Consider the following 112,682-nt stretch of genomic DNA (forward strand, 5'->3'; position numbering starts at 1 on the left):
TCGCTTGTCAGAATCGCTCGAAGAATTCGCCACCCGGCTGCTCGCGCTCGCGACGGTCGAAGCTGACACCGGTGCCCGGCGCCTGCCGCCCGAACGCGAGCTCTGCGACGCGCTCGGAATGAGCCGCGGCGCGCTGCGCGAACAGCTCGCCGTGCTCGAGCGCCTGGGGTTCATGCATCGCACGCAGGGGCGTGGCACGTACCTCGACACCCCCTCGTACGGCTTCGTGCGCACCTACTTCACCGTCGCCCGGTCGATGGGCTACATCACCGGCACGCACGTCGCCGAAGCTCGGGTGCTGCTCGAAGAGGCCGTCGCCGAGTCCGCTGCCCGCAGCGCGACGGACGAGCAGGTGGCCGGACTTCGTGAAGCGGTGGCGCGCATGGTGACCGGCGAGGAGTCCGGCGACCTCGATGCCATCCACCTGGCCGACGCGGACTTCCACCGTCGCCTGCTGCGGATCGTCGACAATCCCGTGCTGCAGTTCCTGCAGGAGGGGCTGCGCCGCGCGCTCGACGAGGACATGCGCGCGCGGCGCGTCTCGGTCACGCGCGATCAGGCGGGGCTGGTGTTCGACAACTCGCACGACGACATCGTCCAGGCCATCGCCGACCGCGACCCCGATGCGGCACGTCTCGCGATGCGCCGCCACTTCGGCATCTCGGCGGAGTGCGAGGCCGCGACGGAATCCACCGGAACGGCGCCCGTTCCGACGCAGTGACCCGGGCTCAGCGCGCGAGGACGACCCGGAGCTGCTCGACGGCCCAGTCGAGCTCGGTCGCCCGCACGACGAGCGGCGGGGCGATGCGGATCGTCTGACCGTGCGTGTCCTTGACCAGCACGCCCCGCGCGATCAGCCGCTCGGCGATCTCGCGGCCGGTGCCGACGGCGGGGTCGATGTCGACGCCCGCCCAGAGGCCGGCCAGGCGCACCGCGGTGACCCCGTGCCCGACGAGTCCGGCCAGCGCCGCCTCGAGGTGCTCGCCGAGCGCCTTCGCGCGCGTCTGGAACTCGCCGGTCGCGAGCATCTCGACGACCCGTAGCCCGACCGCCGTCGCCAGCGGATTGCCGCCGAACGTCGAGCCGTGCTCACCCGGCTGGATCACGCCGAGGACGCCACGGTCGGCGACCACTGCGGACAGGGGCAGGATGCCGCCGCCCAGCGCCTTGCCGAGCAGGTACACGTCCGGCACGACGTCCTCGCGGTCGCACGCGAAGGTCTCGCCGACGCGGCCGAGGCCGGACTGGATCTCATCGGCGATGAACAGCACGTTGTGGCGCGTGCAGATCTCGCGCACGGCGCGCAGGAAGCCCTCGGGCGGGAGCACGACGCCGGCCTCGCCCTGGATGGGCTCGATGAGGACTGCGGCGGTGGACGGCGTGATGGCCGCCTCGATCGCCGCGGCATCTCCGAACGGCACCTGCACGAAGCCCGGCGTGAACGGGCCGAAGCCGTCGCGCGCCTGGTCGTCGTCGCTGAAGCCGACGATGGTGGTGGTGCGGCCGTGGAAGTTGCCGTGCGCGACGACGACGGTCGCGGCATCCGTCTCGATGCCCTTCACGCGGTATCCCCACGCGCGTGCGACCTTGATGCCGGTCTCGACGGCCTCGGCGCCGGTGTTCATCGGCAGCACGAGCTCCTTGCCGCACAGCTCGGCCAGGGCGGCCGCGAACGGGCCGAGGCGGTCGTTGTGGTACGCGCGGCTGGTGAGGGTGAGGCGGTTCAGCTGCTCCTGCGCGGCGGCGAGGAGGGCCGGATGCCCGTGACCGAAGTTCAGGGCCGAGTAGGCCGAGAGCAGGTCGAGGTAGCGCTTGCCCTCGACGTCCGTCACCCACGCGCCTTCGCCGCGCGAGATGACGACCGGCAGCGGGTGGTAGTTGTGGGCGACGTGCTCGTTCTCGTCGGCGATGATGCGGGCCATCGCACTGTCGACGGATGCCTGGGTGAGGGTCATGACCGGGCCTTTCAGCGACGAAGCTCGAGCGTGCAGCACTTGATGCCGCCGCCGCCGAGCAGCAGCTCGGACAGGTCGACGAGCACGGGGTTGTAGCCGCGCTCGCGCAGCTGCGCCTCGAAGCCCTTCGCGCGCGGGGAGATGATGACGTTGAGGCCGTCGCTCGCCGAGTTCAGGCCGAACACGGCGCCGTCCTCGTCGGCGACGAGGATCGCGTCGGGGTAGCGCTCCTCGAGGATCGCGCGGCTGGCGTCGTCGAACGCGCCGGGCAGGTACGCGATGTTGGCCTTCTCGACGCCGCCGAGCCCCTCCACGGGATCGAGCACCGAGAGCGCGGTGTCGAGGTGGTAGAAGCGCGGGTCGACGAGGTTGAGGCTCACCACCTCCTTGCCGAACACCTCGGTCAGCTCGCGGTGGCTGTCGCCGGTGGAGCGGAAGCCGGTGCCGGCGAGGATCGTGTCGCCGACGAGCAGGAAGTCGCCCTCGCCCTCGTTGACCTCGACCGGCGCGGCGACCTGGAAGCCGTTCGCGGCGAACCACTCCATGAACGCCGGGCCCTCGGGCACGCGCTCCTGGAAGCGGAACTTCGCGCCGTACGCGACGTTGCCGATGATGAACCCGCCGTTGGCCGTGTAGACCATGTCGGGCAGGCCCTCGATCGGGTCGATCAGCTGGACGTCGTGCCCGAGCGCGATGTAGGTGTCATACAGCGTCTGCCACTGCGCGACGGCCTTGGCGGTGTCGGTCGGGTTCGCCGGCTCCATCCACGGGTTGATCGTGTAGCTGACCGTGAAGTGCTCGGGGCGGCACATGAGGTAGCTGCGGTGCTGCTGAATGCGCGTGACGGCGCTCTCGGCGGTGGGGTTCGGCGCGGTGTTCTGCGTGGACATCTTGCTCCTTGCGAAGGGGCGGCGGACGCTGTCCAGAGGCCCGACGGAGCTGGGGAAGCCGACGACTCGGGCACGCCGGGACCATTCTCTCACGACACCTGGGAACGACCTGGGATCTCGCTCAGCCGGCGATGACCACGACCTTGCCGACCGTGTGGCCGGCGTCGACGTGCGCGAGCGCGTCCCGGGCCTCGTCGAACGGGTAGGTGTGCTCGATCACGGGCTTGAGGGCTCCGGATGCCGCGAGCCCCACGAGCTCGGTCAGCACATCGGCCTTCGCCACCGCCGCCAGCGGACGCAGCCGGCGCTTCGACCCGATCGAGCGGATCGAGGCGGCGAGGATCCGGCCGATCGGCCCGAGCACGCGGCCGCCTTCGCCCGAGACGAGGACGACGGATCCGCCGTCGCGCACGAGCCCCTGCAGCGAGCGCAGCGGCGCGGTGCCGGCGATGTCGATGACGGCGTCGAACCGCCCCTCGCCGAGCTCGGGCGATCCCGGCTGGACCTCGCGGTAGTCGAAGGTGCGCGCCGCGCCGAGGCCCTCGACCAGCGCGCGGTTCCGCGAGCCGCACAGCGCCCACACCTCGGCGCCTCGCAGCGCGGCCAGCTGCACGGCGTACGTGCCGACCCCGCCCGAGGCCCCGATCACGAGCACGCGATGACCGGAGCCCACCCCGCCGCGGTCGAGCGCCTGCCACGCCGTGCCCCCGGCGACCGGGAGGGCGGCGGCGACCGCGGCAGCCAGCTCGGCGGGGCGGACCACCAGGCGCTTCTCCGGCGCGAGGGCGAAGGGCGCGAGCCCGCCGCCGGCGGGGAGCTCCCCCACGACTTCGTCGCCGACCGCGAAGCCGGCGACGCCTTCACCGACCGCGACGACGGTGGCTGCGGCATCCATTCCCCGCACGCCCTGTCGCGGGCGCCGGAAGCCGAACACCGTGCGGACGAGCAGCGGCTCGCCGCGCATCACGCGGATGTCGCCGTTGTTGAGCCCGGTGGCGCGAAGGCGCAGCAGCACCTCGCCGCGACCGGGCGCGGGAACCGCGGTCTGCTCGAGCGAGACGACGTCGGGGGCGCCGAAGCGGGCCTGCCGCCAGGCGGACATGGTGCTCGGGATCGTGGCTGCGGGCTGGCGGGTGGTGTCGGTCATGTCATGCCTCCGGGTACTGGAACACGGTGTCGAGGCCCACGCCGAACTCGCGCGAGATCTGGAAGGCGAGCTCGAGCGACGGCGAGTAGCGCCCCTGCTCGATCGCGATGAGGGTCTGGCGGGTGACGCCGATGCGCTTGGCGAGCTCGGCCTGGGTGAGCCCGTCCTCCTCCCGGAGGGCGCGGATCGTGTTGGTGACCCGGGTGGGCTTGACCATCAGACGAGGCCCCGACGGTAGGCGACGACGCTGGCGATGCCCCCGACGATGGACGACAGCGCGAAGCCGTAGAACATCGTGTTGGCGATCCAGAACCAGTCGAGCGTGAACGCGCACTCGACGATCACCCCGAGGCCGGCGATGACGAGGAACGCCTGCCCCACGCGCGTCGACATGTGGGCGATGTCGCGGTCGCGCTGGTCGGACTTGCCGACGCCGTCGGGGTCCCTCATGCCGGCGAGGATGCCCCACACGATGCTGATCAGGATCGCGACGACGATGCTGCCGCCGATCGTCCACAGCATGACCGGCACCCAGTCGATCTCGGCCACCGGCCGGCTCGCCGCCTGCTGCAGCACGATCACGGTGTAGATCGCTACGCCGATCACGCCCACGATGAGGCTCGCCCAGATGTTGCGCTCTTCGTAAGCCATGTCACTCTCCGCATGTCTAAAATGTTTGACACGTGAAGAGTACGTCCGCCGCGGGTCGGATGTCAAGAATTGTTTACATCGGTCGCGGCGTTCGCGCCCCTCGGCTCCCGCAGCCCGGCGACTGCGTCAGATGACGGCTTCGGACCACCGGTCGGGGTTGCCGAAGCGGTGCGCGGTGATGGTGATCGACTGCTCGTGCAGGAACGGCAGCAGCTCGAGGCGCCCCGCGGTGGTCACGTCGTTGTCGTAGACGGCGAGGTCGGGATCCCCGGCGACGGCGACCGACAGCGCCCGATGCAGCTCGGCGACCGACTCGCGGCCGCCGATCAGCCGCACGCGGGACGGCCTGCCGCCCGACGTGTCACCCGCCGCAGCGGCCAGCAGGTCGTCGCTCGGCGCGACCAGTCGCTCGAGCCACTCGTCGTCGGTCTCCACGTAGACCGCGACGCCGACGTCGCTCAGCGCCCGGCGCACCGCAGCCGGAAGCCCGACCGGGGCGCTCAGCGTCAGCGCGGATCCGGCCCTCACGCCCGCGATCGCCACGCGGAGCAGGCTCTGCCAGGTGGCGTCGCCGGTCGCTCGCAGCGCGACTTCGGCGATGGGCCGGTAGCGAAACAGGTTGCGCTCCACCCCGAGGCCCGAGACGTCCTTGACCTGACCGAACTCGCGGTCCCACGCGATCGCGTCCGACAGCGCGGCGCGGCGCAGCCACTCGAACCCGTCGTAGTCCAGCGACGGCTGCGCGGCCTCGATGATCGACGTGATGCGCGAGTCCAGACCTCGCAGGTGCAGCGTGGCAGAGGATGCGCCACCCGACGTGGGCCGCCACGAGCCGAGGCCGACGAGGTAGTTCGGTCCGCCGGCCTTGGTGCCGGCGCCGACCGAGGAGCGCTTCCAGCCGCCGAAGGGCTGCCGCTGCACGATGGCGCCGGTGATCCCCCGATTGACGTACAGGTTGCCGGCCTCGACGCGGTCCAGCCATGTCGCGAGGTCGTCGGGGTTCTGCGTGTAGAGGCCCGCGGTCAGCCCGTACGCGACGGCGTTCTGCAGCTCGATGGCATGCGATAGCGAGGTGGCGTGCATGACGCCGAGGACGGGTCCGAAGAACTCCTCGCGATGGAAGCGCGAACCCGGCTGCACGCCGGTGCGGATGCCGGGCGCCCACATGCGCCCCGCGTAATCCGGTCCGGCGTCGACGGGCTTCGGCTCGACGAGCCACTTCTCACCATCGTCGAGGGTGGTGAGCGCCCACTCGAGCTTGCCGTGCGGCGGCTCGACGACGGGTCCGACCTCGGACAGCGGATCGGTGGGCGGGCCGATGCGCAGCGAGGTCGCGGCATCCACGAGCTGACGCGCGAACCGCTTCGAGTGGCCGACCGGACCGACGAGGATCGCGAGCGACGCCGCCGAGCACTTCTGCCCGGCGTGACCGAACGCGCTCTTGATGAGATCGGATGCCGCCAGGTCGAGGTCCGCCGACGGCATGACGATCATCGCGTTCTTGCCGCTGGTCTCGGCCAGCAACGGCAATTCAGGACGCCAGGAGCGGAACAGCTCGGCCGTCTCGAACGACCCGGTGAGGATCACCCGGTCGACCTCGGGGTGGGAGATGAGGGCCTGACCGAGCCCGCCCTCGTCGATGTCGACCAGGGCCAGCACGTCGCGGGGCACGCCGGCCTCCCACAGCGCCTCGGCGAGCACGGCCGCGCAGCGACGGGCCTGGGGTGCGGGCTTGAACACGACGCCCGATCCGGCCGCGAGGGCGGCCAGCACTCCGCCGGCGGGGATCGCCACAGGGAAGTTCCACGGCGGCACGACCAGCGTGAGCCGCGCCGGCTCGAAGACGGCCCCGCTCACCCGGTCGAGCTCGCGGGCGGTGGCCGCGTAGTAGTTCGCGAAGTCCACGGCCTCGCTCACCTCGACGTCGGCCTCGGCGAACACCTTGCCCGTCTCAGAGGCGGCGACCTCGATCAGCTCGCCGCGCCGCGCCTCGAGCGCACGCCCGGCGGCCAGCAGGATCGCCGAACGCTCGGCCGCAGGCGTCGCACCCCAGCGCTCCGCGGCACCGGTGACGGTGCGGATCACGGCCTCGAGAGCCTCGGGATCGTCGATCCGGGCCGCGGCGATGGTGTCGTCGCCCGCTCGCGAGACGTGGATGCGTCGCAAGATGCCCTTGGCCCAGGCCCGGTTCGCGGGCAGGGCGGGGTCGGTGTCGGGAGCGTTGCGGAAGCCCGGCGCACCGGCAGCGCGCTCGGCGCTCTCGCGCGGCGCGAACACGGCGGTTTCGACGAACGCCTCGCCGCCGAACGCCTGCTCCACCGGCAGCCCGGCCTCCGCTTCGGCCGGATCCCCCGCGGCGGAGCGGGCGATGCCGAGGACGGCCTGGGTAAGCCCGGCCTGCTCGCCGGTGGAGGAGCCGCGCAGGCTCGCCCGGGTGAGGGATGCGTCGGCCGGCGCGGCCGAGCGGTCCTGGGTGCGATGGGCGCCGAGGGTCAGCTCGGGATCGGCGGCCCGGCGCAGGGACGCGAGGAACCGGTCGCGCTCCCGATCGAACAGCGCGGGCTCGTCGGCCAGCTCGAACGCGGCGGAGAGGAAGTTCTCGCTCGACGCGTTCTCTTCCAGCCGGCGCACCAGGTAGCTGATGGCGACGTCGAACTCGTCGGGCCGGACCACCGGCACATAGAGCAGCACGTGGCCGACCTCGCGAACGACCGCGGCGACCTGGCCCTGGGCCATGCCCAGGAGCATCTCGAACTCGACGTCCTCGCGCACTCCGGTCTCGCCGGCGAGCAGCCAGGCATACGCGATGTCGAACATGTTGTGCCCGGCCACCCCGACGCGGACGGCCGCCGTGTTCTCGGGCCGCAGCGCGAAGTCGAGGCAGCGGACGTAGTTCGCGTCCGAGTCGACCTTCGCGTCGTACGTGGCCAGCGACCAGCCGTGCATGACGGCGTCGACGTGCTCCATGGCGAGGTTGGCGCCCTTGACGAGCCGCACCTTGATGCGCGCGCCGCCCTTCGCCACACGCTGCTGGGCCCATGCCGTGAGCTGCTGCAGCGCCGGAAGCGCGTCGGGCAGATACGCCTGGAGCACGATGCCCGCCTCGAGGTTACGCAGGCGCGGGTCTTCCAGGATCTTCGTGAACACCGCGATCGTCAGATCGAGGTCGCGGTACTCCTCCATGTCGAGGTTGATGAAGGTGCCATCGGTCGATGCCGTCAGATAGAGCGGCGTGAGCCGTGTGACGACCTTCTTCACGACCTCGTCGAACGCCCACATCGAGATGTGGCTGGCGATGGCCGAAACCTTCACCGAGACGTAGTCGACGTCGTCGCGGCGGATGAGGTCGTGAATGCCCTCGAGGCGGCGGAGCGCCTCCTGCTCGCCCAGCACGGCCTCGCCGAGAAGGTTGAGATTGAGCCGTGCGCCGGACTCGCGGATCTCGGCGAGCGCCGGTCCGAGCTTGTCGGGCCGCGCGTCGACGACGAGGTGGCCGACCATCTCGCGCAGCACGCGGCGGGCGATCGGCACGACGGGCGCGGGGAGCACCGGCGCCATCACTCCGCCGACCCGGACGGCGCCGCGGAGGTACCAGGGCAGGAAGCCGGGGACCAGCGGTGCGACACGGCTCAGATTGGATGCCGCGGCCGTCAGGCTCTCCGGACGCATCACGCCGTCGACGAAGCCGATCGTGAAGGGCAGCCCGTTGGGGTCTTTGAGAACGCCGGCCAGTCGCTCGGCAGCGGGGTCCACGTCGACCTCGGCGCTCTCGGTGATCCACCGCTGCGCCAGCATCACGGCCCGGCCGGCGAGATCATCGCGGGGTGCCGTGAGGTCGGTGTCCCCCGGATAAGGGTCGGTCACCATGCCGTCCAGCCTAAGGCCGCCCGCCCGGTGCGACACCGCTCCTGTGGAGCGATTGTCTCACCGGGCAGACAGCGATTCTCAGGCGCGATCGCGACGGGTGGGCGGGGGCACGGTGTCGTCCTGGACGACACCGTCGGTGCGATCGGTGTCCGCCGGCGGCCGCGTGATCGGGGCGTCCGTCGTGGTCCCGGCATCCTGACGGTAGGCGCCATCGTCGCGGCCGGTCACACCGTCGGGCGCGGCGGGGATGCCGTCGTCGGCCATGGCGCGACTGTCGCGCGCCTCGTCGCGTCGCACGTCGTCGTTGCTCACCGACTGCCGGTTGTCCCGGGCGGCTCCGGTCACGAACGGGTCGACCTCGTCGGCCTTGCGCAGCGTCTGCTCCTGGTGCTCGCGGTGCTTCTGCGCCTCGGCCTCGTGCTCTCCGACGGTGTCGGCGAGGCGACGCGCCTCGACGTCCGCCTGGGCGGCGCGCGCCTGCGCCTGCTGCGCGGCTGCGGCGGCGGATGCGGCATCCGCTTTCGCCTGTACGGCACGCGCCTCGTTCTCGCGTGCCGCCATCTCGCGCTCGCGCGCCTCGGCGCGCAGCTTCTCGGCCTTCTCGTGCTCGGCCTGCCGTCGCTTCTCGGCCTGACCTCGGCGGGTGAGCAGCAGCGTCACGACCACGATGATGGCGATGACGAGGATGCCGACGATGATCCATATGAGCGTCGCGGTGTCCATGGGTTCCTCCTCCATGCGCACGCGGCGGGGGCTGCCGGGGGCGCATCCTGAACGAAACCCCATCCGGAGCGCTCCGGCAAAGCCCTTGCGCGCGAACCCGCGGTCCGGTAGCCGTGCGGGCGGCGAGCGCCCATAGGCTGGTGCCCGTGTCCGACTCGCCCGAAGAAACGCGCGTGCCGAAGCGCCGTTTCGACTGGCTGCGCGCGGCGGGCGACCGGGTACCGACCAAGTGGTTCGCCGGCATCTTCATCGCGCTGTTCCTTGCCGCCACTGCGGCCTTCGGCGGACTGGCGACCGCGGCACCGCCGGAGATCGACCGGCTCGAGCCCGGCGAGGCTCACATCACCGATCAGCGGTCGCTCACCATCCAGCGGGCGGTTCTGATCGACGAACTGCCTGAAGCCGGCGTCTATCCGGAACCGGGTCAGCGCGTCTTCGCGCTGGTCGCCGATGTGGAGAACCGCTGGGACCGGCCTGCGTCGGTCACCAGCCGCGATGCCATCCGCGGATCCTTCTCGGTCGACGGCATCGAGCCGGAAACCACGATGCAGGCGGCACGGCTGGAGGACGAGTCCTTGGTCATCGCCCTGCAGCCGGGAGTGTCGACCAAGATCGTGTTCGCCTGGGCGGTCGATGCAGACCAGTTCACCGGCGGCGAGAGAGTCGACGTCGCTCTCAACGACATGTCGCTGTACACGGGCTCCTTCGTCATCGAGGGGCAGTCCTGGGACAGCCCCGTGACCACTGCCGCGGTCACCGTCGAGATCGAGGACGTGGGGGCAGGAGCAGAATGAGCGCGCGCATGGACTCGTTCCCGCGATGGGCTGCGTGGGCGATCGGGGCGGGGCTCCTCGTCGCCGCGTGGTTCGTCGCTCTCGTGACCCCCGGCGAGGATCAGACGCAGTCGCCGTTCCCCATCACCGTCGCCGTCGGCGAGGAGGGCGTCGGCCGCAACATCGCGGCGACCGTGACCGACATCCGCCGCGTCGGTGAACTGACGGGCGGCGACTGGTCCGACGAAGGGAACTGGCTCGTCGTGGACCTCGACGTCGAGTCGGTGGTCTCGGAGTTCGGCGTGCTCCTGAGCTTCGCCGAGATCTCGGTCGATGGTGTCCGCTACGGCGCCAGCGAGCGCCCGGACTCGCTGCGACAGGAGGGGCTCGCGGCAGGCATCCCACGGTCCGGCAGCCTCGCGTTCGAACTGCCGGACGATCTGGAAAGCGGCGAGGCGGTGCTCCAGCTCGCCATCGACGGCGACACACGTCTGGACTCGGTGATCGTGGTGCCGTTCGACCTGGCCGACGTGCCGTTCTCGGCCGCCGGCGAGCTCCGCGAGACGGGCTGGACCCACCCATGACCGGATGGTGGCGGACCAACGCCGTCGCGCTGGTGGCACTCGGGGTGCTCGCGCCGACGCTGGTCGGAGTCGTCGCGTGGAACGAGTCGTCCAGCAGCGCGAGCGGGCGCCCGATCCACGTCGCGTCGGATGACTCCGTGACCTATGCCGGCGCGACGATCGGCCCGGCGACCGCTGAGTACCGCGACGACCCGCTGGCGCCGCAGGACACGCGGGTCGTCTCCGTCCGGCTTCGAGTCGACCCCGGGATCCCGGCGATCGAGTGCCGCGAGCCGCAGCTGCGGGAGATCGGCGGCGCAGAGCGCACCTGGGCGGCGGCATCCTACGAGCTCGACCGCGGGTGGGATGCCGAGAACCCCACCTCGTGCGTGGCGGAAGCGACCGAGTCCTACACGATGGTCGTGGACTACATCGTGCCCGAGGGCGCCTCGGGCATATTCGCGATCGAACTGACGTCTGCCGAATCGTGGCCGGACTTCGTCAGTGCCGTCGTAGAGCCCTGACTCGCGGACAGCCGGCCGATCACGCCGTCGTACGCACTCGCGACGAGAGCGATCCGGAGCGGTTCCATCAGCACGGGCACGATGAGGAAGATCAGTTGGTCGTTGACGAGCCAGAAGTCGTCGATGTCGTGCGGTCCGATCAGGCGCACAAGACCCCACTCCAGGGTTCCCTCCAGCAGAAGGAGGACCGTATAGAGCAGGATGTAGCCGCCGATCAGCACCGGACCCGCTCGCCACATCAGTCCCAGGGTGCGCGTGATCGGCGTGAACCGCGAGACGAAGTCGGACCACACATCGGCGAGCCTCGCGCGCACGCGCCCGGGCAGCGACCGCCAGCCGGTGCGAGCCCGCTCGACGACGGTTCCGCGGATCAGTGCGGGCGCAACCGGGTCCGGCGCGACGGCCCGGCCGTAGACGACACCGGCGATCGTCAGCCAGGCGAGCGGCAGCAGCACGATCCCGCCGACCTCGCCGAGCAGCCACTCCACGCCTTCCCAGGCCCACGCGAGCGGCACGAAGGCAGAGGCGATGGTGGCGCGGAGGTCTTCGAGCCACACCATCGCCTGGCGCGTGTCGACCCACGCGGTGATCCCACCGAGGACGTCCGAGATCACCACGACGGCGAAGAAGATCCACACCGCCTCGAGATACACGGCGCCGACGGCGAGGCCGCGGGGCAGCTGTTCGCGGTGCCTCTTCCACAGCCACCGCAGCACGAACGCGGCCACGGCGATCGCGACCGTGACGGGAGTGATCGTGATCTCGCCCGCGAGCCCATCACCGGCCGCTGACTCGCCCGCGACGATGGCGACCAGGTCGAGCTCTGTGCTCACCTCGAGCACGCGCGTCGTGTACGCGACGGCGTCCTCTCGCAGATAGCCCCACGCCGCATAGAAGGCGAAGAACGGCAGGATGCCGGCCAGCAGCGCGTCCACGAACGAGCGGCGTCGCTCAGCGGCATCCGCCGGCAGCGGGGCGATGGCGAGCAGCTCGCGCATGCCGTCCCGCAGGACCAGAAGCATGGCGACAAGCGCCACCAGGCGCGCCAGGATCGCGAGGGGGAACAGCAGCGAGCCGGCGACGGCGCTGTAGGCGCCGACGAACCCTGCGACCTCGATGACCACGTACCGCACGAGGATGCCGCCGAGGTACAAGGCCAGCAGCGCGGGCCAGTGCCGCAGCAGCAGCCGGCCTGCGAGCTGGACGACGGCGATCACGCCACCACGCTAGCGGCCCCCGGGCTAGTTCCAGACGCTCGGCGCGTCGGCACGGGTGGGCGGCAGAGCGGATGCCGCAGCCCAGTCGTGCACCCAGGCATCCACCTCGGCGATGCCGTCCGGGTATCCCACGGCGCTGAAGAGCTCCTCGTGCGTGAGCGTCCCGCCGCTGCGCTTCATGAGGCGCGCCCGCACGATGACGCGGGCGTAGACCTCGCCGCCGACGACGGCCCGGTGCTCGAGGTAGACCGCCTTGTCGTCGTGGCCGACCATGCGCGACTCGATGTCGAAGCGCTGCCAGAGCTCGAGCGACTTGCGGAAGGTGACCGTCTCGCTCGAGACGACGGCGTACCAGCCGCGCTCCTTCATGACGTCCCAGAGCCCGGTGCGCACCAGCAGGTCCCATCGGCCCAGGTCGAACAGCGACAGGTAGCGGCCGTTGTTCATGTGCATCAGCAGGTCGATGTCGGTCGGCAGCGTCGTCAGGCGGATGCGGCTGATCCCGGTCGGACCGATGCGCCCTTCGCGGCTCACCCGGCGGCGCGCGGTCAGCATCACGAGCAGGGTCCGCCAGATCACGTTCACGGAGGCGATGGTAGCGATCCACGACGCTTCGCGACATTCGGTTGTCGGGTTCCGACAGCAGCCGATCGGCCGCGCGCAAGCCCCCCGCCTCGATTTCGCGTCGTGGGAGGGCGAGCGTAGAGTCTCGCCATGGAAGCCGAACTCCAGACCGACATCGTCGTCCGTCCGGTCCGCGACGTGGACGCAGAGGCCCTGGGCCGTGTGCACGCCACCGCGTGGCACGAGACCTACGACCACCTCATCAGCAAGGCGGCCCTCGAGGCCGTGTCGCCGAAGCGCCTCGCCGAGCTGTGGACCCACTGGGCCGCGCAGGGACCCGAGTTCAAGATGTACGCCGCGCTGGTCGGCGGCGAGATCGTCGGGTTCGCCGGTTCCGGCCCCGCCCGCGACAAGGACGCCCCGCGCTTCCGCGAGCTGTACTTCATCTACCTGCTCGACGCGCACCACGGCACGGGCATCGGCCAGAAGCTGTTCGACGCCGTCGTGGACGCCGACGAGCCGCTCTACCTGTGGGTCGCCGACGACAACCCGCGCGCGCACCGCTTCTACACGCGCAACGGCTTCTCGCTCGACGGCGCCACCCACACCGAGCCGTTCCTCGGTGAGACGCTCACCGAGGTGCGCTTCGTCCGCTGAGCGCGCCTGACGTGCTGCAGGTCTGGGCCCTCGACGGGATCCCCGAGATCACGCCGGGCACCGATCTGGTCGAGGTCATCGCCGAGTCCGTCGCGGAGTCGCTGGCCGACGGGGACATCCTCGTCGTCACGTCCAAGATCGTGTCGAAGGCCGAGGGCCGCATTTTCGCGGCGGCCGACCGCGAAGACGCGATCACTGCCGAGACGGAACGGGTCGTCGCCTCACGCCCGACGCCGAACGGCGGCGTCACCCGCATCGTGCAGAGCCGGCTGGGCATCGTCTCGGCCGCCGCAGGGGTGGACGCCTCGAACACGCCCGAGGGCACGATCCTCCTGCTCCCCGAAGACCCGGATGCCTCGGCCCGGCTGATCGCGGCGGGCCTGCGCGAACGGCTGGGCGTTCGCGTCGGCGTGCTGATCTCCGACACCCTGGGCCGCGCCTGGCGCGAGGGCCAGACCGACCACGCCATCGGCGCCGGCGGCGTGCACGTGTTCGAGGATCTGCGCGGCTCGGTGGATGCCGAGGGCCGCCCGCTCGTCGTCACGATGCCGTGCGTGGCCGATGAGCTCGCGGCCGCGGCCGACCTCGTCAAGGGCAAGGTCGACCGCAGGCCGATCGCGGTCGTGCGCGGCCGCGCCGATCTCGTGGGTCCACTCGATCTTCCGGGCGCCCGCTCCATCGTGCGTCCCCTCGAGCGCGACATGTTCCGGCTCGGAGCCGACGAGGCCTATGCCGAGGGGTTCGCGGCGGGCGCGGCATCCGCCCCCTCCTGAACCCCCCGACGCGTCAGACTCCCGCCGGCTCGAGCTTCGACAGCCGCAGCCAGGTCTCCACGACGGTGTCGGGGTTGAGCGACATCGACTCGATGCCCTGCTCGACGAGCCAGTCGGCGAGGTCGGGGTGGTCGCTGGGACCTTGCCCGCAGATGCCGATGTACTTGCCCTGCCGGCGGCAGCCCTCGATGGCCATCGACAGCATCTTGAGCACCGCGGGGTCGCGCTCATCGAAGGTCTGGGCCACGAGCGACGAGTCGCGGTCGAGGCCCAGCGTGAGCTGCGTCATGTCGTTGGATCCGATGGAGAACCCGTCGAAGTACTCGAGGAACTCGTCGGCCAGCACGGCGTTGGAGGGCAGCTCGCACATCATGATGACCTTCAGGCCGTTCTCGCCGCGGCGCAGCCCGTTCTCGGCGAGCAGGTCGATGACGGCGCTCGCCTCGCCCAGCGTGCGCACGAACGGCACCATGATCTGCACGTTGGTGAGGCCCATCTCGTCGCGGACGAATCGCAGCGCCTCGCACTCCATGTCGAAGCACTCGCGGAACTCGGGCGAGATGTAGCGCGACGCCCCCCGGTACCCGATCATCGGGTTCTCCTCGTGGGGCTCGTACGCCTCGCCGCCGACGAGGTTGGCGTACTCGTTGGACTTGAAGTCGCTGAGGCGCACGATCACCGGCTCGGGTGCGAAGGCAGCCGCGATCATCGAGACCCCCTCGGCGACACGGCGCACGAAGTACTCGCGCGGCGAGTCGTAGGCCGCGATGCGCCCGGCGACATCCGTCCGCAGCGCGTCGGGGAGGGTGTCGAACTCCAGCAGTGCGCGGGGATGGATGCCGATCTGCCGGTTGATGATGAACTCCAGCCGCGCGAGTCCGACGCCCTTGTGCGGCAGCTTCGCGAACGCGAAGGCCTGGTCGGGCGTGCCGACGTTCATCATGATCTTGACCGGTGCCTCCGGCATCCGATCCAGATGGGTCTCGAGCTCTTCGAAGGCGAGCATCCCCTCGTACACGAAGCCCTCATCGCCCTCGGCGCACGAGACGGTGACCGGCGCGCCGTCGGCGAGGACGGTCGTGGCGTCGCCGGTGCCGACGACGGCGGGGATGCCGAGCTCGCGGGCGATGATCGCCGCATGGCACGTGCGGCCGCCGCGGTTCGTCACGATGGCGGCCGCGCGCTTCATGATCGGCTCCCAGTCGGGATCGGTCATGTCGGCGACGAGCACGTCGCCGTCGCGGAACGCCGCCATCTGGTCGACCGAGGTGAGCACCCGCACCGGGCCCGCGCCGATGCGCTGGCCGATCGCACGGCCGATCGTCGCGATCGGACCGCTCTCGGAGAGCACGTAGCGCCGCATGACGTTTCCGTCCTCGCGGGAGACGACCGTCTCGGGGCGCGCCTGCAGGATGTACAGCTTGCCGTCGAGGCCGTCCTTGCCCCACTCGATGTCCATGGGCCGGCCGTAGTGCTCCTCGATCGTGAGCGCGTGCCGGCCGAGCTCTTCGATCTCGTCGTCGGTGATGCTGAAGCGCACGCGCTCGGCGGCCGGGACGTCGCGGAACACCGTGCTCGCCCCGACGTCGGTGCTGTCGGCGTACCGCATCGCGATCGCCTTCTCGCCGACGGAGCGCTTGAGGATCGCCGGTCGTCCCGCGCGCAGCGACGGCTTGTGGACGTAGAACTCGTCGGGGTTCACGGCACCCTGCACGACCGCCTCGCCGAGCCCGTACGAGCTGGTGATGAACACGGCCCGGTCGAAGCCCGACTCGGTGTCGACGGTGAAGAGCACCCCGGAGGCGCCGATGTCGGAGCGGACCATCCGCTGCACGCCTGCCGAGAGAGCCACATCGTGGTGCTCGAACCCGTGGTGCACGCGGTACGCGATCGCGCGGTCGTTGTAGAGCGAGGCGAAGACGCTGCGGATCGCGGCGAGGATGCTGTCGATGCCGCCGATGTTGAGGAACGTCTCCTGCTGCCCCGCGAAGCTCGCCTCGGGGAGGTCCTCGGCGGTGGCGGACGAGCGCACCGCCCACGTCACCGCGTCGGGGTCGGGGTCGCCTTCGAGCAGCTTCGCGTACGACGAGCGGATGTCGCGCTCGACGTCGGCCGGGAACGGCTGCTCCTCGATCCACGAGCGGACCGTGGAGCCGACGCGCGACAGCTCGGCGACGTCGTCGGTGTCGAGCTCGTCGACCGCGGACCGGATGCGGTCATAGAGCCCGTCCGCTTCGAGGAACGTGCGGAAGGCGTCGGCCGTCGTGGCGAAGCCGCCCGGCACGCGGACCCCTGCGCCGGCCAGGTGCGAGACCATCTCGCCCAGGGAGGCGTTCTTGCCTCCGACCTGGAGGAGGTCTGACATGCCGATCTCGTGGAACCACAGGACATTGCTCATGTTGGATCTCATTCGGGTTGGGTCACGCCCGCAGATGCATGGTCTGCATGATGACGGCCGACATCTCCTCGACGCTCTTGGTCGCGGAGTTCAGGAAGGGGACACGATTGCGTCGGTAGAGGTCTTCGGCGCGGCGCAGCTCGAGGGTGCACTGCTCGAGGCTCGCGTAGCGCGAATCGGGTCGGCGCTCGTGCCGCACCTGGCTCAGCCGCAGCGGCGTCGTCGTCAGGCCGAAGCATCGGCTCGCGTACGGCGCGACCGACCGCGGCAGGCCGTCGGTGGGGAAGTCGTCGTCGGTGAGCGGGTAGTTCGCCACCAGGAGGCCGTACTGCAGCGCCAGGTACATCGTGGTCGGGGTCTTGCCGCAGCGGCTGGGCGCGACGATGACCACATCGGCGATGTCGAGGGCGCGCCGGCTCTGGCCGTCGTCGTGCTCGATCGCGTACTCCACCGCGCGCATGCGGGCGAAGTAGCGCTCCACGTCGCCGACGCCGTGGAACTGGCCCAGCTGCTCCGAAGCGGTCACGCCGAGCGCCCGCTCGAGCTCGACCAGGTGGCCGGCCAGCAGGTCGATGATCTCGGCGTGCGCACCGCCGATGACTGCTCGGAGGCCTGCCGCCTTGACGGTCGTGAAGACGATCGGCGCACCGCCTGCCGCGGCGGCGCGGTCGATCTCGGCGACGACATTCCGGGCACCCTCGATCGTGTCGACGAAGGGGATCGTGTGGCGGACGAATCCGACGGCGGGGAAGTTCGCGAGCAGCGCGTTGCCCACGGTCTCGGCGGTGATGCCGGTGCTGTCCGAGACGAAGTACGCACGGCGCTTCACGGTGGGCGGGGCTTCGCGACCGCTCGCGATCGGCAGCCCAGGATCGATCATGCGGTGCACCCGCTAGGGGTGCCGGATACGCAAGATCGCCTCATAGGGCGACTTTACGAGCGCTCCAGGTCATCTTCCGTCGAGTCTGACTTTCAAGAATCGACCTTCTTGCGTCGTCGGCAGAATTTCGCCGGCGATGGCCCGCTCAGCGGCCGGAGACGTTGCCGAACAGTCGCGCGATCGGTGCCAGCACCAGCGGGCGAGCGGCGACCCACGCCGCCACGATGACGAGCATCGACACCGCGAAGATCCAGAAGCCGGTCCAGTTCATCATGTACGCATCGGGGTCGACGGACCCCTGGGCGGCGTACATGTGGTTGAGGTTGCGGAGCGCACCGGTGGCGAACACGAGGACGACGTGGACGAAGATGAACGCCACGAAGTAGAGCATCACCGGGAAGTGCACCGCTCGCGCCCACTCGACCGGGTAGACCCGGTTCAGCGTCTTGGCGTTCTTCGGCCAGATGCCGCTCATGCGCACACCGGTGATGACCGCGAGCGGGGCCGCGATGAACACGGTCGCGAAGTAGGCGAGCTGCTGCAGCGAGTTGTAGTTGACCCAGCCGTTCTCGGTCGGCCAGTCGAGCGAGACGTACTGCAGGGCGGCGCTGACGGCGTTCGGGAACACCTCCCAGGACGTCGGCACGATCCGCATCCACTGGCCCGTGATGACCAGCAGCACGACGAAGAGCACGCCGTTGACGACCCAGAGCAGATCGAGGGCCTGGTGGAACCACAGCGTGAGGCTGATCTTGCGCCGCTTGTTGCCGCGTGGCGACCAGAACACGCTCGGCCTCTTCTCGGACCGCACGCGCAGGCCCGATCGGATGATCAGGACCATCAGGAAGACGTTGAAGAAGTGCTGCCACCCCAGCCAGGCGGGGAACCCGACGGGGGCGCCCTCGGGCAGGTGGTACTCGCCGGGATAGGTCGCCAGGAAGTCCACTCCCCAGTCGGTGCTCAGCAGCCAGCGCACGGCGAAGACGGCCATGAGCCCCGCGAAGAGCAATCCGCCGCCGCCGACGATGACGGCGCCGGCCCACTGCAGCTTCGTGAAGGGTCCGATGCGCGTCGGCTCGGGCTTCGGCTCGGGCCGGTACGAAGCCGCACGACCCGCCCACACCGCGCGGGTGAAGGGGAGGGGCGTGCTGACGTCGAAAGCGGGAACGGACGCTTCGGCTCCTTCGTCGCTCAGCGCACCTGCCGCGACGTCGGTCGAGAGCTCCCCCGCTGCCGGCGCTGCCGCAGTGGCGGGCTGGCCGACGGCCGGAGCCGTTGCGGCGGGCGCTTCGGCTGCGGGCTCAACGGCCTTGGCGGCCACGAGTCCGGGCGGAGGCCACGCCTCGCCACCGGGAGTGCGGGGCAGTCCGCGGCGGATCGAGGGACCGGTATCAGCCGAAGGGGCAGCGGGTGCGGGAGCCGAGGAGGGGACCGTCGCAGCGGATGCCGCGGTCACGGCCGTCGCGGCCGGTTCCGTCGCGGCGGTCGCGGCGCCGACGGGCTCGCTCGCGGCGGCAGCGGGAGCGGCGGCGTCCGCCGAGGCGACCGATCCTGCGCCGGCGGGCGGCCAGGGCTCGCCCCCGGCGACACGGGGCAGACCCCGGCGGATCGGGCGCGCGGCCGTCGCAGTTTCGGGCGTCGCCCGCAGATCGGTCTGCGGCGATTGCGCCGAACTGCGGCTGTCGTCGACGGGTGCAGCGGATGCCGCGACCGCGGTGCTTGCGGCGGCCACGGTCTCGGAGACGGGCTCGGCGACGGTCGAGCCATTGCCGTCGGGCAGGCCGGCCGGCGCCGGTGCCGCCCCGGCGGGCGGCCAGGGCTCTCCTCCGGGCGTGCGGGGCAGACCTCGGCGAATGGCCGTCTCAAATGTCGCCACGCCCGTCAGGCCTTCTTCGCCTCGAGCGCCGCGATCAGCTGCGGCACCACGGTGAACAGGTCACCCACGACGCCGTAATCGGCGATCTCGAAGATCGGGGCATCCCCGTCCTTGTTGATCGCGACGATCGTCTTCGCGGTCTGCATGCCGGCCTTGTGCTGGATGGCGCCCGAGATCCCGAGGGCGACGTACAGCTGCGGCGAGACCGAGACGCCGGTCTGGCCGACCTGGTACGACTGCGGCACGTAGCCGGCGTCGACGGCAGCGCGGGACGCGCCGATCGCAGCACCCAGCGCGTCGGCGAGCTGCTCGACCAGTGCGAACTTCTCCTCCGAGCCGAGGCCCCGCCCGCCCGAGACGACCTTGGTGGCCCCGCGCAGCTCCGGCCGCGACGAGGAGGTGACGGCTTCCTGGACGTCCGCCACCGAGGCGGCCCGGCGGTTCGAGGGCGTGACGCTCAGCTGCTCGACCTCGGGCGAGGCGACGGCCTCGGCGCGCGCGTCGACGGCACCCTGGCGCACGGTGACCACGGGTGCACCCCAGGTGACCGCGGCATCGACGTTGTACGCACCGCCGTAGACCGAGTGGTGGGCCACCACGCCTTCGGCGTCGCGCGAGACGCCCACGGCGTCGACGCAGAGCCCAGAGCGCGTGCGGGCGGCGAACCGCGCGGCGACTTCACGGCCCCCGATGGAGTGCGAGGCGAGCACGGCGTCGGGGCGCACGAGCGCGGCAGCGGCGGTCAGCGCGTCGACGGCGGGGACGACGAGCCCCTCGCCGGGCGAGGCGACCAGAACGGATGCCGCGCCCAGGGCTGCGGCATCCGCTGCGAGCTTCTCGTCACCCACGATCAGCGCGACCGGCGTGCCCACCTGGGCGGCTGCGCCGAGCAGGCCCGCGGCGGACTTGGCGAGTGCGCCCGAGGGCGTGACGTCGAGGAGGACGAGGATCGAGTCGTCGGGGAAAGTCATGTCAGCCACCTCACGCGAGCCGGTTCTGGATGAGGAACTCGGCGAGCTTCTCGCCGGCATCCCCCTCGTCGACGATCTTGACGCCCGCCTCGCGCGGCGGCTTCTCGCTCAGCGAGATCACGATCGAGCGCGAAGCCCCGGGGTCGTGCGGCTCGATCCCGAGGTCCTCGAGCGAGACCGTCTCGAACGGCTTCTTCTTCGCGGCCATGATGCCCTTGAAGTTCGGGAACCGCGCGTCGGGAAGCGCCTCCGTGATCGAGATGACGGCGGGCAGCGGCGCCGAGACCCGAGCGGTGGCGTCCTCGGTCGCGCGGACTCCGGCGACCTCGGTCTCTCCGATCTCGACCGAGCTCAGGTACGTGGCCGCGGGGACGTCGAGCAGCTCGGCGACCATCGAGGCGATCACGCCGCCCGAGCCGTCGGTGGACTGGTTGCCGGCGATGACCAGGTCGTAGCCGGTGCGCTTCACCGCGGCGGCGAGCACTTCGGCGGTGAGGCCCAGGTCGGCGCCGAGCAGCGTCTCGTCGATCACCTGCACGGCCGAGCTCGCGCCCATCGCGAGGCCCTTGCGCACCGTGGCCGAGGCGGACTCGGCGGCCATCGACAGCACGACCACCTCGGTGCCCGGGTGCGCGTCGGCATAGGACAGCGCGACCTCGAGGGCCCGCTCGCCGATCTCGTCGAGCACCGATTCGCTCGCCGCGCGATCGGCGAGGCCGGTCTCGAGACTGAGCTTGCGATCCCCGTATGTATCCGGGACTTCCTTGACCAGGACGACGATCTTCATTGCCATCTCCTCACGCTGCGGTTGAGTCTAGGGCGCCCGTCTGCGAGCGCCCAATCGGTTGAAACGCCCGCGTAACGGACCGTCGCCACCCGGTGGAAAGGCCGCCAGCCGGTACGGTGGGAGCAAGGAGGTCCGCCCGTGTCAGCGCCACGACGACTGCCCGTCGACCCGATCGCCGAGGCCAAGCGACAGTGGGTCGACCACGGGTGGGAGCCCGCCGCCGCGGGCATGACCGCCGTCACCTCCGTCATCCGCGCGCAGCAGCTCATGTTCGCCCGCATCGATGCGACGCTCAAGCCCTTCGGCCTGTCGTTCGCGCGGTACGAGATGCTGCGCCTCCTCGCCTTCACCAGGGCAGGACGGATGCCGATGGCCAGTGCCATCGCACGTTTGCAGGTGCACCCCACGAGCGTCACGAACACGGTCGACCGGCTCGCCCGCGACGGGCTCGTCTCACGCGAGCCGCATCCGATCGACGGACGCGCGGCGATGCTCGTGATCACCGACGCCGGGCGCGACCTGGTCGAGGACGCCACCGACGCCCTCAACAGCGGCGTGTTCGAGAGCGTCGGCCTGAGCGACGATGACACCGCCGAACTCGTGCGGATCATCGCGCGATTCCGCAAGGATGCCGGAGACTTCACCGACCCGCGTCCCCAGCCCGACCCGCTCTGACACGCATTCAGCGGTTCTCGAAGCCGGGGGCGCGCTTCTCGCGGAAGGCGGCCATGCCCTCCTTCTGGTCGGCGGTGTCGAACAGGCTCGCGAACACGTGACGCTCCAGGCGCAGGCCCTCGGCGAGCGGGACCTCCATCGCGGAGTCCAGCACTGCCTTCGCGGCGTACAGCGACGGCAGGCTCTTCGCGGCGATGGCCTCGGCCGTCTTCGCGGCCTCGTCGAGCAGGTCGGCCGCGGGCACGACGCGTGAGACGAGTCCGGAGCGCTCGGCCTCCGCGGCATCCATCATCCGTCCGGTGAGAATGAGCTCGGCGGCCTTGTAGTACCCGACCGCCCGGATGAGCCGCTGCGATCCGCCCATGCCGGGGATCACGCCGAGGTTGATCTCGGGCTGACCGAACTTCGCGGTGTCGGCGGCGAGGATGATGTCGCACATCATCGCGAGCTCGCACCCGCCGCCGAGGGCGTAGCCCGAGACCGCCGCGATCACCGGCGTGCGCGTTGCCGCGAACTGCGCCCAGCCGCCGAAGTGGTCGCCCATCAGCATCTCGAGTCCGTTCTTGGACTCCATCTCCTTGATGTCGGCGCCGGCGGCGAACGCGCGCTCCGAGCCGGTGAGCACGATGGCGCCGATCCCTTCGTCGCCGTCGAAGGCGGATGCCGCGGCCACGACATCCCTCATCGTCTGGGTGTTCAGCGCGTTGAGCGCCTCGGGGCGGTTCAGCGTGATCCAGCCGACCCGTCCGCGGGTCTCGACGAGGATCGTCTCGTACTCGGTCATGTGACTTCTTCCTTCATCTCGCCGGCCCTGAACATCTCACATCTCACCAGAACAGGTGTTCCGCCGTGGACAGGACCATTGCGCGCCGGTTCGGCCTGCGCTCGCCAGAACGCCTGATCTGGGCAGAGTCGCTCAGGCGCTGTCTTCGCGGATCGTGTTGATGATGCCCGAGAAGTCCTGGCCGGCGCCCGGCCCGTCGGCGTACTGCCGGTAGATCTCGCGGGCGAGCATCCCCATGCGGGCCTCGACGCCCGTCGACGTGATCGCGTGCTCGGCGAGGCCGAGGTCCTTATTCATCAGCGCGCCGGCGAAGCCCGGCTGGTAGTCGCGGTTGGCGGGGCTCGTCGGCACCGGACCGGGCACGGGGCAGTTCGTCGTCAGCGCCCAGCACTGTCCCGAGGCGTTGGAGGCCACGTCGTACAGCGCCTGGTGCGACAGCCCGAGGCGCTCACCCAGCACGAAGGCCTCGGCGACGGCGATCTGCGACACCGCGAGGATCATGTTGTTGCAGACCTTGGCGGCCTGGCCCAGCCCGGCACCGCCGCAGTGGACGACCCGGCGGCCCATGGCCTCGAGCACGGGTCGCGCCGCCTCGAAGTCTTCGTCAGCGCCGCCGACCATGAACGCGAGGGTCGCGTTCTCCGCGCCGACCACGCCGCCCGAGACCGGGGCATCGAGCGACCGGTGACCGGCGGCCTCGGCCAGTTCGTGCGCGGCGCGGGCCTCGTCGACAGCGATCGTCGACGAGTCGATGAACAGCGTGCCCGGCGCCGCCACGGCGAGCAGCCCCTCGGCACCGTCGACGCCGTTGTAGGCATCCAGCACCTGCCGGCCCGACTGGAACATCGTGATCACGATCTCGGCGGAGGCTGCTCTGACGGCCGCAGGCCCGGAGTCGGCGACGGCGAGGCCGCCGGAGGCCGCGGCATCCATCGCTCCCTGGAAGACGTCGAAGCCGACGACCTCGTGACCCGCGGCTGCCAGGTTGCGGGCCATGGGCAGGCCCATGTGGCCGAGTCCGAGGAAGGCGATGCGCATGTCAGGCTCCCAGCAGTTCGCGGCCGATGATGACGCGCATGATCTCGTTCGTGCCCTCGAGGATCTGGTGCACGCGCAGATCGCGCACGACCTTCTCGATGCCGTAGTCGTGGAGGTACCCGTAGCCGCCGTGCAGCTGCAGGGCCTCGTTGGCGATCTTGAAGCCGGCGTCCGTCGCGTAGCGCTTGGCCATCGCGCACTGCATCGAAACGTCGGGAGCCTTCGCGTCCATGGCGGCGGCGGCATCCCTCACCAGTGCGCGCGCGGCGCGCAGCTCGGTGGCCATGTCGGCGAGGGTGAAGACCACCGACTGCTTCTCGGCAAGGGGCTCGCCGAAGGTGAACCGCTCGTGCACGTAGCGGATCGCCTGGTCAAGCGCCCACTGCGCGCCGCCGAGCGAGCACGCCGCGATGTTCACGCGGCCGCCGTTGAGCGCCGACATCGCGATCTTGAAGCCCTGCCCCTCGGCGCCGAGCATGCTCGTCGCCGGCACGCGCACCTCATCGAACAGGACCTGTCGCGTGGGCTGCGCGTTCCAGCCCATCTTCTTCTCGTTCGCTCCGAACGACAGTCCCGCGGCGTCGGCCGGAACGAGGAACGCGGTGATGCCGCGCGCGCCCGGTTCCCCGGTGCGCGCCATGACCACATAGACGGATGCCTCGCCCGCACCCGAGATGAACTGCTTGACGCCCGTCAGCACGAACTCGTCACCCTCGCGGATCGCCGTCGTCGTGATGGCGGCGGCGTCGGAGCCCGCCCCGGGTTCGGTGAGGCAGTAGCTGCCGAAGCCCTGCATAGACGTGAGGAGCGGCAGCCACTCCTCACGCTGGGCATCGGCGCCGTAGGTGTCGATCATCCACGCGACCATGTTGTGGATGGAGATGTACGCGGCGATCGCGGGGTCGCCGACGGCGAGCTCCTCGAAGATCGCGGCGGCGTCCGCGCGTGAGAGGCCGGTGCCGCCGAAGTCATCGCGCACGTAGATGCCGCCGAGACCGAGCTGGCCGGCCAGGTGCAGCGTGTCGCGCGGGAACGTCTTGTTCTCGTCCCACTCGAGCGCGTGCGGCGCGAGCTCGGACTGCGCGAAGTCCCGCACCGCTTCGAGGATGGCCGCGCGCTCGTCGTCGGACAGCGCCGGGGTGGGGGTGATCGTCATGGACATCGTTGCTCCTTCAGCCTCATCGCTTCGCCCTCGTGGGGCATCGTGATGAAAGTCACCGTGCCGTCTTTGGCACGGTGCTGATTTTACATGGACGTCCATGTAAATGCGAGGGAGACCGAATATCGGCTCGAGCGGTCAGCTTCCGTCGCGAAGGTCACCGAGGGTGCGCTGCTCGAACGCGATCTCTGCGAACTCGACGTCGCACCCCTCGCCCATCGGGCTCTGCGCCTCGAACCCGAACTGGGCGACCGACGTGTCGGGCAGCGCGAAGTACCGGACGAACGCCCACCTCGACCCGTCCGTCGAAGCGTGGAAGGCGTAGGCCGAGCCGATCCGCGCAATGCGCACCCACAGTTCCTCTGCCTCGACGGTGAAGCCGTTGGCGTCATCGGAAACTCCGCGCGTGACGACCGAGACGGCCATCGGCTCCCGGTCGGGCGAGTACTCGAAGCACAGCTTCGCCCAGTGCTGCTCATCGACCCAGATCAGCAGCACGCCGGCGTCGAAGGTGGCTCGGAATCCCACCCGCACGCGGGCCGAGAGGACGAAGTCGCCGGCAGGCGGCGTGCCGAGCAGCCTCACGGCGTCGAGCTGCGCACTGCCGTCACCGGCGGGGTCCGCGAAGAGGTCGCTGCGCTCGGCCGCGCGGGTCGCCACCTCGTTCGCGCCCACCCGCCAGTCGGGGTGCGCCGACGACAGCGGGAACGGCAGGCCGGAGATCGTGTGAGAGACAGTCATAGCGACGAGTATTCCGGGTGCGGACGCGGCGACCCCGGGCACTGGAGTGCGCCCGGGGTCGGTCGGCTCAGCGTCCTACTCGTCCCACGGCGCGAAGGCGCGCAGTTCGATCTGCCCGTTCCGGGCCATCGGATGCCGCGACGCGATGTCGATCGCCTCGTCGAGATCGGCCACCTCGAGGATGTCGAAGCCCAGGATCACCTCGCTCGTCTCGGCGAACGGACCCCGCGTCGTGAGGACCTTGCCGCCGCGAACGCGCACCACCGTCGACTCGGCGGGCGGCGCCAGGACCTCGCCGATGACCCGCTTGCCGCTGGCGTCGAGCGGGTCGACCCATAGGTCGATGTCGGACTCATCCGGCGACGAGTCGGGCTGCGGGTCGCTGACGACGAACATCATGTACTTCATGGTCTGATCCTTCCGTGGCGGGGCGGCCACACACCACCCTCACTTCGGGCGTCGCACGGCCCACGGCGAAGTCGACACTTCGTCTCAGATTCTTTCCGCGTACGGTCGACCGCCGGCTGTGGATGGATACCGGATGCGGCATCCCGCCGCCGATAGGTTCATCCCATGCGCGCACGACACGTCCCCGCCTCGCTCGTCGGAGTTGCCCTGTTGCTGACGGGCTGCGCCCCCGCCTTGTCACCGGCCGCGGCGCCCTCGCAATCGGCGATCGCGGAGTCCCCGACTCCGACGCCCACGCCCGCTCCCCCCGGTGAGCTGATCATCGGGATCGAGGGCGTCACGTACACGAACGACGGCGAGATGACCGAGTTCTCATACGCGGACGACGGAGAGGCTCTTGTCGTGCTCGTCGAAGATCTGACGGGGGAAGAGCCGCAGGCCGAGGAGATCGACCTCTACGGAGAACCGTGGGGCACTCGGCACACGTGGGATGAGGTAGTCGTCACCGTCACCACCGACGGGAGCGCGAGCGTCAGCCTCCTCGCGCCGTCCGTGGGCGACGTTCCGGTCGAGACGCTGGAGGGTTTGTCCGTCGGCTCAAGCCGCGCGGCGGTCATCGCCGCGGGCGGTCGTGACGGTTGGGATGCCGACCAAGACGGGATCGCCGACTATCTCGACCTCGGGGAGTTGAAGGTTGCAGATACTCAGTCGCTCCAGCGGCCTGGCGAGGTCGGAATCGTCTTCGTCACCGTGCAGGTCGATGACGGTGCCGTCGTCAGGATCCAGGCGCCGGCGAACGACTTCTCGGACATTTGACCGTCGCCTAGAAGGCGTCGAGCAGCCCCGCCCCGAACACGAGGAACGCCGCTGCGGTCGCCAACCCCAGCGTGACCGCCACCACAGCGACGACCAGGATGTTGCCCGCCACGGCGAGGAGGAGCGCTCCGGCGGCCGAGATTCCACGGGCGGACGTCTGGATCGGGCTGGTCGCTGTCATGCCTTCGACGCTACGGAGCACGTCAGCGCAGGGCGTCGGCCTGAGGTATCACGCGCATCCCCCGGAGGGATGATCCCGTGGCCCGGCGCCGTCGAACGCCGGCGCGGTGAAACGGGCGGGCGAAACCGCAGCCCGGAGCCGTCGAGCCCCCGAACTGAGCGATTTCGCCCGCCCGTTTCTCAGCGATGCACGAACAGCCCGCTAGTAGATCAGCACCGGCACCGGCACCACCGACCGCGAGTCTGCGAAGCCGGCGCCGCCGTCGAACGAGATGCGCAGCAGGTGCACGCCCCGGGCGAGCGCGGGCAGAGCCACCTTCACCTTCCCGTTGTCGGCCGCCGTCAGCTCTACCGTCGCGACGACCGTGCCGCGATCGGTCACGGTGACCGTGCCGACCGGAGCGGCGCCGTCCGCCGAGACGACCTTTCCGACGACGTTCACGGTCGAGCCCTGCTTCGCCACGAGCCGGTCCGGCGCCGCGAGCACCGCCGTGCGCGCGTCGGCCTTGTCGACCAGCACGACCGCGGAGCGCGCCGGGATCGTGACCTGGCCGGTCGCGGCATCCCACTGCGTCGTCTTCACCACGGCATCCGCACCCCCGGCCTGGATCGCGTTCAGCGCGAACCCTCGACCGGCGAGCTCGGGCAGAGTCTGCGTCGCAGACTCGGGCGAGGCGTTGAAGACGACCAGCGCTCCCTCGAGCTCGGGGTCGACGTCCTCACCCACGAGGTCGTCGATGAGCATGATGAGCACGCCCGGCGTGGCGCCGGGGCCGCTGCCCGGGAACGACACCTTCTCCTGGATGAGCTCGGCCGATCCGAGGCGGAGCAGCCCCACCTCTTCCCTCACCCGCAGCAGCTCGAGAGCGGATGCCTCGGCCGCCGCGATGTCGGTGGCTGCGGGCTTGAGCGTCGGGTCCTCGAGCAGGGGCTTCATCGTCGGCCACTTGTCGACGTTGTCCGCCGCGCGCGGCAGGCCCGAGCCGAAGGTCGACTCCTGTCCGGTCCAGTCGATGCGGTTGAACCAGTCGCCCGAGTTGTAGCTGTTGCGGTCGAGCGACTTCGAACGCAGCAGCTCCGTGCCGGCGTGCCAGAACGACGGGGTCTGCGAGAACGTCGTCGTCGCGAGCGACAGCGTGTTCATGCGCACACGGTCCGCCATCGAGGTGTCCACCGGCAGCTTCAGCACCGACAGGTCGTAGAGCGTCTCGTTGTCGTGAGCGTCCACGTACGTGATGATCTCGTCGGGCTGGTCGGCGTAACCGGCCGGAGCGCCGCGGTAATCGAGCTCGTCGCCCGCCTTGACAGTCCCGTCCGACGCGGTCAGCGTGAAGTCGCGCAGGTTGCCCGCGAGACCCAGCTTCACCAGATCGGTCTGGTGCGCGAGGTCCGCCAGCGCCTGCTCGGGCGTGCCGTTGATGGGCGCGCCGTTCGGGTCGGTGCCGAGGCCGGTTCCGAAGCCCTGCTGCTGGAAGGTCTCGCCGGCCACCGGGCTGCCGCCGTGCACGGCGTCGCGGAGACGGTCGGTGAACGTGCCGATCCCGGTGCCGCCCAACTGTCCCTGCGTGGCCTGCTCGAAGAGGGCGTTGTTCGCGACCTCGCCGAAGTTCCAGCCCTCGCCGTAGAGGTAGATGGCGGTGCCGTCGACGCCGTCCTTCTTGAGCGTCAGCTCGTCGAGAGCGGCCCGGATCTCGAGCATGTTCGCCTTCGAGTGGTGGCCCATGAGGTCGAAGCGGAAGCCGTCGACCTTGTAGTCGCGCGCCCACGTGACGACGGAGTCGACCATGAGCTTCTGCGCGACCTCGTGCTCGGTCGCCACGTTCTGGCAGCAGGTCGAGGTCTCGACGTTTCCGGCCAGGTTCAGGCGGTGGTAGTAGCCCGGCACGACCTGGTCGAGCACCGACTTGTCGGCCTGGCCCGCCGCGGCGGTGTGGTTGTACACCTCGTCGAGCACGACCTGCAGGTCCATGTCGTGCAGGGCACCCACCATCTCGCGGAACTCGTGCACCCGCGCGCCGCCCTCGGGGTCGACGGCGTATGAGCCCTCGGGAGCCGAGTAGTGGTACGGGTCGTAGCCCCAGTTGAAGCCGTCGGCGTCGACGACCTTCTCGATGCACGCCTGCTGCTCTTCGCTGCCGGGTCCGAACGAGGCCAGGTCGCAGTCGGGCACGGCCTGGGCGGACCGGTCCTCTTCGATCGAGGCGATGTCGAACGACGGAAGCAGGTGCACCGTGTTGATGCCGGCATCCGCGAGCTCACGCAGCTGAGCGGTGCCCGCGCTGTCGCGCGTGAATGCCCGGTACGTGCCGCGCTCCTCCTCGGACACCGTCTCATCGGTGATCGAGAAGTCCCGGATGTGCAGCTCGTAGATCGCGCGATCGACGGGCCTGTCGATGACCGGAGCCTTCGCCTTCTCCCACTGCTTCGGCTTCCACTGCTTGTCGGCAAGGTCGATCGCCACCGAGCGCTCCGAGTTCAGCGTCAGCGCGAGCGAGTACGGGTCGGTGACCTGGTTCGTCTCGATCTCCCCCGTGGTCGGGGCGTAGACCGCGAGCTCCCACAGGTACTCGTCGCCCTTCAGCGCCTTCGCACCCGCAACGCTCCAGATTCCGGATGCCGCGTCCCACGTCGCCCCGTGGCGCACCGGGTCGCCGTCGGCGCCGGCCTCCCACGTGAGCAGCGTCGCGGACTGCGCGGTCGGCGCCCACACCCGGAAGACCGGCGCGCCCTTCGTGAACGTCACGCCCAGCGTCACGTCGGAGACCGCGTCGGCGTAGAGGTCGTCGAGGACGCCCGGGATCTGCACCCCGGTGTACGCCTTGAGGATGCCGCCGGCATCGCGCTGCGACACCGTGAGCTGACCCTTCAGCAGGGCCGCGGCATCCGCTCCGTCGATGCGCAGGGCGGTGAAGCCGGCGAGCGCGGGGAAGCGCTCTTTCTGCTCGGCGGTGAGGCCGCCGTCGATCCGGGCGAGGTCGATGGCGTCGCCGCCGCTGATCTCGCCGTCGGCGAGGGCGAGGGTCGCGTCGGCCGAGGCGTGCAGCTGCCACGAGGCATCCGCTGCCGTCGAGCCCAGATCTGCCGGCCAGGCGATGGTCTCGGCGTCGATCCAGTGCGCGCGCAGTTCACCGGTGCCCGCGAGCGGCGGGTCGCTGGCCTTCACCGTGAGGACGTGCGTCTCGAGGTTGTAGCGGAAGGTGACGACCTTGCCCTCGGTGGCGCTGAACGTGATGTTCGCGCCGCCGGGTGCGCCACCGGCGCCGTAGTTCTCGTCCCAGCTGAGGTTGTGCGCGACCTTGACCTCGTACGAGCCCGTGGGCAGGTCGTCGGTCGTGAACTGGAAGACGCCGTCCGCGTTGCGGTCGAACATCATGGTCGCGACGCACTGGGGCTGCCAGTCGTCGGTGCAGCCGAGCTCCTTCTGCAGCGAGCCGGGCAGCGTGATGACGGGCCCGTCGGCCGTCGACCAGATGTTCTTCGTGCGCGAGTCGAAGTAGAAGGTGATGGCTCCACCGTCGTGGGACAGCGCGATGTCGGACCCGCCCGGCGCTCCGCCGGTGCCGTAGTTCTCGGCCCAGCTGCCCTCGGTGGCGATCTTGTAGAAGTAGTCGCCTGCGGCGAGGTCGGGAAGCGCAAGGCGCCAGATGTCGCCCTCGGCCTTCACCATCTGGACGTTCGCGCACGGGGGCTGCCAGTCCTCCGGGCACCCTGCCTCGGAGTTGAAGCTGCCGGGCACGCTCACCGAGCCGTACTCCTTGGGCTCCTGCGGCTCGGGCTCTTCAGGCTGCTCGGGCTCTTCGGGCTCCTCGGGGACGGTCACGTTGACGCGGTGGCCGACGGAGGCGTAGGTGGATGCCGCGGAACGCTGGCCCGCGGCATCCGTCGACACCGCCCGGTACTCGACCAGCGTGCCCGCCGCGAGCCCCGCCGTGTCGTGGAAGACGCGGGGCGACGTGTCCTCGGCCGTGCCGAGGGCGTGCCACTCGTCGTCGCCGACCACGCGCCACGAGAAGCTCGTCTCGGCCCAGACGCTGTCGGGGATGTCGGCACCGATGGGCGTGACTCCGCTCAGCCCGGCGCCCGCTTCGGGCACGGTGACCGTGATCGCGCCCGCCTCGGTGGGCGCGGTGACCGGGCCGTCGGCCGTGAAGACGACCGACGACAGCGCAGGCACGGTAACCGAGCCGACCCCGGCTGCGTCCGTCGTGAACGCCGCGCCTCCGCCGTACAGCGGCGCGAAGGCGGCGTCCGTCGTCAGCGTCGAGATCGACACCGTCTTGGCGGCGGTGGAGTTGTTGGTGGCGACGAGGTACTCGACCTTGTCGCCGCGGTCGACGCGGCTGAACGCGTAGACGCCGGACGCGTCGTCGGCGAGGCGCTCGATCTGCGCGCCCGTCGACAGCGCCGGGTGCTCGGAGCGCAGCGCCGACAGCGCGGCGATGTGCTCGTACAGCGGGGCGTCGGTGGTGTAGCGGTCGACGCTGCCGGCCTGCTCGCCGGTGACGAGCGGCTGGTTCGCGTACGCGGCGGTCTCGGTGGCGAACAGCGTCTGGCGGGCGTCTTTGTCGCCGCCGGCGCCGGCGAAGCCCTGCTCGTCGCCGTAGTAGACGACGGGCTGGCCGCGCGTCAAGTACATCAGCTCGTGCGCGAGCTCATCACGCTGGAGCGCGTCGGCGCCGGCGAGGAAGTAGCCGATGCGGCCCATGTCGTGGTTGCCGAGGAAGGTCGGCAGCGCCGTGGCCGACGAGTCCGGGGTGGTGTACATGTCGTCGCCGGCGAACAGCGTCTGCAGCGCGGTCGGCTTGCCTGACACGCCGCCCTTCGCGTACGCGGTGGCCTGCGCCTGGAACGTGAAGTCGAGCACGGAGTTCATGTCGGAGTTCCGTACGTACGGCGAGAGCTTGGCAGGGTCCGCGTCGTACACCTCGCCGAACATGAAGAACTCGTCCTTGCCCTGGGCGTGGGCGTAGTCGAGGACTTCGGCCGACCACTCCTCCCAGAACTCGAAGTTCACGTGCTTGGCGGTGTCGATGCGGAAGCCGTCGATGCCGAGGTCGATCCAGTCCTGGTAGACGTCGACGAAGCCGCTCACGACCGTCGGATGCTCGGTCATGAGGTCGTCGAGTCCGACGAAGTCGCCGAAGGTGACGGACTCGCCGGCCCAGGTCGAGTCACCGCGGTTGTGGTACAGCGTGGGGTCGTTCAGCCACGCCGGAACCTTGACCTCGGCGTCCTCTGCCGGGATGACCGGCGTGTACGGGAAGCTGGTCGCCGGATCGAGGTCGGGGAACTGGCCGGTCCCGGCATACGTGCCCGGATCGAAGGCGACGCCGGTCGCATCGAGGTACGGGCTCGTCGCCTGCGGGACGTAGGCCTGCGTGCCTTCTTCGTATCCGATGACGTCGGCGGTGTGGTTCGTGATGATGTCGAAGTAGACCTTGATGCCCCGTGCCTGGGCGTCGGTGATCAGGGCCTTGAGCTCGTCGTTCGTGCCGAGGTGCGGGTCGATCTGGGTGAAGTCGGTGATCCAGTACCCGTGGTAGCCGGCGCTGGCGTCGGTGCCGGTGCCTTGGACCGGGCGGTTCTTGAAGCTCGGCGTCAGCCACAGCGCCGTGGTGCCGAGCCCGTCGATGTAGTCGAGCTTCTCGCGCAGGCCGGCCAGATCGCCGCCGTGGTAGAAGCCCTTGTCGGTCGGGTCGAAGCCGTGCTCGAGCCGGTCGCCCTCGATCCCCGCGGTGTCGTTGGCGGGGTCGCCGTTGGCGAAGCGGTCGGTCATGACGAAGTAGAACTGCTCGTCGCTGCCGGGCTGGCGCACGGGGTCGGCGACGAGCGTGCTGTCGTCCTCGGTGTACCCGGCACGCAGCGACTGCGCCTCGACGCCGACGCGCTTGGTGTTGTCGTCGAACACGAACCGCAGTGTCGCGGGTCCTGCGATCTCGAGCGGGATGTCGTTGCCGTCGATGCCGTACGCCTCGGTCCACGCGTTGTCGACGGCGACCTTGTACGCCCACGACCCGGCCGGCACCTCGAAGGTCTTGGCGTAGACGCCGGGCGTGCCGGTGGCGACGAGGTCGGTGACGTCGCAGTCGGGCTGCCAGTCGCCCGGGCAGCCGAGCTCCTGCTGCAGCGAGCCGACGAGTGCGAAGCTGCGTTCGGCGGCGGCGGCGGGCGCCGCGGCGACGATGCCCCCGGTGAGGATCAGGGCCGACGCGGTGAGGATCGCGGCGGAACGGCGGACACGTGCGGATGTCGGCTTCGACACGGAAGTACTCCTGGGGGAGAGAGGGCACGGCGACGTGCCAGTGGTGCAGTGTGTCGCCGACGCTAGCAGCGGATGCCCGAAAACTGCAAGCGCTTACATCATGAGAATGCGCTCATTCTGGGCGTCCCGAGCATGCGCTGGTCCCGCGGCGGATGCCTGAGCGCAACCGCTTGCACTGCGTGCGGCATGACCAGTTCGACAGAGATCGCCACTTTGCGAGACCGCACGGTGCGTAATGGTGTTGCGAAGTGGCGATCTCCTGCGAAGTGGCGACGCGCCTCAGGCAGCGCCGCGCTCCCCCGGGGTCCCGTACGTGCTGCGCTGCTCGATGACGGCGAGCGTGCACCGCGAGATGCACGCGAGCTTGCCGGCCTCGTCGACGATGCGGACCTCCCACACCTGCGAGCGACGCCCGATCGCCACCGGGGTCGCCGTCGCCGTCACCCAGCCGGTGAAGACCGGGCGGATGTGGTTGGCGTTGATCTCCTGTCCGACCACGTGGAAGGTGTCGCGATCGACCGCGAGGTAGCCGGCCCACGAGGCGAGGGTCTCGGCGAGCGCGACCGACGCACCGCCGTGCAGGACGCCGGCGGGCTGCACGGTGCGGCCGTCCACCGGCATCCGTCCCACCAGCGCGTCGTCGCGCAGCTCGACGATCTCGATGCCGAGGTTCTCGATCAGGGTTCCCTCGGCCATCGCGGCCAGGTCGATGCCGGCGACGTCGCCGACCCAGAGGCTCACTCGGCGGCCTCCTCCGCACGCTCGGCGGCCGCCGTCACGGCGGCGTCGGGCACATAGCCCTCGATGTGCCGCTCGTCGGGTCCGTTGTACTCCGACAGCGGGCGGATGAGCGCGTTCGAGGCGAGCTGCTCCATGATGTGCGCCGTCCACCCGGTCACGCGGGCCGCGACGAAGAGCGGCGTGAAGGTGAGCGTGTCGAAGCCCATCAGGTTGTACGCCGGGCCCGAGGGGTAGTCGAGGTTCGGGTAGATGCCCTTGCGGCCGACGAACTCGGACTCGAGCGTGTCGTAGAGAGCCGCGACATCGGGGCGGTCGTAGTGCTCGACGAGCGTGTCGAGCGCGGCCTTCATCGTGGGCACCCGCGAGTCGCCGCGCTTGTAGACGCGGTGGCCGAAGCCCATGATCTTGCGCTTCTCGGCGAGCGCCTCGTCGAGCCACGGTCCGACGTTCTCGGCGGTGCCGATCTCGTCGAAGATGTGCAGCACCGCCTCGTTGGCGCCGCCGTGCAGCGGACCCTTGAGGGCGCCGATCGCTCCGACGACGGCCGAGTACAGGTCGCTGAGGGTCGAGGCGATGACCCGGCCGGTGAACGTCGAGGCGTTGAACGAGTGCTCGGCGTACAGGATCATCGAGCGGTTGAAGGCGTCGACGACGACCTCGTGCGACTCCTCGCCGAAGGTCATCCAGAGGAAGTTCGCCGCGTAGTCGAGGTCATCGCGCGGGGCAACGGGCTGCTGGCCGCGACGGCGGCGCTGGCCGTAGGCCACGATGGCGGGCAGGACCGCGAAGAGACGGATGCTGCGTGCGAGGTTCTCCTCGGCGCTGCCGCTCACCTCGAGCACCGAGCCGGTGCCGGCGAGGTCGCGCGCGCCGATGAGGCTGACGGCCGTGCGCACCTCGTCCATCGGGTGCGCGTCGACGGGCACCAGGTCGATCGCGGCGCGCACGTCGGCCGGAAGCGACCGGTACGCGCGCTCGGTCGCCCGGAGCTGCGCCAGCTGCACGTCGTTGGGCAGCTCGCCGTGCCACAGCAGGTACGCCACGGCCTCGAACGACTGGGTCGCGGCGAGCTCCTGCACGGGGTAGCCGCGGTACAGCAGCGAGTTCGTCTCGGGGTTGACCTTCGACACGGCGGTGTAGTCGACGACGACCCCGGCGAGGCCCTTCTTGATGTCGGTCATGTGGTGCTCCTTGGCTCTGGGGCGGTCGTGGCGCTCAGCGCTCGATCTGGAAGTCGAAGACGTTCTGGTCGAAGTGGTTGTACTGCTCGTAGTCGATGAGGTCGTACAGGTCGGCCCGGTGCTGCATCTCCCCCAGCTTGGAGGTCAGGTGTCCCTCGTCGTTCAGGGTGTCGAGGGCGCGGGATGCCGCTCCCATCGCGATGCGCAGCAGCGAGACCGGCCAGATCACGATGTTGACGCCCGCGTCGCGCAGCTGATCGGACGAGAAGAGCTCGCTCTTCCCGAACTCGGTCATGTTCGCGAGGATCGGCACATCCAGAGCATTGCGCATCGCCTCGAACTCGGCCAGGTCCCGCATGGCCTCGGGGAAGATCGCGTCCGCTCCGGCATCCACCAGCGCCTTCGCCCGGTCGATCGCGGCATCCATCCCCTCGACGGCCCGGATGTCGGTCCGGGCCATGATCAGGAAGTTCGGATCACGGCGTGCGTCGACGGCGGCCCGGATGCGCTTGACGGCGGTGTCCTCGTCGACGACGGCCTTGCCGTCGAGGTGCCCGCAGCGCTTCGGGTTGATCTGGTCCTCGATGTGCGTGCCGGCGAGCCCGGCGTCCTCGAGCGTCTGGATCGTGCGCGCGACGTTCATGGGCTCGCCGAACCCGGTGTCGGCGTCGATGATCGCGGGCAGGTCGGTCATCCGGGCGATCTGCTGCCCGCGTCCGGCGACCTCCGTGAGCGTCGTCAGGCCGATGTCGGGAAGGCCGAGATCGGCGCTCAGGACGGCGCCCGAGATGTAGACGCCCTCGAAGCCCTTCCGCTCGATGAGCCGGGCCGACAGCGGATTGAACGCCCCCGGGAAGCGCAGCAGCTCACCCGAAGCGAGCCGCTCGCGGAAGACGCGGCGTTTCTCGGCGGCGGAGACGGTGGAGTACAGCATCAGAAGAGGCCCTTGGGCGCCGGCGCGGCGGCGAGCACGCCGAACTCCGCGACGATGTTCAGCTGCTGCACCTCTTCGGCCGTCAGCTCGGGCAGGCGCTCGGCGAGGCCGAGGAACCGCTCGATCTCGTCGGTCGAGAGCACGGGCTCGGCGAGGATCCGGAACTTGCGGATGTAGTCCTCGCGGGCGAACGGCCGGGCGCCGAGCGGGTGCGCGTCGGCGACGGCGATCTCGTCCTCGATGACCGTGCCGTCGGTGAGCGTGATGACCACGCGGCCGCCGAAGGCCTTCTCGTTCGGGTCGTCGGAGTGGTAGCGGCGCGTCCACTCGGCATCCTCCGCCGTGGTGATCTTCTGCCACAGCGCGACGGTGTCTTCGCGGCCCGCGCGCTCGGGGGCGTACGACTGCACGTGGTGCCAGCCGCCGTCCTGCAGTGCGACGGCGAAGATGTATGGGATCGAGTGGTCGAGCGTCTCGCGCGAGGCCTTCGGGTCGTACTTCTGCGGGTCGTTGGCGCCCGAGCCGATCACGTAGTGCGTGTGGTGCGAGGTGTGCAGCACGATCGACTCGACGTTGCTCGGGTCGACGACCTCGGGGTGCTCGCCGTGGAGCTTGCGGGCGAGGTCGATCCAGGCCTGCGCCTGGTACTCGGCCGAGTGCTCCTTCGTGTACGAATCGAGGATGCCGCGCTTGGCCTCGCCGGCGCCGGGCAGGGGCACGTCGTACGAGGCATCCGGTCCGTCGAGCATCCACGCGATGACGCCGTCTTCGCCTTCGTATATCGGGCTCGGCGAGGTCTCGCCGCGCATCGCGCGGTCGACGGCCTCGACGGCGAGCTTGCCGGCGAAGGCCGGGGCGTGCGCCTTCCACGTGGAGATCTCGCCCTTGCGCGACTGGCGGGTCGCTGTGGTGGTGTGCAGCGCCTGGCCGACGGCCTGGTAGATCGTCTCGACGTCGAGGCCGAGGAGGGTGCCGATGCCCGCGGCGGCCGAGGGGCCGAGGTGGGCGACGTGGTCGATCTTGTGCTTGTGCAGGCAGATGGCCCGCACGAGGTCGATCTGGATCTCGTACCCCGTCGCGAGGCCGCGCACGAGCGCCGCCCCGTCGGCGCCGACGTGCTGGGCGACGGCGAGGATCGGCGGGATGTTGTCGCCGGGGTGGGAGTAGTCCGCCGCGAGGAAGGTGTCGTGGTAGTCGAGCTCGCGCACGGCGACCCCGTTCGCCCACGCCGCCCACTCCGGCGAGGTGCGGCGCTCGAGCGCGCAGCCGAAGATCGTCGCGCCCTCGCCGCCGACCGACACGGCGTGATCGAGTGCCTGCTGGCGCGCTGCGCTCACCGGCGAGCGGGTGAGGGATGCCGCGGCCACGGCCGCGTTGTCGATGACGCGGTTGATGATCATGTCGACGACGTCGGCGTCGACCTCGACCGGATCGGCGGCGACCTCGGCGATGTGCCAGGCGAGCTGCCCTTCGCGCGCGAGGTTCTCGTCGCTGCGGTGGACGCGGAGGTGGTGGATGACGGTCATGATCGTCCTTCGGTGAGGGATTCGAGGATGTTGGTGAGCGCGTTGTGCAGGTGCACGTGCGTGGCGTGCGCGGCCAGGTCGGCGTCGCGCGCGGCGATCGCCGAGGCGATCAGGCGATGCTCGGCGACGGATGCCGCGAGCCGGTCGGGGTTGTCACGCGCGAGCCGGCGCACGCGCACGAGGTGGGTGCGCACGGTCCGCAGGGCCGCGGTGAGGTAGTCGTTGGCGACGGAGGCGTCGAGCTCCTCGTCGAAGCGTCGGATGACGGCGTAGTACGCGTCGAGCCCGTCCCGGCCGATGAGGTCGGCGTCGGCGAACTCGCTCGCGAGCTCACCGAAGGCCGCGGCATCCCCTCGCTCTGCGGCGAGCCGGGCCGCGGACTCCTCCAGCGCACGACGCAGCTCGAAGATCTCGCGGATGTCGCCGGCGTCGATCGCCGTGACGACCGTGACGCGAGCGGACTGCTGGGCGACGAGACCGTCGGCGGCGAGACGCCCGAGCGCTTCGCGCAGCGGCGTGCGGCTGACCCCGAGGCGGGCGGCCTGCTCGACCTCGCCGAGGACGGTGCCCGGCGGCAGAGCGCCGTCCTGGATCTCGTCGAGGAGCGTCGAGTAGGCCCGGTCACTTGCTCTCATCGTGCGCACCTCCTCGATCGACAACGACTCATTGTATACATAAGCGGACCTAGCAGACCAGTCGGCTCCCTTTCCGGGGTAATTCGTATACAAAGCGTGTTCGTCGGCGGTCAGATCGCAACACAGTATTCACAAATCTGTGAAACGGGCGTAGCGTCGGCCGCATGACCGACGTCATCCGCACCTCCGCCTTGACCAAGCACTACGGACGGGTCCACGCCCTCGACGGGCTCGACCTGGCCGTCGGCGAGGGACAGGTCCACGGCTTCCTCGGACCGAACGGGGCCGGCAAGTCGACCACGATCCGGGTGCTCCTGGGCCTCGCGAAGGCGACCGGAGGTGCGGCATCCGTGTTCGGAGCCGATCCGTGGCGCGATGCCGTCGCGCTCCACCGTCGCATCGCCTACGTGCCGGGGGACATCAGCGTGTGGCCGAACCTCTCCGGGGGCGAGGCGATCGACCTCATGGCGCGACTGCGCGGGGCATCCGTACGCGGCGCAGAGTATCGCGGCGAGCGCGAGCGGCTGAGCGAGGCATTCCAGTTCGACCCGCGCAAGAAGGGTCGCGCGTACTCGAAGGGCAACAGGCAGAAGGTCGCCCTCATCGCCGCGTTCGCCGTGCCGGCCGATCTGTACATCCTCGACGAGCCGACGAGCGGGCTGGACCCGCTCATGGAGGTGATGTTCCGGCGCGAGATCGCCCGCGTCCGGGCCGCGGGTGCCACCGTGCTGCTGTCGAGCCACATCCTGTCCGAGGTCGAGCAGCTGTGCGACCGGGTCTCGATCATTCGTGCGGGAAAGATCGTCGAGTCCGGCACGCTCGACGAGCTGCGCCATCTCACGCGCACCGAGATCTCGTTCGAAGGCTCGGATGCCGCGGCCGCAGCCGGCATCGCGGGAGCCCACGATCCCCTGCTCGAGGACGGCCGCGTGAGGTTCACCGTCGACAGCGACGCCGTCGCCGGCATGCTGCCCGAGCTCGCCCGGCGCGAGGTCGCCGGTCTGCGGATCAACCCGCCATCGCTGGAGGAGCTCTTCCTGCGCCACTACGGCGATGACCTCTCGAACGACGCGCAGCGCCACGAGCACCCGGCCGGCGTCGCGAGCGACGACGAGCTCGAAGGCGCCCGATGAACGCGTTCGGCGCGCTCCTGCGGCTGCGTCTGCGGCGCGACGCGGTGCAGCTGACGATCTGGACGCTCGGGATGCTGCTGCTCGCCTACGGATCGGCGGCGGGGGTGACCGAGAACTTCGGGACCCTCGAGGAACGGACGTCACTGCTCTCGCTGGCCGTCGCCAACCCGGTGATCCTGCTGTTCCGCGGCCTGCCCTCCGGGACGGACGAGGGATCGTTCATCGTGTTCCTCGTGCTGCCGTTCCTCGCGATGACGGCGGCGCTCATGGCATCCTTCCTCGCCGTGCGCCACACGAGGGCCGAAGAGGAGTCGGGCCGGGCCGAGCAGGTGGCGGCGACGACCGCCGGCCGATGGATGCCTGTCGCGGCGACCCTGGTCCACGGCATCCTGTCGTCTGCCCTGCTCGGAGCCGCCGCAGCGCTGGCGTTCCTGCTGAGCGGGCTGACACCGGCCGGAAGCCTGCTGACGGGCACCTCGATCGCGATCGTCGGCGTCGTCTTCCTGTCGGTCGGGCTGCTGTCTGCGCAGCTGTTCTTCAGCGCCCGCGCGGCCAACTCGCTGACCGTGGCCGTTCTGGTCGGGACGTTCATCGTCGGCGGTGTCGGCAACGCCGTCGGCACGGCCGACGACTCCCTGACGCGCATGACGAGCAGCGGCCTCGCGTGGGTGTCGCCCTTCGTGTGGGCGGAGAATGTTCGCCCCTTCGCCGACGACGACGTTCGGCCCCTGCTGCTCGCACTCGGCGCGTCCGCCGTGCTCGTGACCGTCTCGCTCGCGCTCCAGGCGGCGCGCGATGTCGGGTCGGGAGTGTTCGCGGCGCGCCCCGCGCGTGCAGAGGCAACGGCGCTCCTCTCCGGTCCAGCGGGGCTGGTGTGGCGGCTGAGCGCCGGCTCACTCGTGGCATGGGCCGTAGGGGCCGCGGTCATCGGCCTGCTGTCCACCTCCCTCGCCTCGGTCGTCCAGGAGGTGGCGTCGGACAACCCGGCTGTGCAGGCGATCCTGCAGCAGCTCGCCGCCGAGGGCTCGATGGATCAGGGGCTCATCGTGACGTTCTTCGTGATGGTCGGCGTGCTGGCGGCCTGCTTCGGCGTGCAGACGGTGCAGCGGGCGCGGCAGGAGGAGACGCACGGCACAGCCGAGGCGACGCTCGGGACTCCGGTCGACCGGGCCGCCTGGCTCGGCGCCTTCCTGGTCGTCGCCCTCGTTGGCATCGCGATCATCGTCGCCGCCGCGGTCGCTGCGGCGACGGTGGCGCTCGCGGTGAGCGGCGGGGACTCGTCATTGGCCGCGGACGCGCTCCTCGTGGGTGCCGGTCAGGGCATCGCTGCGATGGTGTTCACGGTGATCACGGCGATCGTCTTCACTCTCGCCCCGCGCCTCACGATCGGCCTGGGCTGGGCGCTCGTCCTGGTCGCGGCCTGCCTGGCGCTGTTCGGCACGATCTTCGGACTCGACGACGACATCGTCGCGCTCTCGCCGTTCGCCGCGGTGCCGGTCCCCGACGGCAGCGGCATCGACGGCAACGGGGTCGGATGGCTGGTGATCGTCGCGGTGGCCGGGGCAGCGGCATCCCTCACCCTGATGCGGCGACGCGAGCTGGCACCCGGAGGATAGGTTCGAGACGGGGAGGTGCGATGACGGTGGAGCATCCGGGTGTGGACGCCGCCGAGCAGGCGGCGGCACTGCTCGCGGCCGCGGGCATGGCGCGCATGCCCGCGCGCGTGATGATGGCGCTGGTCGGCTCTCCCGACGAGGGGTACACCGCTGCGGAGCTCGCCGATCGCCTCGGAGTCTCGGCGGCGGCGGTCTCGGGCGCCGTTCGCTACCTCGTGTCGATGCGCCTGATCCAGCGGCTGTCCCGGCCGGGTGACCGCCGGGACAGGTACGACCTCACCGACGACGCCTGGTCGGGCATGATCACGTCCAACGCACCGCTCTACGCCGCGCTCGCCGCACACATGGATCGCATCGCGGATGAGAACGAGCACGCGCCGATCTCGGTGGCGCGAGCGCGTGAGATCGCCGACTTCCTGCGATTCCTCACCGAACGGATGCCGCAGCTGACCACCGAGTGGCGGGCGCAGCGCGAGCCGGGCACCGGGTAGCCGAGCATCCCGTCATGCGCACCCGGCTGCTCGTCTGTGCGAGATCGTCGTTCCGCGGGAGTCCCGAGGTCGATTTCGCACAGATGAACGGGGTCGGGCAGCGCGAGCCGGGCTCCGGGGCCGGGTAGCCTTGCCCGAGTGACCGACCGCTACATCGTTGCCACCGACGGCGCCTGCAAGGGCAATCCCGGACCGGCCGGATGGGCCTGGGTCGGCGAGGACGGCCACTGGGCCGCCGGCTCGATCCCCGTCGGCACCAACAACATCGGCGAGCTGATGGGCCTGCTCAAGGCCATCGAGGACCACCCCGACGTCGAGCACCTCGTCGTGCAGGCCGACTCGAAGTACGCGATCGACACGTACACGAAGTGGATGGACGGACACCGCCGCCGCGGCTGGAAGACCTCGACCGGCGCGCCCACGAAGAACATCGACCTGCTCGAGCAGCTGATCACGGCGCGTGACGCGCGCCGGGCCGTCGGGCTGCCGGACGTCGAGCTCGAGCACGTGCGCGGTCACTCCGGGCACGTCCTCAACGCGTGGGCCGACGAGCGGGCCGTCCGGGCGTCCGAGCACGCCGCGAAGGGCGTCGCGAGCGCGTGGTCGTCGCTCGGTGGCAAGGAGCTGCTCGACGTGTCGTCGGCCCCGAAGAACGGCCGCTGAGCCCGGGACATTTCGTCTCGTCGCTGCGCTCCTCGCTCAACGACCGAGGGCAGCGCCGCGGCTCACGCGCCGGCGGCGGCCAGGTGCTCCTCGAGCGCGTCGACGGCCGGGCGCTGGCCCTTCACGAGCTTCTCGCGGGCCTCGGGCAGCGGCATCCACTCGACCCTGTCGACCTCCGGAGAGGACGCCGTCTTCCCGGAGCGCGGCGGCCACTCCAGGTCGAACTCGCCGAACTCCAGGTCGTCCAGCGAGAGGCCGGCGCCGTCGGCCACGAACACGGTGACCCGCTTGCCCGACGAGTAGGCGTAGGTGCCGAGCTCGGCGTAGGGCACGTCCGGCGCGTCGATGCCGAGCTCCTCACGGAACTCCCGGCGCGCGGCATCCAGTGCCGGCTCTTCCCCGTCGGCGAACTCGCCCTTCGGGATCGACCACGCGCCGGCATCCTTCGCGGCCCAGTACGGTCCGCCCATGTGCGCGATGAGCACTTCGGGGTCAGGATCGAGCCGGTACAGCAGGATGCCGGCGCTCGTGGTCGCCACAGCGTCAGACCACGCGGGTCTTCGGCGACACCGTGTAGGTGTCTTCGGGGTCGTCGTTGACGGCGCCGGCGAGGGCGGTGTCGATCGCGGCCATCGTGTCGGCGTCGAGAACGACACCCGAGGCCTTGACGGTGTCGGCCAGCTGCTCGGGACGCGACGCGCCGACCAGCGCGGCCGCGACGTTCTTGTTCTGCAGCACCCACGCCACGGCGAGCTGCGGCATCGAGAGCCCGGCGTCGGCGGCGATGGGCTTGAGGCGCTGCACGGCCTCGAGCACCTCGTCCCGCAGGAAGCTCTTGATGAATCCGGCGCCGCTCTTCTCGTCGGTGGCGCGCGAGCCCTCGGGCACGGGCTGGCCGGGCAGGTACTTGCCGCTGAGCACGCCCTGCGCCATCGGCGACCAGACGATCTGCGAGATGCCGAGCTCCTCGGACGCCGGCACGACCTTGCCCTCGATCACGCGCCACAGCATCGAGTACTGCGGCTGGTTCGAGATGAGCTGGATGCCGTAGCTCTTGGCCAGCGCCGCGCCCTCGCGCAGCTGCTCGGCGGTCCACTCCGAGACGCCGATGTAGAGCGCCTTGCCCTGGCGGACGACGTCGGCGAACGCCTGGAACGTCTCCTCGATGGGCGTCTCGTAGTCGTAGCGGTGCGCCTGGTACAGGTCGACGTAGTCGGTGCCGAGGCGCTGCAGCGAGCCGTTGATCGACTCCATGATGTGCTTGCGCGAGAGGCCGGTGTCGTTGGGGCCCTTGGGACCGGTGGGCCAGTAGACCTTGGTGAAGATCTCGAGCGACTCGCGCCGCTGACCCGCGAGGGCCTTGCCGAGCACGGTCTCGGCGGCGGTGTTCGCGTAGACGTCCGCGGTGTCGAAGGTCGTGATGCCGGCATCCAATGCCGCATGCACCGTCGCGATGGCCGCACTGTCGTCGACCTGCGAGCCGTGCGTCACCCAGTTGCCGTACGTGATCTCCGAGACCTTGAGACCGCTGTTGCCGAGATACCGATAATTCACCATCCCTCCACGCTAGCGGCGGGACGGATGCCGAGGGCCGGTGCTCAGGTCTCGAGCGGGGTGACCGCGGCGACGGCTTCGTCGTCCTCGGTCGCGACGAGCTGCCCGCAGGCTCCGTCGATCTCCTTGCCGCGGGTGTCGCGCAGCGTCGTCGGGATGCCGGCCTCGTTGAGACGGCGCACGAACTCGTTCTGCACCGGAACCTCGGACGCGGTCCAGATCGATCCCGGCGTCGGGTTCAGCGGGATCGGGTTCACGTGCACCCAGCCGCGGCCGCGGGCGTTGAGCTTCTCGGCCAGCAGGTCGGCGCGCCACGCGTGGTCGTTCATGTCCTTGATGAGCGCGTACTCGATGGACACGCGGCGCCCGGTCTTGTCGAAGTAGTCGCGGGCGGCGTCGAGGGCCTCGTCGACCTTCCACCGCGAGTTCACCGGGATGAGCTCGTCCCGCAGCTTGTCGTCGGGCGCATGCAGCGACAGCGCGAAGGTCACCGGGATGTCCTCGTTCGAGAGCTTGGTGATCGCGGGCACGAGGCCGACCGTCGACACCGTGATGCCGCGGGCGCTCATGCCGAGGCCGTGGTCCTTGTCGGTCATCACGCGGACGGCCTGCATGACGCGGGCGTAGTTGGCCAGCGGCTCGCCCATGCCCATGAACACGATGTTCGAGACGCGGTCGGCGGAGTGGTCGTCCTTCTTCTTGCCGCCCAGGCCGCCGTCGGCGATGAGGCGGTTGGCGCGCACGATCTGCTCGACGATCTCGGCCGCCGACATGTTGCGCGTGAGGCCGGCCTGACCGGTGGCGCAGAACGGGCAGTTCATGCCGCAGCCGGCCTGCGACGACACGCACAGCGTGATGCGGCCGGGGTAGCGCATGAGCACCGACTCGACGAGCGCGCCGTCGTGCAGCTTCCAGAGGAACTTGATGGTGTCGCCGCGGTCGGTCTCGAGGCGCTTCACCTCGGTGAGCAGCGGCGGCAGCATGCCGTGGACGAACTCGTCGCGACCGTCCGCCGGGAGGTCGGTCATCTCCGCGGGATCGTGGGTCCAGTGCTGGAAGTAGTGCTTCTCGAGCTGCTTGGCGCGGAAGCCCGGCAGGCCCAGCTCCTTGACCTTCTCGACGCGCTGCTCGGGGGTGAGGTCGGCCAGGTGCACCGGCGGCTTGCCGCGCTTGGGGCTGGCGAACTGCAGGAGCGGCCGGCCCTCGGCATCCTTCTTCTGGGACCACCCCTCGGTCGCCGGACGAACCTGTCGGGGCTTCGTGGCGCGCACGGGGGGCTGGGTGGTCATGGATTCGAGGGTACGGGACGCGCCTGAGCGGATGCCGGAGGACTAGCGTGAGCGTGTGGCACACGCGTGGGAGCGGTGATGGATGCCGCGGAGCGGGCCGAACTGGGTGAACTGCGTCGGCGCGCCTTCGGACCCGCGCCCGACATCGAGGCGGACGCGGTCTCACTGGCGCGCCTGATCGAGCTCGAGGAGCTCGCGCTGCACGAGCGGGAGCCGCTCGCCCGGGAGGTCGACGCGGAGCCCGAGGTGGTCGCGCCCGAAACGCCGCCCGCGTCGAGCACTGCTGCGGAGTTGCCTGCACCGGCGCACGACGCAGCGGTCTCCGATGCCGACGTCCCTGAGGTTTCGCCGCAGCCGGCGCCCGCCCCGACCTCCCGCCGGGGCCGCGTCGCGTTCGCCGCCGTCGTCGGCGTGGCCGCGATCGCCGCGGCCGGGGTGTGGTTGAGCGGTCCCGGTGACCCGTCACCCGTCGCCGCCCCGAACGCCACGCCGACGTTGTGGGCCGAGGCCAGTCCACCGTCGTACGAGGGGCGGGAGCAGTTCTCGTTCGCGCAGGACTCGGATGCCGTCGAAGTCATGCGCATCTGGCTGGGCGGGTACTTCGGGCAGACCATCGATGCGTCGGGCGACGAGTACGTGCCGGACTTCCCGACGAGCGGCGTCGTCACCTGGGCGTCGCCGCTCGGCGAGTACTACGGCTGGGACCTGTGGATCGCCGGAGCGGACGGCATGATCCAGCGCGAGCACTGCCTGCTCATCGAGCAGGGCTCCGAGCGGCGCTCACGCTGCGTCCCGGCGGCGCTGCGACCCAACGCCGCCCTGATCGTCTCGGTGCCGTTCGCGGTCGTCATACCGGAGGAGCGTCCGAGCGTGCTCGACGACGGCGAGCGCCTCGGGTTCTGGTGGGGCGAGGACGACGCCATCGTGGTGCTCGTGGGGGACGACCCCGCTCTCTGAACCCACCGGCACTATCGTGTGCACGTGGTCCCCCTCGACAACCTCCTCGCCTTCACGCTCGCAGCCGTCGTGCTCATCATCATCCCCGGCCCGAGCGTGCTGTTCACGATCGGACGGGCACTGGCGCTCGGGCGCATCGGCGGGCTGCTCAGCGTGCTGGGCAACGCGCTCGGCCTCCTGCCGGTGATCGGCCTGGTCGCGCTGGGCGTGGGCGGCCTCGTGGCGCAGTCGGTCGTGCTGTTCACGATCGTGAAGGTCGCCGGCGCGGGCTACCTCGTGTATCTCGGCATCCAGGCGATCCGGCACCGCTATCGCACGGCGGCCGAAGCCGGCGGCGGTGTGGCACCGCGTTCGGCCTGGCGCCAGCTCGGCGAAGGCTTCGTCGTGGGGATCACCAACCCGAAGACCATCGCGTTCTTCGTCGCGGTGCTGCCCCAGTTCGTGGATCTGTCCGCGGGCGCCGTGCCGCTCCAGATGATCCAGCTGGGGCTCGTGTTCTTCGCGATCGCGCTCATCTCGGACGGCGCGTGGGCGCTGGCCGCCGCGGGCGCACGCACGTGGTTCGGCAAGTCGCCGAAGCGGATCGCGACGCTCTCCGGCATCGGCGGCGGTCTCATGATCGGGCTCGGCGGACTGCTGCTCTTCACCGGCAACGAGCACTGATCCTCACTCGGGCGGGGCGGATGCCGCGGTCCCGAGGTTCACGAGATTGCCGTCGCAGTCCCGCGCCTGCGCGACCCGCTCACCCCACGGCATGTCGGCCGGCTCCTGCTCGGCCATGCCGCCCGCGGCGATGAAGGCGGCGTACGCCGCGTCGACGTCATCCACGTAGAACCAGAGTGCGACCCGGTCGCCGACGGTCGCGGCATCCGGAACCCGGCCGATGCCGAGCGAAGCCGGCCCGAGTTCCAGCGCGACGTAGTCGTCATCGTCGCCGCTCGCGAAGCGGTAGACCACGGTCGCGTCGAGCGCCGTCTCGTAGAAGCGGACCAGCCGCGGCAGGTCGCGCGTGTTGAGGATCGGGAAGAGGCTCTGCACCGCCATGGCGCACACCCTAGCCCGTGCCGGTCAGCCCAGGAAGATGTCGGGGAAGAGCTGGTCGTCCGGAGTCCCCGGCACCGCCGCATAGCCCGAGAAGTCGGTCACCCCAGCCTCGGCCAGCACCTCTTCGACGATGAGCGTCTGGCCGGTGTACTCCGCGGCCGGCTTGAGGAAGACCTCGTAGGCGGCATCCGCGTACACCTCCGGCGTGCGGCTGACCTTCATCATCGCGTCGCCACCCAGCGCGAACTGCACGGCCGCCGTCGCGATCGTCGTCGCCGGCCACAGCGTGTTGGCCGCGATGCCGAGCTTCGCGAACTCCACCGCCATGCCGAGCGTCGCCATCGTCATGCCGTACTTGGCCATCGTGTAGCCGGTGTGGGCGCCGAGCCACTTCGGCGCGAGGTTGAGCGGCGGCGACAGGGAGAGGATGTGCGGGTTGGCGGAGTCCTTGAGGATCGGCGCCGCCGCGCGCGAGAGCATGAAGGTGCCGCGGACGTTGACGTCCTGCATGAGGTCGTACTTCTTCGCCGGCAGGTCGAGCGAGCGCGACAGGTCGATGACGCTGGCGTTGTTGAGCACGATGTCGATCCCGCCGAACTCGCCCTGGGTCTTGAGCACCGCCTCGGTGACGTCGTCGTCGTTGCGGACGTCGCCCACGATCGGCAGCGCCTGGCCGCCGGCCTCGCGGATCTGCTCGGCCGCCGAGTGCACCGTGCCCTCGAGCTTGGGGTGCGGCGAGTCGGTCTTGGCGAGCAGCGCGATGTTGGCGCCGTCGCGGGCGGCGCGCAGCGCGATGGCCAGGCCGATGCCGCGGCTGCCGCCGGACATCAGGATGGTCTTGCCCGCGAGTGGGCCCACGCGCCCGGAGGCTCCGAGCGACGCGCCAGCGGCGCTTGGAGTGGGCGTGGGGAGCTTGTCGGTCATCTCGGTTCTCCTCATGGTCAGCTGCGCGCTGCGCGCTTGGCGGATGCCGCGGCGAATGCCGCGATGCGGGCCTGCGCTTCGCGGGTCTCGAAGTGCGAGCCTATGGACTCCGCCTCGTCCTCGAGGTTCTCGGCGAACGAGCGCCCGGCGCCGATGCGCACGAGTCGCTTCGCATTGCCGAAGGCGGCCGTGGCGTTGGAGAGCCAGAACTGCGCGATCTCTTCCGCACGTCCGGCGATCTCCTCGGCAGGGAGCACCTCGGCCACCAGTCCCCACTCGAGCGCCTCGGCGGCGGAGAGCGTGCGGTCCTGCAGCAGCAGCTGGAGCGCCCGGCGCTGGCCGATCGCGGCGGGCAGCAGCGTCGACACGCCCAGGTCGGGGGTGAGGCCGATGTTCGCGTACTTGCTGACGAACTTCGCCGAGTCGGCCGCCACGATGTAGTCGGCCGTGAGCATCAGGCCGAGGCCCCCGCCGGCGACAGCGCCCTGCACGGCCGCAACGATGGGCTTGTCGGACAGCGCGAGCGTGCGGATGCCCTCGTGGATGACGTGCGCCGCTCCCGTGACGTCGGCGGCGGAGGCCCCCGAGGTCGCCATCGCGACGACGTCGCCGCCCGCGCAGAACGCCGGGCCTGCGGCATCCAAGATCACCGCCCCCACTGCGGGGTCGCTCGTGACCTCACGGGCGACGTCGCGCCAGCGCGCGCCCATCTCGAAGTCCATGGCGTTGAGGTACGCCGGACGGTTGAAGGTCACGCGCGCGAGGCCCGCGTCGACGTGGAGGAGGATCGAGTCGCTCATGTGAGTCCTTACTTGGGAGCCATACGGATCGCGCCGTCGAGACGGATCGTCTCGCCGTTCAGGTAGCCGTTGTCGACGATCGCCATCACCAGACGCGCGTACTCGTCGGGCTTGCCGAGGCGCTGCGGGTACGGCACCTGCTGACCCAGCGAGTCCTGCGCGGCCTGGGGTAGCCCCATCAGCATGGGCGTCTCCATGATCCCCGGAGCGATCGTCAGGACCCGGATGCCGTACCGTGCGAGTTCGCGCGCGATCGGGAGCGTCATGGCGTGCACGCCGCCCTTGCTCGCGGCGTACGCGGGCTGACCGATCTGGCCGTCGAAGGCCGCGACGCTCGCGGTGTTGACGATGACGCCCCGGTCGCCGTCGGCCGTGGCGTCGGTGCGGGCCATGACGGCCGAGGCCTGGGCGACGACGTTGTAGGTGCCGATGAGATTGACGCGGATGATCTTCTCGAAGCCGGCGAGCGGGGTGGGCTCGCGCTCGCGGTCGAGCACCTTCGCCGGCGGGGCGATGCCGGCGCAGTTGACGACCACGCGCAGCGGTCCCGCCGCGATGGCCATGTCGACGGCGGCGGCGACCTGCTCGGGATCCGTGACGTCAGCCGGGGCGAACGTGCCCCCGAGCTCGGCGGCGACGTCGGCACCCGCAGAGCCCGGGAGGTCGACGATCGTGACGGCGGCGCCCGCGGCGCTGAGGCGTCGCGCGGTGGCGAGACCGAGTCCGCTCGCGCCGCCGGTGACGAGCGCCGAGGCGTCGGTGAGGTCCATGTGCTCTCCTTCGAACCAAGACATTGCATCCCACCATAGGCGGGACTCAGTCTCACGACGAAACCGGTGCCCGCCCCACGGATGTCACGACCCAGGCTAGACGTTGGCGCCTCCCGGTGACACGGCGTCGTCGACCGAGTGCGCAGCGTTCGTGTTGGATGGAGCGATGTCGATTCCGATCGGTGATGTCCCCATCCCGCACCGGGTCCGCGAGCTCGCGCGGGGGGCCGGCATCCTGCCGGTCTGGCGGAACGGCTATGGCGGGCTCACCTTCCGCACGAACGACGGCAGGTACATCAAGTTCGGACGGCGCAATGCCGAGTCGTCACTGGCCGACGAGACGGTTCGCCTCGAATGGGCCGGTCGATGGATCCGTGTGCCGCATGTGCTGGAATCCGGCGCCGACGACACCCATGAGTGGCTGGTGACGCGCGCGATACCCGGAGAGAGCGCCGTCTCGCCGCGCTGGCTGGCCGACCCGGCGAAGGCCGTGCGGGCGGTGGGCGAAGGGCTGCGGGCGCTGCACGACGCGCTGCCGGTCGCCGAGTGCCCGTTCGAGTGGGACGTGCCGTCCAGGATCGCCAATGCGGCGGGCCGAGGCATCCGTGTTCCGAGCGCTCTGGCTGAAGCGCCGCCCATCGACCTGCTGGTCGTGTGTCATGCGGACGCCTGTTGCCCGAACACGCTCCTCCACGAGGACGGGCGGTGGGCGGCCCACGTCGACCTCGGTCTGCTCGGCACCGGCGACCGCTGGGCGGACATAGCCGTGGCGTCGATGAGCACCGAATGGAACTATGGACCCGGATGGGAGGAATCCCTTCTCGAGGCCTACGGCGTCGCGCCAGACGGCGAGCGCCTTTCGTACTACCGAGATCTCTGGAACGCGACATGACCGAGCACGACGGCATCACCGGAACCGTCACCGATATCGACGGAGCGCCGAACCTGGTGCTGACACGGACGTTCGCAGCCCCCGCGGCCGAGGTGTGGCGGGAACTGACCGAGTCGGACCGTCTGGAGCGCTGGATCGGGCGCTGGGAGGGCGACCCCCAGAGCGGACGCGTCGTCTTCTTCATGACCGCCGAGGGTGAGGAGCCGATCCCCGAGGAGTACACGATCCTCGAGTGCGACCCGCCCCGCCGCTTCGCGGGAGACACCTCTGCCGGCACCGGTTCGTGGCATCTGTGGTTCGAGCTGATCGACAAGGGCGAGGCGACGCTGCTGGTGTTCGGGCAGCGGCTCAATCCGGGCGAGGACGTCGGCTCGATCGGGCCCGGCTGGGAGTACTACCTCGACCGTCTCGTCGCCGTGCACAAGGGACGGGATGCCGGCACCGTCGCGTGGGATCGCTACTTCCCCGCGATGCAGGCGGCCTATCAGTCGCTGGTCGCCGCAGGCTGACCCGGCCGGCTCACTCGGCGCGGCTCACTCCGGTCCGGCTCACTCCGGTCCGAGGATGAAGTTCCATGTGCCTGCGGCGATCGCCGAGGCTACGGCGACGAGCGCGATCCCCAACCCCAGCGCCATGAGTCCCCACTCCGGCCACCCGAAGTGCGACTCGCGAGCCCAGGTGCGCGGGCCCGGCGCCCCGAAGCCCCGGGCCTCCATCGCCGTGGCGAGCTTGGACCCCCGCCGGATCGAGAGCACCAGCAGCGCGAACGCCATGCCGAAGAAGCGCCGCAGCCGGCCGCGGTCCGCCACCCCGCGCGCCCGGCGCGCGAGTTCGAGCGCCCGCCAGTCGTCGAGGAACAGGCCGACCATGCGCAGCCCGGCGAGTGCGCCGAGCACGAAACGCGCCGGCAGCCGGACGATCTGAGCCAGGCCGTCGGCGAGATCGGTGGGGTCCACGGTGACGAACAGCACGACCGACGGCAACGCGATCGCGAGCACCCGCAGCATCGTGGCGAGCGCCAGTTCGAGCGACCCCTCGCTGATCTGCACGAGGAACCAGTCGACGTAGACCTCGCCGGAGGTCTGCCCGTACAGCGCGATGGTGACCGCAGTCAGCGGCGCGGCGAGCCAGACCGGCCAGGTGCGCGCCCAGAACTCGCGCCAGCCGAGCCCCGCGAACGGCAGCAGCAGGCACTCCAGGACCAGGGCGACCGCGGCCGACACCCAGTCCAGCGTGAGGATGAGCGGCAGCGCGATCAGCGCGCTCGCGCCGAGCTTCGCGACGGGGTTGATGCGCGAGACGGCACCCGTCCGCGCCCGCGAATCGAGGAGCGTCATCGCGTCACCCCGGTCAGCTCGTACTGCTCGGCGTGGAGCGCGGGCGCGACCTCCGGGTCGTGGGTGATGGTGACGATCGCGCTGCCCTCGTCACGCAGGCCTGCGAGGAGGGCGACGAGTTCGGCCCAGGTGCGCGCGTCCTGCCCGAACGTCGGCTCGTCGAGGACCAGCACCCGGGGCCGGGTGGCGAGGGATGCCGCGACCGTGAGTCGTCGCTTCTCCCCGCCTGACAGCGTGTAGGGGTTGGCCTCCGCGAGGCGGTCCAGGCGCAGCCGCACCAGCAGGTCGTCCACTCGCTCCGAGGTCTCGGCCGGGGAGAGGCCGAGGGCGCGGGGGCCCACCTCGAGCTCAGCCCGCACCGTCGACGCGAGCAGCTGATGCTCCGGGTCCTGGAACACCGTGCCGATGCGGGTCAGCAGGTCTCGGGATGACCAGCGGATGGGTGTCGGGGATGCCCCGGCCGCCAGCTCCGGCGCGGCGACCACATCCCCCGCGGCGGCGGGGATGAGCCCGGCGAGCGTGAGGCCGAGCGTCGACTTTCCGGCACCGTTGCGGCCCGTGATGGCGAGCACCGCGCCCTCGCGGACATCCAGATCGATGCCGGCCGCGACGGGCTCGCCCTTCACCCGCTGGACGCTGAGCCCGCGCGCCGACACCAGCGGCGCACCGCTCGCGCGTATCGGTGCGGGCGGCAGTGCCGGCGGGATGCCGGGAACCCAGACTCCTGCCGCCGCAAGCGCCGGGCCGTTGCCTCCCAGGACCTCGGCGGGGACGCCGTCGGCGATCACGCCGCCCTCGCCGAGCACGATGACCCGCGTCACCAGCGGGAGCCAGACGTCGACCCGATGCTCGACCACGACGAGGGTGGCATCGTGGGCCTGGAGCATGCGACCGACCGCGTCGCGCACATCGGCCACTCCGACCGGATCGAGGTTCGCCGTCGGCTCGTCCAGCAGCACCAGGCCGGGTCGCATGGCCAGCGCTCCCGCGAGCGCGAGCCGCTGCTTCTGCCCGCCCGAGAGTGCCTTGGTGGGGCGATCGAGCGGAACATCGAGCCCGACCGCGTCGAGGGCATCGCCCACACGGCGCCAGATCTCGTCGCGCGGGACGCCGAGGTTCTCGCAGCCGAACGCGACGTCGTCGCCCACGCGCGCCAGGATCACCTGCGCATCAGGATCCTGCAGCACCAGACCTGCCCGCCCGCGCACCTGGGCCGCGGGCATGCCGTCGAGCAGCAGGGCGCCTTCGGACTCGCCCTCCTCAGCGCCGCCGAGCACGCCCGCGAGGCCGTGCAGCATCGTGGACTTGCCCGACCCGGACGCCCCGAGAAGGAGCACTCGCTCTCCGGGCTCGATGCGGAAAGAAGCATCCCGCACCGCCCAGGCGTGCCGCGAGGCGTGACGCCAGCCCCAGCCGCGGGCTTCGACCGCGGCGGGACCGGCCTCGAAAGCGCTCACGCTAGACGCGAGCGCGTGCCTCGCGTCCGGACGCGAAGCGATCCAGCGCGCCGGTCGCCGCGAGGCCGCGCGCGAGCACCCACGACAGCGCGCCGGCGATGACGGCGCCCGACAGGATGGTGCTGATCAGGTAGATGACCGTGAACTGCAGGTCGGCTCCGGGGAACCACAGCAACAGGTTGTTGATGCCGCCGGCGAGCGCGGCACCGGCACCGGCCAGCACGGCCACGGGGAGGGTCCAGCGCTTGTAGAAGAAGAGCAGGAAGATCAGCTCGGCACCGAGGCCCTGAACGAGGCCGGCCTCGATGGTGAGGAAGCCGCCCCACGTGTTTCCGACGAGCGCGGAGACTACAGCGGCAAGCGTCTCGGTGTAGAGCGCGGCGCCGGGCTTCCGGATGATGAGCGCGCCGAGCACGCCCGCGAACAGCCACGGGCCGTCGAGCAGCCCCTGGACGCCGGGAAGCAGCGGATCGAGCAGGGTCTTCGGACCCAGGTAGCCGATGTTCCACAGCAGGAACACGAGGCCCGATGCGACGCCGATGACGCTGGCGACGACGATGTCGACGACACGCCAGCGGAACCGGTTCTCCGGCGGTGCGGCGGGTGCCTGCGTGGACGTTTCGGTGGACGCGGACGCGTGCATTTCTTTCTCCTCCCTGCGCCGGCATGATCCGGATCAGGTTCGACGGTCGAAGCGTGGATCGCTCCCTCTCAGCCCGGCTCACCGGACTCCCGTGGTTATGCCGACGAGTATACGGCGCTTCGGGGAGGTATCTTGAGCGGGTGACTCTGGATGACCCCCCTGCTCCGACGCGCCGTGCGCGCCGGGCTCAGACGGGTGCATCCGAGGTCGTCGGCGAGAGCGCGACGACACGCGAGAGCGTCCTCACGCTCGAGCCCGAGACGGCTGCTCCGAGCAGCTCGACGGGTTCGCTGACCTCCGCCCCGACCCCGGCCGGGCCGTCGCCCAGCACCACGCCCCTCGGCCAGTTCGCCGGCCCGCGCGCGACCGGGAAGGCCGCCGCGAGCGGACACGTCGCGCTCGCCTGGGTCGACGAGCGGACGCTCTCGCGTCCCGGCGCTCCGGCCGACCTCGCCGCGGCGTCCACCGCCTACATCCCGGTCGGGACCGACCTGCTGGCCGATCCGCCGCGCCGCTCGCCGCTGCGCGCCGGGGTGGTCGTGCCGACCCTCGTGATCGCCGGCCTGGTCGGCGCCTACGCCGGCACCACCCTGCTGTGGCCGCTGCACGAGGTGGCGCCCACCGTGTCGGCCGTGCAGGTGCAGCCCGTCGCCGCGCCCGCGGCCGCATTGCCCTGGCCGGCGGTCGGAAGCGCAGCCGTCGTCGTCGACGGGGTGGGGCCCGCCGTCGCCTCGGCAGCGGACCCGGCGTCGATCGCCAGCATCACGAAGATCGTCACGGCCCTGGTCGTGCTCGACGCGATGCCCCTCGCCGCCGGTGAGCAGGGGCCCGACTACCGATTCACGCGCAGCGACTCGACCGCGTACTGGAACTACCTGCGCAACGGCGAGTCCGCGCTCGACGTCCCCGTCGGCGGCTCGCTGACGCAGTACCAGATGCTCGAGGGCATGCTCATCGGCTCGGCGAACAACTACGCCGACCGCCTCGCGAGCACCCTCTATCCATCCGACGAGGTGTTCGCCCGCGCCGCGATGACCTGGCTCACCGCGCACGGCGTCTCGGGCGTCACGATCGTCGAGCCCTCGGGGATCGACCCCGACAACACCGCGACGCCGGAGGCTCTGCTGACGCTGGCCGAGAAGGCGCTGGAGCACCCGGTGCTCGCCGAGATCGTCGCCAAGCCCGTGGTCGAACTCCCCGGGGCGGGCACGGTCAAGAACGGCAACGGCCTGCTCGCCGACCCGGGCGTCCTCGGTCTCAAGACGGGCACCCTCGACTCGTCGAACCTGCTGTCGGCGAAGCAGATCACGGTCGGAGACGTCCCGATCCGCCTCTACGCCTCGGTGCTCGGACAGCCCGACAACGAGGCGCGGCTCGCGGCATCCCGAGCTCTGTACTCCTATCTCGAACAGGACCTCCAGGTGGAGCCCTCGGTGACCGCCGGAACGCTGGCGGGGACGGTCGAGACGCCGTGGGGCGAGAGCGTGAACGTCGTCGCGGCCGGCGACGCGAGCGTGGTGCTGTGGAACGGCGGCTCAGGCGGGGTCACGAGCACCTTCGACCTCGGCGACGCCCGCACCGACGGCGCGAAGGTCGGCGAGCTCGAGGTGGACGGCCCGCTGAACGACGCGACGGTCGACCTGCTGCTCGCCGACGAGATCGAGGGCCCGAGCATCTGGTGGCGTCTCACCCACCCGCTCCACCTCTTCGGCCTGGCCGACTGAACGCGATCGCCGCGGAACGGAGCCTCCCAGGTCAGGCGAACCGGACGGCCTGCTGCAGTCTCGTGCGCGCGTCGAACACCTCGTTGCCCCCGACCGGGCGGACGCCGGTGATGCCTCGGCGCAGGACGGTCGACAGCGCTCCGCGCGACACGACGGCGACCGGTGTCCCCCGCACCTTGCCGATCTCGTCGATCGCCTGCTGGACGTCGTCGTCGGGAAGCACGACGATGGCTCCGCTGAACCGGACCCCGGCGGCTCGCGCCATCCCGCGCATGCTCGCCACCAGCGACGCGATCGGGGTGCCGGCGACGCCGTCGCCGATGAGCTCGCCACGGCGCAGCCGCACCGGACCGCCGAAGTCCTCGGACAGGATGCCGTAGAGCCCGCTCGGGCCGAGGACGATGTGGTCGATCTTCCCGTCGGGATCGGCGGCGGCGCCGCGTCCCCTCGCCGGCGCGACGTCGTGCCAGACGGTGTAGCCCATGCCCAGGTCGGCGACGATGCGCGCGGTCTCCTCCTCGGCGAGGGCATCGGCGAGGAGCCGCCGCAGCTGCTGCGGAGCCGAGCGCACCAGAGCGGGGTCGTAGGGGTCGGCGAGGTCGACGCCGCGGCCCGCCCACTCGCGGATCAGCGTGAGGTACCGCTCGCGCCGCCACCCGCCCGGGTGCCCGTACGACCGTGCGCGAGGTCGCGTGTCGGGGCGAGGGGCCGGCGCGCGCCAGCCCGACCACTCAGGGGCCGGCGCTTCGCCGAACCCGTGGCCTCGGTCGTACGCCTCGCGGGCCGCGGTCGTGCCGACCAGCTCCCAGGCCCGCTGCACCTGGATGAACACGGCCGCGTCGCCGCCCGTGTCGGGGTGGGTCTGCCGCAGCCGCAGGCGGTACGCGCGTCGCAGGTCCTCCTCGGACGCGCCGGGGTCCACGCCGAGCACCTGGTACGCCGACGCGGACAGCGGACTGTCGAACACGCACCCTCCCGGAGTCTTCGGCCGCGCCTGCGGCGGAGTTCAGGCTATGCCACGTTCCCGGTGTGCCCGGCGGTTCCGGTCAGCTCCACAGCGGCGTCGCAGGCTGGAAGGCGAGAGCGGATGCCGCGACATCCGCCGGCAGTTCCGCCAAGGTCGCCGGCTGCCAGCGGGGCGAGCGGTCCTTGTCGATGACCTGCGCGCGGATGCCCTCGGGCAGATCGGGCTGGGAGGTGGCGAACCACATCACGAGGCCGTACTCCTGCTCGAGGGCCGCCCGCAGTCCGGGCAGGCCGCGCGACCGGCGCACCGATGCGAGCGTCACGGCGAGTCCGGTGGGCGACAGCTCGCCGAGCAGATCGGCGGTGGCCGATGCCTCGGGCTCGGGACGTGCGCGCAGCCGCTCGATGATCTCGAGCACGGTCTCCGCCGAGAAGGCGTCGTCGATCCACGGGCGGGCCCGCTCGAGCTTCGGCGACGCGGGCGTCTCGTCGAACAGGAGGACGATCTCCGTGGGGCTCGACGGGTCGGCCCGCGTCTCGAGCGCCTCGCGCAGGTCGTCGAGGTTCTCGGAGGGGACGTAGTAGTCGGCGAACCCGGCGTAGATCGCGTCCGAGGCGTCCATCACCGCGCCGGTCAGCCCGAGGTACTCGCCGAGGCGGCCGGGTGCGTGGGCGAGCAGCCAGGTTCCGCCGACGTCGGGCGTGAAGCCGATGCGGGTCTCGGGCATGGCGAGCTGCGATCGCTCGGTCACCACGCGGATCGCCGCGTGACCGGCGACACCGATGCCGCCGCCCATGGTGACACCGTCGGCGAGCGCGACGATCGGCTTCGGGTACTCCCGGATGCGGGCGTTCAGCGCGTACTCGTCGCGGAAGAAGAGCGCCGACTCGTCGGCATGGCCGCCCATCACGCGCTCGGCGAGGCCTCGCACGTCACCGCCCGCGCACAGGCCCCGCTCGCCTGCGCCGTCGAGGACGATGACATCGACCTCGGTGTCGGACTGCCAGGCGTCGAGCGCGGCGTGGAGCTGATGGATCATGCCGAGGTCGAGCGCGTTGATCGCGCGCGGTCGGTTGAGCGTGAGGCGTCCGAGCCCGCCCCGGGCGTGGACGAGGACGGTGGGCTCGGCGGGGTCGGTCACGCCCGCAACGTTACCGGCCGCCGTGGCGGCGCGACTTTTCCGCACGCGGCGGCGCCGTTTCCGCAAGGATATGGAAAAGCTTCCCGACGACGAGAGGGTTCGGCATGCCCGAAGGACAGGTGCTGGAATTCTCCGGCGTGACCAAGCGCTTCGGCGCCGTCACCGCGGTCTCCGGTCTCACCGCACGCGTCGAGCCGGGAGTCGTGACCGGGTTCCTCGGACCCAACGGCGCGGGCAAGACGACGTCGCTGCGCATTCTCCTCGGACTGGTCCGGGCCACCGACGGCGCTGCCACGATCGGCGGTGAGCGTTACGCCAAGCTCGCCAACCCGATGCAGACCGTCGGCGCGGTTCTCGAGGCATCCAGCTTCCACCCCGGCCGGACGGGCGCGGCCCACCTGAACGTCTACGCGCAGGCCGGACGCATCCCCAAGGGTCGCGTCGACGAAGTGCTCGGACTGGTCGGGCTCGACGACGCCGCCGGACGCAAGGTCGGCGGCTACTCGCTGGGCATGCGGCAGCGCCTCGGCCTGGCGTACGCGCTGCTCGGCGACCCGGGGGTCCTCGTGCTGGACGAGCCGACGAACGGCCTCGACCCCGAGGGGATCAAGTGGATCCGCGGCTTCCTCCGCGAGCTCGCCCGTGAAGGGCGCACGGTCTTCGTCTCGTCGCACCTGCTCTCCGAGGTGCAGCAGACGGTCGACTCCCTGCTGATCATCTCGCGCGGGCGGCTCGTCTTCCAGGGCGGCCTCGAGGACCTGGCCGATCCGGAGGAGCAGGCGACCGTCGTCGATGCGCCGGATCGTGCAGCACTCGCGGAGGCGCTTCGCGCCTCGGAGCTGCCGTTCGAGGTGCTGCGGTCCGGACTGACCGTCCGCGGCGTCGATCCGATCGAGGTCGGCCGGGCCGCCGCGGCGAGCGGCATCGCCCTGTCGTCGCTGCAGCGTCGTGGCCCGGTGCTCGAAGAGGTGTTCCTCGACCTCGTCGACGGGATCCGGGTGCACCCGAGCGCCGCGGGCGAGCCCGCCGATGCTGCGGGCGTCACCGCGATCGAGGCCGGCGCGGCCGGGATCGCAGCCGAGGCCGCACTCGCCGACGCTGAGCCTGACGGCGTCGACGAAGTGATCGCTGCCGCTCCGGTGGCCGAGAGCGAGGACGCCGAGGCCGAGCACGTCGCCGACGCACCGGCCGCTGCCGCCGTCCTCGAGTCGACGGGGACAGACGGAGAGTCGGATGCCGCGCCCGCCGTGGCCGGTGACCCCGAACTCGAAGAGCCCGAGCCGTCGCCGGAGACCGTCGCCCCGGCATCCTTCGCGGTCGCCTCCACCGGCGTGATCGACATCATCCCGACCGATGTGGGCCCCGAGCCCGAAGCGGAGCACGGCGCGGACGAGGGCGTCGAGGCCGAGGACGAGGCCGAGGAGGACGCGGACGAACCCGCCGAGCAGGTCGAAGCCGAGCCCGAGCAGGACCCCGCCGATCCCGACGACGTCGAGGAGCACGTCGTCTCCGACGCCGACGACCGCCCTTGGGAGGACTACGTCAAGACCGACGCCGACGTCGAGGCCGACCGTTTCTTCGCCGGCTTCACCGAGAGCCCCGGGCCCTCCGGGGACGACGCGGCGACGGCTGATCCGGACGCCGATGAACCACCCGGAGACGATCAAGCCGCGGACGACGGCGCCGTCACCGGAGACCACGAAGGGAGCGAGCAGCGATGAGCCTCGCCGCAGCCACGCGCTCCGAGACCACCAAGCAGTTCTCCACGTCGATGTGGTGGATCCTCGCCCTCGTCCTCGCCGTCTACGTCGGCTTCACCGCCGCGGTCCTCGGCTTCGTGTTCGCCGCGGCGGCCACCGGGTCGCTGCCCGGCGACGCTCCGCCGATGCCGGAAGAGGGCCTCGCCGGGGTCCTGTACAGCACCGCCACGGCGGTCGGCTACGTCTTCCCGCTCCTCATCGGCACGCTCATCGTCACGGCCGAGTTCCGCCACAAGACCCTCACGCCGACCTTCCTCGCGACCCCCCAGCGCGGGCTCGTGCTGTGGGCCAAGATGCTCGCCGGCCTGCTGCTCGGCGTGCTCTACGGCGTGATCGGGATCGCGGCATCCGTCGGCGCCTCCGCCGGCTTCCTCGCGGGCTGGGGGCTGAACACGGAGTTCGACTCCGTCGACACGTGGGCGCAGATCGGCCGCATGCTGATCGCCTACGTGCTCTGGGTCCTGATCGGCATCGGCGTTGGCGCGGTCGTGCGCAACCAGGTCGGCGCGATCGTCGGCGTACTGGTGTTCACGCAGTTCCTCGAGCCCGTGGGCCGGGCCGCGGCCGCGTTCGTGGACGGGCTGTCCGAGGTCACCCAGTTCCTCCCGGGAGCCGCCAGCGACGCACTCGTGGGCGCCAGCGTCTTCGCCATGAGCACGCCGCCCGGCGGCGTGGCGACGCTCGAATGGTGGCAGGGCGGCCTCGTGCTGCTCGGCTACGCCGTCGTGCTGGTCGTCGTCGGGCACCTGGTCAGCTGGCGCCGCGACGTCAGCTGACGCGAGCGTTCGCCGGGTCGAGCCCACGTCGACCCCACGTGGGGAGCGGGCTCGTCAGACGGCGGGCGCGGGGCTGGGCGCCTTGCGCGCCCGCGGCTTCTTGACGGTCGGGATCGTGGCGGTCTCGGCGGCGATGTCGACGACGTCGGCGGCCTGCTCGGCCCCCTCGACCTGCAGCGACTGAACGAGCGCGAGGCCGTGACGCGTGGTGAGGATGACGCGTTGGAACTGCGGATGCCCGTCGAGGTCGATGACGACGCTCGGCCGGCGACGGCGGATGATCGCGAAGTCCTCGCCGCCGGCGGACTTCCACGTGCCCATGGCGACCACACCGCGCAGATGCGTGCCGGGGCTGGGAACACCGCGGAGCCAGGTCCACGCGTCGTCTGTGAGCTGCACCTTCGCGATGGTCGACCGCTCGATCACGACATTCCCCTTGCGGAATGCCATGACCCGTTCGGCGCCGGAGAGCACCACTTCGAGCTGCGTCGAGTCGAGCAGCAGGGTGACCATGGCCCTAGTCTGCCAGCGCGAGCGGCGGTTCGTGGGGCCATTTGCTCACAGGAGGGCAACGATCCCCGGCGCCGCCCGTGGTGCGCGGTGCGAGACTGGTTCGGTGACCTCCCTGGCATCCGACGTCGTCCCCCGCGCGGACGTCGGGCGCGCACTCGATCGCGCAGCCGGCGGCGAGCGCATCGAGGCCGCGGATGCACGGGCGCTCCTGGGGGCTTCCGGGCCGGATCTCGACCGTCTGCTCGAGCGCGCAGGAGCCGTTCGCGACGCGGGGCTCGCGGCATCCGATCGACCCGGCGTGATCACGTACTCGCGCAAGGTGTTCGTCCCGCTGACCACGCTGTGCCGGGACCGCTGCCACTACTGCGTGTTCGTGGACACCCCCGGCCAGCTGCTCAAGAAGCACAAGCCGGCGTACATGTCGCCCGACCAGGTGCTCGCCGTCGTGCGGCAGGGTCAAGCGATGGGCTGCAAGGAGGTGCTGCTGACGCTCGGCGACCGGCCGGAGGACCGCTGGCCCGAGGCCCGCGCCTGGCTCGACGAGCACGGCTTCGCGTCGACGCTCGACTACGTCGGGCACATCGCCCGGCTCGTGACCGCCGAGACCGGTCTGCTCGCGCACCTCAACCCCGGCGTGATGAGCGCCGAAGAACTGCGGATGCTGCGCCCCACCGCCCCCTCGATGGGCATGATGCTCGAGACGACCTCGCGGCGCCTCTTCGAGGAGCCGGGGCAGGTGCACTTCGGGTCGCCCGACAAGGACCCTGCCCTGCGCCTCAGCGTGATCGACGCCGCGGGACGCGAGCGGATCCCCTTCACCACCGGGATCCTGGTCGGTATCGGCGAGACCCTTGAGGACCGCGCCGAGTCGCTCATCGCGATCCGTGACGCCCACGAGCGGCACATGGTCGGCGGGCAGGGCCACGTGCAGGAGGTCATCGTCCAGAACTTCCGCGCCAAGCCGCGCACGGCGATGCAGGGCGCGCCTGACGCCGAGCTGCTCGAGTACGTCGCGGCGGTGGCCGTGGCCCGGCTCGTGATGGGACCGCGGATGCGGATCCAGGTGCCGCCCAACCTGTCCGACCCCGCGGAGTTCGAGCTGCTGATCCGCGCCGGCGCCGACGACTGGGGCGGCGTCTCGCCGCTCACAGCCGACCACGTCAATCCCGAGCGTCCCTGGCCGCACCTCGACGACCTCGCCGCCCGCACCGCCGAGCTCGGCTTCGAGCTGCGCGAGCGGCTGACGGCGCAGCCCGAGTTCGTGGTCGACGCGGCCACCTGGATCGACCCGGTCCTACAGCCGGCCGTGGCTGCGCTCGCCGATCCCGAGACCGGCCTCGCCGCGATCGGCGTCGGAAATTCAGGAGAAACGCCGCGGCGACCCGCCCACGACGGGCCCGGGGCACCGGATCTCCTGAATTCTCGACGCTCCGGCGTCGCGAGTCTCGCGGAGGCCGCGGCAGCCGACCCGCTCGCCCTCGACGACGCCGAGTGGGTGACGCTGCTCGAGGCGACGGGCGCCGACCTCGACGCTCTCACCGCGGCGGCCGACGACGTCCGCCGCTACACCGTCGGCGAGGCCGTGAGCCTCGTCGTGAACCGCAACCTCACCTCGTCCGGCCTGCGCCGCGTCAGGGCCGAAGATCCGGCGACATTCACGCTCGACGATGTCGGCGCCATCGCGGCCGACGCGTGGGACCTCGGCGCCACCGAGCTGTGCGTGCAGGGGCTCCTCCCCCGTGACGCCGACCCGGCCGGGTACCTCGACATCGGCCGCGCCGTGAAGGCGGCGGCCCCCGGCATCCATCTCCATGCCTACCGTCCGCAGGACGTGCGCGACCTCGCCGACCGCGGCGGACTCGGGCTCGACGGCGCGCTCGCCGCGCTGCGCGAGGCGGGCGTCGACACGGTGCCGGGCACCGGAGTCAAAGTGCTGAGCGAGCGCGTCCGCGGGCTCGTGGCGCCCGGCGACCTCGAGATCGACGCCTGGATCGAGGGAATCGTCGCCGCGCATCGCGCCGGCCTGCGCTCGACCTCGGTGATCTTCTACGGCCACGTCGAGACCGCGGCCGAGCGCATCGCCCACCTGCGAACTCTCCGGGTGATCCAGGACGAGACGCGCGGCTTCACCGAGTTCGTCCCCATCCCCCTGCCCGGCGCTGCCGGCGGGGTCCCGCTCGTCGTCGCGCGTGCGCCGATCGACGAGCACCGGGCGATGGTGGCGGTGTCGCGGCTGCTGCTGTCGGGCAGCATCCCGCATATCCAGATCCCGTGGACGCGCGTCGAGCGCGCAGCAGCCGCTGTCCTGCTGCAGTCCGGAGGGGATGATCTCGGCGGCACCCTGCTCGACGGTCGCGTGAAGCCCGAGGCGGGCATCGAGCACGGTCAGGAGCTGCCCGTGGCGGATGCCGAGGCCATCGCCGCGCGTCTGTTCCGGCCGTTCCGCCTGCGCTCGACGGACTACCGCGAGTCGCCCCGGCCCGGGAGCCCGCGGTGAACACCACGCGGGTCGAGGTCGCGATCGTCGGCGCCGGGTTCGCCGGCCTCGGCATGGCGATCGCGCTCCGCCGCGCCGGGCGCGAGGACTTCGTCGTGCTCGAGCGGGGCACCTCCGTCGGCGGCACCTGGCGCGACAACACGTACCCCGGCGTCGCGTGCGACGTGCCCTCGCACCTGTACGGCTTCACGTCGCACCCCAACCCGAACTGGTCGGGGACCTACGCGACCGGGGCCGAGATTCACGCGTACCTCGAGCACGTCGCGGCGACCGAGGGCCTCGGCGATCGCCTGCGCCTGGGCACCGCGATGCAGTCGGCGGACTGGGATGCCGAGCACGAGGTCTGGCGGATCGGCACCTCGGCGGGAACGGTGCTCAGCGACTCGCTCGTTCTGGCGTGCGGCCGGCTCACCGAGCCGTCGATCCCCGGGATCGCCGGCCTCGGCACGTTCACCGGCCCCCTGTTCCACTCCGCCCGCTGGGACCACACCGCCGAGCTCGCCGGCGCCCGCGTCGCCGTCGTCGGCACCGGCGCGAGCGCGGTGCAGCTGGTGCCCGAACTCGCGGCGATCGCCGCGCACGTCACGGTGTTCCAGCGCTCCCCGGCATGGATCGTCCCGCGCGGCGGCGAGGTCTATCCCCCGGAGCTCCGCGCGCGGTTCGCCGCCGCCCCGGAGCAGCTCGCCGGCCTTCGCGCCGAGCTGTTCGCCGAGGGCGAGGCCCGCTTCGCCTCGCGGTCCGGCGATGCCGAGGCTGCGGCATCCGCTCAGGCGATCGCGCTCGCCCACCTCGAGGCGCACGTCGCCGACCCCGCGCTGCGCGCCGCGCTCACCCCCGACTACGCCTTCGGCTGCAAGCGGGTGCTGCTCTCGGACGACTTCTATCCCGCCGTCGCCTCCGACCGCGTGACGCTCGTGCCCGAGGCGCTCACCGAGGTCGCGGGGTCGACGGTCAGGGGCGCGGACGGCTCACTGCACGAGGTCGATGCCATCGTGCTCGCGACGGGCTTCGCCTCGACACAGCAGCCGTATGCCGAGCTCATCCGCGGCGAGCACGGCGCGACACTCGACGGCCACTGGTCGCACGGCATGACGTCGTTCGCCTCGACCGTGGTCGCCGGCTTCCCGAACCTGTTCGTCCTCAACGGCCCGAACGCGTCGCTCGGCCACTCGTCGTCCGTGTTGATGATCGAGGAGCAGGCGGCCTACACCGCCCGCGCCCTCGACCTGCGCGAGAGCGCCGGGGGCGTGCTGCGCGTGCAGGCGTCGGCTGAGGCGGCTTACACCGATGAGATCGCAGCGGCCGCGGCATCCACTCCCTGGATCGCCGGGGGATGCCGCAACTGGTACGTCGACGAGCGCTCGGGGCGGCTGACACTGCTGTGGCCCGGGACGGTCGATGCCTTCCGGGCGCGGCTGGCCCGCGCGGACGGCTCGGAGTTCGAGGCGCTTCCGGCGCCCCTCGAGAGGAGACTGGCATGACCATCCCGCTGCGCTTCGGCTACAAGGCGTCCGCCGAGCAGTTCGGCCCGACCGAGCTGCTCGACTACGCGATCCTCGCCGAGGAGGTCGGGTTCGACTCGGTCTTCATCTCGGACCACCTGCAGCCCTGGCTGCACGAGGGCGGTCACGCCCCGGCATCCGTCCCCTGGCTCGGCGCGCTCGGCGCGCGCACCTCGAAGGTGCTGATCGGCACGTCGGTGCTGACGCCGACGTTCCGGTACAACCCCACCGTGGTCGCGCAGGACTTCGCGACGCTCGGGGTTCTGAACCCCGGCCGGGTGATCCTGGGCGTCGGCACCGGCGAGGCGCTGAACGAGGCCAATCTCGGCCTCGCGTGGCCTGATCCGCCCGAGCGGTTCCAGCGGCTCAAGGAAGCGATCGGCTTGATCAAGCGCCTGTGGTCCGAGGATCGGGTGAACTTCGAGGGCACGTACTACACCGCGCGCAACACCACGATCTACGACCGGCCCGAGCAGCCGGTGCCGATCTACATCGGCGCCGCCGGCCCGGCCGCGACCCGCCTCGCGGGACGCATCGCGGACGGCTTCATCACCACGAGCGGAAAGAAGCAGGAGCTCTACACCGAGACCCTGCTGCCGGCGCTGCGCGAGGGGCTGGAGAAGGCGGACCGGGCGCCCGATGCCATCGACACGCTCATCGAGGTGAAGGTCTCGCTCGATCGGACGGTCGACGCAGCGCGCGAGAAGACCCGGTTCTGGGCGCCGCTCGCGCTCACGCCCGAGGAGAAGATGGGCGTTGACGACCCGATCGAGATGCAGCGCCTCGGCGAGCAGCTCCCGATCGAGCGGACCGCTTCGCGCTTCATCGTGTCGGACGACCCCGACGAGCACGTCGAGAAGATCGGCTGGTACATCGATCTCGGCTTCCGCCACCTCGTGTTCCACGACCCGGGGCACGATCAGGCGGCGTTCCTGCGCCGCTACGGCGAGGAGATCCTGCCGCGGCTGCGCGCGAAGTACGGCGCGTGACGGGCTGGTTCCGGCGGCGCTCGCGCGGGCAGGCGTCGGACGGGTCGCCCACGCCCAGCCCGTCGCCGGGTCCGTCGCCCACACCGCCCGCCCGGTGGATCGTCGTGGTGCCGGTCAAGCCGTCCGCGCGCGGAAAGTCGCGGCTCGAGGTCCCCGGCGTCGACCGCAGCGACCTCGCCCGCGCGATCGCGCTCGACACCCTGGCGGCGGCGACGGCGTGCGAGGCCGTGCTGCAGGTGGTCGTGGTGACCGACGACCCGGCGCTCGCGCGCGAGGCCGCCATGATCCCGGCGCTCCGGTTCGTGCCCGAGGGGGAGAGCCGCGGACTCGACGCGGCCGTGGCCACGGGCGTCGCGGCGGTGGACCCGCAGGGACGGATGCCGCGCGCCGCGCTGCTCGGGGACCTGCCGTCGCTGCGACCGGACGACCTCGCCGCAGCGCTGCGGGCCGCGGCATCCGTCGATCGTGCCGTGGTCGCCGACGCCGAAGGCACCGGCTCGACGCTGGTCACGGCGGGGCCGGGCGTGGAATGGGAGTCGTCGTTCGGCGACGGGTCCTTCGCCCGGCACGTCGCCTCCGGCTGCACGGCTTTGGAGATCCCGGATGCCTCGACCCTGCGCCGCGACGTCGACACCGCCGATCAGCTCGAGACCGCGGTGTCGCTCGGCGTCGGCCCCCGCACCGCTGCCGCCCTCGGCGCGTGACCCTTGCTCCGCAGTCAGGATCTGCTGCGAACTCGGCAGTGAAGCTGCGGAAACTGACTGCCGAACGGAATGTGCCGCACTCCGGCGCTACTAGCCTGGCGGCATGAGCGACTACGAAGTGCTGGAGATGGGCGGGCTCGACCAGTGGCGGGCGCACTACGGCGGTTTCCGGCCCGACAGCTCGCGCGACGGCCGGCGCATCGTCGACCACGACATGACGATGCAGTTCATCGGCATGTCCGCGAATGCCCTGGAGCCGGGCGAAGAGGCCGGCTACTGGCACACCCACTCCCGCGTCGAGGAGCTCTACGTCTTCCTCGAGGGCGAAGGCCAGATGGGGCTCGACGACGAGGTCGTCGACGTGCACCCGGGTTCGGTCGTGCGGGTCGGCCAGAACATCTGGCGCACCTGGCGCGCGACCCCCGACAGCCCGGGACAGCTGCGGTGGCTGTGCATCCGGGCGGGCGGGTACGAGCTGCCCCACTTCCCCGACGACGGCGAGCGCGACAACGACCGCCCGTCGCCCTGGGTCGACTGAAACGGCACGGCTCGGTCTCAGAGCAGCAGGTACACCGCTCCGACGACGGTGAACACGATCACGAGCCGCTCGAAGACCCGCTGGTCGATGCGATCGGCGATCCAGCGGCCGAGCAGCGCGCCGACCACGACGAGGGGGACGAGCACCGCGTCCAGCGCCAGCCCCGGCACGGTGATGATGCCCAGCCCGATCGAGAAGGGCACCTTGAAGAGGTTCACGATCGCGAAGAACCAGGCAGCGGTCCCGAGGAACTCCTTCACCGGGAAGCGGGCCGCGAGGAAGTACATCGACATGACGGGCCCGGCAGCGTTGGCGACCATCGTGGTGAAGCCGCCGAGGGTCCCGTAGGTCGCGGCCGCGACGCGGTGCGGCCCGTCGTCGGCCACCGCGGCCCCGAACCGCCGCCGCAGCATCGTCACGGCGATGACGAGGAGCAGGATCACCCCGATCGTGCGCTTCACCCAGGCGTCGTCGGCGAACGCCAGGAACACGACGCCCGCGAGCACGCCCACGACCACCGCGGGCGCCAGTCGCAGCAGCGCCTTCCAGTTCGCGTGCCGCCGGTACATGGCGACGGCGAACAGGTCGGCGACGATCAGCAGCAGCAGCAGCGTCCCCGTCGACTGCCTCGCGGGCAGCACCGCCGCGAAGAGGGCGACCGCGATCGTCCCGGCCCCCGGGATCCCCGTCTTCGACAGTCCGACGATCAGCGCGGCCACGGCGAGCGCGGCCCACGCGAACCAGGTCAGCTCGGGCACGTCAGAGGCCGGCCGTCACGAGCGCGGCCTCGGCGAGAGCCGCCGAGCGCGCGGCATCCGTCATCCACAACGGCGTGACGAGCGAGCGGATGCCGAGCCCCGCGACCGCGGCGGCGAGAGGTTCGTCCTCCTCGGCGATCAGCCAGGCGTCGAGCAGGCCGTCCGCGCCGCGCGAGCCGTAGTGCTCGGCCACGGCGGAGGCCGACGTCTCGACGCCGATCGCCGCCAGGCAGACATCGGCCATGCCGCGCACGACGCGTCCGCCGATCACCGGCGACAGCCCGACCACGGGCGCACGCCCGGCGCGCAGCGCATCCCTGATCCCCGGCACGGAAAGGATCGGACCGATCGAGACCACCGGGTTCGAGGGCGCCAGCAGCACCACGTCGGCTTCGGCGATCGCCTCCAGCACACCGGGAGCGGGCACGGCCGAGGAGATGCCGGGATTGTCGAAGCGGACGGGCTCGAGCGTCGCGCGGAAGCGCGTCCACCACTCCTGAAAGTGCATCGAGCGGATGCCGTCACCCTCGCGCACCGTCACCACGGTGTCGACCTCGGCATCGGTCATCGGCAGCAGCCGTGCGCCCAGGTCCCATCGGGCCGCCATGCGCTCGAGCACCTGCGAGGGCGCGAGCCCCTCGCGCAGCCAGCCGGTGCGGGCGAGGTGGGTGCCCAGGTCGAGGTCGCCGAGCGTGAACCAGGGCCATCCCGCGCCCCAGGCCCGCAGCTCCTCGTTCACCCGCTCGGTGTCGCCGGCCCGGCCCCAGCCGCGTTGGGCGTCGTTCACGCCGGCCAGCGCGTAGGTGATCGAGTCGACGTCGGGCTGCAATCGCACGCCCGACAGCCACAGGTCGTCGCCGGTGTTCACGACCACGGTCAGCGCGGCGGCGGTGTCGTCGATCCCGCGTTCCCGCAGGGCCGTTCTCATGCCGAGCACGAAGCGGGAGCCGCCCACGCCGCCCGCGAGGACGACGACGCGAGGCGCCGGAGTCATGCCCGCACTCGCGGTCAGTCCTGCCGGGGCAGACGCAGCACGCCGGTGCGCGGGGCGAACTCGTCGGCCGCGTGCGGCAGCGAGAACCGGGCGACCGCGTCGATGAGGGCGGCGACGGTCTGCGTCTCGGCGACGACGTCGACCTCGAGGCCGGCGCGCTCGGCGTCCTTCGCGGTGCGCGGACCGATGGCCGCGATCAGGGTCGTCTCGGGGACGTCGGGGAACTGCTCGTGCACCTGCTGGGCGACCGACCCGCTGGTGACGAGGATCGCATTGATGCGCCCGGAGCGGACGTCCTCGGCGATGCGGTCCGTCACGGGCACGCCGACGGTCCGGTACGCGACCACGCTGCGGACCCGGTGTCCTGCGGCGGCGAGCATCTCGGTCAGCACGGGCTTGGCGATCTCACTGCGGAGCGTCAGGATGTCGCGGGCCTCGGGCTCGAGCGCGATGAGCTGCTCGGCCATGCCCGCCGCAGAGTTGTCGCGTTCGGGGACGAGGTCGACACGGTAGCCGACCGCCTGAAGAGCTGCCGCGGTGGTCTCGCCGACGGCGGCGATCTTCGTGGTCGCCGGCACGACCGCGCGGTACGCGTAGAGCACATCGACGGTCGTCGCGCTGGTGACCGTGAGCCAGTCGAAGACACCTGACGCGAGGTCGGCGAGCGACTTCTCGAGTGCGGCGATGTCTTCGGTGGGAGCGAAGTTGATGAGCGGGGCGATGACGGGCGTCGCGCCCTGGCTGCGCAGAGTGGCTGCGACACCGTCGCCCCAGGGACCGCCGCGGGGCACGAGGACGCGCCAGCCCGTGAGGGGCTTGGCGGGCACGTGCTGGTGGGCTGTGTTCATTGGGGTCGACTCTCGTGGTGCTCAGTCGGCCGCCCCGGAGTCCGAGCAGCCGATGCGCGAACTGAATCGGGTTCGCTCGATCGACAGCATCCGCACCATTGCACTGCCTCTGCTTCCGAGCATACCCCTGGTCCTGCCGGAGTGTCCGTTCGGTGTCCGGTCGCCCGGAGCCTCAGCGGGTGTAGAGCCGCACGAAGCCCCAGACGATTCCGCCGACGAGGGCCGCGGCCGCCACGACGGCCGCAGAGGCCAGCGCCGGGTTGCGTCGCTGGAAGGTCTTGGCCTTCGAGATGGAGTCGTCGATCGCCACAGCCACCCGGCGCGGGACGTTCCCCTTGACCTCGATGGCCGCGAGCGCCGCCTTGAGTTCGGCACGGGCCTGTTCGACCGGGTCGGTGATTCCGAGCTTCACCGCGGTGCGGGGCAGGGGCACGGGCGCGTCAGAACTCATCGCGCACCTCCTTCACGTCTTGGGCGATCGCCTGGACCGGGTTCTGGCGCGCTCCGATCTTGCGGAAGCGCAGGATGCCGAGCAGCGCCAGGATCGCCGTCACGATGAGCATCGCGAAGAAGACGACGAGCGCGGACAGCCACACCGGCCACCACGATGACAGCCCGGCGATGATGAAGGTGCCGAGGACCGGCACCGCCCAGAACAGCACGAACAGCGCGGCGAACATCCACAGCGCACCCCAGCCGCCGTCCTTCGCCGTGCGGGCCGCCCACTTCTTGGCGGCTTCGACCTCGGCGATGACGAGGTTGCGGACGAGTTCGGGGATGTCACCGATCAGGGTGAGCAGGCTGTCGTCGGCGCGGTCCTTGAATCCACGCGGCGAGGTCACGTCACGCCCCGCCTCGGCCCGCGGCGGGCGTGTCTCCGGTCGCGTCGTCGATCAGGTCGTCGACGGCGTCCTTCGCAGCCTTCGCGGAGGTCTTGGCGGCGGTGCCGACGTCGTCGGCCTGATCCTTGCTCACCTTGATGGCGGCATCGAGCTTCTGGCCCGGGCTGCCCTTGGACGTGGCGGCGCGGGTGACTTTGACGGCCGAGTCCCACAGCGTGCTGGGCAGGGCCATCGCGGTCGATGCCGCGAAGTCCTTCACCTTGCCGACCTGCTCCTGCACCGGGTCCATGTTCCAGACCTTCAGCCACTGGCCTTTGATCTGTTCGTAGCGTTCGCGACCGGCTCTAGTGCCGAGTACGTACCCGATGGCGATTCCGATGACGAGTCCTGCTTTGCCCCTCATGGGGTCTCCTCACGCTCGGTGGTGCGCCTGATGACCATCCCAGGGTAGCCCTGTATTCCGATTCCGGCATCCACCCTTGACAAGCGCCGTGGCGAGGCGTTCAGTTCGAGCGGGAAGCCCCGAACAGCGCCGCCCGGCGCACGCTCTCAGCCTGCTCCCGTGCGTCGGCGACGACCCGCTCCAGCCCGCTCCCCGACAGCCAGGCGCCGAGCGCGGCGAGGCCGGGACGGGCCCGCACGGCGTCGCGCACGGCGTCGGTGCGTTCGCGCAGACCGAACGCCGAGTCGGGTGCAGCGAGGACGAACGAGCCGTGGTGCACCGCGCGGATCGACTGCTCGCCGAGGGCGACGCCCAGGAGAGCGGATGCCTCGGCCCGGCCGAGCGCGGCGATGTCAGCGGGCGCGAGCCCGTCGGTGGCGGCGGCAGCGCCGCGCTGCGCGTCGAACGCGACGCTCAGCACGTGACGTGATGTCCCGGCGGCCGTGGCCAGCCACTCCCATCGAGCGGTCTGGTGGACGAGTCCCGAGGCGCGCAGCGCCCCGGGGACGGCGTAGACCTCGACTCCAGCCGACGCGTCGAGCGCGGGCTCGTCGACCACGAGCGTGACGATGTCGCGGCGGGGCGCGGCATCCGTCATCGACTCGTCGAGCGCAGCGGGCAGATGCGGGGAGAGCAGGCCGCGAGCGGTGACGTCGTCGGTCGCGACGAACAGCGCATCGGCGGGAGCGAGGGGGACGACGTCGGCGTGCGCCTCGTGCCCGACCACCCAGCGGCCCTTCTCGTCGGGGGCGATCGAATCCACCCGCACGCCGGTGTGGAGCGTCGCGCCGAGCGAGCCGAGGCGCTCCACCAGGGCGTCGACGATCCGGCCGAGCCCGCCCTCGAGGCTCTGGTAGGAGGCTTTCCGGCGATCGACGAGCACATCGGCCACGGCTCCGCCGAGGGAGCCGGTGCGGGTGAGGGCGGCGCCGAGACCGGGTGCCGCGATGGTCACGTCCACATGCTCGGGGCGGATGCCGAAGCGGCCGGCGGTCAGCGGGGCCACCATGCGCTCGAGCACCGCATCGCCCATGCGGGTGCGCACGAGCTTGGCGAGGTTGCGCTCCTTGCCGATCGTGAGCGGCGGGCGCAGCCGGTCGAGGTAGGCGCGCCAGGCGCCGTTCCAGCCGATGAAGCGGCGGACGCCGGCATCCCACGGATTCGCGGGGATGCCGAGCAGCGACTGGGCCGGGACGGGTGCCGCGCCGCCCTTGGCGAGCCCGGTGATCCACACGCCGGAGGCACGAGCCTCGACGACGCTCGCGCCGAGACCGAGCTCGTCGACCAGTGCGCTCATCGCTCCCCCGGCCGACCAGCAGGTCGCACCCGTGTCGACCGGCAGTCCGTCGAGCTGCACCGTCGCGATGGTTCCGCCGAAGCGGTCGGACGCCTCGAGCACGGTGACCGGCATCCCGACCTTGGCGCATTCGAGCGCGGCGGCGAGGCCCGCGATGCCGCCGCCGATCACCACGACGTGCGTGCGATGGGCGTGGGTGGCGAGTTCGTCGAGGAGTTCAGGGCCGTCGGTCACGGCATCCATCCTCCCATCCGCCGTGGAGAGGACCCTGGGCGATCAGGCGGTCTCTGCGCGCTGCTGCCGCGCCTCGGCGCGCGTCCGCGGCGCGGCGGCGGTGGCCGAAGTGACGCGGCCGTCGTGCAGCTCGATGACGCGGTCCGCCCGCTGCACGAGCAGCGGGTCGTGGGTGGAGACGACGGCGGCAAGGCCCTGGGTATGGACGAGGTCGCCGATGAGGTCCATCACGGTGGCGGCGGTGCGGGAGTCGAGCTGTCCGGTCGGCTCGTCGGCGATGAGCACGCGGGGGCGGGCGGCGATCGCGCGCGCGATGCCCACGCGCTGCTGCTGGCCGCCCGAGAGCTCGCCGGGGCGCTGGGCCGCGTGATCGGCCAGGCCCACCAGCCGGAGGGCGTCGGCGACGCGCTCGTCGCGCTCGGCAGCGGGCGTGCGCGAGATGCGGAGCGGCAGCTCGACGTTCTCCGCCGCCGAGAGGATCGGGATGAGGCCGAAGGACTGGAACACGAACCCGAGGCGCTCGCGCCGCAGCTCGGCCAGGGCATCCTCGTCGAGGTCGGTGGCGTCGACCTCGCCGATCCACACCCGGCCGGACGTGGGCCGGTCGAGGCCGCCCAGCAGGTTGAGGAGCGTGGTCTTGCCGGCACCCGAGGCGCCGCGCACGACGACGAGCTCGCCCTCGGCCACCTCGATGTCGATGTCGACGCACGCGTGCACCTCGCCGGCGGCGGAGCGGAAGGTGCGCGAGAGCTGCTCGCCACGGAGCGCGATGCTCATGAGGACTCCTCGGTCGGCGCGGGTTCGGTCGTTGCAGGCGCGTCGGCCTCCGGCGCCTCGGCTCGCCTGCCGGGCCACACGCCGACGTGGTCGGGCTCGAGCGCCAGGCGCACGCGCTCGCGCAGGTCGAGCGCGGTGACGAACTCGTCGGGCAGCTGGAGGCGGCCGACGCGGTCGACCACCGCGTACTCTTCGGCGACGTGCTGTTCGGCGCCGTGCTCGTCGGTGCGGGTCGAGCGCAGCACCTCGGTCGAGGTGCGTCCGTCGCGGATCTGGACTGTGCGGGCGACGTGCTCCGAGACCGACGGGTCGTGCGTCACGATGAGCGTCGTCACCCCGAGCTCGCGGTTCACCGAGCGCATGGCCTCGAGCACGTGGGCGCTCGTGGTGTCGTCGAGCTCGCCGGTGGGCTCGTCGGCCAGGAGCACGCGCGGGCGGTTCGCGATGCCCACCGCGATGGCGACGCGCTGCTGCTCGCCGCCTGACATCTCGGCGGGCCGGCGGTCGGCGCAGTGCCCCACCTCGAGCAGCTCGAGCAGCTCGGCGACCCTGGTGCGGCGCGCGGCCGAGCCGCGCACGTCGCGCGTGATCGACAGCGCCGCGGCGACGTTCTCACTCGCCGAGAGGTACGGCAGCAGGTTGCGGGACGTCTGCTGCCAGACGAAGCCCACGCTGCGGCGCCGGAACTCGACGCGCTCCTTCTCCTTCATGGTGAGGAGGTCGTGGCCGGCGACGTGCGCGACGCCCGCCGTGGGCTGGTCGAGGCTCGACAGGATCGACAGCAGCGTCGACTTGCCCGAGCCCGAGGCTCCGACGACGGCGACGAGCTCGCCGGGGTCGACGCGCAGGTTCAGGCCCTGCAGCGCCTGGACCTCGACGCCCGGGCCGCTGCCCGAGGAGACCTTGAAGATCCGCACGAGGTCGACGCACAGGATGTCGGCGTCAGATGCACTCACGACGGCCATGCTCCCATCCTTTCCACGATTGCTAGCCCTCCTCGACGGTGCGCAGGGCACCGGCGGCGCGGATGCGCCGGGAGACGAGCAGGGTGAGGGCGGTGAGCGCGGCCGCGACGACCACGAATCCGCCGAGGGTCAGCGCCAGGATCGCCGGATCAACCCGGTAGGCAGGTGCGACGGACGAGCCGGTGAACGGCCGCAGGTCGACGGCGGCGAGCACGACGAGCGGCACCAGGGCGCCGAAGATCGTGCCGGCGATGATCGCCGCGACCGTGGGCGGCCCGATCTCCCAGAGCGCGAGCGAGGTCGACGCGCGGCGCGGGGCACCGAGCGTCCGCAGCAGCGCGAGCACGCGGGCGCGAGCGCCGGCCACCAGCGACAGCGTCATGACGATGGCGAGGGCACTGAGCAGCGCGGCGACCGCCGTAGCCGCGAGGAGCGCGAACCGCACTCCCTGCACGGCGGGGCCCGACTCGATGCGCGACGCGATCTCATCCGCGGTGTCGATGCGGACGTCCTGACCCAGGACCTCGACCAGCCCGGCCTCGACCGCGGACGGCGAGGCACCGTCGTCGAGCCGCACGAGCACGGTGCGGTCGGCCGGATCCCGCCCGAGCACCTCCTCGGCGTACGAGGCGTCGAGTGAGACCCAGTTCTCGCGCGTCCCGATCGGAACCGGTCCGCTGGTCACGCCGACGACCTCGGCGTCGACCCCGCCGAGCCGCAGTTCGGTCGAGCCGTCGATCAGCTCGGCGGTGAGTCCGGAGACGACGATCGGCATGGTGCCGCCGTCGACGGGCTCGAGCGAGACGCCGGGCGGCAGCATCCCGGGCCCGTCGCCCTGCACCGCGCGCAGCTCGGCCGCGTCGACGACGAAGGCCGAGGTGGCGCGCTTCTGTCCGTTGATGTCGAGGGTCGCCGGTTCCGCGCCGGAGATGCCGGTGGCTGCCGCGACGCCGTCGATGTCCTGGACACGGTCCATCTGCTCGCGCGTGAAGCTCGCGCCGGTGACCCGCATGTCGGCGCCGATCTGCGCGCGGGACGCCTCGGTGATCCCGCTCTGGAGGGCGGAGAGAAGGATGCCGGACGACACGGCGACCGAGACCCCGACCACCAGGGCGAGCACCGGCGTGAGGCCGATCGCCGGTTCGCGCAGCGCGCGGGCGGACCCGAGGAAGCCGTCAAGCCCGACGGCACGGCGGGCGCGGGCGTGGAGCGCGGCGAGCGGCAGCGGGTACACCCGCAGCGTGATCAGGCACGCGACGAGCGAGAGCAGGAGAGGTGTGGCGGCGAGCAGCGGATCGACCCCGGCGCTGTAGCCGCGCACGAACAGCAGCACGAGGCCGACGACGGCCAGACCCACGACCACGCCCTCGACGATGAGCCGCAGGCGCGAGCCGGTGCGGCCGAGGTCGGCGCGGGCCGGTCGCTCGGCGACGGAAGGCGCGAGCAGGATGAGGATGACGACCGGAGTGAGCCCGATGAGCAGCGCGGCGCCGATGCCCGCAGCGCTGGGAGGGTTTCCCAGAACGATCGCGGCGGCGACGGCGATCGCGCCGGCGCCGAGGAGGGCGGGAAGCAGCCCGACGAGCACGCCCTCGGTACCCAGGATCGCCCGGAGCTGGCCGGCCGATGCCCCCCGGGCCGAGAGCAGACGCAGGCTCGGGCGCCGCCGCTCGAGGATGAGCCGGCAGCCGAGGAGCAGGACGGCGGCGGCGACGCCGACCGGTCCGGCGACGAGCATCGCGATCACACCCTCGGTGGACGCCCGCTGCGCGAGCGCGAGCTCGATCTCGCTCGTGACATCGGCGTCGAACCGCAGCGAGAGGATGCCGACGCCGTCCGCCGAGGAGCCGATCGTGTGCGACACCGAGGTGAGCTGACGCAGTGCCGCGACGGTCTGCTCGGCGTCGGCGGCGTCCACGCCGTCGACGTCCGTCGGGTACCAGACCCGGGTCGTGTAGACCCCGGGCACGTGGGCGGTGGCCAGCGACGCGGGATGCGCGAAAGCGGTGCCGGTGGTGCGGCGCGGCGAGTTGCCGTCGTCGAAGATCTTCGGCTCGAGCACCGAGGGGACGTGCTGCCAGTAGTCGGCGTCGGGGTCGACGGCCTCGAACACACCGACCAGGACCACCTCCATCGGCCCCGAGAAGGCCGTGATGGTCCGGGACTCTCCGACCGCCCACTCCAGCTGGCTCGCGGTCTCGGTGGAGAGGACGACCTCGACGGACGACGAGCCGCTCGCATCCGCCGGCGCGGCGGGCTCGGGCAGCCGGCCCTCAACGATGCGGATCTCGTCCTCGTAGCCCGGCGCGAAGGCGACGGTGAGCTCCTGCGTGCGCGGCGACTCAGCGAGCGGATTGTCGCTGCTCAGGGTGACGACGCGCGCCTCGCCCAGGATCGAGGGCAGCGGCTCGGCGCCCGCACGGATGCCGTCGACCGCAGCGGCGAAAGACCCCCACACCTCTTCGGTCGTGAGCTCGGCCGGGATGTCGCTCGGCAGCTGGGGAGCGCCCGGCACGTCGGCGATCACGTCGCGCTCGGTGGCCGAGAGCCCTCCGAGCCGGTCGCGCAGCGCGGCGTCGCCGAGGATGCCGAGGGCCAGCGGAGCAGCGGACGCGATGAGTGCCAGGATCAGGACGAGAGCTGCGACGACGGCGCCGCCACCCGCGTGCGACCGCAGATGGTGCGCGACCAGGGCGGGGACGGACACGCGACGGGTCATCGCGACTCCTCTCCGACGGTCGCGCCGCGGGCGGCCCGGTGCGTGCCGATGGCGGAGGCCGTCACGACGACGGCGAGACCGGCGGCGAGCGCCACGAGGCCGATCGCGAGCGGGAGCCACGAGAAGGTGAGGCCGGAGGCGAGCGGAAGGATGCCGGGGGTCACCGCCCGCACCAGAGCCGGCACGACGAGCCAGGCCACCAGCACGCCGGCGCCGGCGCCGAGCGCCAGAGCGGCTGCGAACACGCCGCCGAGCTCGCCCGCGCGCATGCGGGCCTGGCGTGCCGGGGTCACGCCCAGCGCGCGCAGGACGCCGAGCTCGCGGCGGCGGGCGATGGCGAGGGTCTGCACGATGCCGAAGGCCGCGACCAGCGAGAGCGCGATCGAGCCGATCGTGGCGATCCACCAGCCGCCCACGAGAGCGCCGACGACGTCGGCCGCCACTCCGGGAGCCGCCGTCGTGACGGGGCGGTCACCGAGCACGGCGCTGAGTTCGTCGTCGGCGGTGAGCTCGCCGGTGGCCCAGACGGCGTTCGGCGGGACGATCGAGGTGCCGCGCTGCAGTTGCGAGGTGAGCAGGGTCTCCATAGGCACGAACAGTGCGAGCGGCGTCGCAGCGCCCGGGACGGCCTCGACGACGGACGAGACCGTCGCCGCTCCCTGACGTCCGGTGCCGGCGTAGCGGAACTCGACCGGATCCCCGACGCCGATGCCGAGGCGCGATGCCAGGGCATCGGTCACGACGGCTTCCACCGGCGGCGCGTCGGCATCGGCATCCGCGGCGGGGTCCGCCTCGGCCAGCACCCCTCCGTCGGCGAGCCACACCACGGCGTCCAGGTCGCCGCCGGCGCCGAGCGTCGCCGATCCGGCGACATCGAGCGGCTCTGCGCCGACGGCCTCCACGGTGTCGAGCGTGACGGTGATGTCGACCCCCGCGATGCTCGGGCCGAGCCCCGCGGCGATGGCGAGCAGACGCCACGGCGCGGTCCCAGCGGGGAGCGCACCCTCGCCCGCGTACGCGGGGGTGCCGGCATCCGTCTCGACCGCTCCATCGAGCTGCACCGCGGTGGGCGTCCCTGTCGCGTCGAGCACGACGGCCACCAGGCCGAGCGACGCCGGGTTGCCGGCCTGCGCATCGACCGTGGCGGTCACCCGGATGCCGGTGGCCTGGGCGCCGAGCGGAACGGGGTCGCTCTCCACCGCGCCCGACGCCGGGTCCGCCGCGGCGATCAGCGCCTCCTTGTCGATGAGTCCGCCGGCCGGCGTCACGACCGGTGCGATCATCTCGGCCGGGACGGAGACGAGCTGAGCCTCGGTCGAGCCGATCTCGATCGGCGTCTCGAGGGCGGGGGCCGCGGCATCCACTCCCGTCACTGCGGCCGCATCCGCGACGTCGGACGGCGACGCTGACTGCGGCTCGAGGTCGACGCGCAGATCGGCGCCGGCACGCACCGCGGCCGAGTCGTCGGTCATGGCCTGCCAGCTTCCGGCGTAGGCCGACGCGAACACGGCCTGCGCAGACGTCAGCGCCACGAGCATCACGGCGACGGCGTAGATCTGCAGCCGCCGCGCCACCTGGCGTGCGGGGTAGCCCGGCACGAGCGACCGGCCACGCGCGGCAGGGCCGGCGAGCGCGGCCGACCCCGCGCCGAAGACGGCGAGGGCGAGCAGCGCGGCGGTCATCAGCATGACCGCCGGCGCGATCGCGACGATCGGATCGAAGCCGCTGCCGCGGGCGAGGGGCAGCTGCCAGACCACGAGTCCGGCCGCGAGGAGGACGATCACCACGGCGGCGGCCGTCGTCGCCCGCGCGCCGCGAGCCGATCCGCTGCGCTTCTCACCCCGGCGTAGCGCGACGACGAACACCACCGCGAGGATCACGGTGGTGGCGAGGATCCACGGCCACTGCGCGGGAACGGCGGCGGGGGAGGTGCCCAGGACGACGAGCACCGCCGCCGAGACCGCGACGCCGACGAGCGCGCCGACGACGGCGACCACCATCCCCTCGAGCGCGTCGGCCGCCCAGGCCTGCGGGCTCGAGAACCCGCGCCCGCGGATCGCGGCCGTCTCGTGCTCGCGCGCGGCGGCGATGAGCCGGGCGAGCTGCGCGACGCCGGTGCCGGCGAGGATCGCGATGAGCAGCACGAGCGCGGGCGCGGCCGACGCGAGGGCGACGGCACCCGTCTCGACCTGCGCCTGCACCACCGCGGGCTCCACGCCCGGTGGCGGCGGATCGCCGGCCATCTCGACGGACCGTGCCAGCCACACCAGTACGAGCGACACCGTCGCGGCGGCGGAAGCGACGGTGACCGCGGCGGTCGCCAGCAGCCCCGTGCGCGCCCAGGCGCGCGCAAGGAGCAGGCGCGCGGTGGAAAGCGCGCGACGATCGGGCATAGACCGGTCCTCCCGCGGCTCGGGCGCGGCGTCGCGCTTTCAGTTCTGACAACCTAACCGAAAGAGCCCGGCTCGGTGGGGTCCCGGGCCGCGCGGCCGGGTGCCAGACTGGGCGCCATGACGCTCCACATCACGGGCGACGACGCCGCCGACGCGCTCCTCACCGAAGACCCGCTCGCCCTCCTCATCGGCATGCTGCTGGACCAGCAGGTCGCGATGGAGACGGCGTTCGCTGGTCCGCTGAAGATCTCCGAGCGCGCCGGAACCCTCGACGCCGCCGCGATCGCCACCTTCGACGCCGACGCTTTCGCCGAGCTGTTCAAGGCCACCCCCGCCGTGCACCGCTTCCCCGGTTCGATGGCCGGCCGCGTGCAGGAGCTGTGCGCCACGGTCGACCGCGAGTGGGGCGGCCAGGCGGCGGCGATCTGGACGGACGGCGACCCCGACGGCCCGACCGTCCTGAAGAGGCTGAAGGGCCTGCCCGGCTTCGGCGAGCAGAAGGCGAAGATCTTCCTGGCGCTGCTGGGCAAGCAGTACGGGTTCACCGGAGACGGCTGGCGCGAGGCATCCTCTCCCTACGGCGAAGACGGCTCGTTCCGGAGCGTCGCCGACATCGTCTCGCCCGAGTCGCTGACCAAGGTGCGCGAGCACAAGCGCGCCATGAAGGCCGCGGCCAAGTCCGGCGGCGGAGGAGTCTGATGCAGAAGACAGGCGGAAGCGTGGCCGCGTTCATCGCGGGAGTCACGCCGGCGAAGCGGCAGCGGGATGCCGAGACCATGGTCGCGCTGATGCGCGAGGTCACCGGACGCGAGCCCGAGCTATGGGGCACGATCGTCGGGTTCGGCTCGTGCCATTACAGGTACCCGACCAAGACCGAGGGCGACGTTCCGATCGCCGCTTTCGCGCCGCGCAAGCAGGCCACTACCGTCTATCTGCTCGACACCGGTGCGCACGCGGACGACCTCGCTGCGCTCGGACCGCACGAGACGGGGGCCGGATGCCTCTACATCAAGGACCTCGAGACGATCGACACGGCGGTGCTGCGCGAGATGATCGCCGAGGACTACCGCCGCGTCGTCGCCGGCGAGACGGGGTCCGTGGAGTTCACCGTCACGGACTGACTCTCGCTCGCGTCGGTGGAAGGCACTTTCCACACGTCCTCGATGCAGCGCGGGGCGACGCCCTAGGCTGAGACGACCTGGGCCCTCGCGGCCCGCTCGAGGAAGGTCGACCGTGCTGCTGCCGTTCCTGATCGTCGGAGGCGTCGGCCTCGTCGTGCTCCTCATCTCGCTGATCCTCGGCGACATCTTCGACCACTTCGACATCGGCGACGGCGCCATCTCGGGCACCGCACTCGGCATCGCGGCCGTCGTGTTCGGCGCGTCCGGCGTGCTGACCCTGACCTCCGGGCTCGACGTGGTGTGGGCGTACGTGCTGGCGATCGTGCTCGCGATCGGCGCCTACGTCGTCGCCGCTCTCTTCGTGAAGCGGCTGACCAAGAGTTCCGACGGCGTGCCGACGACGGCGGTCGGGCTCACCGGAGTCACGCGCTCGACGGTTTCGGCATCCGGAGGCGAAGTCAGCCTCGACGGCCCGGGAGAAGTCGAGCGCCGCCTCGCGTACGCCGACGAGACCATCGCCGAGGGCGTGCGCATCCGCGTCATCGAGCACTCCGGCACTCGCGTCAAGATCATCGCCGACTGACCCTCGCTCTTTCTTCACCTCCTCGCCAACGGAAGGCTCCGCATGCTCGATCCGCTCCTCGTCCAGGTCATCGCCGTCATCGCGCTCGTCATCGCGGCGCTGGCGCTCCTCGTCTTCATCGCGCGCCGCATCCGCCGCGTTCCCCCGAACGAGGCGCTCGTCATCGTCGGCCGCGGCGCCGGCAAGCCGCGCGAGGGTGACTCGGGAGTCGGTCAGCGCGTCGTGATCGGCGGGCGCACGTTCGTGTGGCCGATCCTGCAGCAGGGCTTCTCGATCTCGCTCGAGCAGCGCCAGATCGGCATCACGGTCGAGGGCGTCGACAAGAACCGCATCAAGATCGCCATCAAGGCGTCCATCAACTTCAAGGTGTCGGGCACCGAGGACGGCGTCCGCCGTGCCGCCCAGCGCTTCCTCTCGCAGCAGGGCGCACTGACCGAGATCATCAAGGAGTCACTCGAGGGCTCGCTGCGCTCGATCATCGGCGACATGACGATCGAGCAGATCATCTCCGATCGCAAGGGCCTGTCCGACCGCGTGGTCGCCGAGACGAAGACCGACCTCGTCGAGCAGGGCCTCCAGGTCGACCTGCTGAACATCAGCGACATCTCGACGCCCGGCAGCGACTATCTCGCCAACCTCGGTCGCGCCGAGGCCGCCCGCGCGCGCCAGGTCGCCGAGATCAGCGAGGCCGAGGCATCCCGCGCCAGCGAGTTCGCGCGCATCGACGCCGCCGAGCAGATCGCCGAGCGCCAGAAGGCGCTGAGCCTCAAGCAGGCCACGATCAAGGCGGAGACCGATCGTGCGAACGCCGAGGCGCAGGCCTCCGGCCAGCTCGCGACCGCCGAGCAGGACAAGCTCGTCGCCGTGCAGGAGCGCGAGGCGCTCACCGAGCAGGCGCTCGTGACGCAGGAGCGCCTCGACATCGAGATCCGCAAGCCCGCCGAGGCAGAGGCCTACGCCGAGGTGCAGCGCGCCACCGCCCTGCGCGACGCCGCGAACGCCGCCACCGAGGCCGACGCCTTCAAGCGCACCAAGATCGCCGAGGCCAACAAGGTCGCCGCCGTCCAAGATGCTGAGGCCAACGCCGCCGCCGTGCGCTTCTCGGGTGAGGCCGAGCGTGACAAGCAGGTCGCGCTCGCGGCCGGTATCAAGGCGCAGGGTGAGGCGCGTGCATCGGCGATTCAGGCGGAGGGCCTCGCCGAGGCCGCGTCGACCGACGCCAAGGCGCTCGCGCTGCAGAAGTACGGCGAAGCGGCTCTCGCGCAGGAGCTCATCTCGCGCCTGCCCGAGATCGTGCGTGCGGCGGCCGAGCCGATCGCCTCGATCGACAAGCTCACCGTGGTCTCGACCGACGGCGCCTCCGAGATGACCAAGACCGTCGGCAAGGTGCTCGGAGAGGGCACCGAGGTCGTGAAGAACCTCACCGGACTCGACCTCACGACGCTGATGCAGGCGTTCGCGCTCAAGCAGGCCGGTGTCACGCTTCCCGTCGAGGCGGAGACGGTGGTCAAGGCGAAGCGGGCGGCCGCCGCGGTCGTGGATGGCGACGGGGCGGCGAACTAGTCCTTCAGCGCAGCACGCGCCCGCCGGCGGCGAGAACCAGACGACGCGGCAGGATGCCGGCGACCTTCGCAGTGATGGCGTTCACTCGGCCTGACGCGAAGCTCGCAGGCCCGTGGCGCCGGTCGAGCTCGCGCAGGGTTCGGGCCACGACCTGCTGGGGTGTCTGGAAGCGGCCGGATGCGGCATCCGGAGCACCACCTGCCACGTCGAAGAACTCGGTCGCGGTGGCTCCGGGGCTGACGGCGAGCACGCGCAGGCCCGAGCGGCGGGTCTCGTAGGCGAGCGCCTCGGTGAGGCTGAGGACGTACGCCTTCGTAGCCCCGTAGACGGCCATGTTCGGGCAGGGCTGGTAGGCCGCGACGCTCGCGATGTTGACGAGCGCGCCGGTGCCGGCGGACACGAGATCGGGGAGGAACTCGCGCGTCAGCGCCGTGAGCGTCCCGATGTTGAGCTGCACCATCTGCGCCGTGCGTTCCGGGTCGGCCTCGAGGAGCGCACCGCGCATGCCGAACCCGGCGTTGTTGATGAGCGTCTGGATCGTCAGGCCTCGATCGACGAGGGCCGCCCGGACGGATGCCGCGGCATCCGGTGTCGCGAGATCCATCGCGACCGCGGTCGCGGTCACGCCGTACTCGGTGCCGAGGCGGTCGGCGAGGTCGTCCAGCCGGTCCGCGCGCCGGGCGACCAGGACGACGTCGGCGCCGCGGGCTGCGAGCTCCTCGGCGAACTCCTCGCCGAGCCCTGCGCTCGCACCGGTGATGAGAGCGGTGGTCCCGCGATAGGTCATGGTCATGACCTCAGGCTAAGCACTCCACAGGTGGCACAGACGACAGATGCCCCGGCCCGCTGGAGGCTGGGCCCACGCGCCCGGAGGCTCCGAGCGACGCGCCAGCGGCGCTTGGAGTGGGCGTGGGGACCGTTGTGGATCGGGTCAGGCGCCCTTGAGCCGCTCCGACAGGAAGCCCACGAGGCCCTCGAGCGGCACGCGCTCCTGCGCCATGGTGTCGCGATCGCGGACGGTCACGGCGTTGTCGTCGAGCGAGTCGAAGTCGACCGTGACGCAGAACGGCGTGCCGATCTCGTCCTGGCGGCGGTAGCGTCGGCCGATGGCTCCGGCGTCGTCGAAGTCCGTGTTCCAGCCCTGCGCGCGCAGCTCATCGCCGACCGAGCGCGCCAGCGGCGACAGGCGCTCGTTGCGGGAGAGCGGCAGCACGGCGACCTTCACCGGCGCGAGGCGCGGGTCGAGCTTGAGCACCGTGCGGGTGTCGGTGCCGCCCTTCGCGTTCGGCGCCTCCTCCTCGTGGTACGCGTCGACGAGGAACGCCATCATGGCCCGCGTGAGGCCGAACGACGGCTCGATGACGTACGGCGTGTACTTCTCGCCCGACGCCTGGTCGAAGTACGTCAGGCTCTGGCCCGACGCCTCGGTGTGGCTCGAGAGGTCGTAGTCGGTGCGGTTGGCGACGCCCATGAGCTCGCCCCACTCCTTGCCGGTGAAGCCGAAGCGGTACTCGACGTCGATCGTGCCGGCGGAGTAGTGCGCGCGGTCGTCCTCGGGGACGTCGAAGCGGCGCAGGTTGTCGGCGTCGATGCCCAGGTCGATGAACCAGTTCCAGCACGCCTCGACCCAGTGGTCGAACCACTCGCCGGCCTCGGCGGGCGGCGTGAAGAACTCGATCTCCATCTGCTCGAACTCGCGGGTGCGGAAGATGAAGTTTCCGGGCGTGATCTCGTTGCGGAACGCCTTGCCCACCTGGCCGACGCCGAACGGCGGCTTCTTGCGGCTGGCGGTGAGCACGTTCGAGAAGTTGATGAAGATGCCCTGGGCCGTCTCTGGACGCAGGAAGTGCAGGCCCGACTCGTCGTCGACCACGCCGAGGTACGTCTTCACGAGACCCGAGAACGCCTTCGGCTCGGTGTACTGGCCCTTGTTGCCGCAGTTGGGGCAGGGCACGTCGGCCAGGCCGTTCTCGGCCGCGCGACCCTTGCGAGCCTCGAAGTCCTCGATGAGGTTGTCGGCGCGGAAGCGCTTGTGGCACTGCAGGCACTCCACGAGAGGGTCGGTGAAGGTGGCGACGTGGCCGGAGGCCTCCCACACGCGCTTGGGGAGGATCACCGACGAGTCGAGGCCGACCATGTCGCCGCGACCGCGCACGAACGTCTGCCACCACTGGCGGCGGATGTTCTCCTTGAGCTCCGTGCCGAGTGGGCCGTAGTCCCATGCCGAGCGGGATCCGCCGTAGATCTCACCGGCCTGGAACACGAACCCGCGGTGACGGGCGAGGGCGATGACTTTGTCGAGGCGGGACTGCTCGGCCACGGTGGCTCCAATGGTCGGGATGGGTTTTCTGCCTGATGCGGCGAGCGCCGCGGCATCCGTCGATTCTAGTCGGGCGATGACGGATGCCTCGACGGGCCCGGCTGGACGGGATCGGGGGTCTCCGCAGCCGGCGTGCGGCGCGTCCCGGTATCCGTATTCCGCCTCTCATCAGGCGAATCGGATGTCGGAACCCCCGCGTAGCGTGGAGTCATGTCGACGCCCGATGCCCTGTTCTGCGAAGACGCGGAGCGCATCGTCGACGAGCTTCACCGGCTGCGCCGGGACGAGGCATCCCTCGCGGCACGCAAAGCCGACCTCATCGATCGGCTGCGTCGGGCGAACGTCGCGCACGAAGAGCTCATCGTCGTGGGTGTCGATCGCGCCGACGAGCGCGCCGACCTCGTCGAGCGCTCCACTCGCGCGCAGGTCGCATGCGCGCTGCGGCTGGCGGAGCGCACCGCCGGGCGGCTGATCGACGAGGCGCGCGTGCTGGCCTCGGACCTCCCCGCCACCTCCGCAGCCCTCACCTCGGGCGAGCTCTCGTGGGCGCACGCCCGCGCGATCATCGAAGAGGCCGAGTCGCTGCCGCCCGAGGCCGTCGGCGCTTTCGAGACGGCCGTCCTGGGCGGGCGGCTCGACATCCCGGCCGGCCGCTTCGCCGCGTGCTGCCGACGGATCCGCGAGCACGTGCACCCCGATTCGATCGAGCGACGGGCGACGGATGCCGCGGCCTCCCGCTGCGTGACAGTGCAGCCTGCGCGCGACGGCATGGCCTGGCTCATGACCTACCTTCCGGTCATGCAGGCCGAGCTCGCCCACATGATCCTCACCGGCGTGGCCATGGATGAGCAGGCTGCCGGCGACCCTCGCACACGCGATCAGCTGCGCGCGGACGCGCTCGTCGATGCGCTGCTGCGCTCCGCGCGCCCGGCGTCGGTGGCCGATGCGGCCGATGCCGCGGCATCCCTTCCGGGTGTGAAGGTGAACGTGTCGATCACCGTTCCCGCGCTGACGCTGCTCGGTCACAGCGATGAGCCGGCGGTCCTCGACGGCTACGGCCCCATCCCCCTCGACACCGCCATGGTGCTCGCCGCTCAGGCGACGTCGTGGCGGCGCATCCTCACCCACCCGGTGAGCGGCGTCGTGCTCGTGCACGATCGCCAGACGTATCGTCCGCCTGCCGCGCTGCGCGCGTGGCTGGCTGATCGCGACGGCACCTGCCGCTTCCCGGGGTGCGGTCGCAGGGCCTCAGGCTGCGACGTCGACCACTGCGTCGCGTGGGAAGACGGCGGCTGCACCGATCACGACAACCTCGCCCACCTCTGCCGGCGTCATCACCGGCTCAAGCACCACACCAAGTGGTGGGCGCGGTTCGAAGACGACCTGCTGGTGTGGACCGGCCCGACCGGTCACGAGTACGCGACCGCTGGGCGGGACGACCGCGCGCCACCGGCCTGACTGGCGGGTGGCGCGCGGGTGGCGGCAAAAATATTGCCGCGATTGAGGTTCTGGTGTCAGCGGACGAACTTGATCGACATCGGGTACTGGTACCACTCGCCCTTGTTCGCCTTGATGGCGGCGATGATGCAGAACACGATATTGAGGATGTACGCGGCGAAGATGATGAAGAAGCCGATGAGCACGATGCTCAGCACGCCGCCGACGATGTAGGCGATGAGCAGCGTCAGCTGGAAGTTCAGTGCGGTGGCCGTGTGCGAGCGCACGAACGGTCCGCGGTCCTTCAGCACGAGGTAGCCGATGAGCGCGGGCAGGAAGTTGAAGAAGATCCCGCCGACGTTGACGAGCGTCGCCCAGAGCTTCTCGTCCGAGGGAGACAACGGGGCGGGCTGGTTCGCGTTGTACGGCTGCTGCGGGTGCGGAGGAGGCGTGGTCACCGGCCCAGCTTACGGCCACACCGGCATCCGCCCATGGGTGCCAGCCCCCGGATTTCAGGTCAGATCTCGCGCAGGGCGTCGCGTGCGACCTCGGCGATCGACGTGTGACCCGACAGCCCGAGCGTGATGTCGAGCTCGGCGAGGATGTTGCGCACGACTTCGCGTACGCCCTCCTCGCCGGCGAGGCCGAGTCCGTAAGCGTAGGGGCGGCCGATCGCGACGGCCGTGGCGCCCAGCGCCAAGGCGATGAACGCGTCGGAGCCCTGACGCACTCCCGAGTCGAAGACCACGGGCACGCGGCCGTCGACGCGATCCACGACAGACGGGAGCGCCTCGAGCGTCGGCACCGACTGATCGATCTGGCGGCCGCCGTGGTTCGAGACCCACACCCCGTCGACGCCGGCGTCGATGGCGCGCGAGGCGTCCTCCGGGTGCACGATTCCCTTCAGCAGGATCGGCAGGCTCGTCCACTCGCGAGCTTTCGCGAGGTCGTCCCACGTGAGCGCGGGCGTCGAGAACACGTCGAGGAACGTCTCCACCGCGGCACGCGGCAGCGGCGACCTGAGGTTCTCACGCAGCCCGGCTCCGGTGAGCGCCGCCCCCTTGCGGGCGATCTTCACGCCCGCGGCGACCGTCTTCGGGGTGAGCTTGACCGGCGCGGCGGGCGGGGCGGCGGCATCCGGTCCCTTCCTCACCCTGTCGCGCACGAGCTGCTGGAAGACCGGATCGCTCGTGTACTGGGCGATGCCCATGCCGCGCGTGAACGGCAGGTACGCCAGGTCGAGATCGCGGGTGCGCCAGCCGAGCAGGTGGGTGTCGAGCGTCACGACGATGGCTTCGCATCCGGATGCCTCGGCCCGCCGCAGCAGCGACGCGTTCAGGTCGTCGTCGGCCGACCAGTAGAGCTGGAACAGGCGTGCACCGCCGGGCGCGGCATCCCGGACCGCCTCCATGGGGAACGAGGCCTGATTGCTGAGCGTGTAGGGAACGCCGAAGGATGCCGCGGCCCGCGCGACCGCGAGGTCGGCGTCGTCGTGCGCCATCTCCATGACGCCCAGCGGAGCCAGCAGCAGGGGCGTCGGCCGGCGACGTCCGAGGAAGTCGATCGACAGGTCGCGCTCCAAGACGTCGCGCAGCGGCCGGGGCCAGATCTGCCAGCGGCCGAAGGCCCGGGTATTGGCGCGCATGGTGCGCTCGGCGCCGGCGCCACCGGCGATGTACGCGAACGCCTCGGCGCTCAGGGCACGGCGCGCGGCGTCCTTGAGCTGAGCGGCATCGACCGGCACTCGGGGGCGGGTTCCGCTTATCCCAGCGCGGTAGACCTCGGACTGGGTGCGGCGGGAGATCCCCCGGGCGGCGGCGGGATCATGCGGAGCATCTGGGCCCACGCGCCCGGAGGCTCCGCGCGACGCGTCCGCGGCGCGGGGAGGGGGCGTGGGGGCGCTCGGAGACATGCGCTCAGCCTAGGCCGAGGTCAACCGGAAATTCCGTGTCCGCCGAGTGGCCCATAGCGCATTGGTTGGACTATCGATAAGGTCCGACGCAATAGGCACGGCGTTCGCGACATTGGGGGAACATTGAAGCGCATCATCGTCGCCGCTACGACAGCGACGCTCGTCATCGGTCTTGCAACGGTCAGCACAGCTCCAGCGATGGCGGCGCCACCCACGGCGACGTGGAGCGGATCCGCCGGCGCGGATGTCATCGAAGCGGAGATCGACGCCCTCGGAGTCGATCTCGTCGGCATCGGCGTCGCAGCGAGCGACGCTCGCACCGGCTCGACGGTCACCCCGCGCTCCGACGCCATCTCAAGCAACCTGCGGGCGGCGGTCGTCGGATTGCCTATCACCGTCGCGAGCAACAGGCAGTCTGCGCCGCCGGACGCGGGAGCACCCCTTGTCGATGACCTTCTCGCGGTCAACACACCTCTGCTCAACATCGGCGCACTCAGCACAACGGACGAAGCGAACTGGAACGGCGACAACGCCTGCGTGACGACCGGACCGCTGGCGCGCGCGACGACCGAAGTCGCCTCCGTAGACGTCCTGCCCGGCCTGCTTCTGCTCGACAGCGTGGTGTCGCTCGGAGTCTCGCGCTCCGAGGGCGAGACCGGCCTCGCGCTGAACACCGGCCTCAATCACGGCGTCCAGAGCACCGCGACCGGCGCCGTCGACCAGATCAGCATCCTCGGGGGAGCGGTCACCGTCGATGTGCTCGGAGCGACGACGCTCACTGCCACCGCCCCGGGCACCACGATCGGATCGGTCGACTACAACCCCGGCGCCGTGACGGTCACGATCGGTGGTGTGGAGACCCCGCTGACCGAGGCGGACCCCGAGATCAGCGTCACCCTGGTCGGTCTCGGCGATGTCACGGTTCGGCTCAACCCGACTCCGACGATCACCGATCTCAGCGCGACCTCGGTGGCGGCAACCTCGTCGCTGCTGACGATCGAGGTGACGGTTTTCGATCCGCTCCCGTTGCTTCCCCCCATTGCAGAGGTCTCGGTCGATGTCCTCCCCCTGCAGGCTTCCGCGACCGCTCCCGCAGGTGGCATCGACTGCCCGCCGACCGCCCCGGTCATCGTCACCCCGGCCGAGGGCGCCACGACCGGTCCGCTGCCTGCGATCACCGGTACGGCCTTCCCGAACGCGACGGTCCAGGTCTTCGTCGACGGCACTTCGATCGGAACGACCACCGCCGACGCCGGCGGCAACTGGTCGATCACCCCGACGACTCCCCTCACCAACGGCCCGCACGCGGCCACCGCGATCCAGACGGTCGCGGGCCAGTCCTCGCTGACATCTCCTCCGAGGAACTTCGTCGTCGATGCCGTCGCCCCGGCTCCGCCCGTCATCGTCACGCCGGTGAACGGGTCGGTGACGAGCGACAGCACCCCGAACGTCACCGGCACCGCCGAGGCGAACTCGACCGTCACGGTCAGCATCGACGGCACCGTCGCGGGCACGACCCTGACCGACGGGGCCGGCAACTGGACCTTCACCCCGCCGAGCCCGCTGACCGACGGCCCGCACACAGCGGTCGCGACGGCGACGGATGCCGTGGGCAACGTCAGCGGTCCCTCCAACACCGTGAACTTCACGGTCGACACCATCGCTCCGGCTGCGCCCGTCGTCGTCGCACCCGCGGACGGCTCCGCCACGAACGACACCACACCGTTGGTCACCGGCACCGCCGCGCCCAACACCACGGTCACTGTGTTCATGGACGGCACTTCGATCGGCACGACACCCTCAGACGGCAGCGGCAACTGGTCGCTGACCTCGCCGGCGCTCGCCGAGGGAAGTCACACCGTGCGGGCGACCTCGACGGACGCGGCGGGCAACGTCAGCCCGTCGTCGCCGACCAACACCTTCGTGGTCGACACCACGGTCCCCGTGGCACCCGTGATCCTGACTCCCGTCACGGGCACGGTCACCAGTGACAACACGCCCACCATCACCGGCACGGCCGAGGCGAACTCGACCGTCACCGTCCGCATCGACGGCAGCCCGGCCGGCACCGCCGTCGCCGACGGCAGCGGCAACTGGAACTTCACCACCGGCATCATTCTCGATGGCCCCCACACGGCCGCCGCCACCTCAACCGACGCAGCCGGCAACGTCAGCATCGACTCGAACACCGTCAGCTTCACCGTCGACACGCTCGCGCCGGCGCCGCCGGTCATCGAGACCCCCGTCACCGGCACGATCACGAACGACAACACGCCGCCCATCTCCGGCACGGCAGAGCCGAACTCGACGGTGACGGTCACCATCGACGGCATCGTCGCCGGCACTCCGACGGCTGACGGAAGCGGCAACTGGACGCTCACGCCGGCTACCCTCGCCGACGGCCCGCACAGCGCCGTCGCCACCTCGACGGACGCGGCGGGCAACGTCAGCCTGCCCTCGAACACCGTCAGCTTCACCGTCGACACGGCCGCTCCCCTTGCCCCGCTCGTCGTCAACCCGGCAAACGGCTCGGTGACGAACGACACCACACCGCTGGTCACCGGCACCGCGGAGCCGAACTCCATGGTGACCGTCACCATCGACGGCGACCTCGCCGGCAACGCTCAGGCCGACGGCGCCGGCAACTGGTCTCTGGTCTCACCGGTCCTGACCGAGGGAACGCACACGGTGTTCGCCGTCTCGACCGATGCCGCGGGCAACGTCAGCCCGCCGTCACCGACGAACACCTTCGACGTCGATGCCACGGCCCCTGCGCCGCCCACCGTGATCACGCCCGCCGACGGCTCGGTGACCAACGACACCACACCGCTGGTGACCGGCACCGCCGAGGCGAACGCCACCGTGACCGTCCTCATGGACGGCGCCTCGATCGGAACGACCGTCGCTGACGGCAGTGGCAACTGGTCCATGACGTCGCCCTCGCTCACCCAGGGAACGCACTTCGTCCGCGCCAACTACGTGGACGGGGCCGGAAACACCAGTGCCGACTCGGCCACCAACACCTTCCTGGTCGACAGCATCGCCCCTGTCGCGCCGGTCGTGACCACGCCCGCTAACGGCTCCATCACGAACGACACGACACCGCTGATCACCGGCACCGCCGAGGCGAACTCGACGGTGGAAGTGTTCATCGACGACGTCTCCGTCGGCACGGCCCCCGCCGACGGAAGCGGCGCCTGGTCGCTGACCTCGCCCGTGCTGACGGAAGGATCCCACTCCGTCCACGCCACCTCCACCGACGCCGCCGGAAACACCAGCGTCGACTCGAACACGAACACCTTCATCGTCGACAGCGTCGCCCCGGCGGCACCGGTGCTGGTGACACCGGCGAACGGGTCCGTCACCAGTGACAACACCCCGGACGTGACCGGCACCGCCGAGCCGCTCTCGACCGTCACGGTCCGCATCGACGGCGTCGTCGCCGGCACCGCGCCGGTGGATGCGCTGGGCAACTGGACCATCACCACCGGGATCCTGCTCGACGGGCCGCACACCGCCGTCGCCACCGCGTCCGATGCGGCCGGCAACGTCAGCCCGGACTCGAACACGAACACCTTCACCGTCGACACCCTCGACCCGGCACCGCCCGTGATCGTGACCCCGGCGAACGGCTCCGTGACCGGCGACAACACTCCGGCGATCACCGGGACCGCCGAAGCGAACTCGATCGTGACCGTCGTCATCGACGGCACTCCCGCCGGCACCACGACGACCGACTCGCTGGGGAACTGGACCTTCACGCCCCCCGCACCGCTGTCCGACGGACCGCACAGCGCGGTCGCCACCGCGACGGACGCGGCGGGCAACGTGAGCCCGGACTCGAACACCGTGACGTTCACCGTGGACACCGTCGCACCCGCGGCTCCGGTCATCACCAGCCCGACCAACGGCTCGACGACGACCGACACCACTCCGCCGATCACGGGCACCGCCGAGCCCGGCTCGACGGTGACGGTCATCGTCGACGGCACCCCGATCGGCACCGCGCCGACGGACGGCAACGGCAATTGGACTCTGACGCCCACGACGCCGCTGCCGAACGGTCAGCACACCATCACGGCAACCGCAACAGATCCCGCCGGCAACACCGGCCCTGCATCGGCACCGGTCGTCTTCACCATCGCGGCGGCAGGTGCCGACAGCGGCGGGCTCCCGGCGACGGGCGGGACCATCCCGTGGCCGGGACTGCTTATCGGCTCGCTGCTCGTCGCCGTGGGCGCCATCGCGGTCACGGCACGGCGGCGGCGCGTGATCGCCTGACAGAGCCCGAGCACAAGACCAGAAGGGGCGGGCGAGGCGAGGTGCGGGCGACGTCGCCTCGTCCGCACCCGGGTCAGGTCTGACGGCGGATGAACCGCATCAGCCACGCGATGACGGCGAGGATCAGCAGCACGAGGCCGATCCAGAGCAGGAACTGAACCGCCTCGACGAACACGCCGAGCAGCAGCAGCACGATGCCGATGATCAGAAGGGTCACTGCAAGTCCGGTCATGCCCCCACGATCCCGGGATCGACGGCGGACGTCGAGTGCCTTGACAAGTCGCCTAAGACCCGAATCCGCACCAGTCGGCGACCCAGGTGAGGATCCGTCCCCGCAGCTCTTCGGGTGCAGCGAGCTCGATCTCGCCGTCCTCACCGTCGATCTGCACGGCGAGGTCGAAGATCGTGCCGCGCTTGTCCTCCTGCACGGCGTGGGCATCGCAGCGGAACGGCACGAGCGGCAGTTCGACGACGATCGGTGCGCTCTCGCCCTCGGCGAACTCGATACCGAGCGGGTAGTCGTCGCCTGCCACCCCGGCGAAGGTCAGCAGATTGGTCGTCTGGATCGAGTGGATGCCGGCACCGCCGGCGCCGGTCGGTGTGAGGGTCAGCGTCAACTGAGCCGGCTCGCCGGCGGTTGAGGGCGTGAATTCCGTGAACGCGACATCTGCGGCCTGCGAGAGCAGCACGACCCGGCACTCCCGCTCGTGCAGCGGCGCGATCACGTCGAGCGGATCCGGCAGCGGTGCCGACGCCGCTCCGGCGACGCCGCCCAGGGTGTACCCGAACACGACACTCGGCCGGACCGTCGCGTCCGCGTCGATCTCGTCGCACGCGACCGGAGGCAGCTGCACCCGGATGCCGACCTGCCGGCCGGGTGCGATCACCGTCTCGCGCTCCGATGTCCGCGTCGCCGCCCCGTCGAATCGGGGGTCGCTCACTTCGAGCCCCGAGACGACCAGCGTCTCATCGCTGTCGTTGCGCACGAGCACCTGTGCGACGCGCCCTGCGACGTCGGAGCGCAGCTGCTGCAGCTCGGCCGAGACGCCGTCCGGATAGCCGCCGGTGGCGAGCACCGCGCCGGACGGCACCGGCGGCTCGGTGGCGGGCGCGCACCCGGCGAGCAGGGCCGCGATCACCATGACGGTCGTCGCCGCGATGCGCCGGGGTCGCCCGTTCATCTCAGCGCGTGACCGTCTCGCGCAGGACGGTGAACTCGTCGAGGGCGTCCAGATCGACCTGCACGCCGAGCCCCGGACCCGCCGGAACCCGCACGTGTCCGTCGTCGAGCACGGCCGGCTCGGTCACGATGTCGCGCGTGTAGAACCGGCTCGACGCCGAGATGTCGCCGGGCAGGGTGAAGCCCGGCAGCGCGGCGAGCGCGGCGTTCGCCGCGCGGCCGATGCCGGTCTCGAGCATCCCGCCGCACCACACCGGGATTCCGGCATCCCGGCACAGATCGTGGATCGCGAGGGCCTCGAGGTAGCCGCCCACTCGCCCGGCCTTGATGTTGATGATCGACGCCGAGCCGAGCGCGAGAGCATCGATCGCCGCTTTCGCCGAGACGATCGACTCGTCCAGGCACACCGGCGTGCTCAGCCGGCGTGCGAGCGCGGCGTGATCGACGAGGTCGTCCTCCTGCAGGGGCTGCTCGATCAGCAGCAGGTCGAACCGATCGAGCTCGGCGAGGGTGTCGCCATCCGCCAGCGTGTAGGCCGAGTTGGCGTCGACCTGAAGGGCGATCGTGCCGAACGCCTCGCGCACCGCGGCGGTGTCGGCGATGTCGCGGCCGGGCTTGATCTTGATCTTGATGCGCGCGTAGCCCTCCTCGAGGTACCCCGCGACAGTGTCGACGAGCGCGGCCGGGTCCCGCTGGATGCCCACCGACACCCCGCTCGGCACGCGATCCCGCACTGCCCCGAGGTATTCGCCGAGCTCGCGGCCCTCGCTGCGCAGCGACGCGTCGAGAACGGCGAGCTCGAGACCGGCCTTCACCATGCGGTGCCCGACGAAGGGCCGGAGCACGCCGGCGACGCCCTCGGGGGAGACGCTCGGCTCCGCGAGCAGCGCGGGGATCAGCCACCGCACGGCGACGTCCCACGCGCTCTGCGTGTACTCGCTCGAGTACAGCGGCGCGGCGCCGGTCACGATCTCGCCCCACCCCTCTGCGCCGCCGGTCAGGGCGCGGACCACGATGACCTCGCGCACGGTCTCGGTGCCGAACGACGTGGTGAACGGGGCCACGAGCGGCAGGTTGAGAACCCGCAGCTCGAACCCCTCAAGAGCGACGGATGCCGCGGGCGAGGCGATGGGCATGCGCTCAGGCTACGCCCGGCACAGGCTCCCGGGTCAGTGCGCCAGACGCATCGGCGGAGCTTCGACGACCGCCGGCACGAAGGTGCCGCGCGCGCGGCGCGGACCGCCCCGACGGCTCGCGGCGCGTCCGTCACGGCGCAGCGAGGCGACCAGTTCGACCCTCAGTGTGCCCAGGTGCGTGCGCATGACTCTCTCCTTCTTGCGTCTCTGCAAGGGGAGAGTGCGAAAGCGCCGTTTTAGTACGCGGTTTCAGGCAGAAAGTTCTGCGAACGCCCGGACCGGGAAGGTTCCGAACCCTTCGACCGCCGGCGGAGCGGCTGTGAATCGGGCGCCGCGCGGCGGCAGCGAGCCGAGATTCGTGAGGTGCTCGACGACGTGCACCCCGGCGCCGAGCAGCAGCGAGTGGGCCGGACGCTCGCCGCCGGACTCGGTGTCGTCGATGTTGAGCGAGTCGATCCCGACGAGCACCGCGCCGGCGTCGATCAGCCACTGCGCCCCTTCGCCCGTGAGGTACGGCGCGCCGTGGGCGTACTCGGGCTGCCCGAACCAGCGGTCCCAGCCCGTGTGCAGCAGCACCGCCGCGCCACGCACGTCGCGATCGGCGAGCGTCTCGGGACGGATGCCGCGGCGATCCGGCGTCCAGGAGTCCTCGAGGTGGAAGACCTCGGCGCGCAGGCCCACGAGCGTGCTGAGCTCCAGCCCCGCGAGATCCGGGCCCTCCGCGTAGCGGTGGAACGGACTGTCGAGGTACGTGCCGGTGTTGCCGATCATCGTGAGGATGTCCATCGCGAACTCGGTGCCCGGCGCGTACTTCGCCCGCGAGTCCTCCCGGGTCAGGTGCGGGGCGATCGTGGGCGCGGGCAGGCCCGGGTAGGTCACGAGCCCCGCGCGGATCGGGTGGCTGAGGTCGACGATGCGCGGCCGGGGCGCGGCATCCGTCTCGATCCCGCGGCTGCCGCGGTGCGCCTCCTCCACGATGCGAACCCCTCGCAGGTCGACCTCATCGACGAGCGCGAGCCCGAGGTGGCCGATCAGCAGCCGGCCGATCTCGGCCTCCGAGGCGTCGGCCGACGGAAGGTCGAGCCGGAACCCCGTGCCGGAAAGCTCTCCCCCGTTGGCGAAGCGGATGTCGAAATCGAAGTGCGCGCGGTACTCGGGCATGAGCGTCAGCCTAGGGTTGTGCCGGCCGCCCGCGGCTCCGGATTTCGGACTTTGGCACCCTTGCCGGACGAGGACGGCAGGATTCCTCCGCCGTTCGCGCGAGACTCCGGTCTCCGGATCCGGTGAACGCGCTAGGGCCTGACGAGGAGGTAGCCGCGCTCGTCGTCGAAGCCGCCGATCACGAGGCCCTCAGCGAGGTGCGCGACCAGGCCGTCACGGACGCGGACGCGCCAGGCCGCGGCATCCGAGGGATTCTGCCGGCGCAGCGTCTCGATGTCGTGAGGCACCGCGACCGAGGCGACCACGCGGTCATCGGCCGGAGTCGCGACCGGCGGGGCGGCGAGCGCCCACGACACCATGATGCGGTCGGTCTCGTCGCCGCGGTTGATGCCGTCGTCCATCGCGCCGTAGTGGTTCACGAGGTACTCGGTCACCCGCGTGCCGAGCACCCGCAGGTTGAAGTGCGCGTTGCGCGCCACGAGCGGGTCGAAGGTCCAGGTGATGTGACCGACGCCGTGCGTGAGCGCCCACTCGCGCTGGTGCTGCTTGAGCAGGCGACCGAGGCCCTGGCTCTGGCTGCCCGGCAGCACGCCGGTGATGTGGCTGTGCATCGAGCGGGCGGCGGGCTCGGCGAAGAACGCGACGGATGCCCCGATCATCCGGTCGCCGTCGTACAGTCCGACGGCGTAGTTGCCGGCATGGGCGAGCGCGCGCAGCAGGTTGGGCGGCATGCCGCCGCGGTCGCCTCCCCACACGTCGGCGAGCACCTGCGAGGCGGTGAAGACCTCCTCGACGCTGTGCAGCGGGCGGATCTCGATGCCGGGAGGCGTCACGGTGTCGGCCATGCGATTCACGGTACTCCGGACCCCGTCGTCCGGGGCGCCGATAGCCTTGACCGATGGGCTCCAGGGACGAGGACGCGAGAAGACGCCTCACCCGGATGCCGCGGCAGGGCGCGATCGTGGCGGTGCTCGCCACCGCCGGCCTCGCGTCGTCGTTCATGTTCACGCTCATGGTGCCGATCCAGTCGAAGCTGCCCGAGCTGCTCGACGCGAGCCGCGAAGACACCGCCTGGGTCGTGACCTCGACCCTGCTCGCGGCCGCCGTCATCACCCCGATCTCGGGGCGGCTCGGCGACATGTACGGCAAGCGCCGGATCCTGCTCGTGCTCGTCTCGGTCATGATCGTCGGCTCCGTCGTCGCGGCCCTGTCGACCGGCATCATCGGCGTCATCGTCGGCCGGACGCTGCAGGGGGCGATCGTCGGCGTCGTGCCCCTCGGCATCTCGATCATGCGCGACGTCCTCCACGAGGACCGCGTCGATTCCGCCATCGCCTTCATGAGCGCGACCCTCGGCGTCGGGGGCGCGCTCGGCCTGCCGATCAGCGCGCTCGTCACCGAGCGCAGCGACTGGCACGTGCTCTTCTGGATGGCAGCGGGGCTCGGGGCGATCGTGTTCGCGCTCGTACTGTGGATCGTGCCCGTGAGCGTGCTGCGCACCGCCGGCCGGTTCGACTACATCGGCGCGGCCGGTCTCGCCGTCGGCCTCATCGGCGTGCTGCTGGCGATCTCGCGCGGCAACGAGTGGGGCTGGAGCTCGCCGCCCGTGCTCGCCTTCGGTCTCGGCGGCCTGGTGGTGCTGCTCGCCTGGGGCTGGTTCGAGCTGCGCATCGACGAGCCGCTGCTCGACCTCCGCGTCGCTGCCCGCCCGGCCGTGCTGCTCACGAACATCGCCTCGATCGCGATGGGCTTCTCGCTGTTCGCGTCGAACGTCGTCTATCCCCAGATGCTCGAGCTGCCGGTCGCGACCGGCGGGTTCGGGCTGTCGCTCCTGGCCGCGAGCCTCGTCGTGATGCCGTCGGGCCTGGTGATGATGGTGCTCTCGCCGGTCGCGGGCCGCATCGCCGTCCGCACCGGCCCGAAGCTCCTGCTCCTCCTGGGAGCGATCTCGCTGATCGCCGCCTATGGCTTCACCCTGCTGTTCTCGTCCGAGGTCTGGCATCTCGTCGTCGCCAACATCCTCATCGGCGCTGGCATCGGCTTCGGCTACGCCTCGATGCCGATGCTGATCATGCGCTCCGTGCCGCAGAGCGAGACCGGCGCCTCGAACGGCCTCAACGCGCTGTTCCGCTCTCTTGGCACGAGCACCGCGGCGGCGGTCATCGGGGCCGTTCTCGCCACCTACACCGTCGACTACGGAGGGGTGCCGGTACCCACCTCCGAGGGGTTCACGCTGTCGCTGATCCTCGGCGGGGCAGCGGCCATCGTGGCGTTGGCCGTGGCTTTCTTCATCCCCAAGCGCCGCTCGCCGCAGGAGCGGCACCCGTCCCTTCCCCAGTAGCGGGGTGCTGACACCCGCGGGCACCTGCCGCTAGCCTGACGTCATCCACCGGGGGGCGGCGACGGGAGCCATGATGGATCAGCGCGACGATCAGCAGCCGGATCAGGTGCCGGTCGGCGTTCCGGAAGGCGCCACCGCGGCCGCGGCATCCGGAACCGCCTCCGGTGCTCTCGCCGCCGAACGCAGCGGCACCGACGCCGCGGCGACGACCGGGCGGGGCACGAACGACGCGCGCTTCTTCGGGCAGCCGTGGGACCTCATGCACATCTTCTTCGTGGAGATGTGGGAGCGGTTCAGCTTCTACGGCATGCAGGGCATCCTGCTCCTGTACATGTACTACTCCGCCACCGAAGGCGGGTTGGGGATGCCGGAGGCCGTGGCGACCGGGATCGTCGGCGCCTACGGCGGCTCGGTCTACCTGTCGACCATCCTCGGGGCGTGGATCGCCGACCGCCTGCTGGGCTCGGAACGGGTGCTGTTCTACAGCGCCATCGTCATCATGGCCGGGCACATCGGACTCGCCGTCCTCCCCGGCTTCTGGGGACTCGGAGTCGGGCTCGTCCTGGTCGCCGTGGGGTCGGGCGGGCTGAAGGCCAACGCCACGTCGGTGGTGGGCACGCTGTACTCGCCGACCGACACCCGGCGCGACGCCGGCTTCTCGCTCTTCTACCTCGGCATCAACCTCGGCGCCCTGCTCGGCCCGATCCTGACCGGCGCGGCCCAGGTCGCGTGGGGCTTCCACGCCGGGTTCCTGCTCGCCGCGATCGGCATGGCCATCGGGCTCACGCAGTACTCGTTCGGCCGCCGCAATCTGCCGGCCGAGTCGAAGAAGGTCCCCAACCCGCTGCCCACGAGCCGGCGCGGACTCATGATCGGCATCGCGCTCGCCGGGATCGCGCTCATCGTCGTGCTGGTGCTGGCGGGCATCATCCGGGCCGACAACCTCGCAGGCGTGGTGATCCTCGTCACCCTCGGTGCGACCGTCGCCTATTTCGCGGTGATCCTGGCGAGCAAGCGCATCTCGGACGTCGAGCGCTCACGCGTGTTCGGCTTCATCCCGCTGTTCATCGTGAGCGTCGGGTTCTGGTCGCTGTATCAGCAGCAGTTCACGGTGCTGACCATCTACTCCGACAAGAAGCTCGACCGCATGATCTTCGGGTGGGAGATGCCGGTCCCGTTCGTGCAGTCGATCAACCCGATCTTCATCATCATCCTGTCCGGGGTGTTCGCGGCGCTGTGGACGAAGCTCGGCACGCGTCAGCCGTCGACCCCCGTGAAGTTCGGCCTCGGCGTCATCGTCATGGGCATCGCGTTCCTGCTGTTCCTGCCCTTCGCGAACGGCGGCGCGAATTCGACGCCGCTGCTGGCGATCGTCGGCATCCTGTTCGTGTTCACCGTGGCGGAGCTGCTGATCTCGCCCGTCGGACTGTCGGTGTCGACGAAGCTCGCACCGAACGCGTTCCACACGCAGATGGTGGCGCTCTTCTTCCTCTCCGTCGCCCTCGGCACCGCGATCGCCGGCTGGCTCGCCCAGTTCTACGATCCCGACAACGAGGTCCCGTACTTCTCGATCCTGGGCGCCATCGCGATCGTGCTCGGCATCGCGCTGCTGGCCTCGGTGAAGCCGGTTCTCACGCTGATGAGGGGCGTGCGCTAGCACGCCCCTCATCAGGCAGTCCGTTCGCTAGACCCGGTCGTCGCCTTCGGAGTACGGCGCGGCGGGGGTGTCGTAGCCCGGCACGCCGAGGTCGTCATCGGCCATGTAGCCGGGGCTCGCGAGCTCCTCGCCGGTCCCGCTCGTGGCCATCGTCTCGTCCGTGAAGGACCCGGCCGTCGTTCCGCCGGCGCGCTCGGGCACGCCGTCGTGGATCTCGCCGCGCCAGCCGCCGGTCTCGCGGCCGCGCTCCTCGATGAACTCCTTGAAGCGGCGCAGGTCCATCTCGGCCTGCCGCTCATCGAGGTCGAGCGCGGCGCCGACGCGCTCGACGAACGTCTCGGGAAGCCACATCATCTCGAGGCTGACGTGAGTGCCGGTGCCCTCACTGAGGCCGAAGCGCACACTGCCGCTGTGGCTCTTGCCGTCCACGCTCGCCCACGCGATGATCTCGTCCGGCACCTGCTCGGTGATCTCGGCCTCGAACTCGCGGCGGACGCCGCCGATGCTCACGACCCAGTGGGTGGTGGCGTCGTCGCGCTGCGTCACCTCTTTGACGGCGTGCAGGAACTCGGGGAAGGACTCGAACTGCGTCCACTGGTTGTACACCGCGCGGATCGGTGCGTCGACATCGATCTCAGCGGTCATCGTGCTGGGTTTCATGATGTTCCTCCCTGGATCTGTTGCGGTTCCTCCACGCTAGGCAAGGCCGCCCCTCCGGGCGCAGGGGGTTGACGATCGCGCGCACGCCGTCTAACCGTGTCATCCGTCCCGCTGTGCCCGGCGGCCGGCGAGCATCACCCCGATGGCGCCGATCACCGCTGCGGCGAGCATGGCGGATGCCGAGACCGCCGTCGTGGCGGTGGGCGTGACATCACCGCCCGCGAGGCCGCCGATCCACGGGCCGACCGCGATGCCGACGTTGAAGAGCACGACGATGCCGGCGCTGGCCAGGGTCCGCGTCCGCTCGGTCGACACCCGCATCAGGGTGGTCTGCAGCAGCGGGAACATCGCGCCGATGGCGAAGCCCCACACCACGAGCGCGCCGATCACGGCGACGAGGTTCGACGCGGCAACCGTGAGCACCACGAACACCGCGACGAAGAGCGCCAGTATGGCGTTGAGGGACGCCCGCGGATAGCGGTCGGCCAGGAACCCGGCCGCCACGACCCCGACCATCCCGGCGGCCCCGTAGACGAACAGCAGCGCCGCCGCCCATTCCGCCTCGACCGACGCCGAAACCTCGAGATAAGGGCGGATGTAGGTGAACGAGGCGAACTGGGCGATCGCGATGAGGATCGACGCCACCCCGAACGCGGCGAGCGCCGGCAGCGAGGGATCGCGCCAGAACCCGCGATCGCGTCCGCCCGCGACCGGCGCGGGCGGGACGTGCCGCGGCATCCCCTTCATGACGACGATGCCGATCCCGAGGGCGACGGCTCCGAGCACGACGAAGGTGACGCGCCATCCCCAGGCCTGCGCGAGCACGGTCGCGAGTGGCAGCCCCGCCACCGTGGCGGCCGTGCCGCCCGCCGTCACGATCGCGAGCCCGCGCCCCAGGTGCGAGGGGGTGAGCAGCGCGCTGGCGTACACGATCACGACGGCCCAGAAGACCCCGTGCGCGGTGGCGGCGGCGACACGGGCGGCGACGGCGAAGCCGTACGCCGGAGCGAACGCGGTCGCGACGTTGGCGAGCGCGAACGCGGCCAGGGCGACTCCGATGACGAGACGCCGGTCCCACCGGGCGGTCGCCCTCGCGAGTGGGATGCTCGTGATGATCACGGTCAGCGCCCACACCGAGATCAGCAGCCCGATCTGCATCGGCGGCACGCTGAGATCCGCTGACATCTCGGGCATCAGGCCGGCGGGGAGGGACTCGGCGGTCACGGTCACGAGCACGCCGAAGCTGAGGATCAGGAGCGCCTGCAGAGGGAAGCGGGTCGGCGGAGCGGATGCCGCGACCGCAGCGGTTGAGATCGTCATGGTGCGAGGCTAAACTTTGACATTAATGTCAATGTCAAGCTTCCTGGAGGAATCCGCGTGAAGATCGGCGAGCTGGCGGATCGGACCGGCATTCCCACCCGAATGCTGCGGTACTACGAGCAGCAGGGCCTCCTCGAGTCCGAGCGGTCGACGAACGGGTATCGCGCCTACACCGAGGCCGATGTCGAACGGGCGTCGCGGGTGCGCGGACTCATCCAGTCGGGGCTCTCGACCCGCATGACCCGCGTGGTGCTCGACCTCGAGCGCCAGTGCGCACTGGCCGCCCCGCCGGTCTGTTCACGCGCGCTGGCCGAGGAGCTCGCCGACGAGCTCGAGGCGCTGGAGTCGCGCCTGGCGTGCCTCACCAAGAGCCGCGACGCCGTCGCGGAGTATCTCCATCGCACCCGCAACGGCGACCTGATCCGGCAGAACGCGGCTGCGTAGCGGCATCCGCTCGCCCCACCGGCGCGGCGACTCGCCCGCGACAGGGCAGAATCAGTGCATGGCCGCGCACAGCCCCCACCTCCTGCCCGATCACGCCTGCCTGATCGTCCACGGCAGCGACCGCCCGGGGATCGTCGCCGCCGTCTCGGCGCTCATCACCCGCAATCAGGGCAACATCGTCGCGTTCGACCAGTACTCCGACGACCCCACCGGCGGGGCGTACTTCCAGCGGGTCGTGTTCCACCGCCCCGATCTGGCCGCGGCACTTCCCGCGATCGAGGCCGACCTCGCCCGCACCCTCGAGGGCAGCGACCTCGCCTGGACGATCACCGATCAGTCCGTCCCGAAGCGCATGGCGATCCTGGCGTCGAAGCAGGACCATTGCCTGCTCGATCTGCTGTGGCGTCACCGTCGCGGCGATCTGCCCGTGACGATCCCGATGGTGGTCTCTAACCACACCACGGCCGCCGAGGACGTCCGCTCGTTCGGGGTGCCGTTCTTCCACGTCCCCTCGACGCCCGGTCCCGACAAGTCCGCGTCGGAGGCCGAGATCCTCAAGCTCCTCGCCGGCAACGTCGACTTCGTCGTGCTCGCGCGCTACATGCAGATCCTGTCGTCGGACTTCCTGCAGAAGCTCGAGGTGCCGGTGATCAACATCCACCACTCGTTCCTCCCGGCGTTCATCGGCGCCGAGCCGTACAAGAAGGCCAAGGACCGGGGCGTCAAGCTCATCGGCGCGACCTCGCACTACGTCACGGACGACCTCGACGAGGGTCCGATCATCGACCAGGACACCATCCGCGTCACCCACGCCGACAGCGTCTCGGAGCTCGCGCGGCGCGGCGCCGACGTCGAGCGCCAGGTGCTCTCGCGCGCCGTGCTGTGGCACGCGCAGGACCGCGTCATCCGCCACGGCAACCACACCATCGTCTTTTGAAGCGATGCGGGTCTACCCGCTGAAGGCGTCGAGGAAGCGGTCGCGGAACTCGTCCATGCGCCACACCGGCGCGGCGTCCGAGGGATGCACGCCGTCCTCCCAGCCCCACGAGCCGATGGCCTCCAGCACTTCGGCGTCCGCCGCGATGATCGAGACCGGCACGTCGTTCCCGGCGTCGGGACCGCTGACGATGCGCGCGGGCTGGTGGTCCCCGACCACCAAGAGAACCGCGTCCGACTCGAACGTCTCGAGGTACGAGAACATCGCGCCCAGCGTGTACTCGACGGAGTCCGCGTAGAGCTCCCTGGCGCGCTCCGCGTCCGACCAGGCGACGACGGCGGCCTCCCCCTGCGAGGCCTGCGGCTCGAAGACCGATCCGTCGCCGAGGTCGTCCCACGGCACCAGCCGCGGCAAGGGCGTCCACGGCGTGTGCGACGAGACGAGATCGATCTCGGCCATCACCGGCGCTGAGTCCACCGCCGTCGCGTGCTCGTGGAAGGCCTTCCAGGTGAATTGGTCCGGCATCCGTGCGTACCCGAAGGAGGGGCCGCGGTATCCCATGTTGCGGGCATCCAGCACGGCGTCGAACCCGTAGAACGACTCTCCCGCTTCCCACGGCCGCGTGTTCGACGGCACGACCGCCATCGTGTACCAGCCTGCCGTCCGGAATGCGCGCGTCAGGGTCAGTCGGTCCTCCGGGAGAAGCCGCGCGTACTTCTGCTGCGAGTCCACCCACAGGCCGCTCTGCAGCGTTGCGTGCGCGAGCCAGCTCTCGCCGCCGAAGGTGGGCGAGGTGAGGAAGGCGCTCTGAGCGGCATAGCCCGTGCGCGCGAGTCCGCTCTCCCCCTCGGCGAGCACTCGGGCGATGCCGTCGGTGAAGTCTGCGGGCTCGACGGCGGTGCGGCCGTAGCTCTCGACGAACACGATGATCACGTCCCTGCTCTCGAGCGCGGTGAGCAGATCACCCGGCGGCACGGCCGAGGACGAGTCCGCCGCCAGCTCGCGCTCGAACGCCGCCCGCGCACGCTGGCTCGCCACAGCGAGAGCCGACGTCTGCACCAGCGCATCTCCGGCGCGCGAGGCCGCGACCGGAACCCCGGGAACCACCTCGGCGCCCACGATGGCGCAGACGATCCAGGCCGACGCCGCCACGGCGAGCGCGATGCGGCCGTCGCGCCCGGCGTCGCGCAGGCCGCCGCCGACGCGAACCGCCGCGCGCGTCATCGCCACGACGGCGAGAACGACGAGTACTCCGACGACCGCGAGAACGGATGCCGCACCCACCGGCCCCATGACATCGGCGACGACGCCGGATGCCGCCACCAGGGCGCCGCCGTCCTCGACCAGGTTGAAGGGGCGATCGACCGTCGCCACGAAGGCGGCGTCCAAGATCGCGACGACCGTCCCCGCGATCACGACCACCGCGAACACCGCTGCCGCGGCGACGCGCAGCGAGGGTCGGGCGAGAGCGACGAGCAGGAGCAGCACGGCGATGGACTCGGCGGGGAGCCCGAACAGCGCCCTGGCGCCCGTCGCGCCCAGTGCGCCCGGGATGAGCGGCACCACGACGAGCGCCGCGCAGGCGACCGCGGTCAGCGCCACGGCTCGCCGCCTGCGACGATCCGCTGCGGCGGGCAGCTCGATGGCCGGGAGGTCAGGGGCCGGAGCCATCGGTGGCCGTCTCCTCGAAACGGTCCGAGAGCGCGTACCTCAGCAGGACGACGTCGGCGATCCGGCGGGTCTCTGCGAGCCGCGCGCGTCTGCTCGCCGTCCACGGGAAGCTCCCCGACCCGACGAAGCGGGGGGCAGCGGACTCGCCGACGAAGAACGGCGCGATGACGAGCTGCAGCTCGTCGGCGAGGTCGTCCACGAGGAACTGCGTGTGCAGGCGGCCACCGCCCTCGACCATCAGCCGACGAACGCCCCGGTCGGCCAGGTCGGTCGCCACGTCCCGCATGGTCACCGCGTCGCCGAGCGCGACGATCGTGGCCACCTCGCCCAGCGCCGCCGCGATCCGGCCGGCGGCGGGACGCGGGCAGTAGACGAGCTTGTCCGAGTCGCCGGCCGTGAAGAACGACGATGCCGGGGGCAGATCGCCGCTCGCGGTCACCGTGACCTTCGACGGCGATGCCGTGCGGCCGGCGGCGAGCCGCTGCATCCGTCGCTCGGCGCTCCGCACCAGCAGACGAGGATCGTCCCGCCGCACCGTCGACGCCCCGACCATGATGGCGTCGCTGTCGGCGCGCAGCTGGTCCACCCGGTCGAAGTCCTGGGCGTTGGACATCGCGAGGCGTCGCGGAGTGTCGCTGTCGAGGTAGCCGTCGATCGACATCGCGCAGCTCAGGGTGATGTACGGCCGCGTCATGAGTGCACCGGCCCTGAGAGCACCTCGGCACGGCGACGCCTGCGCAGCAGCGCCACCGCGAGGAGCGCGGCTCCCGGCGCGAGCGCGATGGTCGCCAGCACGCCGTACGCGGTCGCCGCGGTGATGCCCGCCGCCGCGCCGAGCCCCGCCGCGCCGAAGGCCCACGCTGCGGCGCCTTCGCGCGGACCCCACCCGCCGATGCTCAACGGGATGGACGACGCGAGCACGGCGATGACCGCCGCGGCCGTCATGCGCTCGGGCGTCGCCTCGATGCCCGTCGCGGCGCAGGCGACCAGGAAGGTGGCGACGTGCGCGACGACCACGACCGCAGACGCCACCACGACGCCCACCACCGCCCCCACGCTGCCGAATGCCGAGCGCAGGATCGTCAGCTCGCGGCGCAGTGCCCGGCGGGCACGCGAACTCAGCCTGGTGATCACCGCGGTCGCGGCGACCAGCCCGATCGACACGAGGATCAGAGTGACGGCCGGAGGGTAGGCCGAGAAGCCCAGCGATACCAGAACCCCCAGAGCGAGGACGAGCTGCACGACCTGGCCCGCGGCGCGTTCGGCCGCGACCGCTCGGGAGGCCTGCGCCACGTGATCGACGCTCTGGCCGTGCGAGACCGCTCGGCTCACGTCGCCGACCACGCCTCCCGGCAGGACGGTGTTCAGGAACTGCGACCGGTAGTACGCGCCGACGGACTCGCGCCAGCCGAGCCGCAGTCCCAGGCGCCTGGCCAGGATCCGCCACCTCCACGCCGCGGCCAGGGTGGCCACCGCCGCGAGGGCCGTCGCCGCCGCGATCGCGGCCGGGGAGATCGCGGCGAACCCGCGCACGAACGGCTCCGCGCCGACGAGCACGACCAGCGCGACGACGATGGCCGCGCCGATCACCGCGCGACCCCACCGACCCCACCGGCGGGTCGGCGATGCGGGCATCACGGTCTGAGCCGCCACGGCGCTCACGGCGGCCATGCGAGCAGGTCCTCATGCTGCACGGTGACTCGGAGGGCTCCGGAGGCGAGCTGCCCGGCCCGGCGAGCGGCATACTCCGCTGCCTGCTCGACCAGGTCGGGGCGCTGTTCCACGGCGGCGGCGAGCCAGCCGTCGATCCACTCCTCGATGAGCGCGGGCTGCCGATCGTCGAGCCGCCACGGCGAGGCCGCGACGCGGACGTTCCACCCCGCGTCGCGGAAGTGCCCGGCGACGGCGGCTGCGGCATCCGGTCCCAGCAGGCCGCGGCCGTGCACCGTCCGCCGCTGGTGCTCGTTGAACGCCGCCTCGAAGGCGTCGTCGCCGGGATCGGCGGGATCGATCGTCACCCGGCCGGTCACCGACAGGGCGAACAGGGCTGGCACGCGGGCAGCGACGCAGGCGCCGACGATCGCCGCCACCTCATCGTCGGACAGCACGTCCAGGAGCGCGGACGCCGTGACGAGGGAGGCGCCGGCGAGCTGATCCTCGTGGATCTCGGCGAGCTCCCCGACCCTCGTGGTCATCCCGATCGGCGTTCCGTCGGCGGCGTTCACCGGCACGCTGGCCGCGTGCGCCAGCAGTTCGGCGTTCCAGTCGTGCAGCACCCAGGCCTGCGGCCCCGGCAGCAGCGGCGCCAGCCAGCGGACCATGGATCCGGTGCCGCAGCCGAGATCGTGGACGGTGACCGGCGCGCGGAGCAGCCGGGCCGCGCGGTTCGCCAGTGGGATGGACCGTGAGCGGGCATCGGCCTTCTCGCGCAGGGTCAGCCAGTCCGCCGACACGGGGATGACGACGCTCATGTGAGTGCCGCCAGCACCGTGTGCACGTCTTTCGCGGTGTCGCTCCACTCGCGACGGTGAGGGGCGGCCCGCGTCGCTGCGGCCGACATCCTGGTGCGGAGCGCGGGGTCCTCGATCCAGCGCCGCAGCGCGAGGGCGAGTGCCGCGGGATCCTGGGGGGGCACGAGGATCGCCGCATCGGCCGGCTGGGCCGCCTCGGGGATGCCGCCGACCCGGCTCGCGATGACCGGGATGCCGCGACGCAGGGCGTCTCCGACGGCGATGCCGTAGCTCTCGGTGCGCGACGGCGCGACCAGCACGTCCGCCCGATCGTAGGCGCCGTCGAGCTCCTTCCGGCCGAGCACGCCCGCCCACGCGATGCGCTCCGACAGTCCGGCCCGTGCCGCGTCCGCGGCCACGCGATCCGCGAACCCGGGCGCGACGGCGCCGGAGCCAGCGATCGTGCACGTCCACGTCGCACCGGATCCCAGCTCGATCAGGGCTTGGATCAGCGTGTCCTGGCCCTTGTGCGGCGCGACCGTGCCGACGCACAGGAGCGATCCACCGGTCGGCGTGCCTTCCGCGATCGGTGCGACGTCCGCACCGGGCGTGGCCACCGAGGTGTGCTCGGCTGTGCCCAGACCTCGCTGAACCAGCTCGTCGCGCAGCCAGACGCTGACCGCGATGATGCGGTGCGCGGGGGCCAGCGCCCTGCGCTCGGCGTCGACGGCGCGCGCGTCGGCATCCGGGAAGGCCGCGACGAGCATGTGCGCCAGGAGGACGACGCGCAGCCGCCTCGCCGCGATTCCGACCGCGGCGGGCAGGTACGTGGCGACCAGGCCGTCGACGAGGACGAGCCCGCCGGCCGGAAGCTCGCCGAACGGGTCGGGTACGGAGAAAACTTCCCTGTCCACCTCGACGAGACGCACGTCCCAGCCGAGCGCGCGCAGGCCGGCGGCCACCCGCTGGTCGTACACGTTGCCGCCGCTCACGCGGTCGGGGTGGTCGAACCCTGCGGGCACGACGAGCCAGACGATCGGCGTCGTCACAGCTCGACCTCGAACGAGGCCCACGCGATGTGCGACTCGCGCAGCGTGACCTCGAGTCCGGTGAGGTGGCCATCCCCGAGAGATCCGGCACGCACCGCGGCGATGAGCCGCTCCGCGATGACGCTGCACAGTCGCTCAGTCGTCGTGTTGACGCCCGCGAACTCCGGCTCGTCATCGAGATTCCGGTACGACAATGCGGCCAGGATGCCGTGCAGCGCCTCCGATGCGCGTCCGATGTCGACGACCACGCCGTCTGCGTCGAGGTCGGCCGCACGGAAGGTCGCATCGACGACGTAGGTCGCGCCGTGCAGTCGCTGCGCCGGCCCGAAGACCTCGCCGGTGAAACTGTGCGCGATCATCATGTGGTCCCGAACCGTCACGGAATAGCTCATCCCGCATCCCTCCAGTCGATGGTGTGGCACAGCCCCGGCGAAGACCCCGACGCGATCTCGGCCATGACGACCGGAAGGTCGCGCCAGGACGAGTCACCGGTCAGCAGCGCGTCGAAGGCCGGGTCGCGCAGCAGCCCCAGCGCCAGCGCCAGCCGGTCGGCCGTCGACCGGCTCCCGCGCCGACGCGGGGCGACCATTCCCACCTGGCTGGACCGGATCGACAGCCTGCGGGAGTGGAAGTCCCCGCCGAGCCGGACGCTGACGGCCCGATCGCCGAACCAGCTGGCCTCGATGATCTCGCCCTCTGTCCCCGCCGTCTCGATCGCCAGCTGCAGGCCGTCGCCGGAACCGCTGGCATCGACCACGATGTCGCGATCACGAGGCGCATGGTCCGGATGGGCGTAAGCGACGCCGAGTCGCTCGCACACGTCCGCTTTCGCCCGGTCGATGTCGACGACCGTGACCTCGACTCCGGGGACGCCCCGTGCGAGCCGCGCCACCGAGCACCCGATCATCCCCGCACCGATCACCGTGAGGCGATCCCCGACGAGTGGGGCGGCATCCCAGAGGATGTTCACGGCCGTCTCAACCGCACCCGCGAGCACCGCCCGCCGCGGCGGCACGTCGTCCGGCACGACGTGCACCGCCGACTCCGGAACCACAAAGGCCGACTGATGCGGGTGGAGTGCGAAGACGGCCCTGCCCGCGAGGGCGGGCGGCCCCTGCTCGACGACGCCGACGTTCAGGTAGCCGTACTTCACCGGTCCGCCGAAGTCGCCCTGCTGGAACGGTGCCCGCATGCGCAGCCGCTCGCTCTCGGGCACCTCGCCGCGGAACACCACCGACTCCGTCCCACGGCTGATGCCGCTCCACAGAGTCCGGACGAGAACCTCGCCGTCCACGGGCGCGTCCACGACCTCACTGCGGAGGGATCCTGTGCCGGGGCTCTCCACCCAGAACGCCGTCGCCTTCATCGGCGGCACACCCGCGTCGCTGAGATCAAGGCCCTCGCCGGACGCACCTGCCAGGTGGTATCCATGACCGAGGAAGGGAGCTCTCCATGCCGAAGATCCATCTGGCTCCCCTCCTGTCGCTCGCGGCGGGCACGCTGGGCCTGGTCGCCCTCGACCGGCTGTCTTCGCTCTCGGCGGCCGGATGGACCGCCGGATTCCTCTACCTTGTCGTGTCGGACGGACTCCTCGCCAGGGGGTTGCACCGCAGCGGGATGTCCGAGATCGGCTGGGGCAACTGGGCCACGACGCTCCGTTCCACGCTCGTCGCCCTTGTCACGGCGCTGGTGGCGACCTCGTTCACGGCGCCGGTGCCGGTCGCATTGCTGACCGTGCTGGCCGCGGTCTCCCTGGCGCTCGATGCGGTCGACGGCTGGCTCGCCCGCCGCACCCACAGCGTGAGCGACCTGGGCGCGCGGTTCGACATGGAGGTCGACGCGTTCCTGCTGCTCGTCCTGAGCGCGTACCTCGCACCGGAGCTGGGCTGGTGGGTGCTGCTGATCGGCCTGCTGCGGTACGCCTTCGTGGTGGCGGGCTGGCTTCTGCCCTGGATGCGGGCGACCCTGCCGCCGCGCTACTGGCGGAAGGTGGTCACGGCCGTCGCCGGGATCGCACTGGTGGCTGCGGCATCCGGAATCCTTCCCCCGTGGGCGTCGGCCGGCGCTGTCCTGATCGCCCTCGCCCTGCTGGTGGAGTCGTTCGGGAGGGACGTGCTGTGGCTCTTCGCCCGTCGGCACCGCAGCACCGCCCGCCCGGCTGCGGGCCAGAAGACGAAGGGAGCCGTCCGATGACCGATCGCTCTCGGGGAGGCCTGTGGGCCCTGCGCATCCTGAGCGCCGTGCTGCTGCTGGCGGCAGGCGGCATCCATCTGTATCTGATCTTCAACGGCGTCGGCGGCGTGCTGGGGGTCATGTTCTTCCTCAACGCGCTGGCCGGACTCGTGCTCGCGATCGCGATGCTGGTGCTGCGCGGGCGCCTGCTGCAGTTCGCGGCGGTGCTGAGCCTGCTGTTCATGATCGCGACGCTGCTGGCACTCGTGCTCGCACTGACCGTGGGGCTCTTCGGGATCACCACCGACTGGGACTTCACGCTCGTGCGCGAGACCGTGATCGTCGAGTCGATCGGCGTGGTCGTGCTCGCGATCACGACCGTCGCGGTGCTGCGGGCCAAGCTCTAGAAGACGTACTCCATCAGTTCAGTCCCCAGGGTGCGGAACGCCTCGTGCGCGCGCAGGCGGTGCATGATCGACAGGTCGTCGAAGCACACGATGAGTGCATACGAGACGCCCGCACGGGGGCCCGCCAGGACACCGGCTTCGACCCGGATGCCGGCATCCCGGCCCGTCTTGTTGATGAAGAGCAGCCCGTACTCGTCATCGTCGTGGGCGAAGGGGTCCAGCCCCGTCGCCGAGGCGACGAGCGAGAGATCGTGGTTCAGGCTCAGCCACTCCGCGACCTGCGCGCTCACGCTCGGTGAGACGACCTGCGAGTTCACCAGGGCGGCGAACACTTCGGCGAGCTCACCGGCGGACCCGAGCGCGAAGTGCGGGGCGTCGTCGGGCCCGCGCTCGTCGCGCATGCGGTCCAGCAGCGCCGACCGGGTCATGCCCAGGTCCTCGAGCCGCGCCCGCACCGCCGGCAGACCCACTCGCGAGAGCAACGCGTTGGTCGCCAGTGCATCGCCGGTGGATGCCGTCAGCACCGCGAGGTCGCACAGCGGCAGCGCCGGCGCCTTGAGGTGCTGCCAGACCCCGCCGTCGCGGACCGGGGGGATGTGCGCCCGGTCGATGATCTCGAGCGGGTCGAGCACGCCCGACTCGAACTCCGCCGCCACCTCGATGAGCAGCGGCACCACCCCGAGCCCGGCGACGGGCAGCGTCACGAAGTCGTCCCCGGCAAGCACCGCCGTGCCGCGGTCCAGGTCCGTGATGCGCACCGACACCTTCGCACCGGATGCCGCCAGCTCCTCGAGCGCCTTGAGCGTCGAGGTGAACGTCCGGCGACCGGCGTTCGCCCGCTTGAGCGGTCGCCGGTTCGAGCTCCGTCGCGCCCCCCGCAGCGACTCGGCGTCCCTTCTGGGCTCGGTGCCCACAGGTGGGGTCCTTCCGGTGATGGGGTGGGTTACGGGATCGGGGTGCTCTCGGACGGGCGCTGCCCGCCCCCTCACCAGATGGTGACGCGCTGGTTCTCGTCGAGCCAGAGCTCGTCGGACTCCGTCACGCCGAACGCGTCGTAGAACGCGTCGATGTTACGCACGATCTGGTTGCAGCGGAACTCATTGGGCGAGTGCGGGTCGACCGTCAGGAGGCGGATGGTCTCGGCATCCCGTCCCTTCTGCTGCCAGATCTGCGCCCAGCTGAGCAGCAGGCGCTGCACGCCCGTGAACCCGTCGATGACCGGCGCCTCTTCGCCGCCGAGCGAGAGCTCGTACGCCTTCAGCGCGATGCCCAGCCCGCCGAGGTCGCCGATGTTCTCGCCGACCGTGAGCGATCCGTTCACGGTGTGGTCGCCGTCGAGCCCCAGCGGGGAGAGCGCGTCGAACTGGGCGATGAGCACGGTCGTGCGCTCTTCGAACGCAGTGCGGTCGTCGTCGGTCCACCAGTCCCGCAGCGATCCGTCGCCGTCGAACCGGCTGCCCTGGTCGTCGAAGCCGTGCCCGATCTCGTGACCGATGACCGCGCCGATCCCGCCGTAGTTGGCGGCGGCGTCGCGATCGGCCTCGAAGAACGGGTACTGCAGGATCGCCGCGGGGAAGACGATCTCGTTCATCAACGGGTTGTAGTACGCGTTGACGGTCTGCGGGGTCATGTAC

107 protein-coding genes and 1 riboswitch (1 of these 108 only partly in view) are annotated in these 112,682 nt (G+C 71.1%); of the genes, 36 read left to right on the forward strand and 71 right to left on the reverse strand.

Translation table 11 applies throughout. The features are described from left to right. Nucleotides 1–4 precede the first annotated feature (4 nt). Nucleotides 5–721, forward strand: a complete 717-nt coding sequence (locus tag ASD56_RS03310; protein ID WP_055961119.1) for a FadR/GntR family transcriptional regulator — start codon at nt 5–7, stop codon at nt 719–721. Nucleotides 722–728: 7 nt separating this feature from the next. On the opposite strand, the gene rocD is transcribed toward ASD56_RS03310, so the two are convergent. The 7 genes from rocD to ASD56_RS03345 all read right to left on the reverse strand — a co-directional run bounded on the left by rocD (nt 729) and on the right by ASD56_RS03345 (nt 9,233). Beyond that, nucleotides 729–1,955: an ornithine--oxo-acid transaminase gene (gene rocD, locus ASD56_RS03315; RefSeq protein WP_055961124.1), complete on the reverse strand. Its 1,227-nt coding sequence runs from the start codon at nt 1,953–1,955 to the stop codon at nt 729–731. Between the two features lie 11 nt (nt 1,956–1,966). Further along, entirely contained in the window at nt 1,967–2,845 is an 879-nt protein-coding gene (gene ddaH, locus ASD56_RS03320) for a dimethylargininase (protein ID WP_055961126.1), read from the reverse strand. Nucleotides 2,846–2,966: 121 nt separating this feature from the next. Continuing rightward, complete coding sequence (locus tag ASD56_RS03325) at nt 2,967–3,992, reverse strand: NAD(P)-dependent alcohol dehydrogenase (RefSeq protein ID WP_055961130.1); 1,026 nt, start codon at nt 3,990–3,992, stop codon at nt 2,967–2,969. A gap of 1 nt (nt 3,993) precedes the next feature. Further along, entirely contained in the window at nt 3,994–4,209 is a 216-nt protein-coding gene (locus ASD56_RS03330; protein WP_055961133.1) for a helix-turn-helix transcriptional regulator, read from the reverse strand. Continuing rightward, nucleotides 4,209–4,643 (reverse strand): hypothetical protein, encoded by a 435-nt coding sequence (locus tag ASD56_RS03335; RefSeq protein WP_055961136.1) that lies wholly within the window; start codon nt 4,641–4,643, stop codon nt 4,209–4,211. The genes ASD56_RS03330 and ASD56_RS03335 overlap by 1 nt, the downstream gene beginning before the upstream one ends. A gap of 126 nt (nt 4,644–4,769) precedes the next feature. Further along, nucleotides 4,770–8,510, reverse strand: a complete 3,741-nt coding sequence (locus ASD56_RS03340; protein WP_055961139.1) for a proline dehydrogenase family protein — start codon at nt 8,508–8,510, stop codon at nt 4,770–4,772. 78 nt (nt 8,511–8,588) lie between these two features. Next, on the reverse strand, nt 8,589–9,233 hold the full coding sequence (locus ASD56_RS03345) for a hypothetical protein (protein WP_082541343.1): 645 nt from the start codon (nt 9,231–9,233) through the stop codon (nt 8,589–8,591). Nucleotides 9,234–9,379: 146 nt separating this feature from the next. Between ASD56_RS03345 and ASD56_RS03350 the strand changes: the two genes are divergently transcribed. Genes ASD56_RS03350 through ASD56_RS03360 form a run of 3 tightly spaced genes read left to right on the forward strand, consistent with a single transcriptional unit; the run spans nt 9,380 to nt 11,093 of the window. Next, nucleotides 9,380–10,027, forward strand: coding sequence for a hypothetical protein (locus ASD56_RS03350; protein ID WP_235565500.1), 648 nt, complete (start codon nt 9,380–9,382; stop codon nt 10,025–10,027). Next, nucleotides 10,024–10,590, forward strand: a complete 567-nt coding sequence (locus tag ASD56_RS03355) for a hypothetical protein (protein ID WP_235565502.1) — start codon at nt 10,024–10,026, stop codon at nt 10,588–10,590. The genes ASD56_RS03350 and ASD56_RS03355 overlap by 4 nt, the downstream gene beginning before the upstream one ends. Then, on the forward strand, nt 10,587–11,093 hold the full coding sequence (locus tag ASD56_RS03360; RefSeq protein WP_055961148.1) for a hypothetical protein: 507 nt from the start codon (nt 10,587–10,589) through the stop codon (nt 11,091–11,093). Before ASD56_RS03355 ends, ASD56_RS03360 begins: the two co-directional genes overlap by 4 nt. Here ASD56_RS03360 and ASD56_RS03365 read toward each other — a convergent pair. Both ASD56_RS03365 and ASD56_RS03370 read right to left on the reverse strand, forming a co-directional pair. Next, nucleotides 10,997–12,310: a hypothetical protein gene (locus tag ASD56_RS03365; protein WP_055961151.1), complete on the reverse strand. Its 1,314-nt coding sequence runs from the start codon at nt 12,308–12,310 to the stop codon at nt 10,997–10,999. The genes ASD56_RS03360 and ASD56_RS03365 overlap by 97 nt on opposite strands. A 24-nt stretch (nt 12,311–12,334) precedes the next feature. After that, nucleotides 12,335–12,895, reverse strand: a complete 561-nt coding sequence (locus ASD56_RS03370) for a thioesterase family protein (protein WP_055961155.1) — start codon at nt 12,893–12,895, stop codon at nt 12,335–12,337. 129 nt (nt 12,896–13,024) lie between these two features. Between ASD56_RS03370 and ASD56_RS03375 the strand changes: the two genes are divergently transcribed. Next, complete coding sequence (locus tag ASD56_RS03375) at nt 13,025–13,531, forward strand: GNAT family N-acetyltransferase (protein WP_055961156.1); 507 nt, start codon at nt 13,025–13,027, stop codon at nt 13,529–13,531. Nucleotides 13,532–13,542: 11 nt separating this feature from the next. Beyond that, on the forward strand, nt 13,543–14,304 hold the full coding sequence (gene cofE, locus ASD56_RS03380) for a coenzyme F420-0:L-glutamate ligase (protein WP_055961159.1): 762 nt from the start codon (nt 13,543–13,545) through the stop codon (nt 14,302–14,304). 13 nt (nt 14,305–14,317) lie between these two features. Here cofE and ppsA read toward each other — a convergent pair whose 3' ends face one another. From ppsA to ASD56_RS03405, 5 genes are all read right to left on the reverse strand, one after another. Next, nucleotides 14,318–16,702, reverse strand: coding sequence for a phosphoenolpyruvate synthase (ppsA, locus tag ASD56_RS03385; protein WP_055961162.1), 2,385 nt, complete (start codon nt 16,700–16,702; stop codon nt 14,318–14,320). Between the two features lie 22 nt (nt 16,703–16,724). Beyond that, nucleotides 16,725–17,582, reverse strand: coding sequence for a pyruvate, water dikinase regulatory protein (locus tag ASD56_RS03390; protein ID WP_055963562.1), 858 nt, complete (start codon nt 17,580–17,582; stop codon nt 16,725–16,727). Between the two features lie 145 nt (nt 17,583–17,727). Then, a complete protein-coding gene (locus ASD56_RS03395) occupies nt 17,728–19,458 on the reverse strand; it encodes a cytochrome b/b6 domain-containing protein (RefSeq protein ID WP_055961165.1) in 1,731 nt (576 codons plus the stop codon). A 5-nt stretch (nt 19,459–19,463) separates the two neighbouring features. Continuing rightward, complete coding sequence (locus tag ASD56_RS03400; RefSeq protein WP_055963568.1) at nt 19,464–20,429, reverse strand: electron transfer flavoprotein subunit alpha/FixB family protein; 966 nt, start codon at nt 20,427–20,429, stop codon at nt 19,464–19,466. Between the two features lie 10 nt (nt 20,430–20,439). Further along, a complete protein-coding gene (locus ASD56_RS03405; protein WP_055961168.1) occupies nt 20,440–21,216 on the reverse strand; it encodes an electron transfer flavoprotein subunit beta/FixA family protein in 777 nt (258 codons plus the stop codon). A 138-nt stretch (nt 21,217–21,354) separates the two neighbouring features. Between ASD56_RS03405 and ASD56_RS03410 the strand changes: the two genes are divergently transcribed. Next, nucleotides 21,355–21,891, forward strand: a complete 537-nt coding sequence (locus ASD56_RS03410) for a MarR family winged helix-turn-helix transcriptional regulator (protein ID WP_055961170.1) — start codon at nt 21,355–21,357, stop codon at nt 21,889–21,891. A gap of 7 nt (nt 21,892–21,898) precedes the next feature. On the opposite strand, the gene ASD56_RS03415 is transcribed toward ASD56_RS03410, so the two are convergent. The 5 genes from ASD56_RS03415 to ASD56_RS03435 form a co-directional block, all read right to left on the reverse strand. Continuing rightward, nucleotides 21,899–22,675 carry an enoyl-CoA hydratase gene (locus ASD56_RS03415; protein WP_055961173.1) on the reverse strand — a complete coding sequence of 259 codons (777 nt, stop codon included), beginning with the start codon at nt 22,673–22,675 and terminating at the stop codon, nt 21,899–21,901. Nucleotides 22,676–22,807: 132 nt separating this feature from the next. Continuing rightward, nucleotides 22,808–23,713, reverse strand: coding sequence for a 3-hydroxyisobutyrate dehydrogenase (gene mmsB / locus ASD56_RS03420; protein WP_055961176.1), 906 nt, complete (start codon nt 23,711–23,713; stop codon nt 22,808–22,810). A gap of 1 nt (nt 23,714) precedes the next feature. After that, a complete protein-coding gene (locus ASD56_RS03425) occupies nt 23,715–24,875 on the reverse strand; it encodes an acyl-CoA dehydrogenase family protein (protein ID WP_442922374.1) in 1,161 nt (386 codons plus the stop codon). Nucleotides 24,876–25,010: 135 nt separating this feature from the next. After that, a complete protein-coding gene (locus ASD56_RS03430) occupies nt 25,011–25,613 on the reverse strand; it encodes a DUF1349 domain-containing protein (RefSeq protein ID WP_055961182.1) in 603 nt (200 codons plus the stop codon). 75 nt (nt 25,614–25,688) lie between these two features. Next, nucleotides 25,689–26,021: a YciI family protein gene (locus ASD56_RS03435; RefSeq protein ID WP_055961185.1), complete on the reverse strand. Its 333-nt coding sequence runs from the start codon at nt 26,019–26,021 to the stop codon at nt 25,689–25,691. A gap of 165 nt (nt 26,022–26,186) precedes the next feature. Between ASD56_RS03435 and ASD56_RS03440 the strand changes: the two genes are divergently transcribed. Beyond that, a complete protein-coding gene (locus tag ASD56_RS03440; protein ID WP_055961188.1) occupies nt 26,187–26,837 on the forward strand; it encodes a hypothetical protein in 651 nt (216 codons plus the stop codon). A gap of 7 nt (nt 26,838–26,844) precedes the next feature. Here the strand turns inward: ASD56_RS03440 and ASD56_RS16120 are convergent, their stop codons facing one another. The 7 genes from ASD56_RS16120 to ASD56_RS03470 form a co-directional block, all read right to left on the reverse strand. Beyond that, nucleotides 26,845–27,018, reverse strand: coding sequence for a hypothetical protein (locus ASD56_RS16120; RefSeq protein ID WP_157535747.1), 174 nt, complete (start codon nt 27,016–27,018; stop codon nt 26,845–26,847). Between the two features lie 201 nt (nt 27,019–27,219). Then, nucleotides 27,220–33,279, reverse strand: a complete 6,060-nt coding sequence (pulA, locus tag ASD56_RS03445) for a pullulanase-type alpha-1,6-glucosidase (RefSeq protein ID WP_082541224.1) — start codon at nt 33,277–33,279, stop codon at nt 27,220–27,222. A 279-nt stretch (nt 33,280–33,558) separates the two neighbouring features. Continuing rightward, on the reverse strand, nt 33,559–34,020 hold the full coding sequence (locus ASD56_RS03450; protein ID WP_200947452.1) for a hotdog fold thioesterase: 462 nt from the start codon (nt 34,018–34,020) through the stop codon (nt 33,559–33,561). Next, a complete protein-coding gene (locus ASD56_RS03455) occupies nt 34,017–35,201 on the reverse strand; it encodes a bifunctional 2-methylcitrate synthase/citrate synthase (RefSeq protein ID WP_055961190.1) in 1,185 nt (394 codons plus the stop codon). Before ASD56_RS03455 ends, ASD56_RS03450 begins: the two co-directional genes overlap by 4 nt. A 34-nt stretch (nt 35,202–35,235) precedes the next feature. Continuing rightward, complete coding sequence (prpB, locus tag ASD56_RS03460) at nt 35,236–36,135, reverse strand: methylisocitrate lyase (protein WP_055961193.1); 900 nt, start codon at nt 36,133–36,135, stop codon at nt 35,236–35,238. After that, on the reverse strand, nt 36,135–37,661 hold the full coding sequence (locus tag ASD56_RS03465; RefSeq protein ID WP_055961196.1) for an MmgE/PrpD family protein: 1,527 nt from the start codon (nt 37,659–37,661) through the stop codon (nt 36,135–36,137). The genes prpB and ASD56_RS03465 overlap by 1 nt, the downstream gene beginning before the upstream one ends. Next, entirely contained in the window at nt 37,658–38,296 is a 639-nt protein-coding gene (locus tag ASD56_RS03470; RefSeq protein ID WP_055963575.1) for a GntR family transcriptional regulator, read from the reverse strand. The genes ASD56_RS03465 and ASD56_RS03470 overlap by 4 nt, the downstream gene beginning before the upstream one ends. 164 nt (nt 38,297–38,460) lie before the next feature. On the opposite strand from ASD56_RS03470, the gene ASD56_RS03475 reads away from it, so the two are divergent. The 4 genes from ASD56_RS03475 (at nt 38,461) to ASD56_RS03490 (ending at nt 42,199) form a co-directional block, all read left to right on the forward strand. Further along, nucleotides 38,461–39,429, forward strand: coding sequence for an ABC transporter ATP-binding protein (locus ASD56_RS03475; RefSeq protein WP_055961199.1), 969 nt, complete (start codon nt 38,461–38,463; stop codon nt 39,427–39,429). Continuing rightward, nucleotides 39,426–41,045 (forward strand): ABC transporter permease, encoded by a 1,620-nt coding sequence (locus tag ASD56_RS03480; RefSeq protein ID WP_055961202.1) that lies wholly within the window; start codon nt 39,426–39,428, stop codon nt 41,043–41,045. Before ASD56_RS03475 ends, ASD56_RS03480 begins: the two co-directional genes overlap by 4 nt. A 20-nt stretch (nt 41,046–41,065) precedes the next feature. Next, complete coding sequence (locus ASD56_RS03485; RefSeq protein WP_055961204.1) at nt 41,066–41,536, forward strand: GbsR/MarR family transcriptional regulator; 471 nt, start codon at nt 41,066–41,068, stop codon at nt 41,534–41,536. Nucleotides 41,537–41,674: 138 nt separating this feature from the next. Further along, on the forward strand, nt 41,675–42,199 hold the full coding sequence (locus tag ASD56_RS03490; RefSeq protein ID WP_055961207.1) for a ribonuclease H family protein: 525 nt from the start codon (nt 41,675–41,677) through the stop codon (nt 42,197–42,199). A gap of 62 nt (nt 42,200–42,261) precedes the next feature. Here the strand turns inward: ASD56_RS03490 and ASD56_RS03495 are convergent, their stop codons facing one another. Genes ASD56_RS03495 through rlmN form a run of 3 tightly spaced genes read right to left on the reverse strand, consistent with a single transcriptional unit; the run spans nt 42,262 to nt 45,042 of the window. Further along, nucleotides 42,262–42,738 carry an NUDIX domain-containing protein gene (locus ASD56_RS03495; protein WP_055961210.1) on the reverse strand — a complete coding sequence of 159 codons (477 nt, stop codon included), beginning with the start codon at nt 42,736–42,738 and terminating at the stop codon, nt 42,262–42,264. A gap of 4 nt (nt 42,739–42,742) precedes the next feature. Then, complete coding sequence (locus ASD56_RS03500; RefSeq protein ID WP_055961213.1) at nt 42,743–43,756, reverse strand: aldo/keto reductase family protein; 1,014 nt, start codon at nt 43,754–43,756, stop codon at nt 42,743–42,745. Nucleotides 43,757–43,797: 41 nt separating this feature from the next. Continuing rightward, complete coding sequence (gene rlmN / locus ASD56_RS03505) at nt 43,798–45,042, reverse strand: 23S rRNA (adenine(2503)-C(2))-methyltransferase RlmN (RefSeq protein ID WP_055961217.1); 1,245 nt, start codon at nt 45,040–45,042, stop codon at nt 43,798–43,800. 78 nt (nt 45,043–45,120) lie between these two features. Between rlmN and ASD56_RS03510 the strand changes: the two genes are divergently transcribed. Continuing rightward, on the forward strand, nt 45,121–45,999 hold the full coding sequence (locus ASD56_RS03510; protein WP_157535749.1) for a hypothetical protein: 879 nt from the start codon (nt 45,121–45,123) through the stop codon (nt 45,997–45,999). 24 nt (nt 46,000–46,023) lie between these two features. Further along, complete coding sequence (locus ASD56_RS03515; RefSeq protein ID WP_055963578.1) at nt 46,024–46,662, forward strand: LysE family translocator; 639 nt, start codon at nt 46,024–46,026, stop codon at nt 46,660–46,662. Between the two features lie 3 nt (nt 46,663–46,665). On the opposite strand, the gene ASD56_RS03520 is transcribed toward ASD56_RS03515, so the two are convergent. Genes ASD56_RS03520 through ASD56_RS03535 form a run of 4 tightly spaced genes read right to left on the reverse strand, consistent with a single transcriptional unit; the run spans nt 46,666 to nt 49,537 of the window. Beyond that, nucleotides 46,666–47,043 (reverse strand): VOC family protein, encoded by a 378-nt coding sequence (locus ASD56_RS03520; protein ID WP_055961221.1) that lies wholly within the window; start codon nt 47,041–47,043, stop codon nt 46,666–46,668. 24 nt (nt 47,044–47,067) lie between these two features. Next, on the reverse strand, nt 47,068–47,967 hold the full coding sequence (locus tag ASD56_RS03525; RefSeq protein WP_082541225.1) for an SDR family oxidoreductase: 900 nt from the start codon (nt 47,965–47,967) through the stop codon (nt 47,068–47,070). Nucleotides 47,968–47,984: 17 nt separating this feature from the next. Continuing rightward, the gene (locus tag ASD56_RS03530; protein WP_055961224.1) at nt 47,985–48,767 is read right to left on the reverse strand and encodes an enoyl-CoA hydratase/isomerase family protein; all 783 of its coding nucleotides are present in this window, start codon (nt 48,765–48,767) and stop codon (nt 47,985–47,987) included. An 8-nt stretch (nt 48,768–48,775) separates the two neighbouring features. Then, nucleotides 48,776–49,537, reverse strand: coding sequence for an SDR family NAD(P)-dependent oxidoreductase (locus tag ASD56_RS03535; protein WP_055961227.1), 762 nt, complete (start codon nt 49,535–49,537; stop codon nt 48,776–48,778). A 166-nt stretch (nt 49,538–49,703) separates the two neighbouring features. On the opposite strand from ASD56_RS03535, the gene ASD56_RS03540 reads away from it, so the two are divergent. Beyond that, on the forward strand, nt 49,704–50,429 hold the full coding sequence (locus ASD56_RS03540; protein ID WP_055961230.1) for an aminoglycoside 3'-phosphotransferase: 726 nt from the start codon (nt 49,704–49,706) through the stop codon (nt 50,427–50,429). Beyond that, entirely contained in the window at nt 50,426–50,938 is a 513-nt protein-coding gene (locus ASD56_RS03545) for an SRPBCC family protein (protein WP_055961237.1), read from the forward strand. Before ASD56_RS03540 ends, ASD56_RS03545 begins: the two co-directional genes overlap by 4 nt. A 39-nt stretch (nt 50,939–50,977) precedes the next feature. On the opposite strand, the gene ASD56_RS03550 is transcribed toward ASD56_RS03545, so the two are convergent. From ASD56_RS03550 to ASD56_RS03560, 3 genes are all read right to left on the reverse strand, one after another. After that, on the reverse strand, nt 50,978–51,766 hold the full coding sequence (locus ASD56_RS03550; RefSeq protein ID WP_055961240.1) for an energy-coupling factor transporter transmembrane component T family protein: 789 nt from the start codon (nt 51,764–51,766) through the stop codon (nt 50,978–50,980). Continuing rightward, nucleotides 51,763–53,223 (reverse strand): ABC transporter ATP-binding protein, encoded by a 1,461-nt coding sequence (locus ASD56_RS03555; protein ID WP_235565503.1) that lies wholly within the window; start codon nt 53,221–53,223, stop codon nt 51,763–51,765. The genes ASD56_RS03550 and ASD56_RS03555 overlap by 4 nt, the downstream gene beginning before the upstream one ends. A 1-nt stretch (nt 53,224) precedes the next feature. Then, on the reverse strand, nt 53,225–53,866 hold the full coding sequence (locus ASD56_RS03560; RefSeq protein ID WP_055961243.1) for an ECF transporter S component: 642 nt from the start codon (nt 53,864–53,866) through the stop codon (nt 53,225–53,227). Then, nucleotides 53,860–53,969, reverse strand: a riboswitch (TPP riboswitch). (Overlaps the previous gene by 7 nt.) A gap of 37 nt (nt 53,970–54,006) precedes the next feature. On the opposite strand from ASD56_RS03560, the gene ASD56_RS03565 reads away from it, so the two are divergent. Beyond that, a complete protein-coding gene (locus tag ASD56_RS03565) occupies nt 54,007–55,590 on the forward strand; it encodes a D-alanyl-D-alanine carboxypeptidase family protein (protein ID WP_055961247.1) in 1,584 nt (527 codons plus the stop codon). Nucleotides 55,591–55,621: 31 nt separating this feature from the next. Here ASD56_RS03565 and ASD56_RS03570 read toward each other — a convergent pair whose 3' ends face one another. Both ASD56_RS03570 and ASD56_RS03575 read right to left on the reverse strand, forming a co-directional pair. Continuing rightward, on the reverse strand, nt 55,622–56,557 hold the full coding sequence (locus tag ASD56_RS03570; protein WP_055961251.1) for a DnaJ domain-containing protein: 936 nt from the start codon (nt 56,555–56,557) through the stop codon (nt 55,622–55,624). Nucleotides 56,558–56,636: 79 nt separating this feature from the next. Then, a complete protein-coding gene (locus tag ASD56_RS03575; protein WP_055961255.1) occupies nt 56,637–57,698 on the reverse strand; it encodes an enoyl-CoA hydratase/isomerase family protein in 1,062 nt (353 codons plus the stop codon). Between the two features lie 104 nt (nt 57,699–57,802). On the opposite strand from ASD56_RS03575, the gene ASD56_RS15940 reads away from it, so the two are divergent. Then, nucleotides 57,803–59,419 carry an ATP-binding cassette domain-containing protein gene (locus ASD56_RS15940; protein ID WP_082541226.1) on the forward strand — a complete coding sequence of 539 codons (1,617 nt, stop codon included), beginning with the start codon at nt 57,803–57,805 and terminating at the stop codon, nt 59,417–59,419. Beyond that, a complete protein-coding gene (locus tag ASD56_RS03585; RefSeq protein ID WP_055961257.1) occupies nt 59,416–60,234 on the forward strand; it encodes an ABC transporter permease in 819 nt (272 codons plus the stop codon). The genes ASD56_RS15940 and ASD56_RS03585 overlap by 4 nt, the downstream gene beginning before the upstream one ends. Before the next feature lie 54 nt (nt 60,235–60,288). Here the strand turns inward: ASD56_RS03585 and ASD56_RS03590 are convergent, their stop codons facing one another. Continuing rightward, nucleotides 60,289–60,747 carry a hypothetical protein gene (locus tag ASD56_RS03590; RefSeq protein ID WP_055961260.1) on the reverse strand — a complete coding sequence of 153 codons (459 nt, stop codon included), beginning with the start codon at nt 60,745–60,747 and terminating at the stop codon, nt 60,289–60,291. Nucleotides 60,748–60,850: 103 nt separating this feature from the next. Here ASD56_RS03590 and cofG point away from each other — a divergent pair, with 103 nt between their 5' ends. From cofG to ASD56_RS03615, 5 genes are all read left to right on the forward strand, one after another. After that, nucleotides 60,851–63,244, forward strand: a complete 2,394-nt coding sequence (gene cofG / locus ASD56_RS03595) for a 7,8-didemethyl-8-hydroxy-5-deazariboflavin synthase CofG (protein WP_055961263.1) — start codon at nt 60,851–60,853, stop codon at nt 63,242–63,244. Beyond that, the gene (locus ASD56_RS03600) at nt 63,241–64,725 is read left to right on the forward strand and encodes a flavin-containing monooxygenase (RefSeq protein WP_055961266.1); all 1,485 of its coding nucleotides are present in this window, start codon (nt 63,241–63,243) and stop codon (nt 64,723–64,725) included. Before cofG ends, ASD56_RS03600 begins: the two co-directional genes overlap by 4 nt. Beyond that, on the forward strand, nt 64,722–65,735 hold the full coding sequence (fgd, locus tag ASD56_RS03605; RefSeq protein WP_055961269.1) for a glucose-6-phosphate dehydrogenase (coenzyme-F420): 1,014 nt from the start codon (nt 64,722–64,724) through the stop codon (nt 65,733–65,735). Before ASD56_RS03600 ends, fgd begins: the two co-directional genes overlap by 4 nt. Next, nucleotides 65,732–66,439, forward strand: coding sequence for a 2-phospho-L-lactate guanylyltransferase (cofC, locus tag ASD56_RS03610; RefSeq protein WP_082541227.1), 708 nt, complete (start codon nt 65,732–65,734; stop codon nt 66,437–66,439). Before fgd ends, cofC begins: the two co-directional genes overlap by 4 nt. 103 nt (nt 66,440–66,542) lie before the next feature. After that, the gene (locus ASD56_RS03615; protein ID WP_055961272.1) at nt 66,543–66,977 is read left to right on the forward strand and encodes a cupin domain-containing protein; all 435 of its coding nucleotides are present in this window, start codon (nt 66,543–66,545) and stop codon (nt 66,975–66,977) included. Nucleotides 66,978–66,994: 17 nt separating this feature from the next. Here ASD56_RS03615 and ASD56_RS03620 read toward each other — a convergent pair whose 3' ends face one another. From ASD56_RS03620 to ASD56_RS03670, 11 genes are all read right to left on the reverse strand, one after another. After that, the gene (locus tag ASD56_RS03620; protein ID WP_055961276.1) at nt 66,995–67,735 is read right to left on the reverse strand and encodes a sulfite exporter TauE/SafE family protein; all 741 of its coding nucleotides are present in this window, start codon (nt 67,733–67,735) and stop codon (nt 66,995–66,997) included. Between the two features lies 1 nt (nt 67,736). Then, nucleotides 67,737–68,729 (reverse strand): 2-phospho-L-lactate transferase, encoded by a 993-nt coding sequence (cofD, locus tag ASD56_RS03625; RefSeq protein WP_055961279.1) that lies wholly within the window; start codon nt 68,727–68,729, stop codon nt 67,737–67,739. Between the two features lie 14 nt (nt 68,730–68,743). Then, nucleotides 68,744–69,577, reverse strand: coding sequence for a uroporphyrinogen-III synthase (locus ASD56_RS03630; protein ID WP_055961282.1), 834 nt, complete (start codon nt 69,575–69,577; stop codon nt 68,744–68,746). A 172-nt stretch (nt 69,578–69,749) separates the two neighbouring features. Continuing rightward, nucleotides 69,750–70,028, reverse strand: coding sequence for a hypothetical protein (locus tag ASD56_RS03635; RefSeq protein ID WP_055961285.1), 279 nt, complete (start codon nt 70,026–70,028; stop codon nt 69,750–69,752). Next, nucleotides 70,018–70,419, reverse strand: coding sequence for a phage holin family protein (locus ASD56_RS03640; protein WP_055961287.1), 402 nt, complete (start codon nt 70,417–70,419; stop codon nt 70,018–70,020). Before ASD56_RS03640 ends, ASD56_RS03635 begins: the two co-directional genes overlap by 11 nt. A gap of 1 nt (nt 70,420) precedes the next feature. Next, on the reverse strand, nt 70,421–70,822 hold the full coding sequence (locus ASD56_RS03645; protein ID WP_055961290.1) for a hypothetical protein: 402 nt from the start codon (nt 70,820–70,822) through the stop codon (nt 70,421–70,423). A gap of 100 nt (nt 70,823–70,922) precedes the next feature. Beyond that, a complete protein-coding gene (locus tag ASD56_RS03650; RefSeq protein ID WP_442922376.1) occupies nt 70,923–72,392 on the reverse strand; it encodes a protoporphyrinogen/coproporphyrinogen oxidase in 1,470 nt (489 codons plus the stop codon). 42 nt (nt 72,393–72,434) lie between these two features. Next, nucleotides 72,435–73,169, reverse strand: coding sequence for an ABC transporter ATP-binding protein (locus ASD56_RS03655; RefSeq protein WP_055961298.1), 735 nt, complete (start codon nt 73,167–73,169; stop codon nt 72,435–72,437). Beyond that, nucleotides 73,166–74,134 (reverse strand): ABC transporter ATP-binding protein, encoded by a 969-nt coding sequence (locus ASD56_RS03660; protein ID WP_055961301.1) that lies wholly within the window; start codon nt 74,132–74,134, stop codon nt 73,166–73,168. Before ASD56_RS03660 ends, ASD56_RS03655 begins: the two co-directional genes overlap by 4 nt. Before the next feature lie 22 nt (nt 74,135–74,156). Continuing rightward, a complete protein-coding gene (locus ASD56_RS03665) occupies nt 74,157–76,853 on the reverse strand; it encodes an FtsX-like permease family protein (RefSeq protein WP_055961304.1) in 2,697 nt (898 codons plus the stop codon). After that, nucleotides 76,850–79,246: an FtsX-like permease family protein gene (locus ASD56_RS03670; RefSeq protein ID WP_055961308.1), complete on the reverse strand. Its 2,397-nt coding sequence runs from the start codon at nt 79,244–79,246 to the stop codon at nt 76,850–76,852. The genes ASD56_RS03665 and ASD56_RS03670 overlap by 4 nt, the downstream gene beginning before the upstream one ends. Nucleotides 79,247–79,363: 117 nt before the next feature. On the opposite strand from ASD56_RS03670, the gene ASD56_RS03675 reads away from it, so the two are divergent. From ASD56_RS03675 to ASD56_RS03690, 4 genes are all read left to right on the forward strand, one after another. Then, complete coding sequence (locus ASD56_RS03675) at nt 79,364–79,945, forward strand: HhH-GPD-type base excision DNA repair protein (RefSeq protein ID WP_055961311.1); 582 nt, start codon at nt 79,364–79,366, stop codon at nt 79,943–79,945. Continuing rightward, nucleotides 79,945–80,367 carry a DUF1801 domain-containing protein gene (locus ASD56_RS03680; protein ID WP_055961313.1) on the forward strand — a complete coding sequence of 141 codons (423 nt, stop codon included), beginning with the start codon at nt 79,945–79,947 and terminating at the stop codon, nt 80,365–80,367. Before ASD56_RS03675 ends, ASD56_RS03680 begins: the two co-directional genes overlap by 1 nt. Before the next feature lie 112 nt (nt 80,368–80,479). Continuing rightward, nucleotides 80,480–80,950: an NfeD family protein gene (locus ASD56_RS03685; RefSeq protein ID WP_235565505.1), complete on the forward strand. Its 471-nt coding sequence runs from the start codon at nt 80,480–80,482 to the stop codon at nt 80,948–80,950. A gap of 42 nt (nt 80,951–80,992) precedes the next feature. Next, entirely contained in the window at nt 80,993–82,513 is a 1,521-nt protein-coding gene (locus ASD56_RS03690; protein WP_055961316.1) for a flotillin family protein, read from the forward strand. A 4-nt stretch (nt 82,514–82,517) separates the two neighbouring features. Here the strand turns inward: ASD56_RS03690 and ASD56_RS03695 are convergent, their stop codons facing one another. Next, entirely contained in the window at nt 82,518–83,306 is a 789-nt protein-coding gene (locus ASD56_RS03695; protein WP_055961320.1) for an SDR family NAD(P)-dependent oxidoreductase, read from the reverse strand. Nucleotides 83,307–83,444: 138 nt separating this feature from the next. Further along, entirely contained in the window at nt 83,445–84,833 is a 1,389-nt protein-coding gene (locus tag ASD56_RS03700; RefSeq protein ID WP_055961323.1) for a glycine--tRNA ligase, read from the reverse strand. A gap of 210 nt (nt 84,834–85,043) precedes the next feature. Between ASD56_RS03700 and ASD56_RS03705 the strand changes: the two genes are divergently transcribed. Continuing rightward, a complete protein-coding gene (locus ASD56_RS03705; RefSeq protein WP_055961326.1) occupies nt 85,044–86,291 on the forward strand; it encodes an HNH endonuclease signature motif containing protein in 1,248 nt (415 codons plus the stop codon). 56 nt (nt 86,292–86,347) lie between these two features. Here the strand turns inward: ASD56_RS03705 and ASD56_RS03710 are convergent, their stop codons facing one another. Continuing rightward, nucleotides 86,348–86,728, reverse strand: a complete 381-nt coding sequence (locus tag ASD56_RS03710; protein WP_055961330.1) for a DUF4870 domain-containing protein — start codon at nt 86,726–86,728, stop codon at nt 86,348–86,350. A 59-nt stretch (nt 86,729–86,787) separates the two neighbouring features. Beyond that, on the reverse strand, nt 86,788–88,182 hold the full coding sequence (locus ASD56_RS03715) for an alpha-hydroxy-acid oxidizing protein (protein ID WP_082541228.1): 1,395 nt from the start codon (nt 88,180–88,182) through the stop codon (nt 86,788–86,790). Between the two features lie 198 nt (nt 88,183–88,380). Between ASD56_RS03715 and ASD56_RS16125 the strand changes: the two genes are divergently transcribed. Continuing rightward, nucleotides 88,381–92,463 carry an Ig-like domain-containing protein gene (locus tag ASD56_RS16125; RefSeq protein WP_157535751.1) on the forward strand — a complete coding sequence of 1,361 codons (4,083 nt, stop codon included), beginning with the start codon at nt 88,381–88,383 and terminating at the stop codon, nt 92,461–92,463. Nucleotides 92,464–92,536: 73 nt separating this feature from the next. Here ASD56_RS16125 and ASD56_RS16340 read toward each other — a convergent pair whose 3' ends face one another. From ASD56_RS16340 to ASD56_RS03740, 6 genes are all read right to left on the reverse strand, one after another. Continuing rightward, nucleotides 92,537–92,695 carry a hypothetical protein gene (locus ASD56_RS16340; protein WP_200947453.1) on the reverse strand — a complete coding sequence of 53 codons (159 nt, stop codon included), beginning with the start codon at nt 92,693–92,695 and terminating at the stop codon, nt 92,537–92,539. A 52-nt stretch (nt 92,696–92,747) separates the two neighbouring features. Further along, nucleotides 92,748–93,644, reverse strand: a complete 897-nt coding sequence (locus tag ASD56_RS03725; RefSeq protein ID WP_055961336.1) for a hypothetical protein — start codon at nt 93,642–93,644, stop codon at nt 92,748–92,750. A 1-nt stretch (nt 93,645) separates the two neighbouring features. Further along, the gene (gene menC, locus ASD56_RS03730; RefSeq protein WP_055961339.1) at nt 93,646–94,779 is read right to left on the reverse strand and encodes an o-succinylbenzoate synthase; all 1,134 of its coding nucleotides are present in this window, start codon (nt 94,777–94,779) and stop codon (nt 93,646–93,648) included. Nucleotides 94,780–94,812: 33 nt separating this feature from the next. Next, complete coding sequence (locus tag ASD56_RS16130) at nt 94,813–94,965, reverse strand: hypothetical protein (RefSeq protein ID WP_157535753.1); 153 nt, start codon at nt 94,963–94,965, stop codon at nt 94,813–94,815. A gap of 63 nt (nt 94,966–95,028) precedes the next feature. Continuing rightward, entirely contained in the window at nt 95,029–95,940 is a 912-nt protein-coding gene (locus tag ASD56_RS03735) for a cyclase family protein (protein ID WP_055961342.1), read from the reverse strand. A gap of 131 nt (nt 95,941–96,071) precedes the next feature. Next, nucleotides 96,072–96,785 carry a hypothetical protein gene (locus tag ASD56_RS03740; protein ID WP_055961344.1) on the reverse strand — a complete coding sequence of 238 codons (714 nt, stop codon included), beginning with the start codon at nt 96,783–96,785 and terminating at the stop codon, nt 96,072–96,074. A gap of 95 nt (nt 96,786–96,880) precedes the next feature. Between ASD56_RS03740 and ASD56_RS03745 the strand changes: the two genes are divergently transcribed. Together ASD56_RS03745 and ASD56_RS03750 are read left to right on the forward strand one after the other, a co-directional pair. Next, a complete protein-coding gene (locus ASD56_RS03745) occupies nt 96,881–98,281 on the forward strand; it encodes an MFS transporter (protein WP_055961347.1) in 1,401 nt (466 codons plus the stop codon). Between the two features lie 70 nt (nt 98,282–98,351). Beyond that, nucleotides 98,352–99,938, forward strand: coding sequence for a peptide MFS transporter (locus ASD56_RS03750; RefSeq protein ID WP_268777891.1), 1,587 nt, complete (start codon nt 98,352–98,354; stop codon nt 99,936–99,938). A gap of 27 nt (nt 99,939–99,965) precedes the next feature. On the opposite strand, the gene ASD56_RS03755 is transcribed toward ASD56_RS03750, so the two are convergent. Both ASD56_RS03755 and ASD56_RS03760 read right to left on the reverse strand, forming a co-directional pair. Further along, entirely contained in the window at nt 99,966–100,598 is a 633-nt protein-coding gene (locus ASD56_RS03755; protein WP_082541230.1) for an SRPBCC family protein, read from the reverse strand. Between the two features lie 99 nt (nt 100,599–100,697). Then, nucleotides 100,698–101,918 carry an MFS transporter gene (locus ASD56_RS03760; RefSeq protein ID WP_055961349.1) on the reverse strand — a complete coding sequence of 407 codons (1,221 nt, stop codon included), beginning with the start codon at nt 101,916–101,918 and terminating at the stop codon, nt 100,698–100,700. 57 nt (nt 101,919–101,975) lie between these two features. On the opposite strand from ASD56_RS03760, the gene ASD56_RS03765 reads away from it, so the two are divergent. Further along, a complete protein-coding gene (locus tag ASD56_RS03765) occupies nt 101,976–102,362 on the forward strand; it encodes a MerR family transcriptional regulator (protein ID WP_055961352.1) in 387 nt (128 codons plus the stop codon). Nucleotides 102,363–102,420: 58 nt separating this feature from the next. Continuing rightward, on the forward strand, nt 102,421–103,299 hold the full coding sequence (purU, locus tag ASD56_RS03770) for a formyltetrahydrofolate deformylase (RefSeq protein WP_055961355.1): 879 nt from the start codon (nt 102,421–102,423) through the stop codon (nt 103,297–103,299). 12 nt (nt 103,300–103,311) lie between these two features. Here the strand turns inward: purU and ASD56_RS03775 are convergent, their stop codons facing one another. From ASD56_RS03775 to ASD56_RS03805, 7 genes are read right to left on the reverse strand one after another with little or no spacing between them, the layout of a single operon-like run. Beyond that, the gene (locus tag ASD56_RS03775; protein ID WP_055961358.1) at nt 103,312–104,970 is read right to left on the reverse strand and encodes a hypothetical protein; all 1,659 of its coding nucleotides are present in this window, start codon (nt 104,968–104,970) and stop codon (nt 103,312–103,314) included. Then, a complete protein-coding gene (locus ASD56_RS03780) occupies nt 104,954–105,664 on the reverse strand; it encodes a RibD family protein (RefSeq protein ID WP_055961361.1) in 711 nt (236 codons plus the stop codon). The genes ASD56_RS03775 and ASD56_RS03780 overlap by 17 nt, the downstream gene beginning before the upstream one ends. Continuing rightward, nucleotides 105,661–106,641, reverse strand: coding sequence for a lysylphosphatidylglycerol synthase transmembrane domain-containing protein (locus tag ASD56_RS03785; RefSeq protein WP_082541231.1), 981 nt, complete (start codon nt 106,639–106,641; stop codon nt 105,661–105,663). The genes ASD56_RS03780 and ASD56_RS03785 overlap by 4 nt, the downstream gene beginning before the upstream one ends. Further along, on the reverse strand, nt 106,629–107,441 hold the full coding sequence (locus tag ASD56_RS03790; protein ID WP_055961364.1) for a class I SAM-dependent methyltransferase: 813 nt from the start codon (nt 107,439–107,441) through the stop codon (nt 106,629–106,631). Before ASD56_RS03790 ends, ASD56_RS03785 begins: the two co-directional genes overlap by 13 nt. After that, complete coding sequence (locus ASD56_RS03795) at nt 107,438–108,469, reverse strand: glycosyltransferase family 4 protein (RefSeq protein WP_055961367.1); 1,032 nt, start codon at nt 108,467–108,469, stop codon at nt 107,438–107,440. The genes ASD56_RS03790 and ASD56_RS03795 overlap by 4 nt, the downstream gene beginning before the upstream one ends. Beyond that, a complete protein-coding gene (locus ASD56_RS03800; RefSeq protein WP_055961370.1) occupies nt 108,466–108,861 on the reverse strand; it encodes a 6-pyruvoyl trahydropterin synthase family protein in 396 nt (131 codons plus the stop codon). The genes ASD56_RS03795 and ASD56_RS03800 overlap by 4 nt, the downstream gene beginning before the upstream one ends. Continuing rightward, the gene (locus ASD56_RS03805; protein ID WP_055961372.1) at nt 108,858–109,835 is read right to left on the reverse strand and encodes a zinc-dependent alcohol dehydrogenase; all 978 of its coding nucleotides are present in this window, start codon (nt 109,833–109,835) and stop codon (nt 108,858–108,860) included. The genes ASD56_RS03800 and ASD56_RS03805 overlap by 4 nt, the downstream gene beginning before the upstream one ends. Before the next feature lie 86 nt (nt 109,836–109,921). On the opposite strand from ASD56_RS03805, the gene ASD56_RS03810 reads away from it, so the two are divergent. Both ASD56_RS03810 and ASD56_RS03815 read left to right on the forward strand, forming a co-directional pair. Then, a complete protein-coding gene (locus tag ASD56_RS03810; protein WP_082541232.1) occupies nt 109,922–110,662 on the forward strand; it encodes a CDP-alcohol phosphatidyltransferase family protein in 741 nt (246 codons plus the stop codon). Continuing rightward, entirely contained in the window at nt 110,659–111,048 is a 390-nt protein-coding gene (locus ASD56_RS03815) for a hypothetical protein (protein ID WP_055961375.1), read from the forward strand. Before ASD56_RS03810 ends, ASD56_RS03815 begins: the two co-directional genes overlap by 4 nt. On the opposite strand, the gene ASD56_RS03820 is transcribed toward ASD56_RS03815, so the two are convergent. Both ASD56_RS03820 and ASD56_RS03825 read right to left on the reverse strand, forming a co-directional pair. After that, nucleotides 111,045–111,962: a serine hydrolase gene (locus ASD56_RS03820; RefSeq protein ID WP_055961379.1), complete on the reverse strand. Its 918-nt coding sequence runs from the start codon at nt 111,960–111,962 to the stop codon at nt 111,045–111,047. The genes ASD56_RS03815 and ASD56_RS03820 overlap by 4 nt on opposite strands. A 71-nt stretch (nt 111,963–112,033) precedes the next feature. Then, on the reverse strand, nt 112,034–112,682 hold the end of the coding sequence (locus ASD56_RS03825) for a M13 family metallopeptidase (protein WP_055961383.1). 1,316 nt of this gene lie beyond the right edge of the window; the window shows 649 of its 1,965 coding nt (coding positions 1,317–1,965); its start codon lies beyond the right edge, outside the window; it ends in the stop codon at nt 112,034–112,036.

The organism is Microbacterium sp. Root166 (genome assembly GCF_001427145.1).
In the GTDB taxonomy this organism is placed as follows: Bacteria; Actinomycetota; Actinomycetes; order Actinomycetales; family Microbacteriaceae; genus Microbacterium.

Bases quoted from the DNA above. Each gene is read 5' to 3' on its own strand.
- ASD56_RS03775 (WP_055961358.1), bottom strand. From the start codon at position 104,970: ATGGCTCCGGCCCCTGACCTCCCGGCCATCGAGCTGCCCGCCGCAGCG.
- ASD56_RS03705 (WP_055961326.1), top strand. From the start codon at position 85,044: ATGTCGACGCCCGATGCCCTGTTCTGCGAAGACGCGGAGCGCATCGTC.
- ASD56_RS03510 (WP_157535749.1), top strand. From the start codon at position 45,121: ATGGATGCCGCGGAGCGGGCCGAACTGGGTGAACTGCGTCGGCGCGCC.
- ASD56_RS03590 (WP_055961260.1), bottom strand. From the start codon at position 60,747: ATGGTCACCCTGCTGCTCGACTCGACGCAGCTCGAAGTGGTGCTCTCC.
- ASD56_RS03545 (WP_055961237.1), top strand. From the start codon at position 50,426: ATGACCGAGCACGACGGCATCACCGGAACCGTCACCGATATCGACGGA.
- ASD56_RS03360 (WP_055961148.1), top strand. From the start codon at position 10,587: ATGACCGGATGGTGGCGGACCAACGCCGTCGCGCTGGTGGCACTCGGG.
- ASD56_RS03540 (WP_055961230.1), top strand. From the start codon at position 49,704: ATGTCGATTCCGATCGGTGATGTCCCCATCCCGCACCGGGTCCGCGAG.
- ASD56_RS03330 (WP_055961133.1), bottom strand. From the start codon at position 4,209: ATGGTCAAGCCCACCCGGGTCACCAACACGATCCGCGCCCTCCGGGAG.
- ASD56_RS16130 (WP_157535753.1), bottom strand. From the start codon at position 94,965: ATGCGCACGCACCTGGGCACACTGAGGGTCGAACTGGTCGCCTCGCTG.
- ASD56_RS03535 (WP_055961227.1), bottom strand. From the start codon at position 49,537: ATGGACCTCACCGACGCCTCGGCGCTCGTCACCGGCGGCGCGAGCGGA.
- ASD56_RS03800 (WP_055961370.1), bottom strand. From the start codon at position 108,861: ATGAGCTATTCCGTGACGGTTCGGGACCACATGATGATCGCGCACAGT.
- ASD56_RS03690 (WP_055961316.1), top strand. From the start codon at position 80,993: ATGCTCGATCCGCTCCTCGTCCAGGTCATCGCCGTCATCGCGCTCGTC.
- ASD56_RS03665 (WP_055961304.1), bottom strand. From the start codon at position 76,853: ATGACCCGTCGCGTGTCCGTCCCCGCCCTGGTCGCGCACCATCTGCGG.
- ppsA (WP_055961162.1), bottom strand. From the start codon at position 16,702: ATGAGCAATGTCCTGTGGTTCCACGAGATCGGCATGTCAGACCTCCTC.
- ASD56_RS03645 (WP_055961290.1), bottom strand. From the start codon at position 70,822: ATGAGGGGCAAAGCAGGACTCGTCATCGGAATCGCCATCGGGTACGTA.
- ASD56_RS16125 (WP_157535751.1), top strand. From the start codon at position 88,381: ATGGCGGCGCCACCCACGGCGACGTGGAGCGGATCCGCCGGCGCGGAT.
- ASD56_RS03435 (WP_055961185.1), bottom strand. From the start codon at position 26,021: ATGAAGTACATGATGTTCGTCGTCAGCGACCCGCAGCCCGACTCGTCG.
- ASD56_RS03475 (WP_055961199.1), top strand. From the start codon at position 38,461: ATGACCGACGTCATCCGCACCTCCGCCTTGACCAAGCACTACGGACGG.
- ASD56_RS03810 (WP_082541232.1), top strand. From the start codon at position 109,922: ATGCCGAAGATCCATCTGGCTCCCCTCCTGTCGCTCGCGGCGGGCACG.
- ASD56_RS03680 (WP_055961313.1), top strand. From the start codon at position 79,945: ATGCAGAAGACAGGCGGAAGCGTGGCCGCGTTCATCGCGGGAGTCACG.
- menC (WP_055961339.1), bottom strand. From the start codon at position 94,779: ATGCCCATCGCCTCGCCCGCGGCATCCGTCGCTCTTGAGGGGTTCGAG.
- ASD56_RS03670 (WP_055961308.1), bottom strand. From the start codon at position 79,246: ATGCCCGATCGTCGCGCGCTTTCCACCGCGCGCCTGCTCCTTGCGCGC.
- cofD (WP_055961279.1), bottom strand. From the start codon at position 68,729: ATGACTCCGGCGCCTCGCGTCGTCGTCCTCGCGGGCGGCGTGGGCGGC.
- ASD56_RS03550 (WP_055961240.1), bottom strand. From the start codon at position 51,766: ATGACGCTCCTCGATTCGCGGGCGCGGACGGGTGCCGTCTCGCGCATC.
- ASD56_RS16120 (WP_157535747.1), bottom strand. From the start codon at position 27,018: ATGACAGCGACCAGCCCGATCCAGACGTCCGCCCGTGGAATCTCGGCC.
- ASD56_RS15940 (WP_082541226.1), top strand. From the start codon at position 57,803: ATGCCCGAAGGACAGGTGCTGGAATTCTCCGGCGTGACCAAGCGCTTC.
- ASD56_RS03415 (WP_055961173.1), bottom strand. From the start codon at position 22,675: ATGACCGAGTACGAGACGATCCTCGTCGAGACCCGCGGACGGGTCGGC.
- ASD56_RS03470 (WP_055963575.1), bottom strand. From the start codon at position 38,296: ATGAGAGCAAGTGACCGGGCCTACTCGACGCTCCTCGACGAGATCCAG.
- ASD56_RS03340 (WP_055961139.1), bottom strand. From the start codon at position 8,510: ATGGTGACCGACCCTTATCCGGGGGACACCGACCTCACGGCACCCCGC.
- ASD56_RS03740 (WP_055961344.1), bottom strand. From the start codon at position 96,785: ATGGCCGACACCGTGACGCCTCCCGGCATCGAGATCCGCCCGCTGCAC.
- ASD56_RS03735 (WP_055961342.1), bottom strand. From the start codon at position 95,940: ATGCCCGAGTACCGCGCGCACTTCGATTTCGACATCCGCTTCGCCAAC.
- ASD56_RS03780 (WP_055961361.1), bottom strand. From the start codon at position 105,664: ATGACGCGGCCGTACATCACCCTGAGCTGCGCGATGTCGATCGACGGC.
- ASD56_RS03790 (WP_055961364.1), bottom strand. From the start codon at position 107,441: ATGAGCGTCGTCATCCCCGTGTCGGCGGACTGGCTGACCCTGCGCGAG.
- ASD56_RS03345 (WP_082541343.1), bottom strand. From the start codon at position 9,233: ATGGACACCGCGACGCTCATATGGATCATCGTCGGCATCCTCGTCATC.
- ddaH (WP_055961126.1), bottom strand. From the start codon at position 2,845: ATGTCCACGCAGAACACCGCGCCGAACCCCACCGCCGAGAGCGCCGTC.
- ASD56_RS03745 (WP_055961347.1), top strand. From the start codon at position 96,881: ATGCCGCGGCAGGGCGCGATCGTGGCGGTGCTCGCCACCGCCGGCCTC.
- ASD56_RS03455 (WP_055961190.1), bottom strand. From the start codon at position 35,201: ATGACCGACATCAAGAAGGGCCTCGCCGGGGTCGTCGTCGACTACACC.
- ASD56_RS03335 (WP_055961136.1), bottom strand. From the start codon at position 4,643: ATGGCTTACGAAGAGCGCAACATCTGGGCGAGCCTCATCGTGGGCGTG.
- mmsB (WP_055961176.1), bottom strand. From the start codon at position 23,713: ATGCGCATCGCCTTCCTCGGACTCGGCCACATGGGCCTGCCCATGGCC.
- rlmN (WP_055961217.1), bottom strand. From the start codon at position 45,042: ATGACCACCCAGCCCCCCGTGCGCGCCACGAAGCCCCGACAGGTTCGT.
- ASD56_RS03390 (WP_055963562.1), bottom strand. From the start codon at position 17,582: ATGATCGATCCTGGGCTGCCGATCGCGAGCGGTCGCGAAGCCCCGCCC.
- ASD56_RS03750 (WP_268777891.1), top strand. From the start codon at position 98,352: ATGATGGATCAGCGCGACGATCAGCAGCCGGATCAGGTGCCGGTCGGC.
- ASD56_RS03675 (WP_055961311.1), top strand. From the start codon at position 79,364: ATGACGCTCCACATCACGGGCGACGACGCCGCCGACGCGCTCCTCACC.
- ASD56_RS03520 (WP_055961221.1), bottom strand. From the start codon at position 47,043: ATGGCGGTGCAGAGCCTCTTCCCGATCCTCAACACGCGCGACCTGCCG.
- ASD56_RS03355 (WP_235565502.1), top strand. From the start codon at position 10,024: ATGAGCGCGCGCATGGACTCGTTCCCGCGATGGGCTGCGTGGGCGATC.
- ASD56_RS03530 (WP_055961224.1), bottom strand. From the start codon at position 48,767: ATGAGCGACTCGATCCTCCTCCACGTCGACGCGGGCCTCGCGCGCGTG.
- ASD56_RS03465 (WP_055961196.1), bottom strand. From the start codon at position 37,661: ATGACCGTCATCCACCACCTCCGCGTCCACCGCAGCGACGAGAACCTC.
- purU (WP_055961355.1), top strand. From the start codon at position 102,421: ATGGCCGCGCACAGCCCCCACCTCCTGCCCGATCACGCCTGCCTGATC.
- ASD56_RS03425 (WP_442922374.1), bottom strand. From the start codon at position 24,875: ATGTCCATGACGATCACCCCCACCCCGGCGCTGTCCGACGACGAGCGC.
- ASD56_RS03655 (WP_055961298.1), bottom strand. From the start codon at position 73,169: ATGAGCATCGCGCTCCGTGGCGAGCAGCTCTCGCGCACCTTCCGCTCC.
- ASD56_RS03585 (WP_055961257.1), top strand. From the start codon at position 59,416: ATGAGCCTCGCCGCAGCCACGCGCTCCGAGACCACCAAGCAGTTCTCC.
- ASD56_RS16340 (WP_200947453.1), bottom strand. From the start codon at position 92,695: ATGACCGGACTTGCAGTGACCCTTCTGATCATCGGCATCGTGCTGCTG.
- ASD56_RS03400 (WP_055963568.1), bottom strand. From the start codon at position 20,429: ATGACTTTCCCCGACGACTCGATCCTCGTCCTCCTCGACGTCACGCCC.
- ASD56_RS03375 (WP_055961156.1), top strand. From the start codon at position 13,025: ATGGAAGCCGAACTCCAGACCGACATCGTCGTCCGTCCGGTCCGCGAC.
- ASD56_RS03525 (WP_082541225.1), bottom strand. From the start codon at position 47,967: ATGACCGACAAGCTCCCCACGCCCACTCCAAGCGCCGCTGGCGCGTCG.
- ASD56_RS03615 (WP_055961272.1), top strand. From the start codon at position 66,543: ATGAGCGACTACGAAGTGCTGGAGATGGGCGGGCTCGACCAGTGGCGG.
- fgd (WP_055961269.1), top strand. From the start codon at position 64,722: ATGACCATCCCGCTGCGCTTCGGCTACAAGGCGTCCGCCGAGCAGTTC.
- ASD56_RS03560 (WP_055961243.1), bottom strand. From the start codon at position 53,866: ATGCACGCGTCCGCGTCCACCGAAACGTCCACGCAGGCACCCGCCGCA.
- ASD56_RS03500 (WP_055961213.1), bottom strand. From the start codon at position 43,756: ATGGTGAATTATCGGTATCTCGGCAACAGCGGTCTCAAGGTCTCGGAG.
- ASD56_RS03755 (WP_082541230.1), bottom strand. From the start codon at position 100,598: ATGAAACCCAGCACGATGACCGCTGAGATCGATGTCGACGCACCGATC.
- ASD56_RS03325 (WP_055961130.1), bottom strand. From the start codon at position 3,992: ATGACCGACACCACCCGCCAGCCCGCAGCCACGATCCCGAGCACCATG.
- ASD56_RS03785 (WP_082541231.1), bottom strand. From the start codon at position 106,641: ATGGCCGCCGTGAGCGCCGTGGCGGCTCAGACCGTGATGCCCGCATCG.
- ASD56_RS03485 (WP_055961204.1), top strand. From the start codon at position 41,066: ATGACGGTGGAGCATCCGGGTGTGGACGCCGCCGAGCAGGCGGCGGCA.
- ASD56_RS03635 (WP_055961285.1), bottom strand. From the start codon at position 70,028: ATGAGTTCTGACGCGCCCGTGCCCCTGCCCCGCACCGCGGTGAAGCTC.
- ASD56_RS03725 (WP_055961336.1), bottom strand. From the start codon at position 93,644: ATGAACGGGCGACCCCGGCGCATCGCGGCGACGACCGTCATGGTGATC.
- ASD56_RS03695 (WP_055961320.1), bottom strand. From the start codon at position 83,306: ATGACCATGACCTATCGCGGGACCACCGCTCTCATCACCGGTGCGAGC.
- ASD56_RS03760 (WP_055961349.1), bottom strand. From the start codon at position 101,918: ATGACGATCTCAACCGCTGCGGTCGCGGCATCCGCTCCGCCGACCCGC.
- ASD56_RS03660 (WP_055961301.1), bottom strand. From the start codon at position 74,134: ATGGCCGTCGTGAGTGCATCTGACGCCGACATCCTGTGCGTCGACCTC.
- ASD56_RS03440 (WP_055961188.1), top strand. From the start codon at position 26,187: ATGCGCGCACGACACGTCCCCGCCTCGCTCGTCGGAGTTGCCCTGTTG.
- ASD56_RS03430 (WP_055961182.1), bottom strand. From the start codon at position 25,613: ATGACTGTCTCTCACACGATCTCCGGCCTGCCGTTCCCGCTGTCGTCG.
- ASD56_RS03630 (WP_055961282.1), bottom strand. From the start codon at position 69,577: ATGAACACAGCCCACCAGCACGTGCCCGCCAAGCCCCTCACGGGCTGG.
- ASD56_RS03480 (WP_055961202.1), top strand. From the start codon at position 39,426: ATGAACGCGTTCGGCGCGCTCCTGCGGCTGCGTCTGCGGCGCGACGCG.
- ASD56_RS03405 (WP_055961168.1), bottom strand. From the start codon at position 21,216: ATGAAGATCGTCGTCCTGGTCAAGGAAGTCCCGGATACATACGGGGAT.
- rocD (WP_055961124.1), bottom strand. From the start codon at position 1,955: ATGACCCTCACCCAGGCATCCGTCGACAGTGCGATGGCCCGCATCATC.
- prpB (WP_055961193.1), bottom strand. From the start codon at position 36,135: ATGCTGTACTCCACCGTCTCCGCCGCCGAGAAACGCCGCGTCTTCCGC.
- ASD56_RS03715 (WP_082541228.1), bottom strand. From the start codon at position 88,182: ATGTCTCCGAGCGCCCCCACGCCCCCTCCCCGCGCCGCGGACGCGTCG.
- ASD56_RS03805 (WP_055961372.1), bottom strand. From the start codon at position 109,835: ATGAAGGCGACGGCGTTCTGGGTGGAGAGCCCCGGCACAGGATCCCTC.
- ASD56_RS03815 (WP_055961375.1), top strand. From the start codon at position 110,659: ATGACCGATCGCTCTCGGGGAGGCCTGTGGGCCCTGCGCATCCTGAGC.